Annotated in this window: 84 protein-coding genes, 8 tRNA genes, 1 other RNA gene, 1 pseudogene, 1 riboswitch and 1 other annotated feature (1 of these 96 running past the window's edge); of the genes and pseudogenes, 16 read left to right on the top strand and 78 right to left on the bottom strand. The window is 36.5% G+C overall.

What is annotated here, in order from left to right; all coding sequences use genetic code 11:
- The 7 genes and pseudogenes from BMX83_RS01020 to arcA all read right to left on the bottom strand — a co-directional run.
- Positions 1–243 (bottom strand): annotated as a pseudogene (locus BMX83_RS01020) (hypothetical protein); the annotation flags it as partial.
- A gap of 226 nt (positions 244–469) precedes the next feature.
- On the bottom strand, positions 470–2,368 hold the full coding sequence (locus BMX83_RS01015) for a PTS fructose transporter subunit IIABC (protein WP_091632066.1): 1,899 nt from the start codon (positions 2,366–2,368) through the stop codon (positions 470–472).
- On the bottom strand, positions 2,369–3,292 hold the full coding sequence (gene pfkB, locus BMX83_RS01010) for a 1-phosphofructokinase (RefSeq protein ID WP_091632063.1): 924 nt from the start codon (positions 3,290–3,292) through the stop codon (positions 2,369–2,371).
- A gap of 4 nt (positions 3,293–3,296) precedes the next feature.
- Positions 3,297–4,040 carry a DeoR/GlpR family DNA-binding transcription regulator gene (locus BMX83_RS01005; protein WP_091632060.1) on the bottom strand — a complete coding sequence of 248 codons (744 nt, stop codon included), beginning with the start codon at positions 4,038–4,040 and terminating at the stop codon, positions 3,297–3,299.
- Positions 4,041–4,315: 275 nt separating this feature from the next.
- The gene (locus tag BMX83_RS01000) at positions 4,316–5,824 is read right to left on the bottom strand and encodes a YfcC family protein (protein ID WP_091632057.1); all 1,509 of its coding nucleotides are present in this window, start codon (positions 5,822–5,824) and stop codon (positions 4,316–4,318) included.
- 111 nt (positions 5,825–5,935) lie between these two features.
- Positions 5,936–6,949 (bottom strand): ornithine carbamoyltransferase, encoded by a 1,014-nt coding sequence (gene argF, locus BMX83_RS00995; protein WP_091632055.1) that lies wholly within the window; start codon positions 6,947–6,949, stop codon positions 5,936–5,938.
- A 21-nt stretch (positions 6,950–6,970) separates the two neighbouring features.
- Complete coding sequence (gene arcA, locus BMX83_RS00990) at positions 6,971–8,212, bottom strand: arginine deiminase (protein WP_091632052.1); 1,242 nt, start codon at positions 8,210–8,212, stop codon at positions 6,971–6,973.
- Between the two features lie 499 nt (positions 8,213–8,711).
- A riboswitch (Lysine riboswitch) is annotated at positions 8,712–8,892 on the top strand.
- A 93-nt stretch (positions 8,893–8,985) separates the two neighbouring features.
- Between arcA and BMX83_RS00985 the strand changes: the two genes are divergently transcribed.
- The 4 genes from BMX83_RS00985 to dapB are packed head-to-tail and all read left to right on the top strand — an operon-like array spanning position 8,986 to position 12,828.
- Complete coding sequence (locus tag BMX83_RS00985; RefSeq protein ID WP_091632050.1) at positions 8,986–10,188, top strand: aspartate kinase; 1,203 nt, start codon at positions 8,986–8,988, stop codon at positions 10,186–10,188.
- Positions 10,189–10,215: 27 nt separating this feature from the next.
- Positions 10,216–11,202, top strand: a complete 987-nt coding sequence (locus BMX83_RS00980; protein WP_091632047.1) for an aspartate-semialdehyde dehydrogenase — start codon at positions 10,216–10,218, stop codon at positions 11,200–11,202.
- A gap of 1 nt (position 11,203) precedes the next feature.
- The gene (dapA, locus tag BMX83_RS00975; RefSeq protein ID WP_091632044.1) at positions 11,204–12,088 is read left to right on the top strand and encodes a 4-hydroxy-tetrahydrodipicolinate synthase; all 885 of its coding nucleotides are present in this window, start codon (positions 11,204–11,206) and stop codon (positions 12,086–12,088) included.
- 5 nt (positions 12,089–12,093) lie between these two features.
- Positions 12,094–12,828 (top strand): 4-hydroxy-tetrahydrodipicolinate reductase, encoded by a 735-nt coding sequence (gene dapB, locus BMX83_RS00970; protein WP_091632042.1) that lies wholly within the window; start codon positions 12,094–12,096, stop codon positions 12,826–12,828.
- Between the two features lie 69 nt (positions 12,829–12,897).
- Here dapB and BMX83_RS00965 read toward each other — a convergent pair whose 3' ends face one another.
- The 3 genes from BMX83_RS00965 to pflB form a co-directional block, all read right to left on the bottom strand.
- Positions 12,898–13,824 (bottom strand): manganese-dependent inorganic pyrophosphatase, encoded by a 927-nt coding sequence (locus BMX83_RS00965; protein ID WP_091632039.1) that lies wholly within the window; start codon positions 13,822–13,824, stop codon positions 12,898–12,900.
- 142 nt (positions 13,825–13,966) lie between these two features.
- Positions 13,967–14,719 carry a pyruvate formate-lyase-activating protein gene (gene pflA, locus BMX83_RS00960; RefSeq protein WP_091632035.1) on the bottom strand — a complete coding sequence of 251 codons (753 nt, stop codon included), beginning with the start codon at positions 14,717–14,719 and terminating at the stop codon, positions 13,967–13,969.
- A 34-nt stretch (positions 14,720–14,753) separates the two neighbouring features.
- A complete protein-coding gene (gene pflB, locus BMX83_RS00955; protein ID WP_091632032.1) occupies positions 14,754–17,015 on the bottom strand; it encodes a formate C-acetyltransferase in 2,262 nt (753 codons plus the stop codon).
- Between the two features lie 343 nt (positions 17,016–17,358).
- Between pflB and adhE the strand changes: the two genes are divergently transcribed.
- Both adhE and BMX83_RS00945 read left to right on the top strand, forming a co-directional pair.
- A complete protein-coding gene (adhE, locus tag BMX83_RS00950; RefSeq protein WP_091632029.1) occupies positions 17,359–19,956 on the top strand; it encodes a bifunctional acetaldehyde-CoA/alcohol dehydrogenase in 2,598 nt (865 codons plus the stop codon).
- 213 nt (positions 19,957–20,169) lie between these two features.
- Positions 20,170–21,174, top strand: a complete 1,005-nt coding sequence (locus BMX83_RS00945; RefSeq protein ID WP_091632026.1) for a potassium channel family protein — start codon at positions 20,170–20,172, stop codon at positions 21,172–21,174.
- A gap of 75 nt (positions 21,175–21,249) precedes the next feature.
- On the opposite strand, the gene parC is transcribed toward BMX83_RS00945, so the two are convergent.
- The gene (parC, locus tag BMX83_RS00940) at positions 21,250–23,724 is read right to left on the bottom strand and encodes a DNA topoisomerase IV subunit A (RefSeq protein ID WP_091632024.1); all 2,475 of its coding nucleotides are present in this window, start codon (positions 23,722–23,724) and stop codon (positions 21,250–21,252) included.
- A gap of 20 nt (positions 23,725–23,744) precedes the next feature.
- A complete protein-coding gene (parE, locus tag BMX83_RS00935) occupies positions 23,745–25,724 on the bottom strand; it encodes a DNA topoisomerase IV subunit B (RefSeq protein WP_091632020.1) in 1,980 nt (659 codons plus the stop codon).
- An 816-nt stretch (positions 25,725–26,540) separates the two neighbouring features.
- Here parE and plsY point away from each other — a divergent pair.
- The gene (gene plsY, locus BMX83_RS00930) at positions 26,541–27,137 is read left to right on the top strand and encodes a glycerol-3-phosphate 1-O-acyltransferase PlsY (RefSeq protein WP_091632017.1); all 597 of its coding nucleotides are present in this window, start codon (positions 26,541–26,543) and stop codon (positions 27,135–27,137) included.
- A gap of 65 nt (positions 27,138–27,202) precedes the next feature.
- On the opposite strand, the gene BMX83_RS00925 is transcribed toward plsY, so the two are convergent.
- The 14 genes from BMX83_RS00925 to BMX83_RS00860 form a co-directional block, all read right to left on the bottom strand.
- On the bottom strand, positions 27,203–28,186 hold the full coding sequence (locus tag BMX83_RS00925; protein WP_091632014.1) for a sensor domain-containing diguanylate cyclase: 984 nt from the start codon (positions 28,184–28,186) through the stop codon (positions 27,203–27,205).
- Between the two features lie 24 nt (positions 28,187–28,210).
- Positions 28,211–29,635, bottom strand: a complete 1,425-nt coding sequence (gene hslU, locus BMX83_RS00920) for an ATP-dependent protease ATPase subunit HslU (RefSeq protein ID WP_425425819.1) — start codon at positions 29,633–29,635, stop codon at positions 28,211–28,213.
- Positions 29,636–29,648: 13 nt separating this feature from the next.
- Positions 29,649–30,188 carry an ATP-dependent protease subunit HslV gene (hslV, locus tag BMX83_RS00915; protein ID WP_091632009.1) on the bottom strand — a complete coding sequence of 180 codons (540 nt, stop codon included), beginning with the start codon at positions 30,186–30,188 and terminating at the stop codon, positions 29,649–29,651.
- Between the two features lie 30 nt (positions 30,189–30,218).
- Complete coding sequence (gene xerC / locus BMX83_RS00910; protein ID WP_091632007.1) at positions 30,219–31,115, bottom strand: tyrosine recombinase XerC; 897 nt, start codon at positions 31,113–31,115, stop codon at positions 30,219–30,221.
- A gap of 260 nt (positions 31,116–31,375) precedes the next feature.
- Entirely contained in the window at positions 31,376–33,445 is a 2,070-nt protein-coding gene (topA, locus tag BMX83_RS00905; protein WP_091632004.1) for a type I DNA topoisomerase, read from the bottom strand.
- A 139-nt stretch (positions 33,446–33,584) separates the two neighbouring features.
- On the bottom strand, positions 33,585–34,460 hold the full coding sequence (gene dprA / locus BMX83_RS00900) for a DNA-processing protein DprA (RefSeq protein ID WP_091632002.1): 876 nt from the start codon (positions 34,458–34,460) through the stop codon (positions 33,585–33,587).
- Positions 34,461–34,547: 87 nt separating this feature from the next.
- Positions 34,548–35,327 (bottom strand): ribonuclease HII, encoded by a 780-nt coding sequence (locus BMX83_RS00895; protein ID WP_091631999.1) that lies wholly within the window; start codon positions 35,325–35,327, stop codon positions 34,548–34,550.
- Positions 35,293–36,159, bottom strand: coding sequence for a ribosome biogenesis GTPase YlqF (ylqF, locus tag BMX83_RS00890; protein ID WP_091631997.1), 867 nt, complete (start codon positions 36,157–36,159; stop codon positions 35,293–35,295). Before ylqF ends, BMX83_RS00895 begins: the two co-directional genes overlap by 35 nt.
- 39 nt (positions 36,160–36,198) lie before the next feature.
- Complete coding sequence (gene lepB, locus BMX83_RS00885) at positions 36,199–36,807, bottom strand: signal peptidase I (RefSeq protein WP_091631993.1); 609 nt, start codon at positions 36,805–36,807, stop codon at positions 36,199–36,201.
- Positions 36,808–36,898: 91 nt separating this feature from the next.
- Positions 36,899–38,386: a S41 family peptidase gene (locus tag BMX83_RS00880; protein ID WP_091631990.1), complete on the bottom strand. Its 1,488-nt coding sequence runs from the start codon at positions 38,384–38,386 to the stop codon at positions 36,899–36,901.
- Between the two features lie 21 nt (positions 38,387–38,407).
- A complete protein-coding gene (gene deoD / locus BMX83_RS00875; RefSeq protein ID WP_091631988.1) occupies positions 38,408–39,127 on the bottom strand; it encodes a purine-nucleoside phosphorylase in 720 nt (239 codons plus the stop codon).
- A 21-nt stretch (positions 39,128–39,148) separates the two neighbouring features.
- Positions 39,149–39,370, bottom strand: coding sequence for a YozE family protein (locus BMX83_RS00870; RefSeq protein WP_091631985.1), 222 nt, complete (start codon positions 39,368–39,370; stop codon positions 39,149–39,151).
- Between the two features lie 11 nt (positions 39,371–39,381).
- Complete coding sequence (msrA, locus tag BMX83_RS00865) at positions 39,382–39,888, bottom strand: peptide-methionine (S)-S-oxide reductase MsrA (RefSeq protein ID WP_091631982.1); 507 nt, start codon at positions 39,886–39,888, stop codon at positions 39,382–39,384.
- A 45-nt stretch (positions 39,889–39,933) separates the two neighbouring features.
- Positions 39,934–40,569, bottom strand: coding sequence for a YpmS family protein (locus tag BMX83_RS00860; protein ID WP_177170441.1), 636 nt, complete (start codon positions 40,567–40,569; stop codon positions 39,934–39,936).
- Between the two features lie 169 nt (positions 40,570–40,738).
- Between BMX83_RS00860 and trhA the strand changes: the two genes are divergently transcribed.
- Entirely contained in the window at positions 40,739–41,395 is a 657-nt protein-coding gene (gene trhA, locus BMX83_RS00855; RefSeq protein ID WP_091631977.1) for a PAQR family membrane homeostasis protein TrhA, read from the top strand.
- Between the two features lie 45 nt (positions 41,396–41,440).
- Here the strand turns inward: trhA and BMX83_RS00850 are convergent, their stop codons facing one another.
- From BMX83_RS00850 to BMX83_RS00840, 3 genes are all read right to left on the bottom strand, one after another.
- Positions 41,441–41,929: a dihydrofolate reductase gene (locus BMX83_RS00850; RefSeq protein ID WP_091631974.1), complete on the bottom strand. Its 489-nt coding sequence runs from the start codon at positions 41,927–41,929 to the stop codon at positions 41,441–41,443.
- A gap of 65 nt (positions 41,930–41,994) precedes the next feature.
- Positions 41,995–42,939, bottom strand: a complete 945-nt coding sequence (locus BMX83_RS00845; protein WP_091631971.1) for a thymidylate synthase — start codon at positions 42,937–42,939, stop codon at positions 41,995–41,997.
- Between the two features lie 14 nt (positions 42,940–42,953).
- Positions 42,954–44,843, bottom strand: a complete 1,890-nt coding sequence (locus tag BMX83_RS00840; RefSeq protein ID WP_091631969.1) for an ABC-F family ATP-binding cassette domain-containing protein — start codon at positions 44,841–44,843, stop codon at positions 42,954–42,956.
- Positions 44,844–45,008: 165 nt separating this feature from the next.
- Between BMX83_RS00840 and BMX83_RS00835 the strand changes: the two genes are divergently transcribed.
- The gene (locus BMX83_RS00835) at positions 45,009–45,230 is read left to right on the top strand and encodes a cold-shock protein (protein ID WP_091631966.1); all 222 of its coding nucleotides are present in this window, start codon (positions 45,009–45,011) and stop codon (positions 45,228–45,230) included.
- Between the two features lie 74 nt (positions 45,231–45,304).
- Positions 45,305–45,709, top strand: coding sequence for a reverse transcriptase-like protein (locus BMX83_RS00830; protein ID WP_177170440.1), 405 nt, complete (start codon positions 45,305–45,307; stop codon positions 45,707–45,709).
- A 33-nt stretch (positions 45,710–45,742) separates the two neighbouring features.
- Here the strand turns inward: BMX83_RS00830 and BMX83_RS00825 are convergent, their stop codons facing one another.
- The 3 genes from BMX83_RS00825 to BMX83_RS00815 form a co-directional block, all read right to left on the bottom strand.
- Positions 45,743–46,717, bottom strand: a complete 975-nt coding sequence (locus BMX83_RS00825) for a diaminopimelate dehydrogenase (RefSeq protein WP_091631961.1) — start codon at positions 46,715–46,717, stop codon at positions 45,743–45,745.
- Positions 46,718–46,765: 48 nt separating this feature from the next.
- Positions 46,766–48,274 (bottom strand): DUF1846 domain-containing protein, encoded by a 1,509-nt coding sequence (locus tag BMX83_RS00820; RefSeq protein ID WP_091631958.1) that lies wholly within the window; start codon positions 48,272–48,274, stop codon positions 46,766–46,768.
- A gap of 189 nt (positions 48,275–48,463) precedes the next feature.
- The gene (locus BMX83_RS00815) at positions 48,464–49,255 is read right to left on the bottom strand and encodes a mechanosensitive ion channel family protein (protein WP_091631956.1); all 792 of its coding nucleotides are present in this window, start codon (positions 49,253–49,255) and stop codon (positions 48,464–48,466) included.
- Between the two features lie 402 nt (positions 49,256–49,657).
- On the opposite strand from BMX83_RS00815, the gene BMX83_RS00810 reads away from it, so the two are divergent.
- Positions 49,658–50,551, top strand: coding sequence for a glycine betaine ABC transporter substrate-binding protein (locus tag BMX83_RS00810; protein ID WP_091631953.1), 894 nt, complete (start codon positions 49,658–49,660; stop codon positions 50,549–50,551).
- A gap of 66 nt (positions 50,552–50,617) precedes the next feature.
- Here BMX83_RS00810 and BMX83_RS00805 read toward each other — a convergent pair whose 3' ends face one another.
- The 5 genes from BMX83_RS00805 to BMX83_RS00785 all read right to left on the bottom strand — a co-directional run bounded on the left by BMX83_RS00805 (position 50,618) and on the right by BMX83_RS00785 (position 54,526).
- Positions 50,618–51,094 (bottom strand): nucleoside deaminase, encoded by a 477-nt coding sequence (locus tag BMX83_RS00805; RefSeq protein ID WP_091631951.1) that lies wholly within the window; start codon positions 51,092–51,094, stop codon positions 50,618–50,620.
- Positions 51,095–51,717: 623 nt separating this feature from the next.
- Positions 51,718–52,842 (bottom strand): THUMP domain-containing class I SAM-dependent RNA methyltransferase, encoded by a 1,125-nt coding sequence (locus BMX83_RS00800; protein WP_091631948.1) that lies wholly within the window; start codon positions 52,840–52,842, stop codon positions 51,718–51,720.
- Positions 52,843–52,943: 101 nt separating this feature from the next.
- Positions 52,944–53,322, bottom strand: an RNA gene (gene rnpB, locus BMX83_RS00795) — RNase P RNA component class B.
- A gap of 114 nt (positions 53,323–53,436) precedes the next feature.
- Positions 53,437–53,751 (bottom strand): cell division regulator GpsB, encoded by a 315-nt coding sequence (gpsB, locus tag BMX83_RS00790; RefSeq protein WP_091631945.1) that lies wholly within the window; start codon positions 53,749–53,751, stop codon positions 53,437–53,439.
- A 220-nt stretch (positions 53,752–53,971) separates the two neighbouring features.
- Positions 53,972–54,526, bottom strand: a complete 555-nt coding sequence (locus BMX83_RS00785) for an SLOG family protein (RefSeq protein ID WP_281242015.1) — start codon at positions 54,524–54,526, stop codon at positions 53,972–53,974.
- Between the two features lie 91 nt (positions 54,527–54,617).
- Here BMX83_RS00785 and recU point away from each other — a divergent pair, with 91 nt between their 5' ends.
- From recU to BMX83_RS00770, 3 genes are all read left to right on the top strand, one after another.
- The gene (gene recU, locus BMX83_RS00780; RefSeq protein WP_091631939.1) at positions 54,618–55,238 is read left to right on the top strand and encodes a Holliday junction resolvase RecU; all 621 of its coding nucleotides are present in this window, start codon (positions 54,618–54,620) and stop codon (positions 55,236–55,238) included.
- 159 nt (positions 55,239–55,397) lie between these two features.
- Positions 55,398–56,611, top strand: a protein-coding gene (locus tag BMX83_RS00775) for an IS3 family transposase (protein WP_245746599.1) whose coding sequence is annotated in 2 segments (ribosomal slippage) — positions 55,398–55,683 and positions 55,683–56,611 — 1,215 coding nt in all. Because the reading frame shifts where the segments join, the coding sequence is not laid out codon by codon here.
- 186 nt (positions 56,612–56,797) lie between these two features.
- Positions 56,798–59,452 (top strand): transglycosylase domain-containing protein, encoded by a 2,655-nt coding sequence (locus BMX83_RS00770; protein WP_091631936.1) that lies wholly within the window; start codon positions 56,798–56,800, stop codon positions 59,450–59,452.
- Between the two features lie 273 nt (positions 59,453–59,725).
- Here BMX83_RS00770 and BMX83_RS00765 read toward each other — a convergent pair whose 3' ends face one another.
- The 17 genes from BMX83_RS00765 to BMX83_RS00685 form a co-directional block, all read right to left on the bottom strand.
- The gene (locus BMX83_RS00765) at positions 59,726–59,908 is read right to left on the bottom strand and encodes a hypothetical protein (protein WP_143059463.1); all 183 of its coding nucleotides are present in this window, start codon (positions 59,906–59,908) and stop codon (positions 59,726–59,728) included.
- 70 nt (positions 59,909–59,978) lie between these two features.
- Positions 59,979–60,050: transfer RNA gene (locus BMX83_RS00760), tRNA-Gln, on the bottom strand.
- 7 nt (positions 60,051–60,057) lie between these two features.
- A tRNA-His gene (locus BMX83_RS00755) sits at positions 60,058–60,130 on the bottom strand.
- Between the two features lie 67 nt (positions 60,131–60,197).
- Positions 60,198–60,268, bottom strand: a tRNA-Trp gene (locus BMX83_RS00750).
- A gap of 7 nt (positions 60,269–60,275) precedes the next feature.
- Positions 60,276–60,356: transfer RNA gene (locus BMX83_RS00745), tRNA-Tyr, on the bottom strand.
- Positions 60,357–60,375: 19 nt separating this feature from the next.
- Positions 60,376–60,448, bottom strand: a tRNA-Phe gene (locus tag BMX83_RS00740).
- A 15-nt stretch (positions 60,449–60,463) separates the two neighbouring features.
- Positions 60,464–60,535: transfer RNA gene (locus BMX83_RS00735), tRNA-Glu, on the bottom strand.
- Positions 60,536–60,552: 17 nt separating this feature from the next.
- Positions 60,553–60,639 (bottom strand) — tRNA-Ser (locus tag BMX83_RS00730).
- Positions 60,640–60,648: 9 nt separating this feature from the next.
- Positions 60,649–60,721: transfer RNA gene (locus BMX83_RS00725), tRNA-Asn, on the bottom strand.
- A 224-nt stretch (positions 60,722–60,945) separates the two neighbouring features.
- Positions 60,946–61,845 carry a diacylglycerol/lipid kinase family protein gene (locus BMX83_RS00720; RefSeq protein ID WP_177170439.1) on the bottom strand — a complete coding sequence of 300 codons (900 nt, stop codon included), beginning with the start codon at positions 61,843–61,845 and terminating at the stop codon, positions 60,946–60,948.
- Between the two features lie 122 nt (positions 61,846–61,967).
- On the bottom strand, positions 61,968–62,393 hold the full coding sequence (locus tag BMX83_RS00715; RefSeq protein WP_091631926.1) for a Fur family transcriptional regulator: 426 nt from the start codon (positions 62,391–62,393) through the stop codon (positions 61,968–61,970).
- A gap of 163 nt (positions 62,394–62,556) precedes the next feature.
- Entirely contained in the window at positions 62,557–63,408 is an 852-nt protein-coding gene (locus tag BMX83_RS00710; RefSeq protein ID WP_143059462.1) for a hypothetical protein, read from the bottom strand.
- 98 nt (positions 63,409–63,506) lie between these two features.
- The gene (gene ntdP, locus BMX83_RS00705) at positions 63,507–64,043 is read right to left on the bottom strand and encodes a nucleoside tri-diphosphate phosphatase (RefSeq protein WP_091631920.1); all 537 of its coding nucleotides are present in this window, start codon (positions 64,041–64,043) and stop codon (positions 63,507–63,509) included.
- A gap of 119 nt (positions 64,044–64,162) precedes the next feature.
- Complete coding sequence (gene mutY / locus BMX83_RS00700; RefSeq protein WP_091631917.1) at positions 64,163–65,326, bottom strand: A/G-specific adenine glycosylase; 1,164 nt, start codon at positions 65,324–65,326, stop codon at positions 64,163–64,165.
- Positions 65,326–66,276: a recombination regulator RecX gene (recX, locus tag BMX83_RS00695; RefSeq protein ID WP_091631915.1), complete on the bottom strand. Its 951-nt coding sequence runs from the start codon at positions 66,274–66,276 to the stop codon at positions 65,326–65,328. Before recX ends, mutY begins: the two co-directional genes overlap by 1 nt.
- 116 nt (positions 66,277–66,392) lie before the next feature.
- Positions 66,393–66,641 (bottom strand): hypothetical protein, encoded by a 249-nt coding sequence (locus BMX83_RS00690; RefSeq protein WP_091631912.1) that lies wholly within the window; start codon positions 66,639–66,641, stop codon positions 66,393–66,395.
- A gap of 85 nt (positions 66,642–66,726) precedes the next feature.
- On the bottom strand, positions 66,727–67,434 hold the full coding sequence (locus tag BMX83_RS00685) for a general stress protein (RefSeq protein WP_091631909.1): 708 nt from the start codon (positions 67,432–67,434) through the stop codon (positions 66,727–66,729).
- Between the two features lie 339 nt (positions 67,435–67,773).
- Here BMX83_RS00685 and BMX83_RS00680 point away from each other — a divergent pair, with 339 nt between their 5' ends.
- On the top strand, positions 67,774–68,541 hold the full coding sequence (locus BMX83_RS00680) for a helix-turn-helix domain-containing protein (RefSeq protein ID WP_177170438.1): 768 nt from the start codon (positions 67,774–67,776) through the stop codon (positions 68,539–68,541).
- A gap of 184 nt (positions 68,542–68,725) precedes the next feature.
- On the opposite strand, the gene BMX83_RS00675 is transcribed toward BMX83_RS00680, so the two are convergent.
- The 4 genes from BMX83_RS00675 to hisS all read right to left on the bottom strand — a co-directional run bounded on the left by BMX83_RS00675 (position 68,726) and on the right by hisS (position 73,849).
- On the bottom strand, positions 68,726–69,667 hold the full coding sequence (locus BMX83_RS00675) for a tocopherol cyclase family protein (RefSeq protein ID WP_091631902.1): 942 nt from the start codon (positions 69,665–69,667) through the stop codon (positions 68,726–68,728).
- Positions 69,668–69,859: 192 nt separating this feature from the next.
- Positions 69,860–70,759, bottom strand: a complete 900-nt coding sequence (locus BMX83_RS00670) for a deoxyribonuclease IV (protein ID WP_091631899.1) — start codon at positions 70,757–70,759, stop codon at positions 69,860–69,862.
- Entirely contained in the window at positions 70,759–72,540 is a 1,782-nt protein-coding gene (gene aspS / locus BMX83_RS00665; RefSeq protein ID WP_091631896.1) for an aspartate--tRNA ligase, read from the bottom strand. Before aspS ends, BMX83_RS00670 begins: the two co-directional genes overlap by 1 nt.
- Before the next feature lies 1 nt (position 72,541).
- Complete coding sequence (gene hisS / locus BMX83_RS00660) at positions 72,542–73,849, bottom strand: histidine--tRNA ligase (protein WP_091631894.1); 1,308 nt, start codon at positions 73,847–73,849, stop codon at positions 72,542–72,544.
- Between the two features lie 76 nt (positions 73,850–73,925).
- Positions 73,926–74,129: a binding site (T-box leader), on the bottom strand.
- Positions 74,130–74,329: 200 nt separating this feature from the next.
- Between hisS and BMX83_RS00655 the strand changes: the two genes are divergently transcribed.
- Complete coding sequence (locus tag BMX83_RS00655; RefSeq protein WP_091631892.1) at positions 74,330–75,667, top strand: N-acetylmuramoyl-L-alanine amidase family protein; 1,338 nt, start codon at positions 74,330–74,332, stop codon at positions 75,665–75,667.
- 675 nt (positions 75,668–76,342) lie between these two features.
- Here the strand turns inward: BMX83_RS00655 and dtd are convergent.
- The 20 genes from dtd to BMX83_RS00555 form a co-directional block, all read right to left on the bottom strand.
- Positions 76,343–76,789 carry a D-aminoacyl-tRNA deacylase gene (gene dtd, locus BMX83_RS00650; protein WP_091631890.1) on the bottom strand — a complete coding sequence of 149 codons (447 nt, stop codon included), beginning with the start codon at positions 76,787–76,789 and terminating at the stop codon, positions 76,343–76,345.
- Positions 76,790–76,817: 28 nt separating this feature from the next.
- A complete protein-coding gene (locus tag BMX83_RS00645) occupies positions 76,818–79,037 on the bottom strand; it encodes a RelA/SpoT family protein (RefSeq protein WP_091631887.1) in 2,220 nt (739 codons plus the stop codon).
- 140 nt (positions 79,038–79,177) lie between these two features.
- Positions 79,178–79,846: a deoxyribose-phosphate aldolase gene (gene deoC / locus BMX83_RS00640; RefSeq protein WP_091631885.1), complete on the bottom strand. Its 669-nt coding sequence runs from the start codon at positions 79,844–79,846 to the stop codon at positions 79,178–79,180.
- A 5-nt stretch (positions 79,847–79,851) separates the two neighbouring features.
- Positions 79,852–80,805 carry a 50S ribosomal protein L11 methyltransferase gene (gene prmA / locus BMX83_RS00635; RefSeq protein ID WP_091631882.1) on the bottom strand — a complete coding sequence of 318 codons (954 nt, stop codon included), beginning with the start codon at positions 80,803–80,805 and terminating at the stop codon, positions 79,852–79,854.
- Entirely contained in the window at positions 80,783–81,334 is a 552-nt protein-coding gene (locus tag BMX83_RS00630) for a DUF3013 family protein (RefSeq protein ID WP_091631880.1), read from the bottom strand. Before BMX83_RS00630 ends, prmA begins: the two co-directional genes overlap by 23 nt.
- A 132-nt stretch (positions 81,335–81,466) precedes the next feature.
- A complete protein-coding gene (locus tag BMX83_RS00625; protein ID WP_091631878.1) occupies positions 81,467–82,744 on the bottom strand; it encodes an HlyC/CorC family transporter in 1,278 nt (425 codons plus the stop codon).
- 223 nt (positions 82,745–82,967) lie between these two features.
- Positions 82,968–84,791 carry a translation elongation factor 4 gene (gene lepA, locus BMX83_RS00620; protein WP_091631875.1) on the bottom strand — a complete coding sequence of 608 codons (1,824 nt, stop codon included), beginning with the start codon at positions 84,789–84,791 and terminating at the stop codon, positions 82,968–82,970.
- A gap of 213 nt (positions 84,792–85,004) precedes the next feature.
- Positions 85,005–86,156: a molecular chaperone DnaJ gene (dnaJ, locus tag BMX83_RS00615; RefSeq protein WP_091631873.1), complete on the bottom strand. Its 1,152-nt coding sequence runs from the start codon at positions 86,154–86,156 to the stop codon at positions 85,005–85,007.
- Positions 86,157–86,469: 313 nt separating this feature from the next.
- Entirely contained in the window at positions 86,470–88,302 is a 1,833-nt protein-coding gene (dnaK, locus tag BMX83_RS00610; protein WP_091631870.1) for a molecular chaperone DnaK, read from the bottom strand.
- A 28-nt stretch (positions 88,303–88,330) separates the two neighbouring features.
- Complete coding sequence (gene grpE, locus BMX83_RS00605; protein ID WP_091631867.1) at positions 88,331–88,906, bottom strand: nucleotide exchange factor GrpE; 576 nt, start codon at positions 88,904–88,906, stop codon at positions 88,331–88,333.
- Positions 88,907–88,926: 20 nt separating this feature from the next.
- Positions 88,927–89,955: a heat-inducible transcriptional repressor HrcA gene (gene hrcA, locus BMX83_RS00600; protein WP_091631864.1), complete on the bottom strand. Its 1,029-nt coding sequence runs from the start codon at positions 89,953–89,955 to the stop codon at positions 88,927–88,929.
- Between the two features lie 164 nt (positions 89,956–90,119).
- Positions 90,120–91,076 (bottom strand): bifunctional riboflavin kinase/FAD synthetase, encoded by a 957-nt coding sequence (locus BMX83_RS00595; protein WP_091631861.1) that lies wholly within the window; start codon positions 91,074–91,076, stop codon positions 90,120–90,122.
- Between the two features lie 2 nt (positions 91,077–91,078).
- A complete protein-coding gene (truB, locus tag BMX83_RS00590) occupies positions 91,079–92,002 on the bottom strand; it encodes a tRNA pseudouridine(55) synthase TruB (RefSeq protein ID WP_091631858.1) in 924 nt (307 codons plus the stop codon).
- Positions 92,003–92,134: 132 nt separating this feature from the next.
- Positions 92,135–92,482, bottom strand: coding sequence for a 30S ribosome-binding factor RbfA (rbfA, locus tag BMX83_RS00585; protein ID WP_091631855.1), 348 nt, complete (start codon positions 92,480–92,482; stop codon positions 92,135–92,137).
- A 29-nt stretch (positions 92,483–92,511) separates the two neighbouring features.
- On the bottom strand, positions 92,512–94,926 hold the full coding sequence (gene infB / locus BMX83_RS00580) for a translation initiation factor IF-2 (protein WP_091631852.1): 2,415 nt from the start codon (positions 94,924–94,926) through the stop codon (positions 92,512–92,514).
- 22 nt (positions 94,927–94,948) lie between these two features.
- Positions 94,949–95,248 carry a L7Ae/L30e/S12e/Gadd45 family ribosomal protein gene (locus BMX83_RS00575; RefSeq protein ID WP_091631850.1) on the bottom strand — a complete coding sequence of 100 codons (300 nt, stop codon included), beginning with the start codon at positions 95,246–95,248 and terminating at the stop codon, positions 94,949–94,951.
- Entirely contained in the window at positions 95,238–95,534 is a 297-nt protein-coding gene (rnpM, locus tag BMX83_RS00570; protein ID WP_091631847.1) for an RNase P modulator RnpM, read from the bottom strand. Before rnpM ends, BMX83_RS00575 begins: the two co-directional genes overlap by 11 nt.
- Positions 95,535–95,560: 26 nt before the next feature.
- Positions 95,561–96,997 (bottom strand): transcription termination factor NusA, encoded by a 1,437-nt coding sequence (gene nusA, locus BMX83_RS00565; protein ID WP_091631845.1) that lies wholly within the window; start codon positions 96,995–96,997, stop codon positions 95,561–95,563.
- A gap of 40 nt (positions 96,998–97,037) precedes the next feature.
- A complete protein-coding gene (rimP, locus tag BMX83_RS00560; RefSeq protein WP_091631839.1) occupies positions 97,038–97,508 on the bottom strand; it encodes a ribosome maturation factor RimP in 471 nt (156 codons plus the stop codon).
- 164 nt (positions 97,509–97,672) lie between these two features.
- On the bottom strand, positions 97,673–100,878 hold the 3' portion of the coding sequence (locus tag BMX83_RS00555; protein WP_091631836.1) for a PolC-type DNA polymerase III. It continues 1,126 nt past the right edge of the window; the window shows 3,206 of its 4,332 coding nt (coding positions 1,127–4,332); its start codon lies off the right edge, out of view — the gene reads right to left on this strand; its stop codon occupies positions 97,673–97,675.

Here is a 100,878-nt window from a genome sequence, read left to right as displayed (position 1 = left end):
CATGCGATGACGGCTGAATTCAATCACTCCAAATGTCCATTGAATGGTACGTTTTTGGATACTATCTATTTCGTAGCCTTGATCTTTATACTCTTGGATCAATTCTAAATCAATTTGTTTAAAAGCTGCACAGAGTAGTTCTTGGACAATCTGTTGGAAAAGTATTTCTAAAGCTAATTCAGCTTCGAGTAATGTGTCTTGTTCCTTTAATATTTTGATGATTTTTGATATAATTTTATTCATAAGAAGACCTCTTTCTCTAGCGTTATCGTTATCTCTAGATTAAGGGTCTTCTTTCTTTTTGTCCAGACCGATATTTTTCTGTTCCGACATTAATTTTACACATAGCCTTTACTATCTATTCTGCAGCTTATGTCCTTTGAAAATAACAAAATACAGAACGCTTGTTCTATATAAAAAAAAAGACTCCTCTAATACGAGAAGTCTTTTTTTTATATGTTATCTGTTTTTAGTTTAAGTTACTCTCTACTGCATTTTTATTTGTAGTGTCTACTCTTGGCTTCCATAAACCCATAGCGACTGCAGAAATAATCGAACCGATAAGTAGCGCTACAATGAACAATAACGGATTTTCACCAATACCAGCAACGAATAAACCGCCATGTGGTGCTGGTATAGATACGTTCCATAGTTGAGTCAATCCGCCACCAATGGCTGCACCCAAAACAGATGAACCGATGACACGTACTGGGTCTGCAGCAGCAAACGGAATCGCTCCTTCAGTAATAAATGAAACGCCTAGAACGAAATTAGATAAGCCTGATTGTTTTTCCAAATCAGTAAATTTAGATTTAAATAATACGGTTGATAGTGCAATGGCTAATGGTGGGATCATTCCGCCAACCATAACTGCGGCCATTAAGGCGCCGTCGCCTGTATCTGTGAAGATACCTATAGAGAAAGCATAAGCGGCTTTGTTTACCGGACCACCCATGTCTACAGCCATCATTCCGCCTAAGACTGCACCAAGTAACACGACATTACCTGTACCTAGACTATTTAAGAAATCAAGCATTGCATTGTTAATAACTGCGAAAAATGGACCAATGATAAAGAACATGAGTAAACCAACAACAAGTAAGCCTAATACTGGATAAAGTAAAATACTTTTAAGTCCTTCAAACGTTTTTGGGACGCCTTTAAGCATTTTCTTAATTGCATTCATTACATAACCAGCGACAAAACCTGCAACTAAACCGCCTAAGAAACCGGCATTACTTTCTACGGCTAGGAAACCACCAGCCATACCAGGTAGTAAGCCAGGACGGTCAGCAATACTGTACGCAATGTAGCCTGCTAAAATAGGAATAAGGAATTGGAATGCGGAACCACCTATTGTATTCAATGATGTAAAGAATACACTGTCAGAACCTAAAAATGATTCGAATAGGAATGATAACGCAAGTAAAATTCCGCCACCAACAACGAATGGCAACATATGTGAGATCCCATTCATTAAATCTTTATATATTGATTGCCAGATTGATCCGCCTTCTGATGAATCTGATGACTCTTCTGTATTGGCGCTATCATCAGATTTGTATAAAGGAGCATCTCCTGTACTTGCTTTTGTTATTAATTCTTCTGCTTTTTTAATTCCATCAGAAACCGGACGTTCCACGACAGGCTTCCCATTAAAGCGAGCTGTGTCTACTTTTTTATCGGCCGCAACGATGACACCATCTGCACGCTCGATTTCCTCACGCGTTAATTTATTCTTGGCGCCGTCTGTTCCGTTCGTTTCAACGCGAATTTCAACACCCATTTCAGCTGCTTTTTTCTTGAGAGCATCCTCTGCCATATACGTATGCGCAATCCCCGTAGGACAAGCTGTAACAGCCACAACGAATTTCTTACCTTTTTCATTAGCTTGTGTTTCAGTAACTGCTTCTTCCTCGTTGCTTTCATCAAAAATAAGTTGAACATCTTCGGGTTTTTGCGTTGTTTTCAATGCTTGTACAACCTCTGCATCCACTAGACGGCGTGAAAGTGAAGCTAACACTTCAAGATGTAAGTTATTTCCACCTTCTGGAGCAGCTATCATAAAGAATATTTCAACAGGCTGCCCATCTAGCGCATCGTAATTTACGCCATTTGATGACTTAGCAAACAAGACAGCAGGTTCAACAACAGCCTTATTTTTTGAGTGAGGCATGGCAATACCATCACCTAAACCTGTTGATGTCTGTGCTTCACGATTCATGATCCCTTCTTTAAAAGTATCAAAGTCATTAACAACACCTTCATCAACTAGGCGCTTGACCATTTCATCTATAGCTGATTCTTTTGTTCGAGCCTTCATATCCATTATCATTAAGTCTTTTTTCAAAACATCATTGATTTTCATTTACTTCTCCTCCAATTTTTCAATTTTAATTTGTGATGCTAATTTGGTGATGTCTTCCTTCTTAGCTAGATCTTCCTTGAAAGCAGTCGCGCTTCCGCAAGCCAAACTCATTTTAAAAGCATCCAGTGGGTTATTAGCCTTTTGGTATTCTCCGATAAACCCTGCAATCATCGAATCCCCTGAACCAACCGAATTGACGAGCTGACCTTCTGGTGGAGCACTATAGTAAACCTCATCCTTCATAAAAAATAGAGCGCCTTTTTCACCCAAAGATATAATAGTATGTTGTGCACCCGCTTCAAGCATTTTTTTACCATAAGGAATAATATCGTCTATCGTGTCCAAGGTTACACCATACAAATCTTCTAGTTCATGTATATTAGGCTTCACTAAGAATGGTTTCTTTGATAAAGCCATCTGCAGTTCCTTTCCCGTTGTATCAATAATGAAATCAGCTTCTTTGCTTTCAACATAATCAATCAGATTCTGATAATAGTCCTCTGATAGACCATCAGGCTTGCTTCCGGCAATAACAACCAAATCGTTTTTGGCTAAATGAGCTAAGGTGGAATAAAAATCAGCACTCTCAGACTCTGTTACACGTGGGCCTCTATCATTTATTTCTGTCTCCTGGTCGCCTTTGACTTTCACATTAATGCGTGTGGAAGCTTTGATGGATGTAAAATCAGTCTCAACATTTTCATCTGAAAGTAAATCTGTGAGTAATTTTCCGGTGTGACCTCCAACAAAGCCAAGGGCCTTGTTCTCTGTATTTAATTGCTTGAGAATGCGGGAAACGTTTATTCCTTTGCCTCCAGCTGATTTATGACTCTTATCGAATCTGTTTAGTTCTCCAAGTTTAATTGTGTTATTTGGATATATAACATAATCAATCGATGGATTTAATGTTACTGTGTAAATCATATTCTTATGCCTCCATTACTATGGTATGTTCTTTGATGTCTTCTTGTTCATCATATAGATGATTGGTGATGATGGTACATTCTTCAATTGATGCAACTTTTGAAAAACTGATGTCATTTACTTTCGATGTGTCCACAAGAACGTAGGCTTGATCAGACTGCTCGATTGCCTTTGCTTTAATTGCTGCTTCTTCTATATCAGGCGTGGTGTATCCTTTGTTACCATCGACACCATTCATTCCCATAAAGGCTTTATTGAAATTCACCTTATCAAGTTGCTGTTCAGCAATTGATCCGATAATCGCTTTTGTTCTTTGTTTAATTTTTCCACCTAAGAGTATTGTTTCAATGTTATAGTCAGTTAACAGTGCCGCATGTGGGACGCCGTTAGTTACGACCGTAATATTTTTCCCTTTCAAATGTGGAATCATAGCATAGGTTGTCGTTCCCGCGTCAAGGTAAATAACGTCAAAGTCGTTAATCAAAGAAGCCGCTAGTTGACTGATTCTTTCTTTCTCATGAATGAATTTGACTGTTTTTTCATCCATTGTCGGTTCATCCACGGGTTGACGTTTTCTTCTAGCCCCTCCATGTATGCGAACAAGGACATCTTGTTCCTCAAGCGTCGTTAAATCGCGTCTTATTGTTGACTCAGAATGGTTTAATTTCATAACCAAGTCTTGTACTGATACAGTCGGTTGTTGCTTTAATTGTTCAATAATATATTTGTATCTTTCCTCTGTAAGCACTTTCCCCACCTCTTGAAATTAGTTTAACACGATAAAATTTAAAAAACAATCTTTTTCTTCCAAAATCATTCAAACACATTCGAATTCGTTTACATATTCAAATTGACCCTATGTTTTTTATTTATATGAATAGAAAAATTCATTTATATAAGTGTCTATTCACTTACTTGGTTGGACGTTTACGCGTTAAACTTTTCAGTCCTTGACTACAACAAAAAAATTCCCGAAACGACAGCTTAGCCGCATCGGGAATCTTTTCTTATTTATGCTGATTTTTATAAGAACAACACGCCTATAGCGAGCAGAATACATGTTGCTATAAAGAGAATACCAATGAGTTTAGCTGTATATTTCCACCACGTGACTAGTTCAACCTCTGCAATAGCCAAAGCTCCCATAACAACGCCAAAAGTCGGTGTGACCAAGTTGACTATACCACTGGCTGATTGGAAAGCTGTGACAACAATATGCTCTGACACACCTACAAAGGATCCTAGGGGCCCCATTATTCCCATCGTTGCTGATGCTAAACCAGAAGTAGATGGAATCAAGAAGGATAGAGGAATGTAGAAAATATACGTTAACACTGAGAAGACAACGGGTGATAAACCAGATAAAGCTTGTTCTCCAAAATGCAGGATAGTATCTGTAATCATTCCTTCATTCATTATAACCTGAATCCCTCGAGCAAGCGCCACAATCAATGCCACACTCAAGAGTTCTTTTGCTCCCTCCACGAAGCCTGAAACAATATCTTTTTCCGGTACTCTGTAAATCATACCGATAATAACAGCCATCGCTAAGAACAACATTGTGATTTCTTGGAAATACCAGTCGCCCAGCGGAACCATTTGCTGCCCTAGTAACGTTCCTATAATAGGTAATCCCATCAACCAGGTGTTGAATGTTTCAAATAACGTCCAGTTTTCATTAAGCAAGGTCCATGGAATTAGACTGATAACCATCACAATAAATGTTAAGGAGAAGAGGACGATCACTATTTTTTGCCTTGTGTTCATTTTGGCATCTTGATTTTTTGTTTTGAATTTATTTTTATTCTTTTCGTAATCTTCAAATACAAGCGATTTTTCTCGGTTTTTCTGAACTTTCGATGCATACCGATAGACGTAAGCTGTCGTTATACCATACATGACCACAAAGAATATCAGCCGAAGGACAATGCCGTCACCCGGACTTATACCTAAAGCTTGTGAGGCCACCCCTGTCGCAAAGGGGTTCACTGTAGAAGCTAGCACCCCTACACCAGCACCTAAAAGTATAACAGATACAGCGACAAGCATATCAAACCCTACCGCTATCATCACAGGAATGATTAATGGATAAAAAGCGAGTGTTTCTTCAGCCATACCATACGTTGTTCCGCCTAAAGCAAAGATTAGCATTAAAATAGGAATGAGCGCTTTCTCTCTGCCTTTGTTTGCGCTAACCACTTGACCGATTGCCGTATCAAGTGCACCTGTTTTATTCACAACGCCTAAAAATCCACCTACAACTAAAATAAAGAGAGAGACTTCAATGGCACCTGGTGTTGTATCAGTCCCAAGCATCCCTTTAACAGGAGCCATAAATATATCCCAAATACCTTGTGGTTGTTGTTCTGAATAAGCGAATGTGCCTGCAATGATTTCCCCTGCATCATTGACTTCATAACTGCCTGCGGGAACGAACCATGTAAGAATAGACATAATAACGATAATTATAAATAGTATTGTAAACGATGATGGCAAGGACATTAATTTATCTTTAAATTTATTATCAGACATTTTTAACCCCTCCAGCTCATTATTTGTAATACCAATAAATGAATACATTCTAGTTTGAAATTAAGATTAAATAAACTGACTGGCGCATCCAGTCAGTTTATTTAGTTTAGATTATACGTGTGGGATAAATAGATTACCTAGCGTCGCAGCCATGATAGCCTTGATTGAGTGCATACGGTTTTCTGCCTGATCAAACTGGCGAGCGTGCTTACTGCGGAAGGCTTTATCTGTGACTTCCATTTCTATCTCGCCAAATTTTTCCTCCACCATTTTTCCATATTCAGTTTGTGTATCGTGGAAAGCAGGTAGGCAGTGCAAGAGAATCGTTTCATCTTTTCCTGTGTTATTGAGCATAGCCATATTTATCTGATAAGGTTTCAATAAATTGACACGCTCTTCAAATTTATCTTCTTCTCCCATTGACACCCATACATCAGTATAGAGGGCATCGGCTCCTTTCACACCTTTCTTGACATCATCCGTAACCAATATCTGACTTCCTGATTTTTCTGCATAATCTTTTGCCAGGTCAACAATTTCTTGATCTGGGAACAATGATTCAGGTGATACAATATGCACATTCACGCCAAGGATAGCTCCAGTAACAAGCAAGCTATTTGCTACATTATTACGGCCGTCTCCTGTATAAGCCAACGTCAAGCCTTCCAGTTTTCCAAAATTTTCTTTCAATGTTAAATAATCAGCAATCATCTGTGTCGGGTGCCACTCGTCTGTTAAACCGTTCCACACTGGCACACCAGCATGCTCTGCCAGAAGCTCAACACTTTCTTGTTTGAATCCACGGAACTCTATACCGTCAAACATCCGACCTAATACTTTAGCAGTATCTTCAATTGATTCTTTCTTACCAATCTGAATATCATTTTTACCTAAATATTCTGGATGGGCTCCCAAGTCAATTGAGGCAGTAGTGAAAGCGGAACGCGTACGCGTTGATGCTTTTTCAAATAATAGGGCAATATTCTTTCCTTCAAGATAACGATGAGGGATCCCTTTTTTCTTCATATCCTTTAGATGAGCTGAAAAATCAATTAAATACATCAGTTCCTCTTTAGTAAAATCTTTCTCTTTTAAAAAACTACGCTTTTGAAATACACTTTTCATTGTAATTCCTCCTTGTATTAATTATATTCCTTTTCTTATCAATGGCATACTCATACAGCGTGGACCACCGCGACCTCTAGATAGTTCGCTTGATTCTACCTCAATAACTTTTATCCCTTTTTCTCTCATCAAAGCATTGGATACATAGTTTCTATCATAAGTCACCACTACGCCTGGGGCAATCGCCAATGTGTTGGATCCATCATTCCACTGCTCTCTCGGTGCAGCAATCGCGTCACCACCACCACATTGAATCAAATCAATGTCCTCAACGCCTAGCGCTTCTTTCAGTACTTTTTTCAAATCTGTCTGATGCGTAATTTTTAGATCATCTGATTCACTCGATTTTTCAAGTGTATACGTATCAATTGAGCCGTCAAGTTCCAAAATACCTGGATGTATAGTGAATTTGTCATAGTCAATCATTGTAAAGACCGTATCCAAATGCATCATGGCTCTGACATTAGGGATTTTCATAGCTAGAATCTTATCAAAGGATGAATGCTTTTCAAATAATTCTTGTGCTAAATCTTCTATAGCTCGCGCTTCAGTACGCTGAGAGATCCCAATAGCCAAAACTTTATCGTTCAAGATCAGCACATCCCCACCTTCCATCGATGTGGTTTCGTTTCTATCGCGCCACATCTCGATATTACTGTCTTTAAATCGTGGATGATACCTCATGATTGTTTCTAAAAATAGCGTTTCTCGCTTACGTGCTGTATAAGTCATATTGTTTATTGCCATACCATGTCCAATCGACACACCGGGATCACGAGTGAAATATAAATTTGGCATCGGATCCATATAAAACGGGTATTGATGGCCGTCGCTTAAATCAGACAGATGATTGGACTCAACATCTATTTCTTTTTTACGTACCCCAGCCATAATAGTTTCTACCATATCAAACGTACTCATTGATAGTAAATAGTCCTTCAATGCTTGATATACTTTTTCTGATCGAATATCTGATTCATCGAGCATGATGTCTACAAAGTGTTCCTTCGTATTGGATGCATCAATAGCTTCAGCTGAGAGTTTTTCCAGATACAGGACCTCAATATCATTGTCCCTTAATGCATCTGCAAATTTATCATGTTCTTTTTGAATAACAGGTAAATGAGGAATATCATCAAATAATAGCCGTTCCATGATATCCGGAGTTAAGTTTTCAATCTCTCTTCCCGGACGTTTCAGAAGAACTGTCTGCAAGTCACCGATTTCCGAAAAAATACTGATGGCCTTTTTATCATCACTCATTTTTCTCTCTCCTTTTTTAAACAAGTCGCCCTGTTTAAATAATTTTTTGTTCACTGCTTTACATATGTATACTAACACTAATGGAGGCTGTTGTTAAAAGATATGTAAGCGCTTTTCATGCTTGCTTTTAGTCTGTTTGTATAAATATTTATATAATGTATATGTAGTACCTTTTAGGATTTTATATGTGAATATCAAGGGGTATTATGCAGAAAATATTTAAAGTAAAAAGATGATTAGAGAACATTAGAGTTTACTATAGAATTCATAAATACCATCTTTATTTGTTGTTTATTATGAGGGGATTTTAATAATTAATTTATAGCATTTGAAGTCTCAAGCTGCTATTACCTTCTCAACCATTTATAACCCTTTATTTAAGCGGCATTACAGAATATATAGCATTGGTATTCTAAAAAGAGTTTTAGGTTATAATGTTTATCTGTTTACATGCACATTAAAGTTTGATAAGCTTTAATACATAGTCAAATCAGTTGAATAATTTGGATGAGGCGCAAATGTCATCAGTACAAGCTTTAATGGGATCTGTATATCCGAAGCTTTGGAAAGGGACTTTTGCCGAAACAGCGTGTTTTTTACAGAAAACCGTTTGTTGGGCTGTATGTTAAGAATATACAGACTGCCGTAGAGCACTAGCTACACGGAGGGCTTCCGCTTGTGAGGATATCAATTAAAAACAAGCCGGCCACCCCGGCTTGTTTTTTTGCATAAAAAAAGATCCTTGCCCTATTACTTAAAGAAAAGGTGTTGTTATGAAAAGAAGTGTATTAAAATTTGGAGGCTCCAGTGTCTCTGATTTTTCAAAAATAAAGGACCTTGCGGATTATTTAAAATCGCGCATTAATAAAAATGAACAATTAATCGTTGTAGTATCTGCGATGGGAAAAACGACGGATGACCTACTGACATCAGTCAGCCATCTGACCGCTAACCCTAACGATAAAGATTTAGCTATGCTGCTTAATACTGGTGAACAGCAAACGATTTCATTTTTATCCCTAGCTCTCAATGACTTGGATGTTCGAACAAAGCCCCTAACTGGCTACCAAGCGGGGATTGAAACGCGCGGGCATCATTTAAAGAGTAAAATTTCTTCAATAGAATCTGACTTTTTGGAAAACCTTTTTGAGTCCAATGATTTACTTATTGTCGCTGGTTTCCAAGGGTTTAATGAAGTGGGCGAACTGACTACACTTGGACGTGGTGGTTCAGATACCACAGCTGTCGCACTTGCGGCCGCTCTAAATTGTACCTGCGAAATTTATACCGACGTTACAGGGGTGTTCAGTACAGATCCGCGTATATACAGTAACGCTAAACGCTGGGAGATGATTTCCTTTGAGGAGATGATGGAGATGTCTGCCCTGGGCGCAGGTGTCCTTGAAACGCGCAGTGTAGAATTAGCCAATAATCACAACATTCCCATTTACTTAGGAAAAACATTATCTGATGAGAAAGGAACATGGATTGTGCCAAATGACCAAATGCTTGAAAGAAAAGCCGTTACAGGGGTTGCCTTAGATAAAGAAATGGCTCACGTTACCATTACTTACCCCCTTGATTCCAAAACATTCCTAACTGATTTATTTTATAAACTAGAAGGAGCAGAAATCAATATCGATATGATTTCTCAAATTCAGAACCAAGAAGGTCTACAATTATCGTTTACAGTGAAAGAATCGGAAGAAAAAGATTTGAATTATCTTTTTGACGTGCTCAGAGAATCATATACTAATCTTTACGTAAAAATCGAAACAACGTATTGTAAGTTATCTGTCATCGGAGCAGGAATGCGTGATATGACCGGTGTTGCTTCCAAAATTTTTAAAACCCTACTGACTTCGGATATTCCCTTTTACCAAGTAACAACTTCTGAAATCAGCGTGTCTTATGTTGTAGATGAAAACTATGGTGAAAAAGCAGCACGTCTTTTGTGCGAGGCTTTTGATTTATAATTATATTAAAATAGAAAGGTTGATTACATGACTAATATTGCAATCGTAGGCGCTACTGGACTGGTTGGAAAAACAATGCTAGAGATTATTGAGGGAAAAGATATTCCCTACTCCTCATTGACACTCTTTTCTTCAGCCCGCTCAGCCGGGAAGGAAATTGCCGTTAAGGGAGAAACTTTAATTGTTGAAGAATTAACTGAGGAGAAAGCCAAACAATCCTTTGATTACGTTCTCATGTCTGCAGGTGGTGGAACAAGCTTACATTTTGCACCTTTATTTGAGAAATCAGGTGCAGTGGTGATTGATAACTCAAGTGCCTGGCGTATGGATGATACAATTGATTTGGTTGTTCCTGAAGTCAATACCCCCAGCCTTAAGCGACGTATTATTGCTAACCCTAATTGCTCAACCATCCAATCGGTTGTTCCCTTGAAAGCCTTAGCTGACAGCTTTGGAGTTAAGCGTGTCGCTTATACAACCTATCAGTCAGTATCAGGTTCAGGATGGCAAGGCATTGATGATCTGACTAGAGGGGAAAAAGGTGAAGCGCCTAAGAATTACCCTCAACCTATCCATCATAATGTTATTCCGCACATCGACGACTTTCTGGATAATGGTTATACCAAAGAGGAAGCAAAAATGATCAACGAAACTCAGAAAATCTTAAACGATGACGCCATTGATGTTACTGCTACCTGCGTGCGTGTTCCTGTCTTACATGCGCATGCCGTGGCCATAAATGTGACTCTCGAAAAAGAGCCGAGTGTGGCAGATATAAAAAACGTGTTAGGAGATTTCCCTTCAATCGTCGTGATGGATGACCCAACGCAAAATATTTATCCGACCCCACTAGATGCCGCAGGATTAGAAAGCGTCTTTGTTGGACGAATCAGAAAAGATAACAGTTTGCCAAACACTTACCACATCTGGTCAGTGTCTGATAACATCCAAAAGGGTGCCGCTTTAAATGCAATACAAATACTCGAAGACCTTCTATCAAGAAAGGAAGATTAATATGACAAGACTATTTACTGGCGCAGCCGCAGCCGTCACAACCCCCTTTTCAAAGGACTCTGTTGACTATGATAGCTTTAAAAATCATATAACTTACTTGAAAAAAAACAACATCCAGGCCTTTATCGTAAATGGAACCACCGGTGAAAGCGCAACGTTAACGCGTAAGGAAAAAACGACACTTTTATCCATCGCTATCGATGTGGCTGATGGTGATATCCCAGTTATTGCTGGCACTGGATCTAATAACACACAAGAGAGTATTCTTCATTCGAAAGAGGCTGAAAAACTCGGTGTGGATGGCTTACTAGTCATTACACCCTACTACAATAAAACCAGTCAAAAAGGACTCATTGCTCACTTTAGCGCTATTGCTGAAGCTGTGTCTATTCCAGTGATATTATATGATGTGCCTGCTCGTACAGGGATGACTATTGCCCCAGAAACATTGGAAGTTTTGGTTAAGCAACACGATAATATCGTTGGACTGAAAGATGCTACTGGTGATCTTGCCCATTTAAATCGCCTACAATATGTCGTGGATGAGGGATTTTCTTTTTACAGCGGAAATGATGATCTTGCCCTTCCATTTTATTCCTTAGGAGGACACGGTTTAATTTCCGTCATAGCTAATGCCTTGCCAAAAGAGTATCAGGAAATGTATGAAGCAGCTCAAAAACGCCCTAAACAAGCAGCCCAAATCAATCATAAACTCTTTCCCTTAGTGGATGCTTTAAATGTGGATGTGAATCCAATTCCTATTAAGGCACTCATAAGTCACTTAGGTTTTGGAGAGTATTCTTTACGTCTCCCATTGGTCCCCCTTGAAAAAGATGCCCAAACTGTTTTAACTGAACTGTTTGATCATACTAGAAAGGACGGTTAATTCATATGAAGATATTACTTGTTGGATATGGTGCTATGAATAAGCGAGTCGCTCAATTGGCAGAAGAAAATGGTCATGACATTGTTGGTGCCCTATCGCCGACCGAAGAAAATGATTGTCCTTACCCCTTATATGACTCCGTAACAACTGATTTGCCAGAGGCTGATTGTTTAATCGATTTCTCGCATCCGACCTTAACGAAAGAAGTGCTTAATTCTGCAATAACCCTCCCAATGGTTATTGCAACGACAGGAGAAAAAGAAACATTATTCGATTTATTCACTGAAAAAGCCCAATCAACCCCTGTGTTTTTCAGCGCTAATATGAGTTACGGCGTTCATATCGTGACACAGTTGCTTGAAAACATAGCCCCTTTAATGGATGATTATGATATAGAAATGATTGAAAAACATCATAATCAGAAAATTGATGCGCCGAGTGGGACGCTCATCAAATTACTTGATGCTATTAAAGAGAACGCTAGACCAGACGCGAATGAAGTTTATGACCGTACCCAATCTACTGAAAAGCGCGACCAAAAGGACATTGGAATTTCTACTCTTCGTGGAGGATCAATTGTCGGTGAACATGAAGTGCTTTTCGCTGGACATGATGAGGTAATTTCAATCAAGCATTCTGCCCAGTCAAAAGATATTTTCGCTCGTGGAGCTTTGAAAGTAGCTGAACAATTAGTTAATAAGCAAAATGGCTTTTACACATATAACAACCTATACGTGTAAACTCTCACTTTTCTAAGAAAAAGACAAAAACGGATGCCTCACGTGAGGGCATCCGTTTTTTTATTTTACTTATTTGAATTGGGCTGTAAGTGGTGGGACAACTTGTTTCTTTCTTGAAACAACACCTTTTAGTACCATTGTGGCGTCTGTAATTTCTTTGTTGAAAGCCTTAGAGACTTCGGCTTGTTCATCACCATAAACAATTGCGATTGAATCGCTGTTTAAAACATCTGTGACAAGCAATATAAATAAATCAATGGCATTAGCATCGCTTTGAGATGCCATCTCCTCGAGTAACTCTTGTTTACGCACTAAGATTTCATCCACGTCTACGACATTAACCTGCCCGATACGAACAGTTAAATTCCCCATAGGGAAGTTTTTTGCATCATCATTGAGGATCATATCTGCATTTTTACTCGATGTGTCCGTTCCTGCCTTCAAGAGCGCTTTACCATACGCTTCCAATTCAACACCTGCAAGCTTAGCCAATTCTTCGGCTACATTTTCATCTTCTTTTGTACACGTTGGTGATTTTAAAAGAAGGGTATCTGAAATAATTGCGGAAAGCATTAAACCAGCAATATGTTTTGGAATGTCTACATTATTTTCCTTAAACAACTTGAAAATAATTGTATTCGTACATCCCACAGGTTCAGCACGATAAAAAAGAGGATTTGCTGTTTGGAAATTAGCTATACGGTGATGGTCAACCACAGCTAAGATCTTAACTTTATCAATATCTGGCACACTTTGCTGACTTTCATTGTGATCCACTAGCATCACTTCTTGTGTTTCTTCTGCCGCAGTCGTAATGACGCGCGGTGCTGTTACGCCAAAATAATTTAGTGCATAGTTAGTTTCGTCAGTTGTTTCTCCCAAGGCTACCGCTTCTGTTTCTTTCCCTAATTCATTTTGTAAATGAGAAAAAGTTATAGCAGAAGTAATTGCATCTGTATCTGGACTTTGATGTCCAAAAACTAATATTTTATTCACTGTCATTCTCCTTTTAAAAACATTCTCTTATAACAGAATATAGTAAAATGAAATAAATTTCAATAAATGAAAAACTATGTCGACTAAAAGCGGATAAAAAAGTCTTCGCTTTTAATAAAGTCGGCATAGTTTTAATCATTTCTTATTGTGTTTGATACTTATGTGTTTTTAGAATACGATTGGCATTTTCAATACGCTCAGCTGTGGGCGGATCGATATCTTTCAGTTTGTAAGGAATGCCGAGTTCTTCATACTTATAAACGCCTAAACGATGGTAAGGCAATACTTCTACCTTGATGACACTGTCAAGTTCATCAATAAATGCACTTAATCGTTCAAGGTGATCATCGTAATCAGAACGTTCTGGAACAAGCACGTGTCGTAACCACATAGGGACATTTTTCTCTGAAAGGTATCTAGCCATATTCAAAATACTTGTATTACCGTGCATGGTGTACTTTTTATGAAATTCATTATCGATGTGCTTGATATCCATCAGAACCAAATCAGTATATTCGATTAATTCTTCAAAGCGACTAAAGAAAGGCTCATCATAGGTGAATGGCTGTCCACAAGTATCTAGTGACACGTTTACCCCTTTTTCTTTAGCTAATTTGAAAAATTCAATCAAAAAATCGATATGAATAAGTGGTTCTCCACCACTGACAGTGATACCCCCCTCATCTCCCCAGTAATTTCTATACCTTAATGCCTTGTCAAGAAGTTCCTGCGGAGTGAAAGGTGTACCGCCCCCCATATTCCAAGTGTCAGGGTTATGACAGAATTCACAACGCATGCGACAACCTTGCATAAAAACGACGAAGCGGATTCCTGGACCATCAACAGATCCGAAACTTTCTGTTGAGTGTACATAACCTATTGTTTGTTCTGTCATTTATTATTTCCCCCTGTTTAAAGTAAAATATTTTTTACATTGAATCGTGGAACGTACGACTTAGTACATCCATTTGTTGTTCTTTCGTTAGTTTAATAAAGTTAACAGCATATCCTGATACACGAATCGTTAATTGTGGATATTCTTCTGGATGCTCCATAGCATCGACCAAAGTATCACGATTCAAAGCATTCACGTTCAAGTGATGTCCGCCTGTTTTGACATAACCGTCAAGCATCATTGATAAATTAGTTTGTTGAACACTGTCTTCTTTACCTAATGCTTTTGGCACGATTGAGAAAGTATTTGAAATGCCATCGAGTGATTCCTTGTACGGTAGTTTAGCTACAGAATTTAAACTTGCCAAGGCTCCATTTGAATCTCTTCCGTGTAACGGATTAGCTCCTGGTGCAAAAGGTACGCCCTCGCGACGGCCATCTGGTGTATTCCCCGTCTTCTTACCATACACAACGTTTGAAGTAATCGTTAAAATTGACGTTGTATGTGTAGCGTCACGATAAGTTGGGTGATTTCTAACTTTTTTCATGAATGTTTTGAGTAAATCTACTGCAATACTATCTACTCTATCGTCATCATTACCATACTTTGGATAATCGCCTTCGATTTCATAATCCGTTGCTAAACCATCTTCGTCACGAATCACTTTAACTTTAGCGTGTTTAATTGCTGACAATGAGTCAACTGCAACTGAAAATCCAGCAATACCTGTAGCCATTGTGCGGACAATTTTTGAATCATGCAGAGCCATTTCTACACTCTCATAACTATATTTATCGTGCATATAGTGGATGATATTCAATGTATTTATATACATTCCAGACAACCAATCCAGCATATCATCATATTTTTCAGTAACTTCTGCATAGTCTAAATATTCAGAAGTAATCGGACGGAATTTTGGTCCAACTTGTGCTTTAGTTTTCTCGTCAACACCACCGTTAATAGCGTACAGAAGTGCTTTAGCTAAGTTTGCTCGGGCACCGAAGAACTGCATTTGCTTACCGATAGGCATTGCTGAAACACAACAAGCTATTCCGTAGTCATCTCCCCATTCTTGACGCATAATATCATCGTTTTCGTACTGAATAGCACTACTTTCAATCGATACGCGTGAACAGTAATTTTTGAATGATTGTGGTAACTGAGTAGACCATAAGACAGTTAAGTTAGGCTCAGGAGCTGGTCCTAAGTTCGTTAACGTATTTAAGAAGCGGAAACTACTCTTTGTTACCATGTGACGGCCATCTAAGCCAACGCCACCAATAACCTCAGTAACCCAAGTCGGATCACCAGAGAATAATTCGTTATATTCAGGTGTACGGGCAAATTTAACTAAACGTAATTTCATAACAAAATGATCAACTAACTCTTGTGCTTCTGCTTCTGTCATTGTGCCATTCTTCAAATCTCTTTCAATATAGATGTCCAAGAATGTAGATGTACGACCAAGAGACATTGCAGCACCATTTTGTTCCTTAACTGCAGCAAGATAACCTAGATACAACCATTGGAAAGCCTCTTTTGCGTTTTGGGCTGGTCGAGAAAGATCAAAGCCATAAATATTACCTAGCTCTTTAAGCTCATGCAAGGCTTTAATCTGATCGCTTAGTTCTTCGCGGTCTCTGATTGTTTCAGCGTTCATCATTGTTGTGTCAGAGTTAGTCTTGTCTGCTACTTTTTCTTCAATAAGACGATCGACACCATATAATGCGACACGGCGATAGTCTCCAATGATACGACCGCGACCGTATGCATCAGGTAGGCCGGTAATAATACCTGTACGACGTGCTTGACGCATTTCAGGTGTGTACGCATCAAAAACGCCTTGATTATGTGTTTTTCTCCAGTCTCTAAAGACATGTGATAAAAAGGGATCTATTTCGAAGCCGTATGAATCAGCTGCTTGTTCCATCATACGAATACCACCAAAGGGTTGGAATGAGCGCTTAAATGGTTGGTCAGTCTGGAAGCCAACAATTTTCTCCATATCTTTCGATAGATATCCTGGTCCGTGTGAGGTAATAGTTGAGACCACATCAGTATCCATATCTAAAACGCCGCCTGCTTCGCGTTCTTTCTTATTAAGATCCATAACCTGCGACCATAATTTTTCTGTTTCTTTTGTCGGCCCTTCTAAAAAGGCTTCGTCACCATCATAAGGCGCATAGTTCGTTTGAATAAAGTCCCTCACATCGATTTCATCTTTCCAAACTTTACCTGCGAAACCAGACCAAAGGGAGTCTAAAGATAGATTGTCTGTACGTTGTTTTTCCATAATCCATTCTCCTCTACTATATATATCGTTTATATCACGTCTTTACAAGTTCATATTATCACATTCAGTCTTTTCTGACAAGTTAAACAGTGAACAATTAGTGACGATTTATTAAACAGATAGTATTACAGGAAAATGTGTAAAGTGTCACAAAATAGACACAACTCCATTGTATGTGAAGTGGTTCACTATGTTATTCTAGATTTGTAGTTAGCAATGAGCACGATGAAAGCTATTGATAGAGATACGAAACAACATAATTCTATTTTATTAAAAAAGATAAAACGCTTTCTTTTTTAATCATGTTTGCTCATTGTTTCACTAATATTAGGAGGAGATCATTATGGTAAAGGTTTTAGAGAAAAACAAAAAGGAAACAAAGGTCTTAGATACTATCGATCAATTAGTCACTAAATCACATAAAGCATTAGAGGAAATGCGTGAACTTGATCAAAACCAAATAGACGTGATTGTTAAACAAATGGCTTTGGCTGGTTTAGATAATCATATGACATTAGCAAAAATGGCTATTGAAGAAACTGGTCGAGGCGTTTATGAAGATAAGATCATCAAAAACTTATTCGCTTCTGAATATATCTACCATAGTATAAAAGATAATAAAACAATTGGCGTAATAAATGAAAATGTTCATAATGGAACGGTTGAGATTGCTGAACCTATTGGTGTTGTTGCCGGAGTTACACCTGTTACTAACCCAACATCAACAACAATTTTTAAATCCATTATTTCAATAAAAACTGGAAATCCAATCATCTTCGCCTTCCACCCTTCCGCACAAAAATCGAGTGCTGCGGCTGCAAAAGCATTATATGAAGCAGCAATTAAAATGGGGGCGCCAGAAAATTGTATCCAATGGATTGAAAATCCATCTCTTGAAGCAACTCAAGCATTGATGAAGCATGATAAGGTTGCAACAATTTTAGCTACAGGTGGCCCAGGCATGGTGAAATCAGCTTATAGCTCAGGTAAACCAGCTTTAGGTGTTGGTGCCGGTAACGTTCCTTGTTATATAGAAAAAACAGCACACGTTAAGCGTGCAACAAACGATTTAATTCTTTCAAAAACGTTTGATAACGGTATGATTTGTGCCTCTGAGCAAGCGGTTATTGTTGATAAAGAAATTTACAATGACGTGAAAAAACAGATGACAGATAATGGATGTCATTATTTAACCAATGATGAGCGTTTGAAGGTAGAAAAATTGATGGTGTCAGAAGAAGGACAACTAAACGCTGACATCGTTGGACGTTCTGCATATCAAATTGCTGATATGGCGGGTGTTAAAGTTCCAGAAGATACTAAAATCTTAATTGCTGAATATGACGGTGTTGGTAAAAAATATCCGTTATCAAGAGAAAAATTAAGTCCTGTCCTTGCAGCTTATAAGGTTAAGAGCTCAGACGAAGGTATCAAGCGTGCAGAAGAAATGCTTAACTATGGCGGCTTAGGTCACTCAGCTGTTATTCATTCACACGATGAAGAAGTTATTCAAAAATTTGATCGCAAAATGAAAGCTGGTCGACTCATTGTCAATGCACCATCAAGTCAAGGTGCCATTGGTGACATCTATAACGCTTATATCCCTTCCCTAACCTTGGGATGTGGTTCATACGGAGGTAATTCAGTGTCTTCAAACGTCAGTACTATGCATCTTATTAACGTGAAAAAACGTGCGAAACGTGCCAACAATATGCAATGGTTCAAGGTTCCGCCAAAAGTTTACTTTGAACGTAACTCTGTTCAATATCTTGCTAAAATGCCTGATATTAAAAAAGCCTTTATCGTAACAGATCCAATGATGGTAGAGTTAGGCTACGTTGATCGTGTCCTTTACCACTTAAGAAATCGTCCGGATTATGTACACTGTGAAATATTCTCAGATGTTGAGCCTGACCCTTCTAAAGAAACAGTTATGAAAGGCGCTAAAGCAATGGAAGCCTTCCAACCTGATGTAATCATCGCTCTAGGTGGTGGCTCGCCAATGGATGCTGCTAAGGGTATGTGGTTATTCTATGAACAACCAGAAACAGATTTCAATGGCATTAAACAGAAGTTCATGGATATCAGAAAACGTGTTTATAAATTCCCTAAACTTGGTGGCAAGTCTCAATTTGTAGCTATTCCAACCACCTCAGGTACGGGTTCTGAAGTTACTTCATTCTCTGTTATTACTGATAAAGAAACATCAACTAAATATCCATTAGCTGACTATGAGTTGACTCCGGATGTAGCAATCATCGATCCTCAGTTTGTCATGACTGTACCTCCTGTTGTTACTGCGGATACAGGAATGGATGTCCTGACACATGCAATCGAAGCATATGTTTCTAATATGGCGAATGACTATACAGATGGACTGGCAATCAAAGCTATTCAACTCGTCTTTGAATACCTACCAACAGCATATAAGAATGGTTCTGATGAAACTGCGAGAGAGAAAATGCATAATGCTTCTACCATGGCGGGAATGGCCTTTGCGAACGCCTTCCTTGGAATTAACCATAGTTTAGCCCATAAGCTAGGTAATAAATTCAATATCGCTCATGGTCGTTCAAATGCTATCTTACTCCCCCATGTCATTCGATATAACGCCAAGAAACCAACAAAATTCGTTGCGTTTCCAAAATACGAACATTTCATTGCAGATGAGCGTTATGCAGAGATTGCAAAAGCTTTAGACTTACCAGCTAACACAACCGAACAAGGTGTTGAAAGTTTAATTAAAGCTATTTACGATTTAGCAAAAGGAATGAACATTCCTATGAGCATTAAAGAAAATGGCGTAGATAAAAAAGAATTCGAAGCCATTGTTGACGAATTAGCAGACAATGCATTCGAAGACCAATGTACAATATCAAATCCTAAGCTTCCTTTAGTAACCGAGCTCGCACAAGTTTACAGAAACGCATATAAAGGATAAGTATTTTAAAAAAGGATGAGTCCAGCTTCGCGCTGGCTCATCCTTTTTTTATGCTTGCTATATCTGTAAAATGAGAATAATAACGTGATTCTTCCTCTTCCTCCCCCCCCAACTTTTCATATCATCAAAGAAATTCCTATATCTTTTAATTTTTTAATGATAAAATAGTGACAAAGAATAGTACGATACCTTATCTTTTTAGGAGTTGAATCGATGCAGCAGAATAAACGCACGCTATATATCTTGTACTTACTTGTAGCTATTATTATTGTTGGTACAGGTGGCTATTACCTACTCCTTGATATCGGTTTAATGGATGCTTTTTACATGACTTCTATAACCATATCTACAGTAGGCTTTCAAGAAGTAACTCCACTTAACGCCCCTGCTCAATTATTTACGATCATACTTATTTTCTTTAGTCTGGGTACTTTAGGTTATACAGGCTCACAATTAATTAGTTTTTTCTTTGGAGGCACATTACAAAAAGTTTGGAGAGAACAAAAGATGAAAGATCAACTCAATGAATTATCCGACCACATCATCGTTTGTGGAGCTGGAGAAACGGGTCAACACATTATACAATCTCTAGAAACAGAAGAAGTAAAATTTGTTGTCATCGAATTCGAAGAAGATAAACTGGAGGCCCTTCAAGACTATGATAACATCATAGCTTTCCAAGGTGATGCGACTCAAGACGAAGTATTAAAAAAAGCTGGAATAGATCGTGCAAGTGGCTTGATTGCTGCACTCAATAATGATGCCAACAACTTATATACAGTCCTTACAGCTAGACAGTTAAAACCTGATTTGCATATTGTGGCACGCGCTATCACGCATAACTCTCACGAAAAACTGATTCGTGCTGGTGCAGACAAAACTGTTTCACCTAATGAAATTGGAGGCCATCGGATGGCAGCCATGCTTTTAAAACCTTCAGTAATTGCTTTTTTAGATACAATCACTCACTCTGGACAAATTGATTTAAACTTAAATGAAGCGGTTATCCATGCCTCGTCAGACATCTGCAATAAAACATTAATGGAAGCCAACATTCCTGAACAAACCGATTTAATCATTATTGCTATTAAAAATAAAGATGATGAAAAAATCATCTTTAACCCGACAAAGGATCATCTACTGACTCCTGGTCAAACATTGATTGCGCTAGGCGATGATGATGATCTCAAAAAGTTAAAAGAATTAGCTGGATCTTAGCTTATTTAGAAATAAAAGAACCAATCAGACTCACCTGATTGGTTCTTTTTAGTGTCTTCTTTAACATGTTATCTTTTACTTATTTTTCTTTTCATCTTCTATGATGACCGTACTTTCTTTATAAGCAGTCATAGGTACGCCATCATTATCTTCGTCTAAAATAAACGATCCGTTGCTATACCGGTCACTTAGCGTATAATCATTCGCTTTGAGCTTGAAGTCTTTTCCTTTATCTGTAACAATTGTCCAGGTTTCGTCAAGATTATTGATATCAATCATTAACGCCATACGATGCGGCTTATTTTTCAATTCTCTTAAAACAAGTAAGCCACGTTTAGCTCTTGAGATGACATCATAATCTGTAATATTCATTCTCTTCACCGAGCCGCGATGGGTTATCATTAAGACGCTTTTTACTCCTTTTGAAGGGTTGAAAATAAGCCCGCCTGCTACCTTGTCCTCTTTCTTCAAGTTAATTGATTTCACTCCACTAGCTGTTGCACCAACCGTCGATACTTCGGGTAGTGTATAACGTAGACCAAATCCTAATTCGGTTACGAGGAAGACATCATACAATGATTCATCCTTAATTTCATAAACAGACAATAATTCATCCGTCTCGGATTTTAGCTTAATAGCCGTTGCAGAGCGAGAGCGATATGTCCGCTTGGGTGCATAATCAGAAGCGAGTGTCTGCTTAATATAACCTGCTTTGGTAATGAAAACAAACTTACGCTCTTTAGAAAATTCCTTAAGACCATACACAGCAATAATCTTCTCATCAGGTTCTATGCTTATAGACTGAGAAATATGTTCACCTAAGTCCTTCCACCTTATCTCAGGAAGTTCATGTACGGGTCTGTTTATAACATTCCCTTTTGAGGTAAACAGTATAATATGATCTAAAGTTGAAATTTTTTCGGTAAAGACAGAGTGATCCCCATCCCTAAGTGCAAGTTCTTCAGCATTTGAAGCACCGTAAGATCTTAAACTTGTCCGTTTCAAGTAACCTTGTTTTGTAACAGAGACAACGACTTCTTCTTCTGTGACAAGTACTTCTTTTTCAATCTTAAGTTCCTCAATTTTTTCTTCAATGACTGTTTGTCTGTCTTTATGATGTGCTTTTTTCACTTCTCTCAGTTCTTTTTTCATTACTGATTCCAAAGTCTTTTCATCATTAAGTATTTTATTGTATTCATCTATACGTGCTGCTAATTCACTTGCTTCTTTTTGAAGTTGAGTAATGTCTGTATTCGTTAAACGGTAAAGCTGTAAATTTACAATGGCTTCTGCCTGCATTGCAGTGAAACCATAAGCTTTGATTATATTATTCTTAGCGTCGCCTTTGTTTTTACTTCCTCTTATCGTCTTGATTAGATCATCCAATATCGAAATAGCTTTGATAAGACCTTCTACGATATGGGATCGTTTTTTATCTTTGTTTAAGAGAAATCGGGTACGTTTTCTAACGATATCTTTTTTATGAGAAATGTACGCACTCAAGAATTTTTTCAAACCTACTTGTTGAGGACGTCTATCACTGATAGCAATCATATTTAAATTATAAGATACTTGCAAATCTGTATTTTTAAATAAATAAGTCAATATACCTTGTGTAGGAGTCTCTTTTTTCAATTCTACAACGATTCGTAAACCGGTACGGTCACTTTCATCACGAACATCAGCGATACCGTCAATTTTCTTATTGATGCGTATTTCATCCATTTTTCTTACCATCGTAGCTTTATTTACCTCATAAGGAATCTCGGTAATAACGATTTGTTCCTTGCCGCCTCTTATTTTTTCAATTTCCGTTTTAGAACGAACAACGATTTTCCCCTTGCCGGTTTCATAGGCAGATTTAAGCCCTTTGACTCCTTGAATTATTCCACCTGTAGGGAAATCCGGCCCCTTTATAAAGTCCATCAATTTTGAGAGAGAGGCATTCGGATGTTGAATAAGATAGATACAAGCATCAATCACTTCTCCAAGGTTATGGGGAGGTATATCTGTCGCATAACCTGCAGATATACCCGTCGCGCCATTTACAAGTAGATTGGGAAAACGCGCAGGTAATACCGTTGGTTCATTGGTTGTATCATCAAAATTTAATACAAATTCAACAGTTTCTTTATCTATATCTTTAAGGAGCTCATTGGCTATTTTAGATAAACGCGCCTCCGTATAACGCATCGCTGCAGGAGGGTCACCATCCATACTTCCGTTGTTACCATGCATCGTCACAAGTGGTGTTTTCATTTTCCAATCTTGGCTCATTCGCACCATCGCTTCATACACACTACTGTCGCCATGTGGATGATAATTACCAATAACATTCCCGACTGTTTTAGCTGATTTTCTGAAACCTTTATCATGCGTATTGCCATCTGAATACATCGCATACAAAATACGACGTTGTACAGGCTTCAACCCATCTCTAATATCAGGAAGTGCCCGTTCTTGAATGATATACTTTGAGTAACGACCAAAACGATCTCCCATTACTTCTTCTAGTGTTAATTCTTGAATTTCTTCTCTTTTTTTTACCATATTAGTAAGTCAAACCTTTCTTACAACTCTAATGTATCTTCTATTTCTTCAAGAGGTTCATTGGTTTCCAAAATACTACCATCATCTTCAAGTGAGAATTCTACGTTTTCTTCAATCCACTTACGTCTCGGATCAACTTTATTCCCCATGAGAACAGAGACACGTCGCTCAGCTTGTGCCAAATCATCAATTGTTACACGTATAAGTGTTCGAGACTCTGGGTTCATGGTTGTGTCCCATAGTTGGTCCGCATTCATTTCACCTAAACCTTTGTAGCGCTGAATGATATATCCTTTACCAAAGCTTTCAAGTAATTTATCCAATTCTTCATCAGTCCATGCATATTCGATGACTTCCTTCTTCCCTTTTCCTTTAGACACTTTATATAAAGGAGGAAGCGCAAGGTAAATTTTACCTTCTTCAATCAAAGGCTTCATATAACGGTAAAAGAAGGTTAACAACAACACTTGGATATGAGCACCATCTGTATCCGCATCCGTCATGATGACAACTTTATCATAATTACAGTCTTTGATATCAAATTCTGGACCAACACCAGCACCGATTGTGTAGATCATCGTACTTATTTCTTCATTTTTTAATATATCCTGTATGTTTGCTTTTTCAGTATTTATAACCTTACCACGTAAAGGCAGGATAGCTTGAAACTTTCTATCTCGACCTTGCTTGGCAGAACCGCCAGCTGAATCTCCCTCGACAAGATACAATTCATTCTTTTTCGCATTTTTACTTTGTGCAGGTGTTAACTTACCCGATAGAAGTGTTTCTTTACGCTTTCTTTTTTTACCGTTTCGTGATTCATCTTTTGCTTTTCGAGCCGCTTCACGTGCTTCTCTTGCCTTGATGGCTTTCCTTACAATCTGTTGACTCATTTCGCCATTTTCTGCCAGCCAAAAATTGAATTGCTCGGATATAACAGTATCACAAGCAGCCCGTGCTTCATTCGTTCCTAACTTACTCTTGGTTTGTCCTTCAAATTGAAGAAGGTTCTCTGGAATACGGACAGAAAGAATAATAGCAATCCCCTCTCTTACATCACTACCTTCCAGATTCTTATCTCGTTCTTTAAGCAAATTTATACGTTTAGCGTATTCGTTAAATGTCTTGGTAATAGCAGTTTTCGTTCCAATCTCATGTGTTCCACCATCCTTGGTCCGCACATTATTAACGAAACTAAGTAAATTTTCAGAATAGCCATCATTGTATTGAAAGGCACACTCTACCTCAATCCCTTTGTATTCACCCTCAAAATAAGCGATAGGTGTCAGTGTATCTTTTTCTTCATTAATGTAGCTTACAAATTCTTTGATTCCTTCTTCATAATGAAAAACTTCTTCTGCATCTTCTTTTCGTTCGTCTTTTACAGAGATGATAACATCCTTCAATAGAAAAGCTGATTCTCTTAAGCGCTCACTTAATTGAGAAAAGGAATAATCAAGCGTTGAAAAAATTAAAGGATCTGGTTTAAAATGGACAGTTGTTCCCGTTACCTTTTTCGGTCCTTTTTTCTTGGTTAGTTTACCACTTGGTTTTCCACCATTTTTAAAAAGTTGAGTATACTCATAGCCATCCCTGTTTACCTTTACAGTTAATTCTTCAGATAAGGCGTTTACAACAGAGGCACCAACACCATGAAGCCCCCCAGACGTTTTATATCCTCCACTCTGGCCAAATTTCCCTCCAGCATGTAGTACAGTAAAAATAACTTGAATCGTTGGTACACCTGATTTATGTATTCCTATTGGCATGCCACGTCCATTATCTTTTACGGTGATACTATTATCTTTATGAATAATGACATCGATTTTTGATCCATATCCAGCCAATACTTCATCTACAGCATTATCGACGATTTCATAGACTAAATGATGAAGACCTCTGGAATCAGTTGAGCCAATATACATACCTGGACGTTTTCTTACTGCATCCAAGCCTTCTAGTACCTGTATAGAACTATCATCATACTTATTTTTTACCATTATCACAGATTCTCCTTTGATTCTAAAAATACAGCCATTTATTTAATTAAAAATATTATAGTTTATAAGATCTCGTGTACGACTAGGTGCAAGCACTATTAATCTTACCATAATTACCAGACGATGTGTAAAAAACATTCGTTCCCATTTTTTTGTCACGTTTCATTAGCATCTCTAACTATTCATTCAAGACCAGGCTACCTGAAAAAGTAAATAATTCTGAAGTAGGATTAATAAATTCTTATGTGTATTTGATTATATGTATTAAAAGTAGACTGTTCGACGTATTTAGCTAATCATCCTTATTCAAATGTGTCGAAGATAGGAAACTTCAACGTATTTAGCTGATCATCCTTATTCAAATATGTCGAAGATGGGGAACTTCAACGTATTTAGCTGATCATCCTTAGGCGAATATGTCGAAGATGGGGAACTTCAACGTGTTTAGCTAATCATCCTTAGGCGAATGTGTCGAAGATAGGAAACTTCAACGTGTTTAGCTAATCATCCTTATTCAAATGTGTCAAAGATAGGAAACTTCAACGTATTTAGCTGATCATCCTTATTCAAATATGTCAAAGATAGGAAACTTCAACGTATTTAGCTGATCATCCTTATTCAAATATGTCGAAGATGGGGAACTTTGACATACTTACAACGACTTCCTATCTAAATGTGCCAAAGACAGTTAGACCACGCCATTATAATCACTCTAGAGCTAATTTTCAACGTGCTAAGGATAAACTTTATTGTCGTTAAGGTTCTAGCATGGTAGAATAATAAAAGGTTTTACAACACTTTAAGGAGGAAGCTCATTTGATCGAAATCACACTAATGATCGTTGCGTATCTTCTAGGATCAATTCCCTCGGGCGTATGGATAGGTAAAGCTTTTTTTCAGACTGATATTAGAAATCACGGCAGTGGTAATTCAGGGACTACGAATACGTATCGTATTTTAGGCAAATGGGCTGGAACAATTGTTTTGGTCATGGATATAGCTAAAGGTACGATAGCCGCATTACTTCCTATCTGGTTTGGCTTAACGATTCATCCAATGATTATTGGATTATTGGCCATCATCGGACATGTTTATCCTATATTTGCTAAATTTAAAGGTGGAAAAGCTGTAGCTACAACTGCAGGTGTCGCTTTAGGAGCCCAGCCACTTTTTGTCCTCGTTATGATACTACTTTTTGGAATCATTCTTTACACATCGAGTATGGTTAGTCTAGCAAGTGTGCTGACATTTATCGTCGCGGCTTTAACTGCTTTTATTACAGGCGACTGGATGTTTACCCTGATCGTATGGCTGGCCATGATTCTTGTTGTAGTCAGACATAAAGAGAATATCGCCCGGATACGCAAAGGCGAAGAGAATAAAGTTCCATTTGGATTGAACCAGAAAAAGTAAATAAATACAGAAAGACCCTTTCAGGCTCCGTTTTTTGAAACGGAACTCAGAAAAGGGCCTTTTTTTTATCCTGTCATTTTGTTTTTACCACTAGCTTTGTACTGATATAGATTTTTATCTGCCTCTTTGATTACATCTTCATAATCACCTTGTGTATAAAAGGTATAGCCTCCACTGATAGTTATTGCTTCTTGTTTTAAAAATTCGTTTGTTTCAATGGCTGCTCTGCAATTCTCAAGAAACTGCTGTGCTGCATCTTTGGATGAGTCAGGTAAAAGGATCAAAAATTCTTCTCCACCATAACGACCAACGATTCCTTTTTTACCTAGGGTGCGTTCCAGTGTCTTAGCGATCTCTTTGAGGACATAATCTCCAAAGACATGCCCTTTAGTATCATTAAGTTGTTTAAAATCGTCGATATCTATCATGCTAACGGCTAACTTTTTATCTTTGACAGCAGAGTCGAGCAGATGTGTTTTTAATTCTCTAATAACCGCCCGTCTGTTTCTTATTCCAGTCAGTTCATCTTTATCAACAAGTTTGATCAAAGAGGAAGTCAGATCTTCGAGATTTTCCACTTTGCTTTTCTGTTTTGAAACATCAAAAACGATACCAGCAGAAAAAAGTGGCGTTCCATCTTCTGATCTTTTCGTAACTTTTCCACGATCATAAAACCACTTCCAGGAACCATCTTTCGCTTGGATACGATACTCCACTTCATATACAGGTGTTGATCCTTCCAGGTGTTGACTCATGTTTTCCATTACTCTTTCATAATCATCAGGATGCAATTTATCTGTAAAGAAAGAATACGGTATTTTGTCGGGCAACTCTTCTATTGTATAGCCGATAGCCTCTACTTTCATAGGATTGAAAACAACATCATTACTCTGTATATTCCAATACCAGTGACCAAGATTCCCTTTCCAAGGATAATCTAGCTTCGCTTCAGCTTCTTTTTCGGCAAGCAGTTCGTCTATCAGTAGTTTTTGATTTTTTATTTTCAGAAGTAACTCTTCTTTTGTCTGCCCGTTTAGATTTTCATTCACTATATCTGCACCCCAAAAATTTTATTATAGGATATAACGGCTTAGGTCTTTATTTTCCACGATATGCCCGATTTTATCTTCGACATATTTCTCCGTGATTTTCACTTGTCCCATTTGCATATCCGGTGATTCGAATAACAATTCTTCGAGCAGTCGTTCTAGTATCGTATGCAAGCGACGTGCTCCAATATTATCTGTTGATTCATTCACTTCATAAGCTATTTCAGCAATTTTCTCAATGGCTTCCATAGTAAATACAACGTCGATATTTTCAGTTTCAAGTAAGGCGCGATACTGTTTGACCAAAGCGTTTTCTGGTTCGGTCAGTATTTTAACGAAATCTTCTTTTGTTAAATCATCCAGTTCTACACGAATTGGGAAGCGTCCTTGTAATTCAGGTATTAAATCACTCGGTTTAGATAAGTGAAAGGCTCCTGAACCAATAAACAAGACATGATCTGTGTGAACCGTTCCATATTTAGTACGAACGCTAGAGCCTTCAACGATTGGCAGAATGTCTCTTTGAACACCTTCACGTGAGACTTGCCCACTGCTATTTTGACCTTTGGATGTTATTTTATCAATTTCATCAATAAAGATAATACCGGAATTCTCTGCTAAATTAATTGCATCTGAGTATATATCTTCCGTATTGATCAATTTATCCGCTTCTTCTTCAGTAAAGATTTTCACAGCTTCCTTAACTGAGACTTTACGTTTCACTTTTTTAGAAGGCTTTAATTGTCCAAATGTTTCAGACAAGTCAATGCCCATTTGTTCTAAAGGCTGGCTCATTGGGTTACTCTTAGTATTTTTCTTTTCTTCAACTTTAATCTCCACTTCTCGAGAATCAAGGATCCCTCGAGTTATTTGATCAATGAGTGCCTCACGTTTTGTGGAAATTTCTTCAGTTACAGTTTCTTCTTCCTCTTCCGCATTCTGATTAAATTGATTTGGGTCAACACCCATATTTTTAAACATGCCCGCTAACGGATTGGAGTCATTCGTTGTTTTCTTTTTCTTAATTCCGGGTGCTAGAGCCTTCGCTACACGTTCAATCGCTCGTCTCTCAGCTTGTCCATGGACATTTTTTCGGTATTCTTCACGGACCAATTGAATAGCAGATTCTGTTAAATCTCTGACCATTGATTCCACATCACGGCCAATATAACCAACTTCAGTGAATTTTGTTGCTTCCACTTTGATGAATGGTGCGTCTACAATGTCAGCTAAACGTCTTGCGATTTCTGTTTTACCAATACCTGTTGCACCAATCATTAAAATGTTTTTAGGTGTAATATCTTTCTGCATATCTTCGTCAAGCTTCAAACGGCGATAGCGATTACGCAATGCGACAGCGACAGATTTTTTCGCAGCTGTTTGTCCAACAATGTATTTATCTAATCTTGTGACAATCTCTCTTGGTGTTAAATCATTTCTTATTTTCATATTACTCATCTCCTTACAGTTTTTCAGTTATAATATTATGATTCGTATAGACACAAATATCTGCAGCAATCGTTAGGCTATCTTTTGCTATTTCTTCTGCTGAGAGTTTTTCTCCATGCTTCTTCAAAGCTCTGGCAGCGGACAAAGCAAAGTTCCCACCTGAACCAATACCTAAAATACCATCATCTGGTTGAATAACCTCACCATTCCCCGATACCAAAAGCATCTGTTCTTTATTCATTACGATAAGCAAGGCTTCAAGATTCTTCATCATCTTATCTGTACGCCATTCTGTGGCCAGCTCGACAGCCGCACGCATCAAATGGCCATTGTACTTATTCAAGTAGCCTTCAAATTTTTCTTCCAAGGTAAATGCATCAGCCACACTTCCAGCAAAGCCAACCAATACTTCATCATTATAAATTTTTCTAACTTTACGAGCCGAGCCTTTCATAATGACTCTCTCGCCCATTGTAACTTGACCGTCTCCAGCCATAGCGCATTCTCCATTATGTTGAATAGCTAAAATCGTTGTAGCATGAAATTCTGTCATTGTGTATTCCTCCATTTTAAAATAATTAAATTATGCTCTGGGATGATAGGCGTTATAATCCTTCTGCAAATGCTCTGTGGTCACATGTGTGTAGATTTGCGTAGAAGATAGACTCTTATGCCCCAGCAATTCTTGTACAGTACGTATATCAGCACCATTATTAAGTAAATGAGTTGCAAATGTATGCCGAAGCATATGGGGACTGATATTCTGAGATAGGGAACTCTTTTTGATCAACTGATTCAACACATACTGAATACCACTTTGTGTGATTTGTTCTCCGTGATGATTGACGAATAAATAGTCATGATTTTTTTCATATTTAGACATCAATAGCTGTCTTCCATTATCAATATACCTTGTCAAAGCTTGACTTGCATAATGGCCAAAAGGAATATAACGTTCCTTACGTCCTTTTCCCCTTACGAACAACATACCCATTTCAAAATCAATATCATCCAAGCGAATTCCTTGACATTCACTCACACGAATCCCAGTACCATAAAGCATTTCCAAAAGAGCTTGGTTACGCAACTCAAGTGGTTTGTCACCTTCCGTTGCCTCAAAAAGCGCAGCCATTTCTTCCTCATAAAAGAAATGCGGCAAGCGTGAACCTCTCTTTTTAAGGTGCAAATAAGAAAAAGGATTATCCTTAACATGCTCATTGTTAAGCAAAAATTGATAAAACGCACGAATGCTAGATATTTTCCTGGAGATCGATGCACGAGAATAGTTTTTATCCGTTAAATAACTAAGATATATACGCGCATCAGCTAATTCCACTTCCAAGATATCCGATTCGCCTGTCTCTTTTAAAAACGTCTCAAAGGCTAGTAAATCATCTATATAAGCCTGATTAGTGTATTCAGAATAATGACGTTCGTTCATCAAATAATTTGAAAAAAGAGTGATCCATTTATTCTTCATGCATATCTCTCCTCACCTCTTCTATTTTACCATATCTCAGACGCTCAGGCACATAAAGAAAACGAGATGAAAAGATGAATTTTTAAAGAGTTTTTTGAAATGTTAAATGGTTCGACTAAATAGCATCGCTTATGACATCGATTAACTTTTTTTGGGAGCTGTTGAGTGAGATACATAAAAAATAATAATCCCATTCTATTTTGAGCATAGTAAAAGGACTGGGAATCAGTTTTCCTTCCCAGTCCTCACTATTCTATAGGTTATTTTTGCGGCTCTTCTTTGTAGTCGCAATTTGAACAAATAACTTGACTTTGTTTCTTCGTTTTCTTCTGAACTAAATAATGCTCACATTTTGGACAATCTCTACCGATTGGTTTATCCCAAGAGGTGAATTCACATTCAGGATAGTTTTCACATCCATAAAAAATACGTTTTTTCTTAGATTTTCTTTCAACAACTTCACCCTTTTCACACACCGGGCAGGTCACTCCGATTTTTTTAACAATCGGTTTCGTATTACGGCAGTCTGGAAAGTTGGAACATGCATAAAACTTACCATAGCGTCCCATTTTAATAACCATGGGTGAACCACATTTTTCACAGTCAAAACCTGCCGGCTCATCCTCAATTTCAACCTCTTCAAGTTCTTTCTCGGCAGTCGTAACTTCCTCTTTAAAAGGTTTATAAAATTGATCGATGACCTCAACCCATTCCTTGGTCCCTTCTTCAACAGCGTCCAAGTCTTTTTCCATATCTGCTGTAAAGTTGACATCCACGATATTCGGGAAAAACTCTCCAATGATTGTGTTAACGATACTTCCAAGTTCTGTTGGTTCAAATCGCTTATTTGCAAGGGTGACATAATAGCGACGCTGGATTGTTTCGAGAGTTGGCGCATATGTTGACGGACGTCCCACACCGTTTTCTTCAAGCGTTTTGATTAAAGTCGCTTCGCTATATCTTGCAGGTGGCTGAGTAAAGTGTTGATTTGGCTCAATTGATTTCAGCTTGATTTTATCGCCTTCAGCTAAATCTGGTAAGATATTATCTTTATCTTTCTTAGTTTCAGCATAGGCAAGCTGGTAGCCTTTGAATTTTATTTGAGAACCATTTGCTCTAAATCTTACATCATTTTGTTCAATATCTACACGTACTGTATCATAGATAGCAGGCTTCATCTGGCTGGCAACGAAACGAGACCATATTAATGAATACAATTTATACTGGTCTTTAGAAAGGTATTGCTTGATGTCAGAAGGTTTACGCATGGCACTCGTCGCCCTGATTGCTTCGTGAGCATCTTGAGCAGACTGACTATTTTTCTGCTTTTTAGGGTTAGTTGCGGCATATTCTTCCCCAAATTCGCTTAGAATCACTTCATGTGCTTCTTGCTTTGCCGTATTAGACAGACGTGTAGAATCTGTACGCATATAAGTGATTAATCCAGTGGTTCCACCTTTACCAAGTGAAATCCCCTCATATAGCTGCTGGGCAACCATCATGGTTTTTCTCGTTCTAAAATTCAATTTCCCAGCTGCTTCTTGTTGCAAACTACTCGTCGTAAAGGGAGCGTAAGGATTACGCTTTCTTTCCTTCTTAACGACTTTCGTTACATCAAAATCAGCATTTTCATCAAGCTTATTCATAACATTTTTTACGGCTTCATTATCAGGCAATTTTGTTTTCTTTTTATTTATACCATGAAAATTAGCATCAAAAACATTTTTTGCTTTTTTGAATTTAGCTTCTATAGACCAATATTCTTCAGGTACAAAATTCTTTATTTCCTCTTCACGATCACAAATCATTTTCAGCGCAACCGATTGTACACGGCCTGCACTGAGTCCACGTTTAACTTTTTTCCATAGTAATGGACTGATTTGATACCCAACAATACGATCTAAAATACGTCTGGCTTGTTGTGAATCAATTAAATCTTTATCCAGATTTCTAGGATTTTTAAGCGCATTTTTTACTGCTTCTTTAGTAATCTCATTAAATACCACTCGGTTTTCCACTTCAGAATCAAGCTTCAATATGTGACTTAAATGCCAAGCGATTGCCTCTCCTTCTCTGTCCGGGTCGGCTGCGAGAAAAACTTTTTCAGCTTTTTTTGCATGCTTTTTTAAATCCTTAATAACAGGACCTTTACCGCGGATAGTGATATAATCAGGCTGGTAGTTATTTTCAAAGTCCACACCCATACGACTTTTTGGTAAATCTCTGATATGACCCAAACTGGCGACGACTTTATAATTTCGTCCCAAGTATTTTTCAATTGTTTTTGCTTTAGCGGGCGATTCTACAATGACTAGATATTTATAAGCCAAATTGCAGGCTCCTTCCTCATATACCATATTTTATTTTTAGTTAATAGTTGTCTCGTTTTTCTATCGATAAGAATCGTAATCTATCATAGGGCATATGAATTCACTTTGTCAACTTTAAAAATTATATTCAATAAATATTTCACAGAGTCATATTCCATTCTAATAGTATATCCTCAGTAGATTGGCAAAGTATTGCTCCAGATTTAATTAAATCTAGACATCCTTTTGACGATGAATTAAAAATAGAACCAGGGACTGCAAATACGTCTCGTCCTTCTTCCAAGGCCATGCGTGCAGTGATTAAACTGCCACTACGCTCTTTGGCCTCTACAACAAGCACCCCTCTTGAAAGTCCTGCAATAATACGATTTCTTAAAGGAAAGTAATGCCTTTTGGGCGAAGCGTTCAAAGGATATTCTGATAATAGTAAATGTTCCTTACCTATCGCTGCCTGAAGTTTCATATTTTCTCGTGGATAGGAATAATTAATACCATTACCTATAACTGCTATTGTTTTCCCGCCACTTTTAATTGTTTTTTCGTGCACATGAGTATCAATACCTTTTGCTAGGCCACTCACTGTAACTAACCCATTTTCTACGATAGATGGTATATGTTCTCTTAAAAAGCGCTCGCCATAACTTGTGCAAGCACGTGCCCCCACAATGCCAATAGTCCCTTTATAAATAAGTGAAATATCTCCCTTATAAAACAATATCATTGGGGGCTCATAGCTTTTTCCTAAGGCGTAAGGATAATCTTCATCTCCAAGGCATAAGGCTTTCACATGAGCCTTTTCGTTTTCATCTTTCACCTTTTTTATATCAAATTCTTTTAAGTAATTCCCAAAAGAACCTCTTTTTTGCTGATTCACTCGCATTGACTGTTCATTCACCAAGGTATACACACGATATTCAGGGTGATCTTGAATCAAAACCTTCCATTTTTCTTTATGACTTAAAAACGGGCAATAGGCCAAAGCATATAAATAATTTTCCATTCGATTTGTACGCATCTCATCATCTCCTATAATAAAAAAATTGAGTTCCTATCTCTTTTATTGTTAAAAGAAATAAAAACTCACTTTTTTTGTCAGATTTTTTTATAAAAGATCTCTGACCGGACGATATGATTTTCGATGAATAGGCGTCACACCATATTTTTTAAGACTATCTAGGTGCAATTTCGTTCCATAACCAGCATTTTTTTCAAATCCATATTCTGGATACTCTTTTGCTAGTTCCTTCATTATATTATCACGTGTAACTTTAGCAACGATTGAAGCTGCAGCAATTGAAATGCTTTTAGCATCCCCTTTTATAATCTTTTTCTGAGGAATCTCACTGTCAATCTGCATTGCATCAATGAGTAAACAATCAGGCTTTATACCTAACCCCTCTACAGATTCTTTCATTGAAACACGCGTTGCTTCATATATATTTAACATGTCAATCAAGTCAGAAGAAATAACTGAATAATTTACAGCTAAAGCTACCTTTTTAATACGATGAAACCAGTTTTCTCGTTCTTCTTCACTTATTTTTTTGGAATCATCAATACCTACGAGTCCAGGATTTTCAGGAAGAATCACTGCTGCAGAAACAACGGGTCCAGCTAAAGGTCCACGTCCGACCTCATCGATTCCAGCAATATATTGTTTACCCTTATCTCTACACTTATTCTCAAAGGTCTGCATAAACAAATAATTTTCATATACAAGACGCTGTTTGTCTTGCTTTTTCTTGTATTGTCTAAGAGCTGATTGTACCCCTTTTCTTGGATCCTGTTGGAGTATATTTAGGTAATCCTTAGATATCTCATTATTATTTTTTAGTTCACATTTAATTTCATTGATTGTCTGTTTCTTCGTTGTAGATTTCATCTGGTCGTTCAAGGGAAATCCTTCCTAACTGGCCGTTTCTTAATTCATGGATAAACATTTCTGCTCCACGTTCATAATCATCACGAAACCCTCTTACTTTGGTTATCTCTATAAGTAATTCTGGCAGTTCATATTCTTGCTCTATTCCTTCTTTAAGCTTGTAACGTTCGCTTATAGCGCCTTTGTAATTCTGCTTTAAATACCCCATTGCATACAGTGCAATATCATCAAGATGCAAGAGCTTGTCTTTGATTGCTCCTGTGACAGCTAATCTTTTCCCAACCGTTTGATCTTCAAATTTTGGCCATAGAATTCCTGGTGTATCTAAAAGTTCAAGCTCTTTGCCATATTTTATCCACTGTTGTGCCTTCGTGACTCCTGGCTTATTGCCTGTTTGAGCAATGTTTTTTCGCGCAAAACGATTAATGAGTGTGGATTTCCCAACATTTGGTATCCCTACACAGACTGCTCGAATGGCTCGTGGTTTCATCCCTTTCTCTTTTCTTTTTTCAAAGAAAGGCTTCAACACTTCTTTTGTTAGTTTCAAAATCTCTTTTAAACCTTGACCTTTTTTTGCATTAATTGAAATAGCAGGAATCCCTTTATCTTCATAATCTTTTAACCAGGCCTTGGTTTGCCTAGGGTCTGCCAAATCACTCTTCATCAGAATCACAATATGTGGCTTATCACCAATCATATCTACAATATCTGGATTTTTACTTGAATAGGGTATTCTTGCATCAATTAACTCATATACAACATCAACCATTTTTAGTTTTTCAAGAAATTGTCTTTTAGCTTTAGCCATATGGCCTGGATACCACTGTATCATCTATCAATCTCTTCCTTTCAAAGCACTCTAAACGCTCTATTAATCGTTGCTTTTATCAATAAAGCCTAAACGATCAAGGGGCCAAATGCGCAAGCTGGTTTTTCCAGTCACATTATTCCTACTTATAAAGCCAAAAGAACGACTATCTTTAGAATTTACGCGATTATCACCTAATACAAAGTAAGAGTCTTCTGGTACTTGTTCAACACCTTCTAATGAAGATAAGTTAAAATCACTGTTAAGAGACTGCAAATCAGAGTCACTCACTTTTGAAAGATCCACGTAATCTTCTTCAATTGTTTCGCCGTTTATATAAAGTGTCTGATCTTGGAACGTAATCTCGTCGCCCGGGAGACCAATCACACGTTTTATGAATTGTTTCCCATCTTCTTCAGGAGCTGGGAAAACAATAACATCAAAGCGATCGACATCACTTACTTTATTCAAAATTAAATGATCTCCATCTTGTAAAGTTGGTTCCATAGATGCTCCCTCAACACTAACAGGGGCTATTATATAGAGTCTAATACATAAAAATATACTTGTAATCACTATTATATAAAGCAAGGTACTTATTAATTCTTGAATTAAAGTCTTTTCTTTTTCTGGTTTTTTATTCTTATTCTCTCTATATGAAGAATCTTTCATTTAATGACCTGCTTTCTCGTGTGTACTTTAAAAAAGATAGAGAAAGAAAATAATAAGGCTATAAATGCCATTATTTCCTTTCTCTCAACTCTTAATTATCTAGTAAATAATCGACAGCTGCATCGTACTGTTGGTCATTTTTATCTATCAATTCACGTAGTTTTTTAATCAACGTTCTAGCTGTATCTCCAGTAACAATGCCGTCTTTTTCAAGGTCATTATCTGACTGGAATGTTTCAACAGCCTCTTTTGTCTCCTCATCATACGTAAAATCAACTGAACCGACATCATAGTCAAGGACGTCCAGTATTTGTTCCAGATTATAAACCTCTTCTGAAACATCACCCGTTTCATATGTTTCTAACTGATTAACTAGTAAAAGGTTAATATAGTCAGGCATCTCAACTTCAATGTCAGGCGTGATACCTTCTTCATTAATCCAAGTACCATTCGCTGTAAGCCACTTCCCAGCAGTGAATTTGATTTCACCATCTCCAGATATATCTAAAACATTCTGAATCGTTCCCTTACCAAAGGTCGTCGTCCCAATAAGCGGAACATCCGCTGATTGACTCATAGCACCAGCAAGAATTTCTGAAGCACTTGCACTTCCGCCATTAATCAAAAGGACGCTTTGCTTATCGAATTTAAATTCACCTAAGTCATCTGAAGCATTATAGATATAAGGTGTTTCACCGCGACCTTGAGATTGCATCAACGGTTCGCCATTATCTACAAACACATTGGATAACTGGAGTGCAGAGTCGAGCAGCCCACCCGGGTTTCCTCGAACATCAAAAATAAATTCTTCTGCCCCTTCTTTTTCAAGAGCTTTAATAGCGTCAACCAACTCTTGGTATGTCGGACGATTAAAGTTAGTAATATGAACGTAACCTATCGTTTTATTCTCTTCATCCAATTCATAAACGACTGATTCTACAGGGATAGAGTCTCTTGAAAGATTAACTGTAAAGGTGCTATTCCCTCTTACAATGGCCAATTCTACCTCTGTTCCTTTCGGTCCACGAATTAACGCTACCGCTTCATTGATCGATAAATCCGCAACAGATTCACCATCGACTTGATCAATTAAATCATTCGGCAATAAACCAGCTTCTTCAGCAGGCGACCCTGAAATAGGCGAGATGATACGCACATATTCGCCTTCTTTCATGACTTCAGCACCAATTCCCTCAAACGACCCCTCAATATCTTCATTTATGGAAGTGGACTCCACTTCATCAAGATAGGTTGTATAAGGATCACCTACAGATTCAGCCATTCCGGAAAGCGCGCCTTGTATTAAGGTTTCTGGTTCGACTTCTTCTAAATATTCCGTCATAAGGATTGAGTAAACTTCATTTAATGATTCAAACTCTTCTAATCCTGTTGTATTTTGAACATCCGAATCCACGTTGGAAGATTCCGTTGCCGATCCGGGCTGTTCATCTGAATCTTCAGCAACAGTCATGACCAGAAATGTCCCAATTACGGATACGAAGAGTACAATCAGCAATGATGCAATATAGATATTTAAACTGATTTTTTTCGTTTGTTTATTTTCTGGTTCATGTTGCATAAAAAACCTCTTCTCTTATATTTACTTGTTTTCTTCCATTCTTAAAGCCGCTTCAAGCGCAATAATCATCATATCGTTGAAAGTTGTTTGTCTTTCTTCGGAAGTTGTTTCCTCTCCTGTCAAGATGTGATCACTGATAGTTAGTAGTGCAAGAGCTCTCTTGTTATGTTTAGCAGCAAGAGAGTATAATCCTGCTGCTTCCATTTCAACAGCCATAATTCCATAGTCAGCTAGTTTCTGCTTATCTAATTCTTCATTGTAGAAACGGTCCGCACTTAAAACATTACCGACACGGATTTCCATTCCTTTTTCTTTACCAATATCATATGAATGTCTAAGAAGATCAAAGTCAGCAATAGGCGCAAAATCAACCTGGTTATTGAAAATATGACGATGAATACTTGAATCCGTTGTTGCACCTTGAGCAAGTACAACGTCACGAATTTTTACTTCTTTTTTCAAAGCTCCGGCTGACCCTACACGAATTAGATTTTCTACCCCATATTCTTGAATGAGCTCTTCACCATAAATCATTAAAGAAGGAATTCCCATACCTGTTCCTTGAACAGAAATTTCTTGTCCTTTGTATGTTCCAGTGTAACCAAACGCATTTCTTACAGTGTTGTATTGCTTAACGTCCTCTAAAAATGTTTCGGCAATATATTTCGCACGAAGTGGATCCCCGGGCATTAATACTGTTTTTGCGATTTCACCTTTTTTTGCTTCTATGTGTACACTCACTTGACATTCTCCTTTAATATATTATTTATTATTATCTTCATACATTTGGTATACTTTGTCAAAAACGTCCATTGAAATGACATAATCACCATTCATTTCCAGATAATCTGATAATTCATTATACTGGGTTGAATGTTTAGGAAATGTGCCATCTTTATCTATTGCATTGGCTAAAAGAGTCATATCATCTTTTTTATAAGGATCTCTCATCGTTTTAATATATTGATAAAATGACCGTCTCATGTCCTAACCTCCTACAATTGTAAATCAGCCCATTGACGTCTTTGTTCCTTTTCTTTTGCATAAGCATCTGGATTCTTTATGTGAAATTGTTGGTGCTCTTCTTCTGCAGGGTAAAAAGGACCCGCTTTTTCTATCGTCGTAACGATTGGCTTAGAATAATGATTGGAATTTTGCAGTTCCATTCTAGATATAATTGCTTTCTTTTTTTGTTCATCATCATTATAAAAAATAACTGGACGATAACTGTCGCCTCGGTCCATAAACTGTCCCATAGCATCAGTAGGATCGGTTTGCTGCCAGTATATTGTTAACAATTCTTCATAAGAAAGCTTTTTCTCATCAAAATGAATCAGTACAGCTTCTGTATGGCCCGTTTTTTGAGACTTAACTTCTTCATAGGTAGGATTTTCTACATGTCCACCCGTGTAGCCTGAAACAACTTTTTCTATACCGCTCATTGTCTCAAAGGGTTGAACCATACACCAAAAACAGCCCCCCGCAAATATTGCTTTTTCCACTAAAAAAATCCTTTCCTAAATATAATGTATTCCTTTATTATTATATCATTTTATAGCTTCCTCAGGCAAAATAATATTGATTTTAATATCATTTTCTTGAAGATCTATTTTGGTCATTTGAAATTGTATATTATTTTCTAAAGTAAATTCATCAAATGCGACAAGAATGTACTCTTCCTCACTATTTATCCTAACCCATTCAGGTAATTCTAGTTGTTGTTCCAATGTACTCAGAGCTATTTCCAGTGGCAATTCGAAAGAGCCGAGTTGAATACGCTCTGCTCGTAATTGTAAGTTTCCGTTGTTCATAACAAGTGGTTCCATAAACAAACCAAAATCGATTTCAAAGCCAAAGACATTTAATGCACCATTTAATGCTATTAAATCATCTATTTCCACAGTGTATCCTGAAAAACGTTCATCTAACTCTTCGTTAAGATATACATTCGTTACTTTACTAATTTGCTCCCTGCCCGTAGTTAACTCAAATTCTAACGTGTTATCTGAAACAACCCATTCTTCTTCACTATCTGTTTGAATCGTTTCAGAATCTGAAAAAAGATTCAGTCGTACAGCAAGCCAAATAATGATGCCACTATTTAAAAAAAGCAATGAAATAAAGGCCCATTTCCAAACTGAGCTTGAATTTTTCTCTGTTCGACGTCCTCGTCTGTCGGTCAAATAGCAGTCCCTCCTTGTAGCAAAATATAAAAATATTTACTTAGTTTTATGTGTCTGAATTTATCTATGTTATAATAGATAAAAATCAGAAAAAACGATTTTCTTTCTATAGTAGTATAACAAAGTTTTGTATGTTCGTACAGAAAGTAACCGTTTTAGGGGGAAACTTATGGTAAACGAAACAAAAACATCATCATATTCAAAAACCTATTTGGTAGTAAATGAAGTTTTGAATGCTGTAACCCATGGCATAGGTGTGATTTTAAGTATTATTGGTTTAGTATTTTTAATCCAAAAAGGAATTGATGTAGGTGGAGCCTTGGAGGTCACTTCTTATACTATTTACGGTACGTCTCTCATACTTCTTTATCTATCAAGTACCTTGTATCATAGCTTCACTTTTACTCGGGCAAAAAAAGTCTTTCGCGTAATTGATCACAGCAGTATTTTCGTGCTTATAGCCGGTACGTATACGCCTTATACATTAATTACGATAGGTGGTAAATTAGGCGCCTTTCTAACTACCTTAATATGGTCCATTGCTTTATTCGGTGTCTTATATAAAACAGTATGGTTTGAAAAATTTCAAGGCTTATCTCTTTGGCTTTATATAGCGATGGGATGGATTTCATTATTTTTCATTAACTATTTGTATAGAGGGCTTGGACCGAATGGCTTTATCTGGCTTATAGCTGGTGGACTTGCATTTACAGTAGGTGCTTTATTCTATCGATTGAAACATGTTAAATATATGCATGTAGTCTGGCACTTATTTGTTTTAACCGGAACAATATTCATGTTCTTTTCAATTTATCTCTACACTTAAAAAATAAAAATAGGCAGCTAGGATATTTATCCTAACCGCCTATTTTTATTTTCTTTTGTAAATTTGAAATGTATGCGGATGCTTATTTTTTGAGTCAATAGCACCTTCTTCTTCTTCAATCAGTTCAAACTGTGAATAATCGATAGCAGGCATATAGGTCTCCCCTTTAAAGGTTTCATGTATAACTGTACGATAGAGTCTATCCACATCATTTTTAAAAAGTTCAAATAAGGATACTCCCCCAATAACATGTAGAGGTTTTTTTGAATGTCTAGTTTTTTCCAATACATCCTCCTTGGAATGACAAATAACTCCACCTTTAAAATCAAGCGATTTTTTAGATGTCAAAACGTAATTCTCTCTATTTTTCAACGGCGGATTAGGTATACTCTCTAAGGTTTTTCTCCCCATAACGACATCACCCGTTAAAGTGACCTTTTTAAAAAAATGCATGTCAGCTGGCAAATGCCAAGGAAGGTCCCCCTTACTTCCAATCAGTCCGTTTTCATCTTCGGCCCATACAAATGTTATCATATCAATACTCCTTCCATCAGTTGCACACAACAACTGATAAGTTGTTGTGTGCAACAATACATATTTTATACTGCAATTGGTGCTTTAATCCCTTTATGTGGATGATAATTTTCCACTTTAATGTCATCCATATCAAAATCAAATATGCTTTTATCTTTATTCAATACTAGTCGTGGTAATTCTTTAGGTTCTCTGGAAAGCTGCTTATTAATCTGTTCCATATGATTTAAATATAAATGTGCATCGCCCAATGTATGAATAAATTCACCAACTTCTAAATTCGTTTCTTGAGCTATTAGATGTGTTAAAAGGGCATAGCTAGCAATATTAAAGGGCACACCTAAAAACACATCGCCACTCCGCTGGTAAAGTTGACAACTCAACTTATTGTCTTCTACGTAAAATTGAAATAGAGTATGACAAGGCGGTAAAGCCATATCAGGAACTTCTTCGGGATTCCATGCTGAAACGATATGACGGCGGGACATTGGATTTTCTTTAATAGATTCAATTACATTTTTAATTTGATCAATCACTCCGCCGTCCTTTGTCTGCCAAGACCGCCACTGGGCACCATAAACATTCCCTAATGAGCCGTATTTTTCAGCAAAAGCATCATCACTTAAAACTCGTTCTCGAAATAGAGTGATTTCTTTTTCGTAGTCTTTTTTAAATTCAGGATCTGACTGGGAGCGTAATCCAAAATCAGTCATATCTGGTCCCGTATAGTCTTTACTATTTATATAGTTTAAAAATGCCCATTCGTCCCATATATGGTTATTATTTTCCAATAAAAATCGAATATTAGTGTCACCTTTTAAGAACCATAACAGTTCACTTTTAATTAGTTTAAAGTACACACGCTTCGTTGTTAATAGAGGGAAACCTTTTTGAAGATCAAAACGCATCTGATGTCCAAATATAGATTTTGTCCCCGTGCCTGTTCTATCTCCTCGTTCTGAACCTTCATCTAAAATACGCTGTGCTAAATCTAAGTATTCATTTTCCAATTTACTTCTCTCCTCTATACATACTGTGCCAAATAGTCCCATCGATTATATTTATCTTCAAGTTGTTGCGTTAATTCTGTTTGTTTTTCTGTTAAGTCACTCAATTTCACATGATCAGAAACAACTTTTTCCATTTCCGATTGTATTTCTTCAATGCCTAATTCAATTGCTTCTATCTCTTCTTCAATCGTTTCCCATTCTTTCTTTTCCATATAAGTTAGCGTTGTTTTTTCCTTTTTAATTCTTCTATTGTTTTTATTTTTAGCTGACTTAGTTTGTAACTCAGGCTTTTTTTCTTTTTTTACCTGATCACTTTTTTCTAAATACTCAGTTAAGGAGGCGTATACTTCCTCAATTTCTCCAGCTCCCTTAAAAATCAGGAGTTTATTGGATATTTTATCAATGAAATACCTATCATGTGATACTGCAATGACTGCCCCACTAAATTGATCGATAAACTCTTCTAAAATGGTTAGCGTTTGAACATCTAAATCATTTGTCGGTTCATCTAATAACAAGACATTTGGTTGCTGCATCAATATTTTAAGAAGATATAAGCGACGTTTTTCACCACCGGATAATTTATTTATTGGCGAGCCATGCATGGAACGTTTAAATAAAAACCGTTCAAGTAACTGTGACACACTAATAGACGAACCATCTGACAATTTGACTTCTTCAGCGATTTCTCTTAAATATGTGATAACTCGCTTATCTTCATCAAACGCTTCATTGATTTGTTTATAGTAACCTATTTTTACTGTCTCACCTATTGTAAATACCCCACTATCTAGCTCTGCTTCTCCAACAAGGATATTTAAAAAAGTCGTTTTGCCTGAACCATTCGTACCCGTAATACCTATTCTATCCGTTTGTTGGATAAGTAGATTGAATTTTTCTAAAATAAGTGTATCATCTAGCTTTTTTGACGCATCCTTTAACTCAAGAACTTTTTTCCCTAGGCGTGTCCCAGAAAGTTGAAGTTCTAGTTCTGATTCTTTCTCTTGTCCTTTTACTTGCCCTTCAAGATCTTTAAAACGCTGCTTACGCGCTTCTTGCTTGGTTCCACGCGCTCTTACGCCCTCACGCATCCATGCAAGCTCTTGCTTATATAATTGCTTCTGCTTATGAGCGATACGCTGCTCATTCATTTCTTTTTCTGCTTTCAACTGGATGTACTGTTGGTAATTTCCAGGATAATTTTCTAACTTCCCATTATCTAATTCAACAATTTCATTCGCTACTCTATCTAAAAAGTAACGGTCATGTGTTACCATCAAAAGTGATCCACGGTAGCTTGAAAGGTACCCCTCTAACCATTCAATCATTTGAAAATCAAGATGGTTCGTTGGCTCATCAAGAATTAATAAATCTGGCTCTTGAATAAGAACTTGGGCTAATGCAGCGCGTTTTTTCTGACCACCAGATAAGTCACTAATCCGTTTATCACTATCAAGAAGACCTAATTTATTTAATATCGAACTGGCACGAGAATTAATATTCCAAGCATCTTCTTGATTCATTTTTTTCTCTGCCATTGTAAAGGCCTCTTGTATTTTTGGATTTGTTGGATCCGCACTTAATTTTTTTAATGTTTCTTCATAATATTTTGCTGCTTTAATCATCGGTGAATCTCCATCAAAAACAACATCAAAAATACTTTTTGTAGGATCGAGTTCATTTTTTTGGCTCAGATAGTTGATAGTATATTCACCAGGACGTGTAATTTCTCCTATATCAGGCTTTATTCTATTGGCAATAATCTTTAGAAAGGTTGTTTTACCGGTTCCATTCACCCCAATTAATCCGATTCTTTGTTTCTCTTGAATCGAAAAGGATACATCATCAAACAATGTTTTTACTCCATATGAGTGTGTTAAATAGTCAATTTTCCATTCTTTCATAACTAACCTCTCCTTAGCATTCTACTCCTTCTTATTTTAGCATACCCACTGATGCTTTTTCACTTAAAGTTTTTGAGTCATGTCTATCGTTGACTATGTAACCGTTATACTTTATACTGAGAATTATAGGTAACTTATACTTAAGGAATCATTAGGGGGAAGACGATGACTAAAGGCACCGTTAAATGGTTTAACAATCAAAAAGGTTATGGTTTTATCGAATATAATGAAGACGATGATGTTTTCGTTCATTTTACTGGTATAAATATGGAAGGCTATAAAGCTTTAAATGAAGGTCAGTATGTTGAATTCGATATTGTGGAAGGCTCTCGCGGACCTCAAGCCACTAATGTAAATGTCGTCGAAACCGTTAATGATAATGATTAAGCACAATTTTAGTCAGTTCTCTTATTCTTATGAGGCTGACTTTTTTATTTTTTAAAAAGAATGGAGTATTCTACATGCTAAAGATTTACAGTGATGCAGCAGTCTCTGCAAAAGACTGTTTAGCAGGCGGCGGCCTACTTGTAGTAGGTGAAGGTTTATATAAACAAATCAAATATCCTCTTACTCCTACAATTGATAATCATCTCGCCGAGTTGGAGGCTTTTCTAAATGCGGTATGTTGGGTAGTAAATAATAATTATCAAGATAATTGGATTGTTTTTCATAGTGATAGCCAATTAGTAGTGACTGCCCTTCATAAAAACTACATTAAAAACAAACAATATATCAACCTATTCAAATCAATTTCAAGAATGTTAGATGACCTAGCCTTTTATGAAATAAAATGGATCCCTGAAAAGGAAAATAAAGGAGCCGATAACATGGCTAAACAAGCATTAGCAAAACAAAGAAAAAAGTAGAAAGCGAGTATATATACTCGCTTTCTACTTTTTTTATAATAATTCTTTTCTTAATTCTTTTGGATCTTTTGGCGATAAATAACTAGGAGCAATATCAAAAACTGTTTTTGCTCCATATTGTTTTTCTTTAGCCAGCTTTCCTGCCGCTCGTGCATAAGCGATTGTTACAGCCGCTGTAAATTCAGGATTTGAATCTAAATCAAGACCAAACTGATAAACAGCAGTGTTTTCATCAGTCGTTTTCCCTTGTCTCATAACTGTCCCTCCGTGAGGCATCCCCGTGTGATCTCTATCAAAGGTTGCTTGATCAATGATTGTAATTTCGGTTTCGTAGCCATAAAAGTAATCTGGCATAGTGGAAATCGATTCTCTTACTTTCTTTTCATCAGCATTCTCATCTAGCACAAGGAAAACGACACGCTTATGTGCATCTTGTTTATTATAATCAAGCGACTTCTTATTCTTTACAGCATCCACTTGTTCCTGCTTAGGAACAGTATATTGTACTGCATGTTTAACGCCTTCAACACGTCTGACTGCATCGCTGTGACCCTGGCTGAGTCCCGGTCCCCAGAACGTATATGTGTTTCCTTTCGGTAAAATTGCCTCTGCAAAAAGGCGATTCAAAGAAAACAACCCTGGATCCCATCCGGTAGAAAGCACAGCCGTTGTATTGTTGTTTCTTGCAACCTTATCAAGCTTTTCAAAGTGTGTTGGAATTTCATTATGATTATCGTACGTATCAACAGTATTGAATAATTCTGCCATTTTAGGCGCCTGTGTGGGTATATCTTTTTGCGAGCCTCCACAAAGAATGAGCACATCGATTGTATCTTTAAAATCGACAAGCTTATCTATATGGTAAACTGGAGAAGATGTTTCCAACTGATCAGGCTGACGACGAGTAAATATTCCAACTAATTCTAAATCAACAGAATGTTTCAGCCCCACTTCTACTCCCTTACCTAAATTACCGTAGCCTACTATACCAATCGTTGTTTTTTTCATACAATCATCCTTTTATTCTAATTTTATAGCTACTTACTTTATTCGGTATTAATTATAGTATAAATTTTCATTTGGATATATTGGATCATTTGTAATTTCAATACCGAGCATTTTTAATGTTTGCTGGTTCTCATGGTTCATTATGACAGTAGAATGTGCTTGAGTTTCTTTTAATTTTTCCAACTGATCATAGGCAAGTTTTGCCGTTGGGTTCGTAACCGCACTTATTGCTAATGCAATAAGTAATTCATTTGCCGATAAGGTTGGAACTTTACTATTTAATTCATCTGTTTTTAGATGTTGAATTGTTTCCAAAATCATAGGAGCCAATAAGTCAATCTCATCTGAGATATTAGCTAGTACTTTTAGACCATTGACGACAGCAGCCGCTGATGCATCCATTAGAGTTGTTGTTCGTCCTGTAATCATCTTACCATTACTCAACTCCATCGCTATGACCGCTTGTAGGTTTGAGTCTGCTAATTTACCTTGGACATCTTTTGCATATTTTCGTGCTACTTTTACAGGTGTACGGTGCTCCTTTTTCAAATCAGACTCTTCTAGAATTAACTGAATACGACGCAACGTCTCTTTGTCTGCTAGTCCCTTTTTATAGTCATTTTCTACCGAAAAAGCGCGTCTAATAATTTCCTCATTAGCTGCTTTTATTACAGTAGCTTCATCGGTGATACCTGATTTCAGTCGATTAACTCCCATATCTGTCGGAGATTTATACATCGATGGTTTTCCAGTGATTTTTTCTAGGATTCTTTTTATCACTGGGAACATTTCAACATCTCTATTATAATTAACTGCCACTTCACCATATGCTTCATAGTGATAGTTGTCCATCATATTGACATCATTTAAATCTACCGTAGCTGCTTCATAAGCGATATTTACGGGATGTTTAATAGGTAAATTCCACACAGGGAATGTCTCAAACTTTGCATAACTCGCTTTGTTCCCCTGGGCAAATTCATGATAAAGCTGATTAAGACACGTGGCCAATTTACCACTACCTGCTCCTGGCGCTGTTACAATCACCAGTGGTTTTGTTGTTTCAATATACGTGTTTTTTTCAAATCCTTCTTCACCTACTATAGCATCGACGTTGGTTGGGTAACCTTCGATTTCACGATGAGTATGCACAATGATACCACTGCGCTCTAGTTTAGACATGAAAACTTTCACATTTGGTTGTTCCCGATATCGTGTGATGAGTACACTATTTACAGGGATTCCATAAGCTCTATATTCATCAATTAAACGCAAAACATCCCGATCATAAGTTATGCCATAATCTCCACGGATTTTATTTCTTTCAATATCACCAGCATAGACACAAATAATGATTTCTGCTTTGTCTTTCAGCGTAGCTAGTAATTTCATTTTAGCATCTTCATCAAATCCTGGCAGAACTCGTTTGGCATGTTTATCCCCTATTAATTTACCGCCAAACTCTAGATATAATTTTTCACTGTTTTTCACACGCTCCAAAATATATGCTGACTGCTCTTCTAAGTACTTATCTGTATCAAATCCCACTTTATACATACCCGTCCTCCAGTTTCTTCTATTGTTATACTATAGTATATCATCTTTATATAAAAGTCCGAACTCTTTTATATGTTTTAAAATAAACCAAACTAACTATAACTCATTCAAGTTTTTAAACACACTTTATTTAAATAAGGAAAGGTGAAGACCATTTTATGTCTTCACCTCCTTATCAATTCTATGATTTTAATTTTCTAGCGTATGAATATCCATTTGCGGATAGGGAATAGATATATTCTCATCATCAAAAGTTGTTTTAACAGTTTCCATTATATCAAAATGAACATCCCAGTAGTCTTCCGCCTTACTCCAAACTCTAACAGTATACTCCACTGCGCTGTCACCATGACCAGACATACGAATAAACGGTTCTGGATCCAGTAAAACCTTTGGATGCTTCAAAACAATTTCCTGAAGTGTCTGTAGTACATGTTGATTGTCTACTTCATATCCCACTCCAAAAACTAAGTCAACACGACGGTTTTCATGTACAGAATAATTAACAATGCCAGAGTTCGACAAGTTACCATTTGGAACATATATCATTTTATTATCCGGTGTTACTAATTCGGTATAAAGTATTTGAATGGCTTTAACTGTTCCACTATATCCAGCACCTTCAATGTAATCTCCAACTTTGAAAGGTCGCATGGTTAATAGTAATACACCACCAGCCAAATTAGCTAATGACCCCTGGAAAGCTAGACCTAACGCTAAACCAAATGAACCTAATATAGCTACAAATGATGCAGTAGGTATACCTAATATCCCAACAACACTTATTGCTAAAATTAGTTTTAGTCCAACGCTAATTACAGACATGATGAAGGGTTTTAAGCTTTCATCTAATTTTGATTTAGTTACTTGTTTAGTAAGCAAATTAACAATAATCTTTATTACTGCCAAGCCAACAATCAATGTTATGACCGCTAAAGCTAGTGTCATCCCTACTTCTACTATACGATTTATCCAATCCATTTTTATCTCTCCTTATTATGTAAAAAATATTCAACTTTTATATTATAACATATCTTATCTTTATTTTATAAAGAAAAATATCTATGCTATATACTTTATTATATACTCCAATCAAATTAATTGCGATTAGGGTGTGCACAATTTATTATATTAACATCTCGTTTCAATTTTTAAAATAAATAAAGCCGCTATTGATTTCGGATAAAACAGTACCTAGGATCTTAAATCATATGTCAGAAAATCTTTTTTATCATTTGATGAACCAATAATAAAAATTGATAATCTTGTCCTTAAAGAATGAGTTTTTTATTTAACCCTCTATCTTCTATTATAAATTGGTTTACATAATTATTTATGTTATCATTTTATAGTTGCATAAAACAATTTTAGGAGGAGATAGAAATGAAGAAGAGTACTTTAGTTAAAACTATTACCCTGCTTTCTGCCCCCTTGTTACTTACTGCATGCGGAGATGATGAAAGTACAGAGGAAGAAGATATTGGAGAAGCGCTGGAATACACAATAACCGGGATCGAACCAGGAGCTGGTATGTCCGACCCCTCTAACCAAACATTGGAAGAGTATGATAACTTAGAGGGCTGGGAACTTCAAGAGAGTTCAACGGCCGGTATGCTCGGTCAATTGGATGAAGCTATTAGTAACGAAGAGCCTATCGTTGTTACTGGCTGGAAGCCCCATTATAAATTTGAAAAATATGACCTGAAAGTATTAGACGATCCTTTGAACGTTTACGGTGGAGCTGAAGGTATCAACACTTTGACCCGTACTGATCTTGAAGAAGATAAGCCTGAAGCATATAAAGTTCTAGACAGATTCAAATGGGAACCTGAAGATATGCAATGGGTTATGCTTGAAGGTTTGGAAAGAGACTTTGAAGAAGTTACAAAAGAATGGATCAAAGACAATCGTGGTAGGGTCGATGACTGGATAGAAGGTGTAGACTCTGTTGACGGAGAACCCTTTGAACTGGGCTCTACGCCGTGGGACACTGAGCGTGCTTCATCGAATGTCATGGCACATGTTCTGAATGAAATAGGATATGAGGTTACAATTACAAACTTAGACCCCGCGGTTTTATGGCAGGCACTGGCTCAAGGTGAAGCAGATGCTACACTAGCAGCCTGGCTACCAACATCTCAAGGTGCATTCATGGAAACATATGGCGATAAGATCAACGACTTGGGACCAAATTTAGAAGGTACAGTTCTAGGTTATGTTGTCCCGACATATATGGAAAACATCAATTCTATCGAAGACTTGCCAGCAAAAAAGTAGGGCTTCTAATTAACAGAAAAAGCAGCATCCAAGCTCTTAGATAAGAACTTGGATGCTGCTTCTTTTTTAAATATTGTAATATCTTGCTTGCAGTTGTTTAACTTGTTTTGATAATTCTTCATCTGGACCATCAACTTGGGTACCTTTTATAACATCTTCAATAGCTAGCCCTTCTAATCGTCCCGCATCAATATTCCATTCCTTTTTCCAAGCTTTTAACTGTTCAGTCGAACTTACATAGACGATTCGTCCAAGTCCAACTAGTCCATGCGCTGAAGAACACATCGAACAATGTTCGCCTGACGTATAAACGACTGTGACTGCTCTTTCCTCTGGGGTCAAATTCTCAGCTGCCCACCGTGAAATGGCAAATTCAGGATGGCGTGTCGCGTCGCCTCCGCCAATGTGGTTATGGTCTTCAAATAATATTTTCCCGTCTGAAGAAACAAGAAGTGAACCAAATGGTGCATCACCTTTGTTCAAGCCTTCTTCAGCTAATTCAACACTACGTTTTAAAAAGGGTTGATCTACTTTTGTAATCATTTCCTTAGCCTCCTATATATTTAATAATATCGTATACTACTCGTCTCATTACTTCAAATTAATGAGCTTAAATATAGACATAAATATTTTATATGAGATACAATAGATAGATTTTTTTTCGTGGTGTAACTGGCTAGGCTGTTTGTGTTACAAGAGATTAGTGAGAAATTTTTGCACTTTTTATAAAAGTGTTTCTCCATATATCACTTTTGGAACAAGTTTTTTAGTTTTTCAGCGAATAACTTGTCCATATATCACTTTTGGAACAAGTTTTTTAGCTTTTCCTCGAATAACTTGTCCCTATATCGCTTTTGGAACAAGTTTTTTAGCTTTTCAGCGAATAACTTGTCCCTATATCGCTTTTGGAACAAGTTTTTTAGCTTTTCAGCGAATAACTTGTCCCTATAATGCTTTTTGGACCACTTTTTTAACATTCATGAGATTGAAGTCGTTAAAATGGGCAGATAACAGTTCTTTTCATCTTCTTAGTAATACGCTTCACTCAATTTGATTCTTAATTCAATTTTTTTCCATCAATATCTAGAGATAGGTAACTCCGCTTAAACACTAAAAAAAGCACAAAGCGACTAATAATAGTCAGCCACATTGTGCTTAAAGCAGACTTATTTACGTTTTCCCCAATATTGGAAATAATCTGTACGAAGGTAACCATTATAGAGTTTACGTTTTTTTGTTGCTCTTTTTCCGTAATGCTCTTCAAAGTCCAAGTCGCTTGTAATAATGTATTTACTCCATGTTTCGAGTGGTTGGAAAGCTTTTCCCATATCGCGATACACTTGGTACGCTTCATCTGGATCACCTAAACGTTCGCCATATGGTGGGTTTGAAACTATAATACCAAATTGTTTATCTGTCGTGAAATCCGCTACTTGGACTTGCTTAAATGTAACACTGTGCGAAAGGCCTGCTTCTAAAGCATTTTCTTCAGCAATTTTGACCATTCGACTGTCAACATCTGTCCCTAAAATATCCAATTCTACATCATAATCTGCTTGTTCTTCCGCATCTTGTCGTACCTTCTGCCATAACTCTTTTGGCATCCAGTCCCAATCTTCACATAAAAATGACCGATTGAAACCTGGGGCAATATTATGACCAATCAAAGCCGCTTCAATTGGAATGGTTCCCGAGCCACACGTTGGATCAACAAATGGACGATCTTTGCGCCAAGTTGTCAGCATAATAAGAGCAGCAGCCATATTTTCTTTTATCGGAGCGCCCCCTTTGTCCATTCGATATCCACGTTTGAACAAGCTAGGACCTGTAGTATCAATTGTAAGCATAACTTTATCTTTTCTAATAGCTACTTCAATTGGAAACTTCGCACCTGTTTCGGGAAGCATACCTCTTCTATGGTAAACATCTTTTATTTTCTCAGCTATTGCCTTGTTAACGATTCTTTGCACATCGGGAACACTATATAACGTTGACTTAATAGATTTCCCACTAACTGGGAACGCTGCATCCATTGATAGATAATCATCCCACGGCAATGCTTTGGTTTGTTCGAACAAATCATCAAATGTTTTGGCTTCAAATTCACCAACAATTATTTTTACACGGTCTGCTGTTCGAAGCCATAGATTAGCTTTAGCGATATCTTCTTTACCGCCTTCAAAACGTGCCCGTCCGTTTTCAACTTGGACGTCATAACCTAACTTTTTTAGTTCATCTCCAACAAGGGCTTCAATCCCACTTGCGGCTGTAGCAAGTAATTTATAACTCATTTGTTTACGCCACCTCTCTTTTCTTTCTAGTATGCCTTAAATACTTCTTTACGTAAAGAAATCCTCTCTTAAAAGAGAGGATTTCAGCACGATATGTACATCACTGTAAGCCATGTTCTGTCTAGATAAAACGGTAACGTCTTATCCGAGATGATCATCTGTCTGCACGAGCATAGTTGCCCTGCCTCTTCTCTCTGTTCATTTCCAGGAGAAAAGTGCCCCGACCAAAATTTGGGTTGCTCACTCGAGGGGTTTACCGCGTTCCACCAGATGCATTTCTACATCTGCTTCGTCACTGTGGCACTTTCAAGAGTACTCAAGCATAGGTTTAACCCCTTAGCTTTTTTTCCTGCCGTCATCCCATCTAAATGGGAGCCGCAGCTTATTATTTCGCTGCGCACGAACACTACAAGCATCTCAGCTTGTGTGAGCATGGACTTTCCTCACAGTTTTAAATAAACTGCGCGATCATCCGTGATGTACATAAAAAATTATAAAAAAATTGCTACTCAATATATATTAGAAAATAGATTAAGTCTGCATTTTTGCGCTTAAACCAAGTATTTACAGCTAGTTAGCTACTAACCCTAAGATTTACTCGCTATCTAATTTAGATCCAAAAACATGTCGCTCTAGGTTAGATAGACGTTTCAATATATCAAAATTGGATATAGCTGAGTTCGTTTGGCTGGAACTTGAGTTTTGTGTGCTCATTTGTTTTGCCTGTTCGTCAACTTTATCAAGTAACCGATCATTTTCGGCTTTCAACTGTTCAATTTCTTTTTGGAAATCATCGTAATCTCTAATAACAACATCAAGAAATTCATCCACTTCAGTTGGATCATACCCACGCATTTTAGTTTTAAAATCTTTTTCTAAAATCTCTTTCTGGGTCAATTCCCTATCCATACCTACACCCCATCTTTTACTCTAAATAATATTATAAAGAAATAGTAACTATCACTTTTTATATCTAAATCAACTACTAACACTATTATAGCAAATATAAGTCCAAAAGTGAAGATTTACAATATTAAACTTATTTTATTTTTACAACTTGATATTTTTGTTTACTAGTCCCCAATCTTTTCGCCATCTTAAAGGGTTTTATCCACATAAAACACCTTGCTTAATATTGTTCTTCCTCAAAGCTTTCTTCTTCTGACAAATCATTTATAAACCATTGGAGATCATCAAATGATATTGTTTCCATTTGGTAGTCATGATTTTCCTGATATTTCAATGCCTGTTTATAAAAATATTCCGTCTTACCTTCGTGCTCTGAATCATAAAATAATAAACAGCCATCTGTATTCCTAACAATAAAGCCTTGATTATTTTTCAGCTGCCCTGGGTTTGCATAATCATCGTTTGATGTATAATTAACATAATCCGCACGTTCGATAATTGAATTAAAATAGATTTGATTCAGTTCATTCCACTTATTTGAAAAATTAGTGTATGGTAGTATAACCGCTAGTTTTATTGCCGGATACTCTTCCTTGAGTTCTATGGTTGTTTCTCCCACCCAAAGTTCAGTGCCTAAATTTCCTGATACAACGACCCATTCTACTCCTTGTTCAATATACTCAATAAGTTTCTTTTTGAAAAACTTTTTTATATAAGTGATTTTTGGATCATCCGCCTTGAACACGGATATTTCATAAGAACGATAGCCGCTAATGTATAAATTTTTGATAAACCCTCTCTCCTTTCTACTTTCTTTTGTTTTTATTTGGTAAAATGGTAATACATCAATTTAAGGTTGTGATAAAATGACTATCCGGTATCCTAATGGGAAACCTTATCATATTAATAATGACAAAAAGACGAGTGGAAATCAACTAAAGAAAAAGAAGCCGTCCTATAGTAATCGTGGTATGACACTAGAAGAAGATTTAAACGCCACTAACGCTTATTACCTTGAAAAAAATCAAGCCGTTATTCATAAAAAACCAATTCCAATACAAGTAGTCAATGTAAACTACCCGAGAAGAAGTGCAGCAAAAATTACAGAAGCATACTTTCGGAAGGCCTCCACAACAGATTATAACGGTATATACAAAGGTCGTTATATTGATTTTGAAGCAAAAGAAACACGGAATAAAACGTCTTTTCCTTTAAAAAACTTCCATGAACATCAACTAGATCATATGCAAAAATGCCATGATCATGGTGGGATTTGTTTTGTTATTATTAGGTTTAGCGCACTCAACCGCGTATTTTTAGTGGATTTTACGTCTATCCATAAATGGTGGCAACAACAGTTTAAAGATGATAAAAAGAAGTCCATTCCCTTGAAAAATATAGAAAACGAAGGATTCGAGATCAACTATAAATTTTCCCCTCGTTTACCTTATTTAGATGTGCTTGATAAATTAATAGCTCAGGAATAACATTTTAATCTATCAAATACACACTTTATTTATTGACTATCTTCATTAAATAATGTAAAGTCACTTTCTAATGAAGAGAAACAATTGGATAGGTTACACTGAGTTGGACAGAAAAGATAAGGTGTGTATACTAAAACAAACACACTGGAGGAATCTATTATGTCAGTACGGAGAAAAAGACGTAAATTTTCAAATGAATTCAAACACCAACTTGTTAATCTATATGAAGCAGGAAAACCCAGAAGCGAAATTATTAATGAGTATGAACTAACCCCTTCCACTTTTGATCGGTGGGTTCGTGAGAATAGCCAATCAGGTTCTTTTAAAACACAAGATAACTTAACGCCTGAACAAAAAGAATTAAAAGCGCTAAAAAAACGAAATGCTCAACTCGAAATGGAAAATGATATTTTAAAGCAAGCGGCGCTGATATTCGGGCGAAAGTCGAAGTGATTAAAGCAAACAAACACAAATATTCTATATCAGCGATGTGCCGCGCCCTTAAGATTAGTCGTGGATCTTATTATTATGAAACGAAAAAGAATAAGCATGAAGCAGAACTCGAACAAGTAATCATTGAAGAGTTCGCAAAAAGTAAAAATACCTACGGTACGCGTAAATTAAAACCCTTACTAAAAAAACGAGGCTTTATTGTATCACGCCGCCGTATTGGACGCATAATGAAGAAATTTCATCTCGTTTCAAAGTATAATCGTCCATCTTATAAGCCACACAAAACAGGTGTCAACCAAGCCAAAATTGAGAATAAATTAAATCGTGAGTTTTCTCAAGAACAACCAATGACTGTCGTCGTTACTGATTTGACTTACGTTAAAGTCGATAGATTTTGGTACTATGTCTGTTTTATCCTTGATTTATTTAATCGAGAAATTATTGGCTATTCTGCTGGACCAAATAAGACCGCAGACTTGGTTATGCAAGCTATTGCGACCATTGAGGGAGATTTGAATACAGTGAACATCTTTCATACTGATCGAGGCAAAGAGTTTGATAATCATGCCATCGATGAATTATTGGATACCTTTGAGATTGAACGTTCATTGAGTAGAAAAGGCAATCCTTATGATAATGCAGTAGCTGAATCAACATATAAATCATTCAAGTTTGAATTTGTTTATGACAATCGATTCGATACTCTCTATGACTTGCAAGTTCAACTTATGGACTACGTCCATTGGTGGAATCATTTTCGTCCTCATGGTGCACTTGATTACGCCTCACCTATTGAATATCGTAGGGACTGGGAGAAATTACAAACTAAAAAAACAGACTGTGAGTCATTCGTTTATCGGTCGGCTGCCTCATCAAAACAGTTTGTGGCCGAGACGGAAAGGGTGAACTTGCCCTTGTAGTCTTGGGTACATACTGTTAAATTAGCAAGTCGAACGATAAAGCGGATGACGTCTGCCATTCGGTTGAGAGAGGCAAAAAGAACGTGACCTTAATAATATTTTACACTTTATAATTTCTGTTCAAATTTGTGTTGACATTCCACAATATTTTTTATACTATTTAGAATTAACGTAAAGGAGTTTATTATGTCAGAAAAAAATGGTGTCTCTAGAAAAGACTATAAAAAAACGTCAAAGAAGAATAATTCTCAAGAGCCCAAGAAATGGGTCAAGCGAGTATTACTCGCTTTTATCACATTGTTTTTACTTGTCATGGTCGCTGGAGGAGCATTATTCACCTATTATGCCTCCTCTGCACCTGAACTAACAGAAGAGGATTTAGTTGGAACATTTTCAACCGAGTTAGTTGATAAAGATGGTGACATCTTCTATACTCTTGGCGGAGAAAATCGTGAGTATGCTGAAGCTAATGAATATCCCGATGTTATGATTAATGCTATGACTGCCATTGAAGACCAACGCTTCAATGACCATTTCGGTATTGATCCCCTTGGTATCGGTCGAGCAGCCTTTGGTTATGTAACAAATCGGGGACAAATTGTTGGAGGCGGAAGTACCATTACCCAACAATTAGTAAAACTATCTGTTTTCTCTAGAGAAAAAGCTGATCAAACATTAGAAAGAAAGGCACAAGAGGCTTGGCTTGCTATTCAACTTGAAAGAGAAAAATCCAAAGAACAAATCATTACCCTGTATTTGAATAAAATCCATATGGCTGGAAATGTTTATGGTGTCGCTACCGCAGCTGAAGAATATTATGATAAACCAGTCAGTGAACTTGAAATACACGAGGCCGCCCTCTTTGCAGGCATGGCCAAGGCTCCTAACCGTTACAGTCCATACGCTAATCCTGAACTAGCCAAGGAAAGACGTGATACCGTAATCAGCGTTATGCTTGAAGAAGGCCACATCACAGATGAAGAAGCCGAAGCAGCTTATGATACGCCAATAGATGAAGGGCTTGTTGAGCAAACTACTTCTGATAACAACGCTTTGGTTATAGATGCTTATTTGATTAGAGTATTAGAAGAAGTTAGTGAAAAAACGGAATTAAATCCCTATACAGCTGGACTAACCATCCACACAAATATCGATTTAGATGCACAGCAACGTGTTTTTGATATTTTAAATTCCGATGATTATGTGGATTATATTAAAGATGATGTAGAAGCTGCCCTCTCTCTTGTAGAAGCAGACACAGGAAAAATAGCTGCTTTGGGTGGAGGTCGAAATACCAAAGATAGACTGGGATTAAATCGTGCGACCCATATCAAACAAACAGGCTCAACGATAAAACCCTTGTCGACATACGGTCCGGCAATTGAACATTTAAAATATTCAACCTATCATCAAGTAGTCGATGAAGAATATAGTTACCCAGATGGGACACCGCTGAGAAACTATGACGGAAAATATAGAGGCCAAATTAGTATGCGCGAAGCCCTAGTAGATTCACGTAATATTCCAACGGCTAAAATTTTCAACGACTCTTTAAATATGGATCAAGCCGAAGATTTTATGACAAATTTAGGTATTCCAATTGATCCTATGTCCAAAGAAGGTGAACTCGTCCCTTCAAATGCAATTAACGGTGAAATGAGTTCGCTTCAATTAGCCGCTTCCTACGCTGCGTTTGCAAATGGCGGTAACTACACTGAACCCTATGCGGTATCAAAAGTTATTACACAAGATGGTCAGGAAATTGATTTAACCCCTGAATCAAATAAGGCAATGTCTGATTATACCGCTTATATGGTAACAGATATGTTGAAAGATGTGGCTGATAATTATAGCAACTACGTAGGTCTGGGGAACATCCCTCAGGCTGGAAAAACGGGCACAACAAACTTTACGAGTGATCAGTTAAGTGATTTTGGATTCCCTTCTAGTGCTGTTCCAGATTCTTGGTATACAGGGTACACTTCCAATTATTCCCTATCTGTTTGGGCTGGCTTTGATAGAAAAGAGACAGGTTACCTCTCTTTTACAGATGGGTCTCGTTTAATCCCTCGTCATATCTATCAAGAGCTAATGCAATATGTTTCTGAAGGTAAAGAAAACTCTGATTGGCAAAAACCTGCTTCCGTAAAAGAAGTAACAGTCGAAGCAGGTACAACCCCTGCTAAATTACCTGGTCCTAATACTCCAGGGAGTAAACTTACAACAGAACTTTTTGTTGAAGGAAATACGCCGACTGAAAAATCATTAGTCTATGGAAAAAAACTTAGTGCCCCAACAGGATTGAATGTTAAATACGATGAAAACAAGGATGAATTGGTTATAAAGTGGGATGATTATACTTTAGAAAATAAAGATAAGAAGGTCTCATACAATCTGAGTGTCGACGGCGCTTCTTATACCGTTAACGATACCAAATATAAAGTATCTGAACCGCAAGAAGGTGACTTATTGATTGAACTTTCTGTTTCTGCTTATAATACAACAGGACCTAAATCATCAGTAACTGTCAAAGTAGTCAAAAAAAATGACGAAGACGAAGAGGACGAAGAAAAAGAAGACGAAAATTCAGAAGACAAAGATTCTGAAGATAAAAAAGAAGAAGAATCTAAGGATTCAGATGACAATAAGGACAATGACAAAAACAAGAATGATAAGCCGACAGAGGATGAAAATACTGAGAAGGACCCCCCTTCCGATTCCGACTCTGAAACAAATAAGGATGACGAATCTCCAGATGGCGATAAAGAAAATCAGAACAATGAAGATAATAAAGAAAATTCAGGAGATTCCAATGGATCATCTGAGGAAAATAATAGTTAATTAATAAAAAGAATGCAGTGTTATTCAGTAATACTGCATTCTCTTTTTATTGGTACACAAGTCTATAAAGTAAATACAAAACACCTTAAGCACGTTCGATTTTTGAACCGGCTTAAGGTGTTTTGTATTTATTTCAAAGTATTTTATCTCTATTTATATGTTATATATAATTTATTTGAATTTCTGATTTACACAACACTTAAAAATCCACTTTTCTTCTCATCATTTACGTTACTGTAATGAATTCGAGATCAAAATACTCACATTCTAAAATTAATCATCATCAGAAGGAAAGAATGTTTTACCCTTTGACGTTCGATAGCCCATCACTATATTCCACAAACCGATAAGCACCCCTACGCCTCCAATTATTGGATCTTTAGAAACTATATATATTGATAGGACAAGTATCAAGATTCCCATTACAATAAAAAATTTACCGTGTTTTTCAGTCATCAGTCCCACCCTTTCTCCTTCAACTAAATAAAAATAAAACCCAATGCAATTGCACTGAGTTCAAGAATAACTGGGCTACTAGGATTCGAACCTAGGAATGACGGGATCAAAACCCGCTGCCTTACCGCTTGGCTATAGCCCAACAAAAGGGCGACTGATGGGGTTCGAACCCACGAATGCCGAGACCACAACCCGGTGCGTTAACCACTTCGCCACAATCGCCATAATAAAGTTCCAATAATCAGTATAACATAGTGAATTAAAAAACTCACTATTAAAATCATTGAAACAGGGGTAGTAGGAATCGAACCCACATCGATGGTTTTGGAGACCATAGTTTTACCATTAAACTATACCCCTATATCTATGGAGGGAGTAGGATTTGAACCTACGAACCCGAAGGAACGGATTTACAGTCCGCTGCGTTTGGCCACTTCGCTATCCCTCCAGAATTTAATGCTATTAAATGGCGCAAGACAGAATCGAACTGCCGACACACGGAGCTTCAATCCGTTGCTCTACCAACTGAGCTACTGCGCCTTTTTTTAAATAGTATGACCCCTACGGGGTTCGAACCCGTGTTACCGCCGTGAAAGGGCGGTGTCTTAACCGCTTGACCAAGGGGCCTAGATAAGTAATTAAAAAGGAGAATGAGGGATTCGAACCCTCGATACGGAAAACCGTATACACGCTTTCCAAGCGTGCTCCTTAAGCCACTCGGACAATTCTCCAAATTAAAACTCCGCAAGCAGGGCTCGAACCTGCGACATCATGATTAACAGTCATGCGCTCTACCAGCTGAGCTATTGCGGATGAATAGATTTTCTTCAACAACTCCTATATCGTAACACGGTTCTAAACAGGTGTCAATACATTACCTCGTTTTTAAACGAATCCCCCCACTTATGTTAATAAACATATACATGTAAAGCTTTTATTCACCTGGTATAATTACGAAAGTGACTAAAAAAGAGATACTATGATATTTTTTAGTCACTTAAGTTCAATATATACAAGATAGAAATCTTTTTATTTTACTATTCATTAGAAACAAGGAATGTAAAACGCTGAGGCAATACCTCCAATATAATTGGAAATTCTGGACCCTGATCACCATCAACTGTTGTGAATGTTTTTTTGTTTTTTATTGTCAAAACTGCCTTTTTAAAAGGAACAGTGAACGCGATATCTTGAGTATCATTAAATTCTTCATTACTAAACAGTAAAGCTTGTAAAACAGTAAGCTTCTGCCCAATAGTCGACCGCTTCATTCCAAATAAGTATAGCTGTCCATCATCAAGCTCAGCACCATTAAAAAAATTAGGAATACCAGCAATAGAGCTATTTACGCCGACCAAAATCAAATTCAAGTCAATATCAAACTGTTTTCCATCAATGGTTAATTCTACATCATACGTCTTCTCATCTCTTAGAGATTTTATACCTTCCATAAAATAAGCGGCTTGCCCAAATTTTTCTTTTTTCTCGTCACTAACTTCCCAAACGGTTTCAGGAACTGGTCCTGCTGAAACGGAGCTTAGGAATATTCGATCATTAATTCTTCCCACATCAATTTTCTTCTCATGAAAGTGAACCATCTGATCAATGGCCTCCAATGGATTAGCTGGAATGTTTATACTTTTAGCAATGTTATTTACCGTTCCAGCAGGTATAATACCTAAAGTTGGCCGATATTTTAGATTACTCAATCCATTCACCGCTTCAGAGACTGTACCGTCTCCTCCAATGACTATAAGTGTTTTATATTTCTTTGCACCAGCAGCTTCAGCAAATTTAGAAATATCTTCTTTTACTTCAGTCCGTTTTATCGCTACATTGCGGTTGTGCTTTTGAAATGTTTTCTTCATCTTCTCGGCATAATATTCGGCTTTTTTTCTTCCGGAAGAAGGATTTACAATAATCATTATATCTTTCATTACTTCCCTCTCCTTTGTGTATTTATCCCACAACAGCATTATTCTGTTTCAATTAATCATTACTGTTTAGTGTGATCATCTATTTTCTGCATACAATTGTTCATTCAAAGTATGCTTTTTAACTACTTTTTTTGACAATCTGGACATAAACCAAACATTTCAAGACGATGAGATTTAACAGCATAACCAGTCAAATCACTCGCAACTTGTTCAACATCTTCTAGTCCCGGATAATATATATCTTCTACATGTCCGCATTGATTGCATATAGCATGATAATGTTCATTAGATACAAAATCAAAGCGGCTGCAATGATCACCAAATGTCATTTCTTTGACTAAGCCCATTTTAGTGAATAAGCGTAAATTATTATATATGGTTGCAACGCTCATACCAGGAAAATCGTTCTCTAGCGCTTTATATATTTCATCAGCTGTTGGATGGGTATCCTGATCAATCAAATATTCTAATATTGCATACCTTTGTGGGGTAATACGGACATGATTGTATTTTAGTCTTTCTATGGATTGCTCTACTAGATAACTCATATTTATCGATCCTTTATAATATACTTACCTATTCAAATAATACCTTTAAAACATAACTTTTGCAAGAATCTAGTAGCGAGATACTAAGAACAAGATGCTCCTTCATTCAATGTGACTAAAAGCCTGATATTCAATCATATACTAATGAATACCAGGCTTATAATTACATTTTTTGTTTAAATAGTTTATCCAATATTGAAATAACTTTCTGCTTCCCTGCTTGGTTTAACTCCGTTTCGCTTTCAAAGTAGTTTTCAATCGATTCATCAGCAATGTCTGATTCAAATTCTGAATGCAGTGGTATTATTGTTAAACTATCATATTCATTACTTTTACTCTTCATTCGTTCTAAATAATCTTTATAAGTTAACGCTCGTGAGTTTACACTATCTTCTTCCCCTGGAAGTGGGTAATTTTGAAGTAATGCAACTTTTGTATCTTCTTCTACCAGTTCGTCTAAAACATATCCCATATATTCCTCTGTCTCTGTTAAACCTATATCTCTAATTCTATCAGGTACTGCTGGCAACGCATAAATAATGACATCCGGATTATCTCCTGTGACCTCTTGAGCCGTTTGTTCTATGTATAATTGATATGAATCATACCCAGGATAACTGTGATCAATTGAATTAAAATCACCACTGATAACTTTATCCATTTCTTCTGTTATTTCCTTTAGCCATTCTTCATCTGTGTTTATATCTCCGTAATAAGCAAGTGTGACCTGTCCGTTTTTCAAAGATATGTAATCTAAGTATTCAATGAGTGAAAGGTCTTCACTGCTGGCTTCGTAATTCTTTAGACGTTCCTTCGTACTAATATTTTCAGATATATTTTCTTGTTTCTCAGTCCCATTTGCTCCATCACCTTGTAAACTTTTATCATTTGAAGAGATAGCCGACTGGTTTACGTCTAAGTTACTGTTTTTTTCTTTTGAATAACGGTATCCAGAATATATTGTCCCTATCACTGCAATGAATAGCAAAGGCATTATTATGACACTTTTTTTCACATCACTAAATCCTCTCATTTTTGAATTCTTTGTTTTAAAAAAACTAGACAAGGAAAACAGTAGTAGACAATGAAGTCTCACTACTGTTTACATCACAATCATTTTTTTCCTGTTAGCTCTTTATAACGGTTGTACCATAAATCAACGTAGCCCTCTGTAAAGGGACCCTTTTCCTCGTTGATCCAATCGACCAGTATTTTGATATGTTCTTTCAGAACTAAATCAATTTCATCAGGATAATCCCATTTTTTCCCATGTTCTTCATATTCATCTACGTCCAATAAACGTTTTTCTCCATCTGGAAAGACTTTGACATCTAAATCATAATCAATATACTTAGCACCTTCTTCGTCGATTACAAAAGGTGAAGCCATGTTGCAATAATAAGATGTCCCTTTCTGACGTATCATAGTAACGATATTGAACCAATAATGCTTGTGGAAATAAACGAGTGCTGGTTCACGTGTCTTCCATCTTCTACCGTCTGATTCTATGACTAAGGTATGATCATTGCAACCAATAAGGGCATTCTCAGTTGTTTTCAAGACCATGGTATCTCGCCATGTTCGGTGTAGACTTCCGTCATGTTTATAACTTTTGATTGTGATGAATTCCCCTTCTTTCGGAAATGTCATCTTTTTGCCAACTTTCTAGTCTTTTTACAGAGTATGTTCTCTTTCTGCAATCTCATGAGTTATTATATCATAAACGAAAGGTAATATTATAATGAATAGACATATAACTTCCTAATTTATTAAAAAAGGGTCAAAGTATCTACTAGTTTATTTACTTTTTGCGTAGGTACAGGGAACATTTCTTGATCGAATTGATCTTTGTGAATCCACTTTAAATCTTTTATTTGAGCGTTATCTTCAAGTAATAGTGCTTCAAAAACAATCATTTCCCACTTAAGGTGAGAAAAAACATGTTTTATGATTCCTTTAGGTTGATCCTTTATCCTTACTTTTAGGTTATAAATATCTTCAATATTCTGCTCAAGTTCTTCTGCACTATTTTTATAAGAACCATCTTCATTGAATAGTTTCCACCCTTTTTCTCTGAGTGTTCCTTGTTCAATCATTATGGGTGTATACATTCCTGATAAAACACCTTTCTTAGGACGCTTTTCATATAAATATTCCCCATCTTCTTTTTTTATCATAAGCGTGTAAAAAGTCTGCTCGGTTACTTTATTTTTTTTCTTTTTCACAGGATATTTTCTCCACGTTTCATTAATATAAGATGCATTAAATTCTTTTACCGGACTCAACTCAGGTGAATAGTTCTTAGGTGTGCATATCGTCGCACCAAGATCCATTAGAGCCTGATTAAAATCCCCCGGTCTAACTGGATCAATCAAATGACTAATAATTTGCTCAAACACCTTTCTAGTAGAGGCCTTACTAATATCTAGATCAATTTCAAACAAACGACTCAAGACACGCATCACATTCCCATCAACGGCTGGATGCGCCTGATTAAAAGCAATGCTTGTTACAGCACCTGCTGTGTATGGTCCTATCCCTTTTAAAGTTAATACATCTTTATGGTTTTTAGGAAATATTCCATCAAAATCATTTTGTATCTGAATAGCTGCCACTTTCATATTTCTAACACGTGAATAATAACCTAAGCCTTCCCAAAGTTTAAGCAGCGTCTCTTCAGATGCTTCCGCTAGATCTGAGATTGTAGGCAGTGTTGCTATGAAACGATTATAATAAGGGATGACTGTATCAACTTGTGTTTGTTGCAACATTATCTCAGAAACCCAAACATAATATGGATTACTCGTTTTACGCCAAGGGAGGTCTCTTTTATTTTCGTCATACCACGTTAGCAAAGTCAGCCTAAAACGTTCAATTTTTTCTTCAGGCCAGATATTAATTTTATTTTTTTCTAATAAATCTTTAGATTTCACTAATTTCCCTCTTTTTCTGATAAAAATTCTTCAATCAAATCAAAAGGATAACCCTTTTGATACAAAAACGTTTTGGTTTTCTGTCTTGTATTATATTTGTCATGTTTACGCGCATATCGCTTATACGCCTTTTCCCCCTGTTTTACTAATGCATCATACTCGTCTTCTTCAGCTTGCTCTAGTGACATGGTGTCCAAAACCTGTGAGATAACATCTTTTTCAAAGCCTTTAAGAATCAACTGCTGTCTTATTTTTTGTTCAATTTCTCTGTTCGATTTATTTCTCTGTTTTTTAAATGTCTTTTCGATCAATCTCTCTGCATTTTCTATTTGATCTTCCATTGCATATTCTGTTAGTCCATAGGCAATTTCGTCAGCAGTTAAACCCTTTTCCAAAAGAGAACGCTCTATCTTTTTGGGTCCTTCTGTTTTAAGCTGCCAATTTGTACGAACAAAGCTCTTTGCGTATTCTTTATCATTGATCAGTCTGTGTTCTTTTAAACGTTCTATTACAGGTTCTATGGTAGCATAGTCTTTTTTTACTAAATAGTCTCGAATTTCTTTTTCCGTTCGCATTTTGTAATTAAGATAGTGCAGTGCCGCCTGATAGGCCTTACTCAATTCACCTTTTACTTTCAGTACTTCAATTGTTTCATTATCTAGTTCTTTTCCTTTGATCAAACGATGTTTTACAAGTATAGAATCATCTACAGCAAAACTATACTCATCATTAATATAAATATTGAAGCGATTTTTTGCCTTCTGAGCTTGAACTTTAGTAATGACAAGGGCACTATCTGATTTCTTTTTGGTATTATTTCTGTTTTCTTCCACTTTGTCACTTATATATTTATTGTTCTTATTTTTCTTGTTTTCTTTTTTACTAGAACCTAATTCTATTAAGTTTGGAATAGAACGATTCTTATCTTCTGTTTCCGTTCTTTCGCTCATCCACTAGCACCTCTATTCATTTTATATCTAAGTATATCATTTATAGAATGATATTTTAATGGATTTAAAATATTAAAAAAGTGCCTATTCAAACATTTTTAGGCACTTTCAAACGCTTATTCTTTTTCTTTGCTAGAATTTCCATCCATAGGGTTCAGCGAAGCCTCAACTTCATTTCCTGGTGTTTCATCTTTTGCTTTTCGAACTACTTTTGATTCATCTAACTCATTTCTATCAAATTTATCCTCAATATACCCAAGCGACGAATGTGTATCTGGTGAAACGATATTATCATGAGCAGGATCGAACGAAGTCGCTTTTTCATATTTGTGATGTGGCTTTTTACGTTCAGTATCTTTATCCATAATACCCTCTCCTTTTCACATTTAAACTATCAAATTATATTGATTAAAAAATACTTAACTAACATTTTCATAAATCATAATCTCTTCATTTTTCAGTGTTTAATGGATTTTTTGCTTTTGGTTTCACTACACCTTTAGACTTATTCTCATTGTAAGCATGTCTGGATTTTTCTTTTTTTACTGTTTCTTCTTCTCCAGTTAATTCAGGCTTTAAATCAATCTCTTCAGAAATTTTAGTATTTAGTTTGTTGTTATCACTTCGACTCTCTTTACGCATATCATTAGCATGACTTGGTGTTATGGAATCAGAAAGTTTTTTACTTTCAGACGTTTCAATATTACTGATGTGTTCGTGTTCAATCTCTTTAGTTTCTTCTTCAACGTTTATTTTTTCATTCTCAAATACTTCTTCATTAACTTCTGATAAGTCAATCCCCTTAGGAGCGTCTGTATCTGCAAGTAGAACAATTTCACCTGCTCTTAAAGCATCTGTATAATGTTCTGCTCGATTATGTGGGACACCGTATTCTTCCAGTGTATTATTATTACCCTCACTATCATATGTGCCAAAAGAGAATGCCTCTTTCACCTTTTCCCAAATGTTATCTTCTTCAATTTCAACTTTGTTTACTTTAGCATTTTTTATTGACTCAATCTTTTTATCATATTCGTTATTTTTATCCATAACAAGCATTAACTCGTCTGAGGCATAACCTTCTTCATGAATCAGGTTTTCTACCTGCAAAACTGCTTCTTCCTCATCATTAAATGTCCCTAAAATATGGCGATCCATATTGTCACCTTCCTGTATATTGTCATATTTTGTTCACTCTTCTATTATTAATGTTATCACTAGCTGTACTTTAAGTAAAGGATAATGCTTTTTGTGAATAATGTTAAAAAACTACTGTAAATTCTTCATGGATATGGTTATGATTAAATATCTCTCTTTCTTTTTAGGACATACTTAAAGAAAACAACCTAAATCGTATTGAAACCTTTACAAAAATATTATAAAATAAAAATTCAAAAGTTATATATTTTAAAATATAGTGTTTTTTTTTATAATTTTTATGGTATATTTAACATATTATGCGTTAATCAATATAGGGTGTCGGGAAGGATTATGCAAATGAAAAACAAAATAGATAAAGAGCAATTAATAGAGGCACGATTAAATAATTTAAGAGAACTAACCAATGAGGCAATGGATTACCGTTATCTTATGCAAGATCAGTTAGCAGAAGCAATCAGTACAGGGAATAAAAATAAATTAGAAGAGATATTAAAATTGGTGGATATCGACCGAGTGTTTCGATACTTAGACAAAGATAATGACCTTGATAATCTTGAAGCATTTAAAATGCACTTGATGACCGTCAATACTTATGCACGTATTGCGGCTAAAAATGGAGGTGTCTTGCCTTTATATCTCCATCTAATTTTTGAACGTTTTTCGATGATCATAAAAGATACAAATTCTCTTGATTATCTGGTTGATTATATTTATTTTGAAATTTTTAGGGAATATTGTTATTCTGTTGTTTATTTTTCCACCTCAAACTATTCTTCTGTTATGAAGGAAATTGTTATATATATAACGGATAATCTAACTAGCGAGTTAACCTTAACAAATATTGCATCAATCTACGGTATGCATCCCGTTCATTTAGCTCGTAAATTTAAACAAGAAACTGGCAATACATTTATTGGTTATGTGAATCAGCAACGTGTCTATTTAGCAAAGTATTATTTCCATCTCGGCGAGCACCAATTAAGTGAAGTTGCTAATTTAGCTGGTTTCAATAGCCATTCTTACTTCACAAAAGTATTCAAGAAAATAACAGGAAAAACTCCAACAAAGTATCTTAAAGAAATCCCTGTAAATGAAAAAGAGTAATCTTATTAACCCGCTTCATTTAAGCGCTTGTATTTATATACATAGCACTTAAATTTGATTGTTTATAAAATGAGCGTGGATGACAGTGCTTCTTTTTTGTACACTTAAAAAAGTTTTAAAAAAGTTAAAAATAAGGCGGAGACTTTTGTCTCAGCCTTATTTTTTTGTTTTTAATCACTCTTATTTAATCCCAGTTAACACACTCAGCTGCCCCATTTATTGTATTTAAATATACAGGCTCCTTATCTTTTTCTTCAAAAACCAAAGATATATCCGCTTTAACTGTTTCCTTAATCGTATAGTCCATATTATGATTCATTGGAGCAATGAGTTTATCACTATTTTTCAAACTAACTTGAGCAGTCAAACGCTTTCTGGGATCTTTTAGTTTAACGCTATAATTTTGTTGATCAACATCAACCTTTACTTCAGCCTTCGCTCCTAAATAGGTAGCAAATCGATGTTCTTTCTCTCCATCATGAAAAACTGCAATCGTACCCATGAAATTTATAACATTTAGATCAATATCTGCAACGGATAAAAAAACGGAACAGTCTTCTCTTTCTTTAAAAATATTGGATTGAGCCCAAACGTATTTACTAGGAAATGTTGACCCGCGATCTTTTTCAATGTATCCTTTTCCTTTATTTATAGCGATTTTTTCTCCATTTACAACCACACTTCCTTTAACATCATGTTGCATACTTACCACGTCATGAGAACAAGGCATTTTCAAATATTCAAATGGGCCCATAATACTTGGAGAATAAAGCGTTTGTTCTAAAGGAAGAAATGTTCCAAAACTTAAATCAACTAATAAATCTATCGATTCATCTTTAAGGTGCGCCTTTACGCCAGTTTCACTTAATACGAACAAAGGCATCAAAATAGAATATGGATCATTGACGGTTGTAAACGCCTCTATAGGAAAAGTTATTTTCCCACTTAAAGATTTCTCTTTATAAAAAAGGTTGTATTGAACGAAACATTCTTTCGCTCCAAATAAAGCTACTCCAGGAATGAGCGCTAAGGTGAAATCCTTATCTGGGTCCGTAACTTTAACATACCAGCCTTCAAAATAAGGAGCCGCTGCCCTTGTCCCTTTGAAATCAAAACGATTAGCCATCTTCTTTTTCCCCTCTCAAAACCCCATAATAGTCATCTCTATAAAATGAGACTCTATTTATACACTTCATTGTCTATTGCAACATTAGCTTATCTTATTACTTTTTAAAGCAGCATATATTTCCAACCAATGCACTTACTTATTCAAGTATAGCAAAAAGAAACCTGTTTAAGAACAGATTTCTTTTTCAGCTTAACTATTTAAAATATCTTCGAGCAAATTTGGATTAAAGGTTTTAGCTTTCAACATTTCAATTTCATGCTTATAAGGCGGCTTTTTATTTTTCTTATCTGTCCCTACAAAAGGTGTTTCGAGTATTTTAGGTAAATGTGCTAATTTCTCATGGTGAACAACGTGATTTAATGCTTCAAAACCAATCTCACCAAAACCGATATTCGCATGCCTATCCTTACCTGCACCTTGTATATTTTTCGAATCGTTGACATGAATGACTTTGAGTTTATCAAGCCCCACCACCTCATCAAATTCTTTCAACACACCATCAAAATCATCTTTGATATTATAGCCCGCATCGTGAGCATGACACGTATCCAGAGTAACAGAAATTTTATCCTTTAAATCAATTTTATCGATGATCATAGCCAGCTCTTCAAATGATCGGCCGATTTCTGTCCCTTTACCCGCCATAGTTTCTAAAGCAATCTGAAGTGTTTGCTTCTCATGGATTATTTCATTCAGGCCTTGAGCAATTTGCTCAATTGCACGGTCACTCCCCGCACCAACATGGGCACCTGGATGCATAGTCATTTGCGTTACACCAAGTGCTTCTGCTCGTTTAATTTCTTTTCTCATAAACTCAACAGCAAAACTAAAGTTCTGCTTTTTCACTGTATTCCCAAGATTAATAATATAAGGTGCATGGACAACAATATCAGATACATCAATATCATTTTTTTGCATAAAAGCATGTCCCGCTTCGATATTCATATCTTCTATAGCCTTTCGACGTGTATTTTGAGGTGCACCCGTATAAATCATAAAGGTATTAGCGCCATAGACAACCGCATCTTCAGCAGCTCCTAAAAGCATTTTCTTCCCCTTCATTGATACATGAGAACCTAAGAGAACCATTACTCTGCCTCCGTTTCCTTATCCTTAAGACGCAAACCTAAATCTATCAGCTGATCGTTCGATACGACAGAGGGTGCATCAGTCAGTGGATCCATTGCCTTACCATTTTTTGGAAATGCAATAACTTCTCTTATATTATTTTCACCAGCAAGAATCATAACTAAGCGATCTAAGCCAAATGCTATCCCGCCATGTGGTGGAAAACCGTAGTCCATAGCATCTAACAAGAATCCAAATTGCTTATGCGCTTCTTCTTTAGAAAAACCTAAAGCTGAAAGCATCTCTTCTTGTAAGGCTCTCTTATGAATACGGATGGATCCACCACCGATTTCATAACCATTCAGAACAATATCATAAGCATCTGCCATAACATTTTCCGGCTCAGTAGCTAATTTTTCTATATCTGCTTCAACAGGTTTTGTGAAAGGATGATGTGCTGCATTATAACGCCCAGCTTCTTCATCGTATTCAAGCAAAGGCCACTCAACAATCCAGGCAAAAGCAAGTTCTGATTCATCAATCAAATTTAACTCTTTACCTAAATGAAGCCTTAGGGCACCTAACGCATCATAGACTACATTTTTATTATCAGCTACAAATAATAATAAATCCCCGTCTTCTGCATCCATTGTTTCGACTAATTTACTGCCTGTATCTCCCTCTTTGAAAAATTTAGCAATGGGACCAGTGAGCCCTTCTTCTGTCATCTTCATCCAAGCAAGTCCCTTGGCGCCGTAGATTTTCGCAATACTTTCTAGCGCATCAATATTTTTTCGTGAAATCTGCTTAGCAGCACCTTTAACTGTTAATCCTTTAACCATACCACCATTTTCTAAAGCCGATGAAAAAACTTTAAAGCTTGACTCTTGTGCTATAGTATTTAAATCAATCAGTTCCATATCAAATCTTAGATCTGGTTTGTCACTACCAAAGCGCTCCATCGCTTCTTTGTAAGTCAAGCGTTTAAATGGTGCTTTTATTGTAACATTCTTCACTTCTTTAACTAGTCTGACAAGCAATTTTTCGATCATACTTTGGATATCTTCTTTTTCCATAAAACTTGTTTCTATATCAACCTGAGTAAATTCAGGTTGACGATCACCTCGAAGATCTTCATCTCTAAAACAGCGAACGATTTGATAATAGCGATCATATCCTGAACTCATTAGTAATTGTTTAAACAATTGGGGAGACTGAGGCAATGCAAAGAACTTGCCTTGGTTAACACGAGAAGGTACGAGATAATCCCTTGCCCCCTCAGGTGTGGATTTTGTCAGATAAGGTGTTTCAATATCTAAAAATTCTTCTCCATCTAGAAAATCTCTAAATACTTTTTTAACTTGATGACGCAGTTTTAAGTTTTCTTGCATTTTCGGTCTTCTTAAATCAAGATAGCGATATTTCAATCTCACATCATCAGAAACATCAGCAGTATCAGATATCTCAAAAGCAGGTGTTTTAGCTTCACTTAAAATTTCTACTTTTTCAGCCATAATTTCAATTTCACCAGTATTCAACTCGTTATTTTCTTGACCTTGAGCTCTTGGAATAACCTGTCCTTGCACTGAGATTATAAATTCTGATCTGATTTTTTCAGCTATTTCTAATGCTTCTTTATTTTTATCGGAATTAAAGACTACTTGTACTATTCCGAAACGATCTCTTAAATCGATAAAAATCATACCACCTAAGTCTCGGCGTTTCTGCACCCAACCTGTTATGGTAACATGCTGTTCTTTATATTTACTTGTAATTTGTCCACAATAAGCTGTACGTTCCATTTTATTCATCCTTATTTTTTAGTTTATTTTTCACTTCACTAAATGTACGTTCAAAGTCAGCGTAAAAATCAGTGAGATCAATATTTTCTTGTCGTCCATTCTTTAAATTTTTAATGGTTACTTTATTTTTAGCTAACTCTTCCTCACCCATTGTGAAAACATAGTTAGCGTGCCATTTATCAGCCGTTTTAAACTGCTTACCCGGTTTTCTGTCTAAGAATTCTCGTTCAACAGACATATTATTCTGACGGAGGTATTGCGTCAGTCTTGTTGCGGCTACATTAACTTTTTCACCTATAGTAACAACATAAGCATCTAGAGTTGGTCCACTTGGATAAGTGTAATCCATTAGATCTAGTAAGAGTATTAAGCGCTCCAGCCCAAAACCAAACCCAAAGGCTTTAGTTGAGGGACCTCCAACTTCCTCTACCAGTCCATCATATCGTCCACCAGCACATATGGTTGCATTAGAACCAAATTTTTTATGAGTAGTCATAACTTCAAAAATGGTATCATTGTAGTAATCCAGCCCTCTGACCATATTTTTATCAATTTCATAAGGAATTGATAATTCTTCAAGCATAGTTTTAACTGCTTCAAAGTGCTCTTTTGATTCTTGGTTTAAGAAGTCTAGAATAGATGGTGCATCTGCGACAATTGCTTTATCTTTCTCATTTTTACTATCCAGTACACGTAGAGGATTTTTATATAATCTTTCTTTTGAATCCTTACTTAAATTTTCAAAATGAGGCTCAAGATAGTTTATCAATGCTTCACGGTATTTAAGTCTTGAATCTGCATCACCTAGTGAATTAATAACTAATTTCAAGTCCTTTATATTGAACGACTTGAAAATGTCCATTGCTAAAGCCATTGTTTCAACGTCAACAGCAGGGTTTTTACTACCGAAAACCTCAACACCTAGCTGGTTAAATTGTCGTTGTCGCCCGCTTTGTGGACGTTCGTATCGGAACATAGACCCTATATAATACAGCTTCATCGGTTTGTGGTACTCAGGTGCATATAACTTATTTTCAACATAAGCACGTACTATCCCGGCTGTTCCCTCTGGTCTCAAAGCTAAATGGCGATCTCCTTTATCCTTGAAATCATACATCTCTTTTGAAACAATATCACTCGTTTCACCTACGCCTCTTGCAAATAACTCAAACTGCTCGAATAGCGGTGAGCGTATTTCCTTGAACTGATAATTATGCAGAATATTTCTTGCTTGATTTTCGATCGCCTGCCATTTTGCTGACTCCTCAGGTAATATATCGACTGTTCCTTTTAGTTTTCTATAATTCAATGTATAAGCCTCCCATATCAATCATTTTACATATATATTTTTGCATAAAAAAAGCCTTTTTCTATATCAAAAATAGAAAAAGGACGCATCTGTTGCGCGGTACCACCTTAATTCAGAAAGCTTACACTTTCTCTCTCAGATATAACGTTCACACGTGACAAGTTTCCTTATCAATCCTACTTAGATCGTCCTTCATTCAAACTAATATAAACCTTTCTCAGCCTAGAAGGTTCTCTCTTTCATATTCAGTCATAAATTACTTTATCTAATATGGAATATACTATTATTTGTTCCTTTAAGCTTACAAGAACATGCATGTAAAGTCAATACGCTTCACACTCATCTCTTTACATTTTAACGTTTAAAACTCTCTATTCAAATAAAAAGCAGAGAAATAATAGAGAAATTTAGCGTTTACTATTGCTATAAAAGCCTAGCTATCGGTATAATGGTAATATATCAAAAAAAGGAGGAAGCGTTGTGAAACTTAATTACTTACATAATAAAAATTATCGCTCTATATTTATTCTCCTTGTTTCTCTACTATTTATACTATTATTTAGTTCAATCGTCGCTCTAGCTAATGGTAATAAAGTGACTGTCAGTACTTCAACCTTAAATGTTAGATACGGTCCTGGCCTATCGCATGAAATACTCACACAAGTACACGAAGACGATCAACTAAGGGTCCTCGAAGAAGAAAATGAATGGTACAAAGTAAAACTAGAATCTAACCAAATTGGCTGGGTAGCTAGTTGGTTAGTAAAAAATGAAGAAGTTTCTTTGGATAATAAAATATATGGACGTATTTCTACCCCAAATGTTAATGTTAGACAATTTTCTACGACCGATTCTGAAATAATTGGCGAACTAAAGCAAGGTGAGGAAGTCCCTATCTTATATAGAGATGGAAACTGGGTTCAAATTCTTTTTGACCATAGAGTAGCTTGGGTTCATGCAAATTTAATAACTGTTATAGATGCCTCTGAGAAAAAGGCTGGAACAAACAGTACTCAACCTTCGCGTAAAGTAAACGTGGGATATACGCCAACAAATATACGAAAAGCCCCTTCCACGAATTCTGAAATCATAACAACCTTAAGTTCTACCCAAGAGGTTGTTGTTATATCTGAAGATAATGATTGGTATGAAATTAAATTAAATGACGGATCAAGTGGTTTTGTGGCTAGCTGGCTTACCAAGGAAGTTTCAGCTGATACAACAAATGCAAAAGAGGTACTAGAAGATACATCCACGACTCATTACGCAACAACGTTAGCTGAAGCAACCATTGTAATAGACCCCGGTCATGGTGGGTATGATCCAGGTGCAGTTGCATCAAGTGGATTTCTTGAGAAGGATATCACTTTAAACACGGCACAATTATTGTCAGATCAACTAGAAAAATCTGGTGCCAATGTCATTATGACAAGAAACACTGATGAATTTATTTCGCTAAATGATAGAGTGTATTACGCACACCGGGCAAATGCAGATGCCTTTATAAGTTTACATTATGATGCTGTCCAAGTAGCCAATACGGTGTCAGGAACAACTACTTATTACTATTCAGAGAGTGAAAAAAATCTTGCTGAGGTAATTAATAACCAACTAACAGCTAGCGTACCGCTGAGTAATAATGGTGTAAGACACGGAAACTATCAAGTCTTACGTCAAAACACACGACCATCTGTATTGTTGGAATTAGGCTATTTAAACAATGATCATGATATAAACGTAGTTAATACACACGCATATCAATCATCTGTTGCAAGTGCTGTATATAGTGCACTTGATCTCTACTTCTCACAACAATAATTGTCAAAAAATAGCATGGTTGATGCATTCTAATACATTTTAAGTCACCATTTTGCAGTCAACTGACTGGAATAAGTTTTGTATTTTACTTAACTTATTCCAGTCAGTTTTTTTATAGTTAGTATTACTTGCTTGCTGTTACGCAATTGAACCAGTAAACGGACATATTTTAATAGCAAACATTTGTTATCCTTTTCTAGCATGACTACTGCTTCATTTATATTATCTACACAATCACAATACTCAAGTAAAGAACGCTAGTGCAAATTCTCCGGCTTCTTTAGTTCCCATATTAAACTCTGAAATCAAGTATAAGGTGTAACCTTCTTTATATTCTTTTCTAACAATACTACTTTTGAGTATTGTTTTTATATCTTAAAACACTTTGCCCAATAATACCTTTATCTTTTCCTTTTGCTTTTCTATTTTTCGGTCTTTTATTTTTTCTGCATTTAACGATATTAAAAAGTTAGCGACTTAATTAAAAAATTGCTTTAAAACTGTTCAGGTTAAAACGAAAAAATCGTGCAAGTGAGTTCCTATAGACCCCCCCACACGACTATTAATAACAAATTTGGCTATTTTACTCTAACGTTTGGAGTTCAGTAGCTTTCTACCTTGTTTGAGTATTGTTTAACATTTGAAACAATAAAAATCGATTGTTTATTTTATTTTTTATTTATTCTTTGAATCAATCAATATAGTTACGGGGCCATCGTTAATGAAATCCACTTCCATATGCTCACCAAATTGTCCTGTTTCTACATGAATACCTTCTATTTCCAGTAAGTTATTCAAGCGATTGTACAAATCTTTTGCATAGTCCGTCTTAGCCGCTCCAGTAAAACTTGGCCGATTACCTTTTCTGGTGTCCGCATGTAAAGTGAATTGGGATATAGACAATATTTCACCCTTCACATCCTGCACAGATAAATTCATTTTATTATCATCATCTTCAAAGATGCGTAATTTGCTAATCTTTTTAACGAGATATGCGACATCCTGTTCTTTATCTTCATCTTCTACACCAACAAAGACAACTAGCCCAGCTCCTATAGTTCCTACTACTTTGTTAGCTACTCGTACTTCCGCTTCTTTTGCACGCTGGATCACTGCTCTCACTACTTATTCCTCCTAGTAATTATAGAATTTACGTTGTTATCCGTTTAACGGAATAAACATCGGGAACAGTTTTAACTTTATCAACAATCTGTTCGAGTTCTTTAAGGTTTTGTATAGCGATTGTAAATTTAATAATCGCTGTCCCATTTTTATCTACACGACCATTTATATTACTGAGTTTATTTGTCTGAGAATTAATAACTTGAAGAATTTCATTCAAGAATCCACTGCGATCATAGCCTTCTACTTGTACTTCGGCATTATAATCCTTGCTTTTACTGTCTTTAGTAGATTCCCACTCAACCTCTATTAAGCGTTCTTCGTTACCGTCTGAAGAGTATAAGTTAGGGCAATCTTTTCTGTGAATTGATACCCCGCGCCCCCTTGTTATATAGCCGACAATTTTATCTCCCGGTACAGGATTACAACACTTACTCAAACGAACCAATAAGTTATCAGCTCCCTGGATAACGACGCCACCTTCGTGACGTATTTTCATTCGTTCAGGCTCACTCTTATTATTTAATTCAATATTACTTGTCGTTTCATCTAATTGATAGGTTTCCTTCTCACGGTCGCGTCGCTCTTTTTCTGTAAGATGGTTAACTACCGTAACACTCTTTACTTCGCCGTAACCAATACCTGCATACAAATCATCAATTGTTTGGAAATTGAATCGGTCCGCAGTTTTTTTCAATTTATCCTTTTTCAATATTTCTTTAGGATTAAATTCCATTTCTAATAGTATTTTTTCAAGTATCTCTTTACCGCGATCGATATTTTGTTCCTTTTCTTGTGTTTTAAAAAAACGTTTAATTTTATTTTTTGCCTTCGACGTATTTACATAGTTAAGCCAATCTCTACTTGGCCCAAATGAATTTGCTGAAGTGAGCATTTCAACAATGTCACCTGTTTTCAATTTATAATTCAATGGGACAATTTTTCCATTAACTTTTGCTCCCATCGCCTTATTCCCTACTTCAGTATGGACGTGGTAAGCAAAATCTAATGTGCTGGATTCGCTTGGTAGTTCCATAACGTCGCCTTTTGGACTAAATACATACACTTTATCTTTAAAAATATCTTGTTTAATTGAATCCATAAAGTCACTAGCATCACGGGACTCACTTTGAAGTTCCAATATGTCTCGGAACCATGAGATATGTTCACTCAACTCGTCCTTATCGATTTTTTGAGTCATTCCCTCTTTATATGCCCAGTGTGCCGCTACCCCATATTCAGCAATTTCGTGCATTTTAACTGTTCTAATTTGAACTTCTAAAGGCGTTGCATTGGGCCCTAACACAGTTGTGTGAAGAGATTGATACATATTAGCTTTTGGCATTGCAATGTAATCTTTGAATCGCCCCGGCATCGGTTTCCATCTCGTATGGATTGCACCTAATACTGCATAGCAGTCTTTTATTGAATTTACAATAATACGAATAGCCAACAAGTCATATATTTCATTGAACTGTTTTTTCTGATTTTTCATCTTTTTGTAAATTGAATAAATATGTTTAGGTCTTCCGGTTATTTGAGCTTCGATTTCTAATTCATTGACAGATTTATTGATTGCAGTCTTAGCGTCATCAATATAACGCTCTCTATCTTCACGTCTTGCATTCATGAGATGAACAATACGGTAATATTGCTGTGGATTTATATATCTTAATGATGTATCCTCAAGTTCCCATTTTATCCGATTGATACCCAAGCGGTCAGCTAATGGTGCATAAATATCTAATGTTTCTTTAGCTATATCGCGTTGTTTCTCTGGTCGATGATGCTTTAACGTTCGCATGTTATGAACCCTGTCAGCAAGTTTTACAAGAATCACACGAACATCTTGAGCCATGGCTAAAAGCATTTTTCTATGGTTTTCAGCCTGGTGCTCTTGTTTGGATTTAAATTTAATTTTCCCTAATTTAGTTACACCATCAACGAGGTCCGCAACTTCTGGTGTAAATATTTCTGCTAATTGATTATACGTATATTCAGTATCTTCTACTACGTCATGTAAAAAGCCCGTTGCAACAGTTACAGGGTCCATTTTTAGTTCAGCTAATATACCTGCAACCTGCACCGGATGCATAATATATTCTTCCCCTGATTTTCGCATTTGACCTTTATGAGCTTTGTCGGCTAGATCATATGCTTTCTTTACAAAATTAACATGTTCAATGGTCATATACGTCAGGCAAAGTGCAATAACTTCCTGTGGCGTATAATCTTTACTTTGTGGCATAGGTATCACCTTCATTCTTTAGGGTTATTACTGATGAAGTAACTTTTTTACAAGAAAACCAGCACTTTTATAGGAGTGCTGGTTACTTATTTATTCATTATAAAACTTTTATGCTTTTACTTCAAGATAGGCTTTTAAATTTAATAATCTTCTGTTGCTTCGCTTCCTTCAACGATTGCGACACCATTTGATGTTCCAATACGAGTAGCGCCTGCTTCGATCATTGCTTTTGCATCTTCGATAGAACGAACGCCTCCTGAAGCTTTAACGCCCATATCTTCCCCAACTGTTTTACGCATCAATTTAACATCTTCAAGTGTTGCGCCACCTGTTGAGAATCCAGTTGATGTTTTAACAAAGTCAGCACCTGCTCTTTTAGCTGCTTCACAAGCTCTTACTTTTTCATGTTCATTTAAAAGACACGCTTCAATAATCACTTTAACTAATGCCTTTTCTTCAACCGCATCAACAACTGCTTTGATGTCATCATATACAAGTCCGTAATCTTCACTCTTAAGAGCGCCAATATTGATAACCATATCAACTTCAGTTGCGCCTTCTTTGACTGCTTGCTTCGCTTCAAATGCTTTTACTTTAGAAGTATTTGCTCCTAATGGGAAACCAATAACTGTACATGTTTCTACATCAGATCCTTCTAATAAATGTGCTGTATATTTAACCCATCCTGGATTAATACAGACAGATTTAAAATTATATTTTTTTGCATCTAAACAGACCTTTTGTACATCCATATCTGTTGATTCAGGTTTTAACAATGTGTGATCAATATATTTCTCCATTTTTTTCATTACACTCACTCTTCCTTTTTCATTTTTTTAGAGATAATAGCTATCCAATCTTTCATCTGATTGATTTGAATAATTTCAAAATCATTTTCGATCAAAGTTTCAACAACTTTATCTTTTTTATCTAATATAATACCAGAAGTAATAAAATACCCATCATCTTTCAAGTGATTGTAGGCATCAGGGATAAAAGGCAAGATAACCTCTGTCAGGATATTCGCCACAATAATATCTGCTTCATCATTGACATCTTTCAATAAATTATTAGCTTTGACATCTATTTTTGACTCTAGTTTATTCAACTTTATGTTGTCTCTAGCAGATTTTACAGCAACTTCATCTAAATCGTAGGCTTTAACTTTCTTTGTTCCAAATAAGTGCGCAGCAATAGCTAAAATACCTGAACCTGTTCCTACATCAAAAAGTGTTGCTTCAGGAAAAACACACGTCTCCAAGGCTTGAACGCATAATTGTGTTGTTGGATGTGTCCCTGTCCCAAATGCCAAGCCCGGATCGAGATAAGCAATACGTTCATCTGAAAATTTCCTCTCGTAGCTTTCCCATTGGGGAACGATAGTTAAAAAACGTGTGACATTTACAGGATGGTAGTACTTTTTCCAAGCCGTTGACCACTCTTCTTCCTTAACATCGGTAACCGCAATAGTTAAATGTTCGATATTAATACCAAATTCACTTAATTGACTAATTTTATGTGTTAACTTTAATTTGATTCCATCTAAATCATCAAATTCATTGAAATATCCTTTAATAATAACACCATTTGTGGGAAAGTCTTCCTCATTAAGCTCCCAAAGTGTGTCTTTACCATATTCTGGCAGATTCAAAAAATCATTACGGTCACTAATCGATACGCCTGATGAGCCGAGCTCCATAAATATAGAAGATATCGCTTCTTTAGCTTCGTTGTTTACTGCTACACTAAATTCTTTCCACTCCGTCATCTGTATCATCCTTTTTTAGCTTTTCAAAAAATGATTCTTCACCATCTGGGTCAAACATTAACTTTTCCTCGCTATAGCGTCTAGCTTTTTTCATTGTGTCCACCATGTTCTCTAAATTCTTGTTTTGCCATGTTAATGTGAAAGAATCCGTGAAATCATTGTTTAAAAACTCATTTAATTCGACTTCACCTTTTTTTGTTGTATAATTTAATTTTCTAAGGATGGCATCCACGTAGCCTTTATCAATACCGGCAAAGCTATCCATTGAAAAAGAAGCGAGATAATTTTGTGGTTTGACGTGGCTATACGCAGGATCATAAAAACATATGACATCCTCAAGTTGAACATTGCCAGGTTTATTATTTTTTCCTAACATATCTTGAACTTGAACAGATTCATCTGCTTTTACACTAAACGTTAAAAATAATTCCACTAACTTCTTTTTACTATCTTTAACTATTTTCCATTTAAAATTAGGTAACATTGTCTTTAATTCATTATCCATATATCTTGATAAGTCATCAGACATTGAATCTCCTCCTATAGTCTAACATAGCGCGCTATCTATTATCTACTCTTATTTCCCCTTTTCATCTTTATAAACAGGGGTTTCTACTCTCTGCTAAGGTTATCGTTTTAAACATTCAATCTATTATATTTCTTAACCTTCTTTTATGTCAGATGGTAGATAATCGATCTGAACCTCAAGTACACGTCTATTTCTAACAGCTGTTACAGAAACTTTCATATTATAGTATTTAAAGGAATCTCCTACTTGGGGAAACTGCCCTAATTCCTCTATAACAAAACCACTAACTGAGTTTGATACATATTTTTCATGCTCTGATAATCCAAACAATTCAAATATTTTTTCCAGACTAGCTGTTCCTTTAATTTTATATCGCTTTCCTGCTTTTAATTCAATGACTTCTTCATCTATAATATCTGATTCATCCCAAATTTCACCAACAAGTTCTTCTAGGGCATCCTCCATAGTTGCAATCCCAATTGTCCCACCATGTTCGTCAGCAACAATTGCCATATGCGTTTTACTTTGCTGCATGTATCTAAGTAGTCTTGAAAGATTCATTACTGGTGGCACAAATATAACGTCTTTTACTACTGAGAGTAAGGAGTTCCCATAATTCTTATTCTCTTTCGATCTTAAATATCTGTTGAAGTCTTTTTCATGAAGTACACCCACGACATTGTCAATTGATTCCTCATAGATAATCAATCGTGAATAATTATGTGTCATAAAAAGTTCTTCGATTTCTTGATCTGTTGAGTCCAATTCAGTACTTACAACGTCTACACGAGGAGTAAGAATTGTTGATACTTCCAAGTCATCGAATTCGATAGCTGATTTAACTAATTGACTCTCATGGTCTTCAATGCTTCCACCACTTTCAGCCTCATCTACAATCGATAATAATTCATCTTCACTAATAATTTCTATTTCATCTAAATGAAAAATTCTATCAAGCATTACTTTCCATTTTTTTAATATCCATAAAACGGGTTTGAAAATCGTCATTAAAAAATAGATATAGGGTGTCGATGCCTTGGCAAAAGTTTCACTTTTAGCCTTAGCTATTGACTTAGGAGTGATTTCTCCAAAAATAAGAATAATGATTGTCATGACGACAGTTGCGATTGTCGGGCCATATACTGGAAACCAGCTAACAAATAGCAAGGTCGCCATGGCTGACATTCCAATATTGACGATGTTATTTCCAATCAATATAGTTGATAGAACAGAATCAAAATTTTCAGCTAACTTTAATGTTTTTTGAGAGCGTTTATCACCTTTTTCAGCTTCATTCCGCAATCTTATCCTATTTGCTGAAGTAAAAGCTGTTTCTGAAGATGAAAAATAAGCAGATAAAAAAACAAGTGCTGCTAATATGATGATACTCCTTATATTATCACTATCCATTTAATTGCATTCCCACTTTCATCGTTTTTCCACTCCATTATATCATAGATTATATTAATTCTTTACCCTTAGGCAGAAATCACATAAAAAGATGAAAAGTTATAATCAATGTACAAATTAATCTAAAATAATAAAAAACTTCCAGCATACACTATTTTATAATGACAAAATGATGGAAGTTTTTTATTAAATTTTCTTTATTAACTGATTATTAAGTCAACGTTTAATCTTCATCCAAGTCCAAAACGGCCATGAAAGCTTCTTGTGGAATTTCTACATTTCCCACATTCTTCATACGTTTCTTACCAGCTTTTTGTTTCTTCAGAAGTTTCTGACGTCGTGTGACGTCACCACCATATAATTTAGCTGTAACGTCTTTACGATACGCTTTAACGGTTGAACGCGCAACAATGCTCTGTCCAATGGTTGCTTGTATCGGGATCTCGAATTGTTGTCTCGGGATTGTTTTTTTCAATTGTTCTACAACAGCTCGTCCACGTTCGTATGAAAACTCTTTGTGAACGATAAAGCTCAATGCATCAACTCTTTCACCATGAATCATAATATCCATTTTCACAAGATTACTCTGGCGATAACCTGATTCACTATAATCAAGAGAAGCGTATCCTTTTGTGCTCGATTTCAATCGATCAAAGAAGTCATATACAATTTCGGAAAGTGGAATATTGTAAACGACATTTACTCTAACATCATCCAAATATTCCATTGTGAGAAATTCGCCACGTTTACGTTGAGAAATTTCCATAACTGCACCAACATAATCATTAGGGACAGTAATTGTTGCTTTCACATAAGGTTCCTCGATTGTTTCAACTTCTTGAGGTTCTGGCATTTCAGAAGGATTGGAAACCATTAATGTCTCTTCATCAGTTTTATTGATTCTATAGATAACTGATGGCGCAGTAGTGATTAGATCTAAGTTAAATTCTCTTTCCAAACGTTCTTGAACAACATCCATATGAAGCATACCTAAAAAGCCACAGCGGAAACCAAATCCTAGTGCTTGCGAAGTTTCTGCTTCATATTGCAAGGCGGCATCGTTTAATTGTAAACGTTCAAGCGCCTCTCTTAAGTCTACATACTTTGAAGAATCTGTTGGATACATTCCACAAAAAACCATAGGATTCATACTACGATACCCTGGTAAGGCTTTATCTGTAGGATTTTTAGCTAAAGTAACTGTATCTCCGACTCGCGCGTCACGAACAGTCTTAATATTCGCTGTAAGATAGCCAACATCTCCTACCATTAAGTAGTCTCGTTCAACTGGCTTTGGAGAAAACACACCAATTTCAGTAACCTCAAATGTTTTATCGTTACTCATTAATTTAATTGTGTCACCTTTTTTTAGTACACCATCCATCAAGCGAATACTTAAAACGACACCTCTATATGGATCATAAGCAGAGTCAAATATCATTGCCTTTAAAGGATTATCAATATCACCTTCTGGAGCAGGGACATTTTCGACAATCTGTTCTAAGATATCTTCAATTCCTACGCCTGTTTTAGCGCTTGTAAGGACGGCATCACTGGCATCTAGTCCAATAACCTCTTCGACCTCATTTCGAACACGTTCAGGGTCAGCAGAAGGTAAGTCAATTTTATTGATTACTGGTAAGATTTCTAAGTCATTATCCAATGCTAAATAAACATTAGCAAGTGTTTGGGCTTCGACTCCTTGTGCGGCGTCTACAACAAGCACCGCTCCCTCACAAGCAGCGAGACTTCTAGAAACTTCATACGTAAAGTCCACATGTCCGGGTGTATCAATAAGATGAAGGATATATGTTTCTCCATTTTTAGATTCATAAACGACTTCAACTGTATTTAATTTTATCGTTATACCACGTTCACGTTCCAAATCCATTGAATCAAGTAATTGCTCCTGCATTTCACGGTCAGCAACGGTATGGGTCAACTGAAGTATACGATCAGCAAGGGTAGATTTCCCATGATCGATATGTGCGATAATAGAAAAGTTTCGAATTTGTTTTTGTCTTTCTCTAGCTTGTTTTTTATCCATTTATATAGTTCCTCATTCCTCTAAAAACATTCTTTATTATTATACCAACGATTGAACCAGAGTACAATTACTTTAACATGATTAAAAAGTAATGGTTACTCCTACTTAAGTCATTTTCGGTTGTACATATCCTCAGCATGATAACTTATATGTTTATAAAGACAAAGAGAAGAGGACTTCAAATTGGAGTCACTCTTCTCTTGTTTTATTTTTTTAGCGTTTATCTTTGAAAGCATCTTTGACTTTTGAAAAGAAAGAGCTGTCTCCCTGTTCCACTACTTCGTCATAATCGCCTGCTTGAGCAAACTCTCTTAGATGTTCTGCCTGACTTTCCGTAAGACTATCAGGAATAACAACTTTTACTTTAATCTGTTGGTCCCCGTTACCCGAACCTCGGAGTCTTGGTGCACCTTTACCTCTTAAACGGAACGTGGTACCTGGTTGCGTTCCTGCAGGGATTTTAAATTTAACTTTTCCATGAACGGTAGGTACTTGTAATTCATCCCCTAATGTTGCTTGGACCATATTTATAGGTAATTCATAGTAAATTTCTGATCCTCTACGATCAAACGTTTTCGACGCTTTCACTCTGAAAATAACGTAAAGATCGCCGTAAGGGCCACCGTTTTCGCCTGCATCTCCTTGATTTTGCAGACGCATCTGGTTACCATCTTCTACCCCAGCCGGTACAGTAACATTGACAGAATGCTGTTGTTTGTTATGACCTTCACCATGACAAACGGAACATTTTTCTTTAATTTCTTTACCTGTTCCCTTACATGTCGGACAAACTTGTTGTGTCATTACACGACCGAAAGGAGTGTTTCTTTCCGCATTTACGGCTCCAGAACCTTGACATGTTGAACATGTTTGCGGGCTTGTTCCAGGCTTAGCTCCACTTCCATCACAATTGTCACATTCTTCTTCGCGCTTGTATCGGATTTCTGTTTCTTTTCCAAATATTGCTTCTTCAAACTCCAAGTCCATGACATACTGTAAATCTTCACCCTGTCTTGGTCCGTTTGGATTTCTGCGTCTTCCGCCTCCGCCAAAGAACTGGTCGAAAATATCTTCAAATCCGCTACCGCCAAATCCGCCGCCAGCACCGCCGCCGAATCCTCCACCAGCTCCAAAGTTTGGATCTGTAGAAGCGTGACCGTACTGATCATAGGCACTACGTTTTTGTTTATCACTTAACACTTCATATGCTTCAGATATTTTTTTAAATTTATCTTCAGCGTTAGCTTCTTTATTGATGTCTGGATGATATTTTTTAGAAAGCTTTCGGTAAGCTTTTTTTATTTCTTCTTGCGAAGCATCCTTAGATACACCTAGCAGATTATAAAAGTCTTCTTTCTCAGCCATAGTATTCCTCCATCATTGTAATCACAAATATCATTTCATTTCGTTATGCTCAGTTATAAACGAAGAGATGTATATCAAAAAGAAAGAAAGCACCTGTTGAAAAACAAGAAAAGTGCTTTCCTCTTTTTGGATATCAGTGTTTATAAAAATTATTTAATATAGATATAAATTGTTCAGTAATCTAAGCATAAATTCCTACGAAAAAGATTATCCATCTGACGGAAAACTCGACTAATTTTTTTAAAACAATCAGTTTTTTAGTCAGTTAAAATTGGTTTTTCATAGAAATAAACGGACGCTTAAATAACAGTTATTATTCTTCGTCATCTACTTCTTCAAAGTCTGCATCTACAACATCATCTGAAGAACCATCTGCTTCGCCATTTTCTGCTCCGTCAGCTTGTTCTTGCTGAGCAGCTGCTTGTTCATATAACTTCACTGACATTTCTTGAACGATTTCGTTTAATGCGTCTCGTTTTGCTTTGATTTCATCAGTATCATCATTTTCTAAGGCTGATTTCAGCTCATCACGTGCTTCTTCAGCTTTCTTAACATCTGCTTCATCAACTTTACCTTCTAGTTCTTTCAATGTTTTGTCGATTTGGAAAACTAACTGATCCGCTTCGTTACGCAATTCTACTTCTTCTTTACGCTCTTTATCCGCTTCAGCATTTTCTTCAGCTTCTTTAACCATACGCTCTATGTCTTCATCGGATAAGCCAGAAGATGATTTAATTGTAATTTTTTGTTCTTTACCTGTACCTAAGTCTTTAGCAGACACATTTACGATACCATTTTTATCAATATCAAATGATACTTCAATTTGTGGTACGCCACGTGGTGCTGGTGGAATGTCCGTTAATTGGAAACGACCAAGCGTTTTATTATCTTTAGCCATTGGACGCTCACCCTGTAGGACGTGTACATCAACTGCTGGTTGATTATCAGCGGCTGTTGAGAATACTTGTGACTTACTTGTTGGAATTGTCGTGTTACGGTCGATTAATTTAGTGAACACGCCGCCCATTGTTTCAATACCTAATGATAATGGAGTTACGTCAAGTAAAACGATGTCTTTAACGTCACCTGAAATTACGCCACCTTGAATAGCAGCACCCATTGCAACAACTTCATCAGGGTTTACAGAGCGATTTGGTTCTTTCCCTGTTTCTTTTTTAACTGCATCAACAACAGATGGTATACGTGTAGACCCACCTACTAAGATGACTTCATCAATATCTGATTGAGATAAGCCAGCATCTTTCAACGCTTGACGAACAGGTTTTTTAGTACGTTCTACTAAGCTATCTGTAATTTCATCAAATTTTGCACGAGTTAAAGTGATTTCCAAGTGAAGTGGACCAGATTCTCCAGCACTAATAAATGGCAGACTGATTTGTGTTTGAGAAACACCTGACAAATCTTTTTTAGCTTTTTCAGCAGCATCTTTCAATCTTTGAACAGCCATTTTATCTTTAGATAAATCTACGCCATTTTCTTTCTTGAATTCAGCTACAAGACAATCAATGATTTTGTTATCAAAGTCATCTCCACCAAGGTTGTTATCACCTGCAGTAGACATAACTTCAAATACACCATCACCAAGTTCAAGGATAGATACGTCGAAAGTACCGCCACCTAAGTCAAATACAAGAATTTTTTCATCTTTATCTACTTTGTCTAAACCATAAGCAAGAGAAGCTGCTGTTGGCTCATTAACAATACGGTCAACTTCAAGACCTGCGATTTTACCTGCATCTTTTGTTGCTTGACGCTGAGAGTCGTTAAAGTATGCTGGCACAGTGATAACTGCGTTAGTTACTTTTTCACCTAAATAATCTTCAGCGTACTCTTTTATGTGTTGTAAAATGAAAGCTGATATTTGTTGTGGTGAATAATCTTTACCTTCTACATCTACACTAAAGTCTTCACCCATATGACGTTTAATGGATGCAACAGTATCTGGATTTGTGATCGCTTGTCGTTTAGCTACTTCTCCAACTTGAATCTCATCATTTTTGAATGAGACAACAGATGGTGTTGTACGGTTCCCTTCTTTATTAGGGATGATTTTTGCTTCTCCACCCTCTAAAACTGAAACTGCTGAGTTTGTTGTACCTAAGTCAATACCAATAATCTTTGCCATAATTTATCTCACCTTTACTTATAATATTTTATATTGTTACTGCTACTTTTGCTGCGCGTAAAACACGCTCATGCAATTTATAACCTTTTTCAAAAACTTGTGCGACTTCATTACTCTTTTGCCCTTCTTCAGCAGGCACTTGTGTATAAGCTTCATGGAAGTTAGGATCAAATGTTTCACCTAATGGATTTATAACTTCAATCCCTTCTTTATTGAAACCTTGAAGGAAGCTATTATGAACCATTTCAATTCCTTTTTTAAGATTTTCAGAAGCTTCAGTATCCGTTTCTATCGTTAATGCTCTTTCCAGATTGTCAATTGCTGGAATAAGTTCTTTAGCTAATGACTGTGCACGATAGCGTATAAGATCTTGTCGCTCGCGTTCTTGACGTTTACGAATATTAGATAATTCAGCTTGTAATCTTAAATATCGGTCCGTTACTTCATCTAATTCTTCGTGGACTTTATTAAGTTCAGAAGTCTCTTCGTCAGAGGAGTTAGCTGAATCATCTGTTGCTTTTTCAGCGTCCACCATTTTTTCGTCAATGATTTCTCCATCGACTTTTTTCTTTGTTTCTTCTTGCTCGTGATTATTATCTTTCAAAACTCTTCCTCATTTCCTGATTATTCTAAATAATATTCCAGTAACGTACGTGTTAACTGTTTTCTAAACACATCGAGCACACCAAATGTTTCTCCATATGCCATACTTGTAGGACCAAGAATAGCGATGGCACCTTTACCATAATTACTTACACTATAAGTTGTAGTAATCAAACTAAATTCATTCAATAGATTATGATTAATTTCATCACCTATTTTAACAACAAATCCATCATTAATTTGATCGATTAAGGAATACAAATCTCCACTATTATCTAGCATCGTATATAATGATTTCAATTTTTTTGTATCGATATTTTCAGAAAAATCAAGAATATTTAATTTGCCAGATATATGATGTCTTGACTCCGTTGATTCTTTGAAGACTGACTCAATTGATAAGAACATTTCTGTAGCATTGGATGCATATTTTCTTATCAAAAGTGGAATATCTCGCTGCAGTTTCTGAACCACTTCAATTAATGTGTGACCAACTAAGTGCTGATTGAAAATGTTTGTCACTTTAACTAAGTCTGATTCATTTATGTTTTTAGGCATACGAAATACTTTGTTTTCAATTGTACCCTTATCAGTTTGAATGATTGCCATTACATGATTTGCATTTAAAGAAAGCAATTTAAAACCGGTCAAACGGCTTGTTTCTGCTTTTGGACCTAATACAATTGCAGTATATTGCGTTAGCTCGGATAACAACTGAGCTGACTGATGCATGATATCGTCCATTTGCTGTACGTGAGTTCCCAAAACAGCATTAATGCTATTCAATGTATCTTGTGTCACCTCTTGAGGTTTCATAAGATGATCGATGTAAAAGCGATAGCCTTTAAGTGAAGGGATTCTTCCAGACGACGAGTGCGTCTTCTTTATAAAACCCATTTTTTCCAGTTCACTTAATTCATTTCTGATTGTTGCTGAACTAGCCTTTATATCGGTATTGTTCATTATAGTTTTAGAACCAATCGGATTACCTGTTGATGTATTTAGCCGAATAAGAGCGTCTAGAATAATCAATTGTCTCTTCGTTAACATGTGTAATCACTCCCTGATGCACTATGCATCATTAGAGACTTGCAGTAAGTAAGGCAATAATTAACAATACTCAATGCATATAAATCTTTCTTGCTTTTAGCACTCTAATATCACGAGTGCTAACACAATTATAATTTAACAAATCTAATGATTACTGTCAACAATTATATCTGATTTATTTTGACCTTTGATAAAATTTCTCTAATATCATGTTCGTCCTGCTTTAATTTTTTGATTAATTCTTCAACAGAATCAAACTTAATTTCATCTCGTAAGTAATCTACCCATTTTATTTTAACATCTTCACCGTATATGTCTTCTTTGTAATCAAAGACATGGACTTCAATGGAATAGTTCGGACGATCACCAAATGTAGGATTGTAACCAATCGATGCCATACCATCAAGCCATTCTCCATCTACCCAAAACTTCACGGCATAAACACCTTTTCTAGGGATTGTAACATAAGGATCGGGGTGTATATTAGCTGTTGGATACCCCAGTTCTCTACCTCTAGCATCTCCATGAACGACAAATCCACTTGTTTCATATATATAGCCAAGTAGTTTATTTGCCTGAGTTATATCGCCTTCACTTATATAAGTGCGTATTCGAGTAGAACTTATTTTTTCTTCAGCGTCAACCTTTTTTTCAACCTTGACTATTTCAAAACGTTTTTTTGCATAGGTAGCCATTGTATTCATATTTGCTTCAGCTGCTTTACCATAAGTATAATCAAACCCTGCAACGACAACTTCAGCATGCCAATCTACGATATATTGATCCACAAAGTCTTGAGGAGACAGTTGACCGAATCGTGCAGTAAAATCAACTTCGTAAAGAATGTCAACATTTAAATCCCTTATTACTTCTTCTTTTCGTTCAAGCGGGGTCAGATAAGTATGCTTATCCGGGTCAAAGCGTCGGTACACGAATGCCGGATGACGATTAAATGTCATGACAGCACATTTTAACCCTTTATTTTTGGCTATTTCTACACCTTTACTTATAACAGCTTGATGTCCCTTATGCACACCATCAAAAAAACCCAATACCAAAACTATTTTTTCGTTGATTATATCTTCCTTTGTATAAGGATGATGAATTTTTTTAATAATCATTTTTATACCACCAATTCATTTCGTAAAACCTTTGCGGGTTTTATATAATCCGTTTTTCTAGGATGAATTCTGTATATAGCCACTGCTAAATCAGAATAATAAAAAACAATTTGCTCTTCTACTTCTTTCATATACTGTTTACGTGTCAATAAACTTCCATTCTTAACCTTCAAATACTCAGCTTCAGATAAATCATATCTGGGGAGTTTTTTTAGCGCCCTCTCTAATGGTAAAAGAGCTTTTTCTATTTTTTCTTGATCCATAAGTTCCTGCAGTTCAGCCAGTGTAAAAGCTTCTTCACGTACGAAGCCACTGCTTGCTTCTCTAGTTAGATCAGACATATGCGAGGGATAACCAAGATACCTTCCTACATCTACAGCTAATGTTCTAACATAGGTTCCTTTTCCGCAAACCACTTTAAAAGAAAAGGATAATGTTTTATCATTCTCATTTATTGTTAATTTTGAAGTGCGGACAAATGAATAAATCATAGCCTCTCTGGAAGGTCTATCTATAACTTTACCTTCTCTAGCATATTCGTATAATTTTTTTCCATCTATCTTTACTGCAGAATACATCGGTGGTGTTTGTTTAATGGTACCTATGAAATTGGATATTGCGCTATCGATATCTTTTTCACTAATTGTTTTGATTATAGTTTTTCGTTCAACGATTTCTCCTGAACTATCTTCCGTCGTCGTGGAGAATCCGATAGTAATTTCTCCAGTATATGTTTTCTGTGAATCCATCATGTATTCAATGACTTTCGTTGCTTTTCCTATGGCTACAGGCAATACACCGTCAACGTCAGGATCTAACGTGCCAGAGTGTCCTATTTTTTTCATTCTGAGTATTTTTCTTAATTTAAAAACACAGTCGTGACTAGTCATCCCTCTTTCTTTCCATACAGGTATTAGACCTTCCATTGAAACCCCTCATTCTATTTCAATTTGAATTTTTACAAAAGAAAAGAGAATCTATGTTCAATAAACAAAGATTCTCCTCTTTTCTTATCTCAAGAAAAACGACTTCAAATCTTACGTGTAGACTTATTCGTCTTACTCTTCTTTTAATTTATTTAATAACTGATCAATTCTACTACCATAGGCAACAGATTCGTCACGGGCAAATGTTAATTCTGGTGTTTTATAAAGAGAGAGTCGACTACCCAGTTCTTTTTTTATTAGACCAGTCGCTTTTACAAGCCCTCTCTGTGTCTCACTGATGCTATCTTTATCATCAGACAATGTACTGTAAAAAACAGTTGCTTGTTGTAGATCTCCTGTGACATCAACACCCGTTACTGTCACACCTTCTACTCGCGGATCACGCACACGCTTGAGTAATATATCTGTTACTTCTTTTTGTATTTCCTGCGAAACTCGACCTACTCTATAGTTAGGCACATTATTCACCTATCCTTAAGATATTATTCTTATTTTTTAATTTCTACCATTTCAAATGCTTCAATAACGTCATCTACTTCGATATCATTGTATTTTTCAATTGTTAATCCACATTCATAGCCATTTCTTACTTCTTTAGCATCATCTTTGAAGCGTTTCAAACTTGAAAGCTCACCTTCATGTATAACTACTCCATTTCTGATAAGTCTTATCGAACTATTACGTTTGATAACACCATCTGTTACGAAACAACCTGCAATTGTTCCAACTTTGGAAACTGCATAAGTCTCACGAACAGTGACTTGACCAGTAACTTGCTCTTCGTACTCTGGATCAAGCATGCCTGTCATTGCTGCTTCGATTTCATCAATCGCATTATATATAACTTGATGCGTTCTAATATCTACTTCTTCACGGCTTGCACTTTCTTTAGCTTGGACCGTAGGACGCACGTTGAAACCAATAATGATAGCTGAACTTGCAGATGCTAGTGTGACATCACTTTCATTAATGGCTCCCACGCCTGTGTGAATGATATCAATTTTAACACCTTCAACTTCTATTTTCTCCAAACTCGCAGCCAATGCTTCAGCTGAACCTTGAACGTCGGCTTTAATAATGACATTTACTGACTTCAGTTCGCCTTCTTCCAAGCTATCGAATAAGTTTTCAAGTGTGACTTTATTTGTAACTGAACGTTGTGCTTCTGTTGCATCTATCGCTCTAGCTTCTCCTACTTGTCTTGCCGTTTTTTCGTCTTTAAAGACAACGAAGCGATCTCCGGCCTGAGGCGTGCCATTCAAACCAGTAATTTCAACTGGTGTAGAAGGTTTTGCTTCTTGAACACGACGACCTTTATCATTGGTCATCGTTCTCACACGTCCAAATGTATTCCCTACAACAATAGGTTCTCCTTGGTGTAGCGTTCCCTCCTGTACTAGAAGAGTCGCAATAGAACCTTGAGACTTGTCTAATCTTGCTTCAATAACTGTACCAATAGCTAAACGTTTTGGATCTGCTTTTAGTTCCTCAACTTCAGCAACTAGTAAAATCATTTCTAGTAGATCTTCCAAGTTTTTATTCAGCAAGGCTGAAATCTGAACGAAAATTGTATCGCCACCCCAGTCTTCTGGGATTAAACCATGTTCTGTTAACTCTTGCATTACACGGTCTGGATTAGCACCTGGTTTATCTACTTTATTTACTGCAACAATAATTGGAACTTCTGCTGCTTTGGCATGATTTATTGCTTCCACAGTCTGAGGCATAACACCATCATCTGCAGCGACAACAATAATTGCAATATCGGTAACATCCGCACCACGCGCTCTCATAGTAGTGAAAGCAGCATGTCCTGGTGTATCCAAAAATGTAATAACTTTACCATTTTCAGTAACTTGATATGCACCAATATGCTGAGTAATTCCGCCAGCTTCTCCTTCAGTTACTTTTGTTTCACGAAGGCTGTCAAGAAGCGTTGTTTTACCATGGTCGACGTGCCCCATAATTGTAACGGTAGCTGGTCGAGTGACTAAGTTATCTTCATTCGGTTCTTGTTCAAAAAAGGTGTCAAAGTCCGTAAGATCTATTTGAACTTTCTCTTCTGTTTCAATACCGTATTCAGTAGCTAGTAATTCAATCGTTTCTTTGTCTAGCGATTGATTTTGAGTAGCCATTATCCCCATCATGAATAATTTTTTCACGATTTCTGCGGGTTCTCTGTGTAATTTTTTAGCTAACTCGGCTATAGTCATACCATCTGTAAATTCTAAAATTTCTGGAAGTTCTTTGAATTTACGTGGTGTTACTGGGCCTTTAGGTTTTTGGTTTTTTCTACCTTTACGTTTTCTTGCTCCAGCAGGTCCACCGTGAATCCCTCTGTGCTGTCTAGAACTACGTCTTCTTTTGTTTTCAAAAGACTGTTTCTGTTTTTCATCAGTTGTGCGCTTAGGTAATTCATTTGCTTTACCTGTGCTTGCTGATGATGTTGCTTTTTTCTGATTGTTTTTTGTTTGTGAGGATGCTTTTTTATTATTTATATTTGTTTGTCCTTTACTGTGTTGAGAATTCTTCTCATTATTTTTGTTTGTTTGTTTATTTTGTGATGCTTGTTTTACGTTAGAGTTCTTATTCGTTTGAGCATTATTTTGATGCTCTTTTTTAGGCCGATCTGCTTGTTTATTACTTGCAGTATTATTTTCATTGGCCTTTTTTATTGACGTTGTATTGTTCTGCTTTGTCTTTTTACTATTATTAGATTTCATTTGAGAACCAGCCGATTTACTTTTTTGGCTAAATGCTTTTTTTAGTTGTTCGACTTCTTTGTCTTCCATAGAAGACATATGACTACTGTAGTTTATGCCTACATTTTTTGCTTTCTCAAGAACATCTTTACTTGCCATTTTATTTTCTTTCGCGAATTCATAGACTCTTTTCTTGCCCATATAATCACCTTCCCAATCTTAATTAGAGCAATTTTTGAAGGGAATGCTTAAAACCATCATCAATGAGGGCACATACTGTCCGGTCCTTCCCTAAAGTGTGAGAAAGTTCTTCTCGAGTAAATTCCACAACGAGAGGAACATTATAATATTCACACTTATTCAAAAATTGTTTTGACGTATTGTTGCTGGCATCAGATGCTAGACAGACAATTTTCGCCTTGTTCGATCTTACAGATTGAAGAACTAGCGCTTCGCCGGAAACTAGTTTACCAGCGCGTTGAGCTAATCCAAATAGATTTAACGTACGTTGCCTATTGTTCATTTTCGATTTCCATTCTTGCTTTTTTATACTCAATGTACTCTACTAATTCATCGTAAAACGAATCATCGACATGCGTATTTAAAGATTGATCGAGTACTTTTCTACTTTTTCCATTTTCAATATGTTTAATGTCTAAAGAAACATATGCTCCACGACCGTTTTTCTTTCCTGTTGGGTCAATTGAAACATCCCCTTCTTTATTTCTGACTATGCGCACCATTTCTTTTTTTGGTTTCATTTCGCCAGATACAACACATTTCCTCATAGGTACCTTACGCTTTTGCATAATCCATCACCTTATATAACATCCTTTTATTCACCACTGTTTTCGTCATCATCAGAAAAAGTTGCTTCTTCAACTTCCTTCATAGACGCTTTATGGCTTTCTTCCTCACCCATACCGTCTCTCTCTTCTGCAAACTCAACTAAATCTTCCGCTTGATTAGGATTTAATTGACCTGCTTGAAAGTCAGTTTCCATTACAGGTTCACCCGGCTGGCGATCCATGTTTTCACTATCTTCTGCTAATACTGTTGAATCCGAGTCATCCGATACATCTGAATCTTTATACTGTTCAACTTCAGTGGAATCATCATCTTCGAATAATGAAGGTGATTCTGAAATGGATTCAAGATCATTCGTCGCGTCGGCATCATTTTCATTTAACGCTTCTAAAAATGCATCATCTTTAAGTTCTTCAGACTCATTACTCAGTGCTTCCATATCGGATTCTGACTTGATATCAATTTTGAATCCAGTTAACTTAGCTGCTAGACGTACATTTTGCCCACGTTTACCAATTGCCAGAGACAACTGATAATCTGGCACAACAATGATACAGGAATGCTGATCTTCATCAAACTGAACATCAACGACTTGAGCAGGATTTAGAGCATTCTTAATATAAACTGCTGGATCTTTATCCCATTCAACAATATCCATGTTTTCTCCGTGCAACTCATTAACAATCGCTTGAACACGAGCCCCTCTAGGCCCCACACAAGTTCCTACAGGGTCAACATTTTCGTCACGAGAAAAAACAGCTATTTTTGAACGATCTCCGGCTTCCCGAGCAATCGAAACTACTTCTACGATACCGTCATAAATTTCAGGTACTTCTTGTTCAAATAATCGTTTGATTAAATTAGGATGTGTACGACTCACAAAAACTTGTGGTCCTTTAGTTGAATTCTCGACTTTACTAACATAAACCTTGATTCGATCATGTGTTTCATATGTTTCATTCTCGATTTGATCACGTTGTGATAGTACAGCCTCTACTTTACCTAAATTAATATAGATAAATTTGTTGTCTTGTCTTTCTACCGTACCTGTCATCAAATCGTCTTCATATTCAATGTACTCATTATAAATAATTGAACGTTCTGCTTCTCTCATTCGCTGCATAATAACTTGCTTGGCTGTTTGAGCTGCAATTCGCCCAAAGTTTTTGGGGGTAACTTTAAACTTAATTTTATCCCCTAACTCATACGCTTTCTTTAGCTCACGCGCTTCTTCTAAACTAATTTCAAGCTGAGAATCGTAGACATCTTCGACAACCTCTTTAACTTGATAAACAGTGATTGACCCTTTTTTTTCATTAAAGTCTACTTCAACATTTTGTGATGTTCCATAATTACGTTTGTAAGCTGAAACTAAAGCAGCTTCTAGCGCATCAATTACAATCTCTTTGGAAATGCCTTTTTCTTTTTCCAAGGTTTCAAGAGCAGATGCTAATTCTTTACTCATATTTTTACATCCTTTACTTAGTTCTAGACTAACGGTGTTTTTAAAATTCGATAGCCAATCGAGCCTTAGCTATGTGTTTTTTTTCAATTTCTAAATCTTTGAGTTTGGTCTTGTCTTTAATAGTTATGACGATATAGTCTTCATGCCACTCTTTAAGTGTGCCATCATAAGCATCATTCCCTTTAATTTCTCCATGCAATTTAACATGGATATATTCCCCTACTGCATTTTTTAAATCTTCTTCAGTACGAAGAGGTTTTTCAGCTCCTGGTGAGGAAACTTCTAAATAATATGCATGAGGAATTGGGTCTGGTTCCACAGCATCCAATCTTTCTCCAATTTTTTCACTGAATAGAGCACAATCATCTAGATCAACGCCTTCTGGTTTGTCGATATATAGTCGTAAAAACCAGTTTTTACCTTCTTTTAAATAGTCTACATCAACCAATTCATAGCCTAGTTCTGATGCGATTGGTCGTGAAATTTCTCTAACTTTTTCTACAGTATTCAAATATTGCTTCACTCCTCAAATTCATATTGTCTTTTGTTTTAATTTTAATAAAGGCTGTGAAAAAGAGTGAGCGGATTCGCTCACTCTTTCCTCAGTCTATCCCGCTCGATTCGTTAATACTATACCATAGTTGGGCAGTTTGCGCAACTTACACCCCTTCTTTATTACAAATCAAATAAGGATAATTGGTTTTCATCAGGCATACCCACTAAGGCCTGGTTTGTTTCCAAATACTCCATCACCGTCTTGGAAACTTTCCCTCTTCGAGACAAGTCTTCTTTAGATAAGAAAGGTCCCTCTTTTCTCGCTTCCACAATAGCATTAGCCACACTTGCTCCTAGTGATGGAACAGCTCTAAATGGTGCAATTAATGCATCGTCTTCTATCAAAAAGTCTTTTGCATCTGATTTATCGATATCAACCATTTTAAATGAAAAACCACGTTCGACCATTTCGTTTGCGATTTCAAGAACGGTTAATAGATTTTTCTCTTTGGTTGATGCGTCCATTCCTTTATCTGTAATTTCTTTCATTCGTGACTTAATTTCTTCTTTTCCTTTAGACATAGCCTCCAAATCAAAATCACTGGCTCTGATAGAGAAATATGCAGCATAGTAGTATAAAGGATGATGGACTTTAAAATAAGCTACGCGTAGCGCCATCAAAATATAAGCGGCAGCATGCGCTTTAGGGAACATATACTTTATTTTCAAACATGATGCGATATACCATTCTGGTACCTCTTTATCACGCATTTCCTTTTGCCACTCGTCAGGTATCCCTCGACCTTTTCTCACGTATTCCATAATCTGGAAAGCTAAACCATCATCAAGTCCCTTATGTTGTAGATAAATCATAATGTCGTCTCGACAACCAATAACTTCGGACAATGGAATATTATTCTTCCTTATAAGCTCCTCCGCATTACCTAGCCATACATCGGTCCCGTGTGATAGTCCTGATATCTGAAGTAATTCTGCAAAGGTCGTTGGCTTTGTTTGTTCAAGCATCTGACGAACAAAACGTGTCCCAAACTCTGGCACACCTAATGTACCAGTTTTTGAAAAAATTTGTTCTTCTGTGACACCCAAGACCTCGGTCCCACTAAATAACTTCATAACGTCAGGATCATTGACAGGTATTTCTAATGGGTCCATCCCAGATAAATCTTGCAACATACGGATCATACTCGGATCATCATGTCCTAGTATATCTAATTTCAAAACGTTGTCATGTATAGAATGGAAGTCAAAGTGTGTTGTTTTCCACTCAGATTCCTGATCATCCGCAGGGAATTGGATAGGCGAAAAGTCATAAACATCCATATAATCTGGGATAACGATAATCCCTCCTGGGTGTTGTCCAGTCGTGCGTTTGACGCCTGTCAATCCCTTGGATAATCGATCAACTTCAGCTGAACGATAAGTTAGTTGGTGATCGCGTTCATAGCCTTTAACAAAACCAAATGCGGTTCGATCTGCTATTGTACCAATTGTTCCAGCTCGATAAACATATTCTTCACCAAATAATTCTTTTGTATACAAGTGAGCTCTAGATTGATATTCTCCCGAAAAGTTTAAATCAATATCGGGTACTTTGTCACCATTAAAACCTAAAAAAGTTTCAAACGGAATATCCTGACCATCTCTATAGAGCATACTTTCACATTTTGGACATTTCTTTTCAGGTAAATCAAACCCTGATCCATATTCTCCATTAGTGAAAAACTCAGAATATTGACAGTCCAAACAACGATAGTGGGGTGGCATAGGATTAACTTCAGTAATTCCAGTTAAGGTAGCAACTAAACTGGACCCCACAGAACCTCTTGACCCTACAAGATAACCATCTTCTACACTTTTATGAACCAGTTTCTGTGAGATTAGATAAATAACTGAAAAGCCATTGCCGATAATACTATCAAGCTCTTTTTCTATACGGGCTTCTATGATTTCAGGTAAGGTTTCACTATATAATTCATGCGCTTTATCATAACTCATCTTCCGAATTTCTTCTTCGGACCCTTCCATTTTCGGTGTATATAAATCCTCTTTTACTGGAGTAATATCATCTGCAATACTATCTACAAGGTCATTCGGATTTTTTATGACTACCTCTTCTACACGTTCATCACCCAAGAATGAAAGACTTTCTATCATTTCGTCTGTCGTACGGAAATATACGGGTGGGTTTTTATGTTGACGAACATGAGATTTATTTTGTGTCTCCAATAAAATATCTCTGTAAACACCGTCTTCAGGATTAATGAAATGTACATTTCCCGTTGCGATGACTTTTTTGTTTAATTCTTTACCTAAATCAACAATGTTTTCGATAATGTCTTCCAAATCATCTTTGTTTCTAACCAATTCACGATTAATTAGGTCCAAATAGGCCTCTTTTGGCATAATCTCAAGATAGTCATAATAGTCAGCTTTCCTTTTCGCTTCTTCATAGCCACGCTGCATCATCGCTTCGAACACTTCACCTTGTGCACATCCTGAACCAACAATAAGTCCTTCTCTGTATTTATCAAGAAAAGACCTTGGCACACGTGGCACCCGATAAAAGTAGTTGACAAGGGAGCCAGAGATAAGTTTAAATAAATTCTTCAAACCTGCCTGATCTTTTGCCCAAATGGTTACATGATTGGGTCTCGCCTTCTTATAAGCGTCCCCTCCACCCATGTATTTATTCAAATCACTGTGTCGCTCAATATTGTATTCTGCCTTAGCTTTTTTTACGAAAATCCAAAGTAGCTGTCCTGTCGTTTGTGAATCATAAATCGCCCTATGATGCTGTTCTAAATTAACTTTAAAGCGTTTAGCTAGTGTATTTAATCGGTGCGTTTTAAACGTTGGATTTATAAAACGCGAAAATTCCAACGTATCTATGACGGGTAAATCAGACATTGGCATTCCATGTTTTTTGTATGCAGTATTCAAGAATCCCATATCAAAAGTAGCATTATGAGCAACCAATAGTGTTCCCTCTGAAAATGCTCTAAATTGCTCTAGTACATCTTTTTCTGATTTAGATCCTCGAATCATTTCATCTGTGATACCTGTTAAATTGATTGTGGTATTTGATAAACGATGACCTGGATCAATAAATTCTTGGAATTCAGCGACAACATTTCCTTTATACATCTTAACAGCAGCTAGTTCTATTATATTATCGTAAATTGCTGAAAGTCCGGTTGTCTCAACATCAAAAACAACATAAGTAGCATCGTCTAAATTATCATCTGATTCATTGTAGGCAATAGGTACGCCATCATCAACAAGGTTAGCTTCTACACCATAGATAATCTTAACATTATGCTTGTTTCCCGCTGAATGGGCTTCAGGATAAGACTGAGCAACGCCGT

The sequence above is a fragment of the Alkalibacterium gilvum genome (assembly GCF_900109085.1).
GTDB lineage: Bacteria > Bacillota > Bacilli > Lactobacillales > Carnobacteriaceae_A > Alkalibacterium > Alkalibacterium gilvum.
This window is presented reverse-complemented; position numbering and strand designations above follow the sequence as displayed.

Excerpts from the sequence above, each read along its gene's own strand:
- BMX83_RS01015 (WP_091632066.1), bottom strand. The coding sequence starts at position 2,368 with ATGAAAATCAATGATGTTTTGAAAAAAGACTTAATGATAATGGATATG.
- pfkB (WP_091632063.1), bottom strand. The coding sequence starts at position 3,292 with ATGATTTACACAGTAACATTAAATCCATCGATTGATTATGTTATATAT.
- BMX83_RS01000 (WP_091632057.1), bottom strand. The coding sequence starts at position 5,824 with ATGTCTGATAATAAATTTAAAGATAAATTAATGTCCTTGCCATCATCG.
- argF (WP_091632055.1), bottom strand. The coding sequence starts at position 6,949 with ATGAAAAGTGTATTTCAAAAGCGTAGTTTTTTAAAAGAGAAAGATTTT.
- arcA (WP_091632052.1), bottom strand. The coding sequence starts at position 8,212 with ATGAGTGATGATAAAAAGGCCATCAGTATTTTTTCGGAAATCGGTGAC.
- BMX83_RS00985 (WP_091632050.1), top strand. The coding sequence starts at position 8,986 with ATGAAAAGAAGTGTATTAAAATTTGGAGGCTCCAGTGTCTCTGATTTT.
- BMX83_RS00980 (WP_091632047.1), top strand. The coding sequence starts at position 10,216 with ATGACTAATATTGCAATCGTAGGCGCTACTGGACTGGTTGGAAAAACA.
- dapA (WP_091632044.1), top strand. The coding sequence starts at position 11,204 with ATGACAAGACTATTTACTGGCGCAGCCGCAGCCGTCACAACCCCCTTT.
- dapB (WP_091632042.1), top strand. The coding sequence starts at position 12,094 with ATGAAGATATTACTTGTTGGATATGGTGCTATGAATAAGCGAGTCGCT.
- pflA (WP_091632035.1), bottom strand. The coding sequence starts at position 14,719 with ATGACAGAACAAACAATAGGTTATGTACACTCAACAGAAAGTTTCGGA.
- pflB (WP_091632032.1), bottom strand. The coding sequence starts at position 17,015 with ATGGAAAAACAACGTACAGACAATCTATCTTTAGACTCCCTTTGGTCT.
- adhE (WP_091632029.1), top strand. The coding sequence starts at position 17,359 with ATGGTAAAGGTTTTAGAGAAAAACAAAAAGGAAACAAAGGTCTTAGAT.
- BMX83_RS00945 (WP_091632026.1), top strand. The coding sequence starts at position 20,170 with ATGCAGCAGAATAAACGCACGCTATATATCTTGTACTTACTTGTAGCT.
- parC (WP_091632024.1), bottom strand. The coding sequence starts at position 23,724 with ATGGTAAAAAAAAGAGAAGAAATTCAAGAATTAACACTAGAAGAAGTA.
- parE (WP_091632020.1), bottom strand. The coding sequence starts at position 25,724 with ATGGTAAAAAATAAGTATGATGATAGTTCTATACAGGTACTAGAAGGC.
- hslU (WP_425425819.1), bottom strand. The coding sequence starts at position 29,635 with ATGAAAATAAGAAATGATTTAACACCAAGAGAGATTGTCACAAGATTA.
- hslV (WP_091632009.1), bottom strand. The coding sequence starts at position 30,188 with ATGACAGAATTTCATGCTACAACGATTTTAGCTATTCAACATAATGGA.
- xerC (WP_091632007.1), bottom strand. The coding sequence starts at position 31,115 with ATGAAGAATAAATGGATCACTCTTTTTTCAAATTATTTGATGAACGAA.
- dprA (WP_091632002.1), bottom strand. The coding sequence starts at position 34,460 with ATGCGTACAAATCGAATGGAAAATTATTTATATGCTTTGGCCTATTGC.
- BMX83_RS00895 (WP_091631999.1), bottom strand. The coding sequence starts at position 35,327 with ATGAAATCTACAACGAAGAAACAGACAATCAATGAAATTAAATGTGAA.
- ylqF (WP_091631997.1), bottom strand. The coding sequence starts at position 36,159 with ATGATACAGTGGTATCCAGGCCATATGGCTAAAGCTAAAAGACAATTT.
- lepB (WP_091631993.1), bottom strand. The coding sequence starts at position 36,807 with ATGAAAGATTCTTCATATAGAGAGAATAAGAATAAAAAACCAGAAAAA.
- BMX83_RS00880 (WP_091631990.1), bottom strand. The coding sequence starts at position 38,386 with ATGCAACATGAACCAGAAAATAAACAAACGAAAAAAATCAGTTTAAAT.
- BMX83_RS00870 (WP_091631985.1), bottom strand. The coding sequence starts at position 39,370 with ATGAGACGGTCATTTTATCAATATATTAAAACGATGAGAGATCCTTAT.
- trhA (WP_091631977.1), top strand. The coding sequence starts at position 40,739 with ATGGTAAACGAAACAAAAACATCATCATATTCAAAAACCTATTTGGTA.
- BMX83_RS00850 (WP_091631974.1), bottom strand. The coding sequence starts at position 41,929 with ATGATAACATTTGTATGGGCCGAAGATGAAAACGGACTGATTGGAAGT.
- BMX83_RS00840 (WP_091631969.1), bottom strand. The coding sequence starts at position 44,843 with ATGAAAGAATGGAAAATTGACTATTTAACACACTCATATGGAGTAAAA.
- BMX83_RS00835 (WP_091631966.1), top strand. The coding sequence starts at position 45,009 with ATGACTAAAGGCACCGTTAAATGGTTTAACAATCAAAAAGGTTATGGT.
- BMX83_RS00830 (WP_177170440.1), top strand. The coding sequence starts at position 45,305 with ATGCTAAAGATTTACAGTGATGCAGCAGTCTCTGCAAAAGACTGTTTA.
- BMX83_RS00825 (WP_091631961.1), bottom strand. The coding sequence starts at position 46,717 with ATGAAAAAAACAACGATTGGTATAGTAGGCTACGGTAATTTAGGTAAG.
- BMX83_RS00820 (WP_091631958.1), bottom strand. The coding sequence starts at position 48,274 with ATGTATAAAGTGGGATTTGATACAGATAAGTACTTAGAAGAGCAGTCA.
- BMX83_RS00815 (WP_091631956.1), bottom strand. The coding sequence starts at position 49,255 with ATGGATTGGATAAATCGTATAGTAGAAGTAGGGATGACACTAGCTTTA.
- BMX83_RS00810 (WP_091631953.1), top strand. The coding sequence starts at position 49,658 with ATGAAGAAGAGTACTTTAGTTAAAACTATTACCCTGCTTTCTGCCCCC.
- BMX83_RS00805 (WP_091631951.1), bottom strand. The coding sequence starts at position 51,094 with ATGATTACAAAAGTAGATCAACCCTTTTTAAAACGTAGTGTTGAATTA.
- BMX83_RS00800 (WP_091631948.1), bottom strand. The coding sequence starts at position 52,842 with ATGAGTTATAAATTACTTGCTACAGCCGCAAGTGGGATTGAAGCCCTT.
- gpsB (WP_091631945.1), bottom strand. The coding sequence starts at position 53,751 with ATGGATAGGGAATTGACCCAGAAAGAGATTTTAGAAAAAGATTTTAAA.
- recU (WP_091631939.1), top strand. The coding sequence starts at position 54,618 with ATGACTATCCGGTATCCTAATGGGAAACCTTATCATATTAATAATGAC.
- BMX83_RS00770 (WP_091631936.1), top strand. The coding sequence starts at position 56,798 with ATGTCAGAAAAAAATGGTGTCTCTAGAAAAGACTATAAAAAAACGTCA.
- BMX83_RS00765 (WP_143059463.1), bottom strand. The coding sequence starts at position 59,908 with ATGACTGAAAAACACGGTAAATTTTTTATTGTAATGGGAATCTTGATA.
- BMX83_RS00720 (WP_177170439.1), bottom strand. The coding sequence starts at position 61,845 with ATGAAAGATATAATGATTATTGTAAATCCTTCTTCCGGAAGAAAAAAA.
- BMX83_RS00715 (WP_091631926.1), bottom strand. The coding sequence starts at position 62,393 with ATGAGTTATCTAGTAGAGCAATCCATAGAAAGACTAAAATACAATCAT.
- ntdP (WP_091631920.1), bottom strand. The coding sequence starts at position 64,043 with ATGACATTTCCGAAAGAAGGGGAATTCATCACAATCAAAAGTTATAAA.
- recX (WP_091631915.1), bottom strand. The coding sequence starts at position 66,276 with ATGAGCGAAAGAACGGAAACAGAAGATAAGAATCGTTCTATTCCAAAC.
- BMX83_RS00690 (WP_091631912.1), bottom strand. The coding sequence starts at position 66,641 with ATGGATAAAGATACTGAACGTAAAAAGCCACATCACAAATATGAAAAA.
- BMX83_RS00685 (WP_091631909.1), bottom strand. The coding sequence starts at position 67,434 with ATGGATCGCCATATTTTAGGGACATTTAATGATGAGGAAGAAGCAGTT.
- BMX83_RS00680 (WP_177170438.1), top strand. The coding sequence starts at position 67,774 with ATGAAAAACAAAATAGATAAAGAGCAATTAATAGAGGCACGATTAAAT.
- BMX83_RS00675 (WP_091631902.1), bottom strand. The coding sequence starts at position 69,667 with ATGGCTAATCGTTTTGATTTCAAAGGGACAAGGGCAGCGGCTCCTTAT.
- BMX83_RS00670 (WP_091631899.1), bottom strand. The coding sequence starts at position 70,759 with ATGGTTCTCTTAGGTTCTCATGTATCAATGAAGGGGAAGAAAATGCTT.
- aspS (WP_091631896.1), bottom strand. The coding sequence starts at position 72,540 with ATGGAACGTACAGCTTATTGTGGACAAATTACAAGTAAATATAAAGAA.
- BMX83_RS00645 (WP_091631887.1), bottom strand. The coding sequence starts at position 79,037 with ATGCCACAAAGTAAAGATTATACGCCACAGGAAGTTATTGCACTTTGC.
- deoC (WP_091631885.1), bottom strand. The coding sequence starts at position 79,846 with ATGAAAAAAATGGAGAAATATATTGATCACACATTGTTAAAACCTGAA.
- prmA (WP_091631882.1), bottom strand. The coding sequence starts at position 80,805 with ATGACGGAGTGGAAAGAATTTAGTGTAGCAGTAAACAACGAAGCTAAA.
- BMX83_RS00630 (WP_091631880.1), bottom strand. The coding sequence starts at position 81,334 with ATGTCTGATGACTTATCAAGATATATGGATAATGAATTAAAGACAATG.
- BMX83_RS00625 (WP_091631878.1), bottom strand. The coding sequence starts at position 82,744 with ATGGATAGTGATAATATAAGGAGTATCATCATATTAGCAGCACTTGTT.
- lepA (WP_091631875.1), bottom strand. The coding sequence starts at position 84,791 with ATGGATAAAAAACAAGCTAGAGAAAGACAAAAACAAATTCGAAACTTT.
- dnaJ (WP_091631873.1), bottom strand. The coding sequence starts at position 86,156 with ATGGCTGAGAAAGAAGACTTTTATAATCTGCTAGGTGTATCTAAGGAT.
- dnaK (WP_091631870.1), bottom strand. The coding sequence starts at position 88,302 with ATGGCAAAGATTATTGGTATTGACTTAGGTACAACAAACTCAGCAGTT.
- hrcA (WP_091631864.1), bottom strand. The coding sequence starts at position 89,955 with ATGTTAACGAAGAGACAATTGATTATTCTAGACGCTCTTATTCGGCTA.
- BMX83_RS00595 (WP_091631861.1), bottom strand. The coding sequence starts at position 91,076 with ATGATTATTAAAAAAATTCATCATCCTTATACAAAGGAAGATATAATC.
- truB (WP_091631858.1), bottom strand. The coding sequence starts at position 92,002 with ATGGAAGGTCTAATACCTGTATGGAAAGAAAGAGGGATGACTAGTCAC.
- infB (WP_091631852.1), bottom strand. The coding sequence starts at position 94,926 with ATGGGCAAGAAAAGAGTCTATGAATTCGCGAAAGAAAATAAAATGGCA.
- BMX83_RS00575 (WP_091631850.1), bottom strand. The coding sequence starts at position 95,248 with ATGAACAATAGGCAACGTACGTTAAATCTATTTGGATTAGCTCAACGC.
- rnpM (WP_091631847.1), bottom strand. The coding sequence starts at position 95,534 with ATGCAAAAGCGTAAGGTACCTATGAGGAAATGTGTTGTATCTGGCGAA.
- nusA (WP_091631845.1), bottom strand. The coding sequence starts at position 96,997 with ATGAGTAAAGAATTAGCATCTGCTCTTGAAACCTTGGAAAAAGAAAAA.